The 113945-nt window shown below is 64.0% G+C and carries 93 protein-coding genes and 18 pseudogenes (2 of these 111 cut by a window edge); 59 read left to right on the top strand and 52 right to left on the bottom strand.

The window, feature by feature from the left end; translation table 11 throughout:
* The 12 genes and pseudogenes from ACZK2V_RS11005 to ACZK2V_RS10950 form a co-directional block, all read right to left on the bottom strand.
* A protein-coding gene (locus ACZK2V_RS11005; RefSeq protein WP_026070510.1) for a sigma-54-dependent transcriptional regulator crosses the window boundary here: on the bottom strand, positions 1 to 969 show its 5' portion. The gene continues 429 nt to the left of window position 1, outside the view; 969 of the gene's 1398 nt are visible here — the first part of the coding sequence; the start codon lies at positions 967 to 969; its stop codon lies off the left edge, out of view.
* Positions 970 to 1654: 685 nt separating this feature from the next.
* Positions 1655 to 2314, bottom strand: a pseudogene (locus tag ACZK2V_RS11000) (ATP-binding cassette domain-containing protein); the annotation flags it as partial.
* Positions 2304 to 2987, bottom strand: coding sequence for a molybdate ABC transporter permease subunit (gene modB / locus ACZK2V_RS10995; protein ID WP_005413347.1), 684 nt, complete (start codon positions 2985 to 2987; stop codon positions 2304 to 2306). The pseudogene ACZK2V_RS11000 and the gene modB, both read right to left, overlap by 11 nt.
* 3 nt (positions 2988 to 2990) lie before the next feature.
* On the bottom strand, positions 2991 to 3734 hold the full coding sequence (modA, locus tag ACZK2V_RS10990; RefSeq protein ID WP_026070511.1) for a molybdate ABC transporter substrate-binding protein: 744 nt from the start codon (positions 3732 to 3734) through the stop codon (positions 2991 to 2993).
* Positions 3735 to 3821: 87 nt separating this feature from the next.
* Positions 3822 to 4181: a hypothetical protein gene (locus tag ACZK2V_RS10985; protein WP_017354491.1), complete on the bottom strand. Its 360-nt coding sequence runs from the start codon at positions 4179 to 4181 to the stop codon at positions 3822 to 3824.
* Positions 4178 to 4744 carry a molybdenum cofactor guanylyltransferase gene (gene mobA, locus ACZK2V_RS10980; protein WP_026070512.1) on the bottom strand — a complete coding sequence of 189 codons (567 nt, stop codon included), beginning with the start codon at positions 4742 to 4744 and terminating at the stop codon, positions 4178 to 4180. The genes ACZK2V_RS10985 and mobA overlap by 4 nt, the downstream gene beginning before the upstream one ends.
* A complete protein-coding gene (locus ACZK2V_RS10975) occupies positions 4710 to 5228 on the bottom strand; it encodes a molybdenum cofactor biosynthesis protein MoaE (protein WP_017354493.1) in 519 nt (172 codons plus the stop codon). Before ACZK2V_RS10975 ends, mobA begins: the two co-directional genes overlap by 35 nt.
* A 3-nt stretch (positions 5229 to 5231) precedes the next feature.
* Positions 5232 to 5492 (bottom strand): MoaD/ThiS family protein, encoded by a 261-nt coding sequence (locus tag ACZK2V_RS10970; RefSeq protein ID WP_017354494.1) that lies wholly within the window; start codon positions 5490 to 5492, stop codon positions 5232 to 5234.
* Positions 5492 to 6745, bottom strand: coding sequence for a molybdopterin molybdotransferase MoeA (locus ACZK2V_RS10965; RefSeq protein WP_017354495.1), 1254 nt, complete (start codon positions 6743 to 6745; stop codon positions 5492 to 5494). The genes ACZK2V_RS10970 and ACZK2V_RS10965 overlap by 1 nt, the downstream gene beginning before the upstream one ends.
* Positions 6742 to 7740, bottom strand: a complete 999-nt coding sequence (gene moaCB / locus ACZK2V_RS10960; RefSeq protein ID WP_026070513.1) for a bifunctional molybdenum cofactor biosynthesis protein MoaC/MoaB — start codon at positions 7738 to 7740, stop codon at positions 6742 to 6744. Before moaCB ends, ACZK2V_RS10965 begins: the two co-directional genes overlap by 4 nt.
* A gap of 8 nt (positions 7741 to 7748) precedes the next feature.
* Entirely contained in the window at positions 7749 to 8789 is a 1041-nt protein-coding gene (moaA, locus tag ACZK2V_RS10955) for a GTP 3',8-cyclase MoaA (RefSeq protein WP_017354497.1), read from the bottom strand.
* A 31-nt stretch (positions 8790 to 8820) separates the two neighbouring features.
* Positions 8821 to 11094, bottom strand: coding sequence for an FdhF/YdeP family oxidoreductase (locus tag ACZK2V_RS10950; protein WP_026070515.1), 2274 nt, complete (start codon positions 11092 to 11094; stop codon positions 8821 to 8823).
* A 477-nt stretch (positions 11095 to 11571) separates the two neighbouring features.
* On the opposite strand from ACZK2V_RS10950, the gene fdhD reads away from it, so the two are divergent.
* The 3 genes from fdhD (at position 11572) to cydB (ending at position 14955) form a co-directional block, all read left to right on the top strand.
* Complete coding sequence (gene fdhD, locus ACZK2V_RS10945; RefSeq protein WP_026070516.1) at positions 11572 to 12432, top strand: formate dehydrogenase accessory sulfurtransferase FdhD; 861 nt, start codon at positions 11572 to 11574, stop codon at positions 12430 to 12432.
* Positions 12433 to 12541: 109 nt separating this feature from the next.
* The gene (locus ACZK2V_RS10940) at positions 12542 to 13930 is read left to right on the top strand and encodes a cytochrome ubiquinol oxidase subunit I (RefSeq protein WP_017354500.1); all 1389 of its coding nucleotides are present in this window, start codon (positions 12542 to 12544) and stop codon (positions 13928 to 13930) included.
* 11 nt (positions 13931 to 13941) lie between these two features.
* Positions 13942 to 14955, top strand: a complete 1014-nt coding sequence (cydB, locus tag ACZK2V_RS10935) for a cytochrome d ubiquinol oxidase subunit II (RefSeq protein ID WP_017354501.1) — start codon at positions 13942 to 13944, stop codon at positions 14953 to 14955.
* Between the two features lie 2286 nt (positions 14956 to 17241).
* On the opposite strand, the gene ACZK2V_RS10930 is transcribed toward cydB, so the two are convergent.
* From ACZK2V_RS10930 to ACZK2V_RS10920, 3 genes are all read right to left on the bottom strand, one after another.
* On the bottom strand, positions 17242 to 17691 hold the full coding sequence (locus tag ACZK2V_RS10930) for a phosphatase domain-containing protein (RefSeq protein WP_017354502.1): 450 nt from the start codon (positions 17689 to 17691) through the stop codon (positions 17242 to 17244).
* A 206-nt stretch (positions 17692 to 17897) separates the two neighbouring features.
* Positions 17898 to 18332 (bottom strand): NIF family HAD-type phosphatase, encoded by a 435-nt coding sequence (locus ACZK2V_RS10925; RefSeq protein WP_017354503.1) that lies wholly within the window; start codon positions 18330 to 18332, stop codon positions 17898 to 17900.
* A gap of 95 nt (positions 18333 to 18427) precedes the next feature.
* On the bottom strand, positions 18428 to 19228 hold the full coding sequence (locus tag ACZK2V_RS10920; protein WP_017354504.1) for a hypothetical protein: 801 nt from the start codon (positions 19226 to 19228) through the stop codon (positions 18428 to 18430).
* Between the two features lie 95 nt (positions 19229 to 19323).
* Between ACZK2V_RS10920 and ACZK2V_RS10915 the strand changes: the two genes are divergently transcribed.
* Positions 19324 to 19569: a helix-turn-helix domain-containing protein gene (locus ACZK2V_RS10915; protein ID WP_017354505.1), complete on the top strand. Its 246-nt coding sequence runs from the start codon at positions 19324 to 19326 to the stop codon at positions 19567 to 19569.
* A gap of 432 nt (positions 19570 to 20001) precedes the next feature.
* Here the strand turns inward: ACZK2V_RS10915 and ACZK2V_RS10910 are convergent, their stop codons facing one another.
* On the bottom strand, positions 20002 to 20979 hold the full coding sequence (locus ACZK2V_RS10910; protein WP_146027644.1) for a hypothetical protein: 978 nt from the start codon (positions 20977 to 20979) through the stop codon (positions 20002 to 20004).
* Between the two features lie 329 nt (positions 20980 to 21308).
* Here ACZK2V_RS10910 and ACZK2V_RS10905 point away from each other — a divergent pair, with 329 nt between their 5' ends.
* From ACZK2V_RS10905 to ACZK2V_RS10865, 9 genes and pseudogenes are all read left to right on the top strand, one after another.
* Positions 21309 to 21548 (top strand): hypothetical protein, encoded by a 240-nt coding sequence (locus ACZK2V_RS10905; RefSeq protein ID WP_049399270.1) that lies wholly within the window; start codon positions 21309 to 21311, stop codon positions 21546 to 21548.
* A gap of 531 nt (positions 21549 to 22079) precedes the next feature.
* The gene (locus ACZK2V_RS10900) at positions 22080 to 22823 is read left to right on the top strand and encodes a hypothetical protein (protein ID WP_017354507.1); all 744 of its coding nucleotides are present in this window, start codon (positions 22080 to 22082) and stop codon (positions 22821 to 22823) included.
* Complete coding sequence (locus tag ACZK2V_RS10895) at positions 22820 to 24670, top strand: hypothetical protein (RefSeq protein WP_049399271.1); 1851 nt, start codon at positions 22820 to 22822, stop codon at positions 24668 to 24670. Before ACZK2V_RS10900 ends, ACZK2V_RS10895 begins: the two co-directional genes overlap by 4 nt.
* Entirely contained in the window at positions 24670 to 25674 is a 1005-nt protein-coding gene (locus tag ACZK2V_RS10890) for an ATP-binding protein (RefSeq protein ID WP_332840906.1), read from the top strand. Before ACZK2V_RS10895 ends, ACZK2V_RS10890 begins: the two co-directional genes overlap by 1 nt.
* 1717 nt (positions 25675 to 27391) lie before the next feature.
* A pseudogene (locus ACZK2V_RS10885) lies at positions 27392 to 27600 on the top strand (integrase); the annotation flags it as partial.
* 215 nt (positions 27601 to 27815) lie between these two features.
* Entirely contained in the window at positions 27816 to 28781 is a 966-nt protein-coding gene (locus ACZK2V_RS10880; RefSeq protein ID WP_026070609.1) for a CBASS oligonucleotide cyclase, read from the top strand.
* 7 nt (positions 28782 to 28788) lie between these two features.
* Positions 28789 to 29304, top strand: coding sequence for an HORMA-1 domain-containing protein (locus tag ACZK2V_RS10875; protein ID WP_026070608.1), 516 nt, complete (start codon positions 28789 to 28791; stop codon positions 29302 to 29304).
* Positions 29304 to 30236 carry an AAA family ATPase gene (locus ACZK2V_RS10870; protein WP_017355006.1) on the top strand — a complete coding sequence of 311 codons (933 nt, stop codon included), beginning with the start codon at positions 29304 to 29306 and terminating at the stop codon, positions 30234 to 30236. Before ACZK2V_RS10875 ends, ACZK2V_RS10870 begins: the two co-directional genes overlap by 1 nt.
* A 135-nt stretch (positions 30237 to 30371) precedes the next feature.
* Positions 30372 to 31097 (top strand): DUF6602 domain-containing protein, encoded by a 726-nt coding sequence (locus ACZK2V_RS10865; RefSeq protein WP_026070607.1) that lies wholly within the window; start codon positions 30372 to 30374, stop codon positions 31095 to 31097.
* Between the two features lie 798 nt (positions 31098 to 31895).
* Here ACZK2V_RS10865 and ACZK2V_RS10860 read toward each other — a convergent pair.
* Positions 31896 to 32240, bottom strand: a pseudogene (locus tag ACZK2V_RS10860) (integrase core domain-containing protein); the annotation flags it as partial.
* 131 nt (positions 32241 to 32371) lie between these two features.
* Here ACZK2V_RS10860 and ACZK2V_RS10855 point away from each other — a divergent pair.
* Positions 32372 to 32548 (top strand): annotated as a pseudogene (locus tag ACZK2V_RS10855) (transposase); the annotation flags it as partial.
* Positions 32549 to 33041: 493 nt separating this feature from the next.
* On the opposite strand, the gene ACZK2V_RS10850 reads toward ACZK2V_RS10855, so the two are convergent.
* The 3 genes from ACZK2V_RS10850 to ACZK2V_RS10840 form a co-directional block, all read right to left on the bottom strand.
* Positions 33042 to 34460, bottom strand: a complete 1419-nt coding sequence (locus tag ACZK2V_RS10850; protein WP_486323270.1) for a DHA2 family efflux MFS transporter permease subunit — start codon at positions 34458 to 34460, stop codon at positions 33042 to 33044.
* Between the two features lie 278 nt (positions 34461 to 34738).
* Positions 34739 to 35593, bottom strand: a complete 855-nt coding sequence (locus tag ACZK2V_RS10845) for a hypothetical protein (protein ID WP_180844240.1) — start codon at positions 35591 to 35593, stop codon at positions 34739 to 34741.
* Between the two features lie 280 nt (positions 35594 to 35873).
* On the bottom strand, positions 35874 to 36335 hold the full coding sequence (locus ACZK2V_RS10840) for a DUF6265 family protein (protein ID WP_149908496.1): 462 nt from the start codon (positions 36333 to 36335) through the stop codon (positions 35874 to 35876).
* An 89-nt stretch (positions 36336 to 36424) separates the two neighbouring features.
* Here ACZK2V_RS10840 and ACZK2V_RS10835 point away from each other — a divergent pair, with 89 nt between their 5' ends.
* On the top strand, positions 36425 to 37273 hold the full coding sequence (locus ACZK2V_RS10835) for a helix-turn-helix domain-containing protein (protein ID WP_486323269.1): 849 nt from the start codon (positions 36425 to 36427) through the stop codon (positions 37271 to 37273).
* Between the two features lie 20 nt (positions 37274 to 37293).
* On the opposite strand, the gene ACZK2V_RS10830 is transcribed toward ACZK2V_RS10835, so the two are convergent.
* The gene (locus tag ACZK2V_RS10830) at positions 37294 to 37773 is read right to left on the bottom strand and encodes an N-acetyltransferase family protein (protein ID WP_486323268.1); all 480 of its coding nucleotides are present in this window, start codon (positions 37771 to 37773) and stop codon (positions 37294 to 37296) included.
* 133 nt (positions 37774 to 37906) lie between these two features.
* Between ACZK2V_RS10830 and ACZK2V_RS10825 the strand changes: the two genes are divergently transcribed.
* Together ACZK2V_RS10825 and ACZK2V_RS10820 are read left to right on the top strand one after the other, a co-directional pair.
* Complete coding sequence (locus tag ACZK2V_RS10825; protein WP_486323267.1) at positions 37907 to 40102, top strand: AsmA family protein; 2196 nt, start codon at positions 37907 to 37909, stop codon at positions 40100 to 40102.
* A gap of 71 nt (positions 40103 to 40173) precedes the next feature.
* Entirely contained in the window at positions 40174 to 40659 is a 486-nt protein-coding gene (locus ACZK2V_RS10820; RefSeq protein ID WP_486323266.1) for a TspO/MBR family protein, read from the top strand.
* A 16-nt stretch (positions 40660 to 40675) separates the two neighbouring features.
* Here ACZK2V_RS10820 and ACZK2V_RS10815 read toward each other — a convergent pair whose 3' ends face one another.
* A complete protein-coding gene (locus ACZK2V_RS10815) occupies positions 40676 to 40969 on the bottom strand; it encodes a hypothetical protein (RefSeq protein ID WP_486323265.1) in 294 nt (97 codons plus the stop codon).
* A gap of 252 nt (positions 40970 to 41221) precedes the next feature.
* Between ACZK2V_RS10815 and ACZK2V_RS10810 the strand changes: the two are divergent.
* The 3 genes and pseudogenes from ACZK2V_RS10810 to ACZK2V_RS10800 all read left to right on the top strand — a co-directional run bounded on the left by ACZK2V_RS10810 (position 41222) and on the right by ACZK2V_RS10800 (position 46308).
* A pseudogene (locus tag ACZK2V_RS10810) lies at positions 41222 to 43457 on the top strand (ATP-binding protein).
* Positions 43454 to 43921 carry a response regulator gene (locus tag ACZK2V_RS10805; RefSeq protein WP_049399316.1) on the top strand — a complete coding sequence of 156 codons (468 nt, stop codon included), beginning with the start codon at positions 43454 to 43456 and terminating at the stop codon, positions 43919 to 43921. The pseudogene ACZK2V_RS10810 and the gene ACZK2V_RS10805 overlap by 4 nt, the downstream one beginning before the upstream one ends.
* Positions 43914 to 46308 (top strand): annotated as a pseudogene (locus ACZK2V_RS10800) (response regulator). The gene ACZK2V_RS10805 and the pseudogene ACZK2V_RS10800 overlap by 8 nt, the downstream one beginning before the upstream one ends.
* Before the next feature lie 2 nt (positions 46309 to 46310).
* On the opposite strand, the gene ACZK2V_RS10795 reads toward ACZK2V_RS10800, so the two are convergent.
* Genes ACZK2V_RS10795 through ACZK2V_RS10785 form a run of 3 tightly spaced genes read right to left on the bottom strand, consistent with a single transcriptional unit; the run spans position 46311 to position 48311 of the window.
* Complete coding sequence (locus tag ACZK2V_RS10795; RefSeq protein WP_071227441.1) at positions 46311 to 47003, bottom strand: Rossmann-fold NAD(P)-binding domain-containing protein; 693 nt, start codon at positions 47001 to 47003, stop codon at positions 46311 to 46313.
* 13 nt (positions 47004 to 47016) lie between these two features.
* Positions 47017 to 47691 carry a ChrR family anti-sigma-E factor gene (locus ACZK2V_RS10790; RefSeq protein WP_459001176.1) on the bottom strand — a complete coding sequence of 225 codons (675 nt, stop codon included), beginning with the start codon at positions 47689 to 47691 and terminating at the stop codon, positions 47017 to 47019.
* Positions 47688 to 48311 (bottom strand): sigma-70 family RNA polymerase sigma factor, encoded by a 624-nt coding sequence (locus tag ACZK2V_RS10785; protein ID WP_277778750.1) that lies wholly within the window; start codon positions 48309 to 48311, stop codon positions 47688 to 47690. Before ACZK2V_RS10785 ends, ACZK2V_RS10790 begins: the two co-directional genes overlap by 4 nt.
* A 135-nt stretch (positions 48312 to 48446) precedes the next feature.
* Here ACZK2V_RS10785 and ACZK2V_RS10780 point away from each other — a divergent pair, with 135 nt between their 5' ends.
* The 12 genes and pseudogenes from ACZK2V_RS10780 to ACZK2V_RS10725 all read left to right on the top strand — a co-directional run bounded on the left by ACZK2V_RS10780 (position 48447) and on the right by ACZK2V_RS10725 (position 60253).
* On the top strand, positions 48447 to 49214 hold the full coding sequence (locus ACZK2V_RS10780) for a hypothetical protein (RefSeq protein ID WP_486323264.1): 768 nt from the start codon (positions 48447 to 48449) through the stop codon (positions 49212 to 49214).
* A gap of 82 nt (positions 49215 to 49296) precedes the next feature.
* Complete coding sequence (locus tag ACZK2V_RS10775) at positions 49297 to 50247, top strand: acyl-CoA desaturase (RefSeq protein WP_459001180.1); 951 nt, start codon at positions 49297 to 49299, stop codon at positions 50245 to 50247.
* A gap of 1 nt (position 50248) precedes the next feature.
* A pseudogene (locus tag ACZK2V_RS10770) lies at positions 50249 to 51520 on the top strand (NAD(P)/FAD-dependent oxidoreductase).
* Positions 51517 to 52284 carry a DUF1365 domain-containing protein gene (locus ACZK2V_RS10765; protein ID WP_486323263.1) on the top strand — a complete coding sequence of 256 codons (768 nt, stop codon included), beginning with the start codon at positions 51517 to 51519 and terminating at the stop codon, positions 52282 to 52284. Before ACZK2V_RS10770 ends, ACZK2V_RS10765 begins: the two are co-directional and overlap by 4 nt.
* A complete protein-coding gene (locus ACZK2V_RS10760; RefSeq protein WP_486323262.1) occupies positions 52281 to 53540 on the top strand; it encodes a class I SAM-dependent methyltransferase in 1260 nt (419 codons plus the stop codon). The genes ACZK2V_RS10765 and ACZK2V_RS10760 overlap by 4 nt, the downstream gene beginning before the upstream one ends.
* Position 53541: 1 nt before the next feature.
* Positions 53542 to 54085: pseudogene (locus ACZK2V_RS10755) on the top strand (DUF2878 domain-containing protein).
* Entirely contained in the window at positions 54082 to 54867 is a 786-nt protein-coding gene (locus ACZK2V_RS10750; RefSeq protein WP_486323261.1) for a DUF1295 domain-containing protein, read from the top strand. Before ACZK2V_RS10755 ends, ACZK2V_RS10750 begins: the two are co-directional and overlap by 4 nt.
* A pseudogene (locus ACZK2V_RS10745) lies at positions 54864 to 55936 on the top strand (SAM-dependent methyltransferase). The gene ACZK2V_RS10750 and the pseudogene ACZK2V_RS10745 overlap by 4 nt, the downstream one beginning before the upstream one ends.
* 8 nt (positions 55937 to 55944) lie before the next feature.
* Positions 55945 to 56478, top strand: coding sequence for a lipocalin family protein (locus ACZK2V_RS10740; protein WP_049421983.1), 534 nt, complete (start codon positions 55945 to 55947; stop codon positions 56476 to 56478).
* Positions 56479 to 56613: 135 nt separating this feature from the next.
* Positions 56614 to 57141, top strand: coding sequence for a GNAT family N-acetyltransferase (locus ACZK2V_RS10735; protein ID WP_032127338.1), 528 nt, complete (start codon positions 56614 to 56616; stop codon positions 57139 to 57141).
* Between the two features lie 44 nt (positions 57142 to 57185).
* Positions 57186 to 57932: a LuxR C-terminal-related transcriptional regulator gene (locus ACZK2V_RS10730; RefSeq protein ID WP_486323260.1), complete on the top strand. Its 747-nt coding sequence runs from the start codon at positions 57186 to 57188 to the stop codon at positions 57930 to 57932.
* The gene (locus ACZK2V_RS10725; RefSeq protein WP_486323259.1) at positions 57932 to 60253 is read left to right on the top strand and encodes an ATP-binding protein; all 2322 of its coding nucleotides are present in this window, start codon (positions 57932 to 57934) and stop codon (positions 60251 to 60253) included. The genes ACZK2V_RS10730 and ACZK2V_RS10725 overlap by 1 nt, the downstream gene beginning before the upstream one ends.
* On the opposite strand, the pseudogene ACZK2V_RS10720 reads toward ACZK2V_RS10725, so the two are convergent.
* The 9 genes and pseudogenes from ACZK2V_RS10720 to ACZK2V_RS10680 all read right to left on the bottom strand — a co-directional run bounded on the left by ACZK2V_RS10720 (position 60254) and on the right by ACZK2V_RS10680 (position 70323).
* Positions 60254 to 61007: pseudogene (locus ACZK2V_RS10720) on the bottom strand (SapC family protein).
* A gap of 110 nt (positions 61008 to 61117) precedes the next feature.
* Positions 61118 to 61388, bottom strand: a pseudogene (locus ACZK2V_RS10715) (hypothetical protein).
* Between the two features lie 253 nt (positions 61389 to 61641).
* Positions 61642 to 63678 carry an elongation factor G gene (fusA, locus tag ACZK2V_RS10710; protein WP_486323258.1) on the bottom strand — a complete coding sequence of 679 codons (2037 nt, stop codon included), beginning with the start codon at positions 63676 to 63678 and terminating at the stop codon, positions 61642 to 61644.
* A gap of 415 nt (positions 63679 to 64093) precedes the next feature.
* Positions 64094 to 64798 (bottom strand): hypothetical protein, encoded by a 705-nt coding sequence (locus tag ACZK2V_RS10705; protein WP_486323320.1) that lies wholly within the window; start codon positions 64796 to 64798, stop codon positions 64094 to 64096.
* A gap of 103 nt (positions 64799 to 64901) precedes the next feature.
* The gene (locus tag ACZK2V_RS10700; RefSeq protein ID WP_006366865.1) at positions 64902 to 65663 is read right to left on the bottom strand and encodes a heme ABC transporter ATP-binding protein; all 762 of its coding nucleotides are present in this window, start codon (positions 65661 to 65663) and stop codon (positions 64902 to 64904) included.
* A pseudogene (locus ACZK2V_RS10695) lies at positions 65660 to 66662 on the bottom strand (FecCD family ABC transporter permease). The gene ACZK2V_RS10700 and the pseudogene ACZK2V_RS10695 overlap by 4 nt, the downstream one beginning before the upstream one ends.
* A 35-nt stretch (positions 66663 to 66697) precedes the next feature.
* Entirely contained in the window at positions 66698 to 67744 is a 1047-nt protein-coding gene (locus ACZK2V_RS10690; protein WP_486323257.1) for a heme/hemin ABC transporter substrate-binding protein, read from the bottom strand.
* Positions 67745 to 67795: 51 nt separating this feature from the next.
* On the bottom strand, positions 67796 to 69172 hold the full coding sequence (locus tag ACZK2V_RS10685) for a YncE family protein (protein ID WP_107431867.1): 1377 nt from the start codon (positions 69170 to 69172) through the stop codon (positions 67796 to 67798).
* A gap of 122 nt (positions 69173 to 69294) precedes the next feature.
* A complete protein-coding gene (locus tag ACZK2V_RS10680; protein WP_486323256.1) occupies positions 69295 to 70323 on the bottom strand; it encodes an alpha/beta hydrolase in 1029 nt (342 codons plus the stop codon).
* 277 nt (positions 70324 to 70600) lie between these two features.
* Here ACZK2V_RS10680 and ACZK2V_RS10675 point away from each other — a divergent pair, with 277 nt between their 5' ends.
* A complete protein-coding gene (locus ACZK2V_RS10675; RefSeq protein WP_107431869.1) occupies positions 70601 to 70975 on the top strand; it encodes a hypothetical protein in 375 nt (124 codons plus the stop codon).
* A gap of 73 nt (positions 70976 to 71048) precedes the next feature.
* Here ACZK2V_RS10675 and ACZK2V_RS10670 read toward each other — a convergent pair whose 3' ends face one another.
* Both ACZK2V_RS10670 and ACZK2V_RS10665 read right to left on the bottom strand, forming a co-directional pair.
* Positions 71049 to 71438 (bottom strand): DUF805 domain-containing protein, encoded by a 390-nt coding sequence (locus tag ACZK2V_RS10670; protein WP_486323255.1) that lies wholly within the window; start codon positions 71436 to 71438, stop codon positions 71049 to 71051.
* A gap of 189 nt (positions 71439 to 71627) precedes the next feature.
* A pseudogene (locus ACZK2V_RS10665) lies at positions 71628 to 72924 on the bottom strand (replication-associated recombination protein A).
* A gap of 427 nt (positions 72925 to 73351) precedes the next feature.
* Here ACZK2V_RS10665 and ACZK2V_RS10660 point away from each other — a divergent pair.
* Positions 73352 to 74524, top strand: coding sequence for a hypothetical protein (locus tag ACZK2V_RS10660; RefSeq protein ID WP_486323254.1), 1173 nt, complete (start codon positions 73352 to 73354; stop codon positions 74522 to 74524).
* A 189-nt stretch (positions 74525 to 74713) separates the two neighbouring features.
* On the opposite strand, the gene lolA is transcribed toward ACZK2V_RS10660, so the two are convergent.
* From lolA to ACZK2V_RS10645, 3 genes and pseudogenes are all read right to left on the bottom strand, one after another.
* Positions 74714 to 75352 carry an outer membrane lipoprotein periplasmic chaperone LolA gene (gene lolA / locus ACZK2V_RS10655; RefSeq protein WP_486323253.1) on the bottom strand — a complete coding sequence of 213 codons (639 nt, stop codon included), beginning with the start codon at positions 75350 to 75352 and terminating at the stop codon, positions 74714 to 74716.
* Between the two features lie 111 nt (positions 75353 to 75463).
* Positions 75464 to 77404 (bottom strand): annotated as a pseudogene (locus ACZK2V_RS10650) (DUF3857 domain-containing protein).
* 39 nt (positions 77405 to 77443) lie between these two features.
* On the bottom strand, positions 77444 to 79804 hold the full coding sequence (locus ACZK2V_RS10645; RefSeq protein WP_005413288.1) for a DNA translocase FtsK: 2361 nt from the start codon (positions 79802 to 79804) through the stop codon (positions 77444 to 77446).
* 233 nt (positions 79805 to 80037) lie between these two features.
* On the opposite strand from ACZK2V_RS10645, the gene trxB reads away from it, so the two are divergent.
* Both trxB and ACZK2V_RS10635 read left to right on the top strand, forming a co-directional pair.
* On the top strand, positions 80038 to 81009 hold the full coding sequence (gene trxB / locus ACZK2V_RS10640) for a thioredoxin-disulfide reductase (protein WP_005409600.1): 972 nt from the start codon (positions 80038 to 80040) through the stop codon (positions 81007 to 81009).
* Positions 81010 to 81111: 102 nt separating this feature from the next.
* A complete protein-coding gene (locus tag ACZK2V_RS10635; protein WP_486323252.1) occupies positions 81112 to 82236 on the top strand; it encodes a GNAT family N-acetyltransferase in 1125 nt (374 codons plus the stop codon).
* Positions 82237 to 82257: 21 nt separating this feature from the next.
* On the opposite strand, the gene ACZK2V_RS10630 is transcribed toward ACZK2V_RS10635, so the two are convergent.
* The 3 genes from ACZK2V_RS10630 to ACZK2V_RS10620 all read right to left on the bottom strand — a co-directional run bounded on the left by ACZK2V_RS10630 (position 82258) and on the right by ACZK2V_RS10620 (position 85649).
* Positions 82258 to 83535, bottom strand: a complete 1278-nt coding sequence (locus ACZK2V_RS10630; RefSeq protein WP_486323251.1) for a hypothetical protein — start codon at positions 83533 to 83535, stop codon at positions 82258 to 82260.
* Positions 83536 to 83640: 105 nt separating this feature from the next.
* On the bottom strand, positions 83641 to 84909 hold the full coding sequence (locus tag ACZK2V_RS10625) for a hypothetical protein (protein ID WP_486323250.1): 1269 nt from the start codon (positions 84907 to 84909) through the stop codon (positions 83641 to 83643).
* Positions 84906 to 85649: a hypothetical protein gene (locus ACZK2V_RS10620; RefSeq protein WP_423166025.1), complete on the bottom strand. Its 744-nt coding sequence runs from the start codon at positions 85647 to 85649 to the stop codon at positions 84906 to 84908. The genes ACZK2V_RS10625 and ACZK2V_RS10620 overlap by 4 nt, the downstream gene beginning before the upstream one ends.
* 320 nt (positions 85650 to 85969) lie before the next feature.
* Between ACZK2V_RS10620 and aat the strand changes: the two genes are divergently transcribed.
* The 4 genes from aat to ACZK2V_RS10600 all read left to right on the top strand — a co-directional run bounded on the left by aat (position 85970) and on the right by ACZK2V_RS10600 (position 87965).
* Positions 85970 to 86710 carry a leucyl/phenylalanyl-tRNA--protein transferase gene (gene aat, locus ACZK2V_RS10615; RefSeq protein ID WP_149909314.1) on the top strand — a complete coding sequence of 247 codons (741 nt, stop codon included), beginning with the start codon at positions 85970 to 85972 and terminating at the stop codon, positions 86708 to 86710.
* A gap of 86 nt (positions 86711 to 86796) precedes the next feature.
* Positions 86797 to 87015: a translation initiation factor IF-1 gene (gene infA, locus ACZK2V_RS10610; protein WP_005409596.1), complete on the top strand. Its 219-nt coding sequence runs from the start codon at positions 86797 to 86799 to the stop codon at positions 87013 to 87015.
* 170 nt (positions 87016 to 87185) lie between these two features.
* Positions 87186 to 87458 carry a hypothetical protein gene (locus tag ACZK2V_RS10605; protein ID WP_019659642.1) on the top strand — a complete coding sequence of 91 codons (273 nt, stop codon included), beginning with the start codon at positions 87186 to 87188 and terminating at the stop codon, positions 87456 to 87458.
* A gap of 129 nt (positions 87459 to 87587) precedes the next feature.
* Positions 87588 to 87965 carry a hypothetical protein gene (locus ACZK2V_RS10600; protein ID WP_032127355.1) on the top strand — a complete coding sequence of 126 codons (378 nt, stop codon included), beginning with the start codon at positions 87588 to 87590 and terminating at the stop codon, positions 87963 to 87965.
* Here ACZK2V_RS10600 and ACZK2V_RS10595 read toward each other — a convergent pair.
* The 3 genes and pseudogenes from ACZK2V_RS10595 to clpA all read right to left on the bottom strand — a co-directional run bounded on the left by ACZK2V_RS10595 (position 87934) and on the right by clpA (position 91053).
* Positions 87934 to 88299, bottom strand: coding sequence for a HigA family addiction module antitoxin (locus ACZK2V_RS10595; protein ID WP_486323249.1), 366 nt, complete (start codon positions 88297 to 88299; stop codon positions 87934 to 87936). The two genes, ACZK2V_RS10600 and ACZK2V_RS10595, sit on opposite strands and share 32 nt — an antisense overlap.
* A gap of 8 nt (positions 88300 to 88307) precedes the next feature.
* Positions 88308 to 88586 (bottom strand): type II toxin-antitoxin system RelE/ParE family toxin, encoded by a 279-nt coding sequence (locus tag ACZK2V_RS10590; protein WP_149909313.1) that lies wholly within the window; start codon positions 88584 to 88586, stop codon positions 88308 to 88310.
* A 183-nt stretch (positions 88587 to 88769) separates the two neighbouring features.
* Positions 88770 to 91053 (bottom strand): annotated as a pseudogene (gene clpA / locus ACZK2V_RS10585) (ATP-dependent Clp protease ATP-binding subunit ClpA).
* 138 nt (positions 91054 to 91191) lie between these two features.
* On the opposite strand from clpA, the pseudogene ACZK2V_RS10580 reads away from it, so the two are divergent.
* A pseudogene (locus ACZK2V_RS10580) lies at positions 91192 to 92002 on the top strand (APH(6) family putative aminoglycoside O-phosphotransferase).
* A gap of 138 nt (positions 92003 to 92140) precedes the next feature.
* Here the strand turns inward: ACZK2V_RS10580 and clpS are convergent.
* Positions 92141 to 92467, bottom strand: a complete 327-nt coding sequence (clpS, locus tag ACZK2V_RS10575; protein ID WP_006444529.1) for an ATP-dependent Clp protease adapter ClpS — start codon at positions 92465 to 92467, stop codon at positions 92141 to 92143.
* A 112-nt stretch (positions 92468 to 92579) separates the two neighbouring features.
* Here clpS and ACZK2V_RS10570 point away from each other — a divergent pair, with 112 nt between their 5' ends.
* From ACZK2V_RS10570 to ACZK2V_RS10535, 8 genes are all read left to right on the top strand, one after another.
* Positions 92580 to 93053 (top strand): hypothetical protein, encoded by a 474-nt coding sequence (locus ACZK2V_RS10570; protein ID WP_032127360.1) that lies wholly within the window; start codon positions 92580 to 92582, stop codon positions 93051 to 93053.
* Position 93054: 1 nt separating this feature from the next.
* Positions 93055 to 93516 (top strand): NUDIX hydrolase, encoded by a 462-nt coding sequence (locus ACZK2V_RS10565; RefSeq protein ID WP_149909311.1) that lies wholly within the window; start codon positions 93055 to 93057, stop codon positions 93514 to 93516.
* Complete coding sequence (gene mnmA, locus ACZK2V_RS10560; protein ID WP_107431878.1) at positions 93513 to 94655, top strand: tRNA 2-thiouridine(34) synthase MnmA; 1143 nt, start codon at positions 93513 to 93515, stop codon at positions 94653 to 94655. Before ACZK2V_RS10565 ends, mnmA begins: the two co-directional genes overlap by 4 nt.
* Positions 94652 to 95266 carry a high frequency lysogenization protein HflD gene (hflD, locus tag ACZK2V_RS10555; RefSeq protein ID WP_149909310.1) on the top strand — a complete coding sequence of 205 codons (615 nt, stop codon included), beginning with the start codon at positions 94652 to 94654 and terminating at the stop codon, positions 95264 to 95266. Before mnmA ends, hflD begins: the two co-directional genes overlap by 4 nt.
* 164 nt (positions 95267 to 95430) lie before the next feature.
* Positions 95431 to 96621, top strand: a complete 1191-nt coding sequence (locus ACZK2V_RS10550) for a methyl-accepting chemotaxis protein (protein ID WP_010485867.1) — start codon at positions 95431 to 95433, stop codon at positions 96619 to 96621.
* A 98-nt stretch (positions 96622 to 96719) separates the two neighbouring features.
* Positions 96720 to 96935: a hypothetical protein gene (locus tag ACZK2V_RS10545; protein WP_486323248.1), complete on the top strand. Its 216-nt coding sequence runs from the start codon at positions 96720 to 96722 to the stop codon at positions 96933 to 96935.
* Between the two features lie 97 nt (positions 96936 to 97032).
* Positions 97033 to 97380 (top strand): hypothetical protein, encoded by a 348-nt coding sequence (locus ACZK2V_RS10540; protein WP_486323247.1) that lies wholly within the window; start codon positions 97033 to 97035, stop codon positions 97378 to 97380.
* Positions 97381 to 97499: 119 nt separating this feature from the next.
* The gene (locus ACZK2V_RS10535) at positions 97500 to 97964 is read left to right on the top strand and encodes a hypothetical protein (RefSeq protein WP_197615472.1); all 465 of its coding nucleotides are present in this window, start codon (positions 97500 to 97502) and stop codon (positions 97962 to 97964) included.
* Positions 97965 to 97983: 19 nt separating this feature from the next.
* On the opposite strand, the gene ACZK2V_RS10530 is transcribed toward ACZK2V_RS10535, so the two are convergent.
* The gene (locus ACZK2V_RS10530) at positions 97984 to 98337 is read right to left on the bottom strand and encodes a hypothetical protein (protein ID WP_486323246.1); all 354 of its coding nucleotides are present in this window, start codon (positions 98335 to 98337) and stop codon (positions 97984 to 97986) included.
* 46 nt (positions 98338 to 98383) lie between these two features.
* Here ACZK2V_RS10530 and ACZK2V_RS10525 point away from each other — a divergent pair, with 46 nt between their 5' ends.
* Entirely contained in the window at positions 98384 to 98629 is a 246-nt protein-coding gene (locus tag ACZK2V_RS10525) for a hypothetical protein (protein WP_486323245.1), read from the top strand.
* Positions 98630 to 98746: 117 nt separating this feature from the next.
* Here ACZK2V_RS10525 and ACZK2V_RS10520 read toward each other — a convergent pair whose 3' ends face one another.
* On the bottom strand, positions 98747 to 101506 hold the full coding sequence (locus ACZK2V_RS10520; RefSeq protein WP_486323244.1) for a bifunctional diguanylate cyclase/phosphodiesterase: 2760 nt from the start codon (positions 101504 to 101506) through the stop codon (positions 98747 to 98749).
* Between the two features lie 131 nt (positions 101507 to 101637).
* Between ACZK2V_RS10520 and ACZK2V_RS10515 the strand changes: the two genes are divergently transcribed.
* Both ACZK2V_RS10515 and ACZK2V_RS10510 read left to right on the top strand, forming a co-directional pair.
* Complete coding sequence (locus ACZK2V_RS10515; protein ID WP_149909307.1) at positions 101638 to 103740, top strand: sensor histidine kinase; 2103 nt, start codon at positions 101638 to 101640, stop codon at positions 103738 to 103740.
* A gap of 4 nt (positions 103741 to 103744) precedes the next feature.
* Positions 103745 to 105518: pseudogene (locus ACZK2V_RS10510) on the top strand (EAL domain-containing protein).
* A gap of 409 nt (positions 105519 to 105927) precedes the next feature.
* On the opposite strand, the gene ACZK2V_RS10505 reads toward ACZK2V_RS10510, so the two are convergent.
* The 4 genes from ACZK2V_RS10505 to flgA form a co-directional block, all read right to left on the bottom strand.
* Entirely contained in the window at positions 105928 to 107148 is a 1221-nt protein-coding gene (locus ACZK2V_RS10505; protein WP_019337422.1) for an ATP-binding protein, read from the bottom strand.
* Positions 107149 to 107239: 91 nt separating this feature from the next.
* A complete protein-coding gene (locus ACZK2V_RS10500; RefSeq protein ID WP_049399388.1) occupies positions 107240 to 107578 on the bottom strand; it encodes a flagella protein in 339 nt (112 codons plus the stop codon).
* The gene (flgM, locus tag ACZK2V_RS10495; RefSeq protein ID WP_049421929.1) at positions 107575 to 107880 is read right to left on the bottom strand and encodes a flagellar biosynthesis anti-sigma factor FlgM; all 306 of its coding nucleotides are present in this window, start codon (positions 107878 to 107880) and stop codon (positions 107575 to 107577) included. Before flgM ends, ACZK2V_RS10500 begins: the two co-directional genes overlap by 4 nt.
* A gap of 75 nt (positions 107881 to 107955) precedes the next feature.
* The gene (gene flgA / locus ACZK2V_RS10490; RefSeq protein ID WP_180845105.1) at positions 107956 to 108612 is read right to left on the bottom strand and encodes a flagellar basal body P-ring formation chaperone FlgA; all 657 of its coding nucleotides are present in this window, start codon (positions 108610 to 108612) and stop codon (positions 107956 to 107958) included.
* A 192-nt stretch (positions 108613 to 108804) separates the two neighbouring features.
* On the opposite strand from flgA, the gene ACZK2V_RS10485 reads away from it, so the two are divergent.
* The 7 genes and pseudogenes from ACZK2V_RS10485 to flgG form a co-directional block, all read left to right on the top strand.
* Positions 108805 to 109749 carry a chemotaxis protein gene (locus ACZK2V_RS10485; protein WP_032127374.1) on the top strand — a complete coding sequence of 315 codons (945 nt, stop codon included), beginning with the start codon at positions 108805 to 108807 and terminating at the stop codon, positions 109747 to 109749.
* A 137-nt stretch (positions 109750 to 109886) separates the two neighbouring features.
* Positions 109887 to 110280 (top strand): annotated as a pseudogene (flgB, locus tag ACZK2V_RS10480) (flagellar basal body rod protein FlgB).
* Between the two features lie 3 nt (positions 110281 to 110283).
* Entirely contained in the window at positions 110284 to 110691 is a 408-nt protein-coding gene (gene flgC / locus ACZK2V_RS10475) for a flagellar basal body rod protein FlgC (protein WP_010485892.1), read from the top strand.
* Between the two features lie 23 nt (positions 110692 to 110714).
* Complete coding sequence (locus ACZK2V_RS10470; RefSeq protein WP_071229188.1) at positions 110715 to 111398, top strand: flagellar hook assembly protein FlgD; 684 nt, start codon at positions 110715 to 110717, stop codon at positions 111396 to 111398.
* Between the two features lie 32 nt (positions 111399 to 111430).
* Complete coding sequence (flgE, locus tag ACZK2V_RS10465; protein WP_486323243.1) at positions 111431 to 112654, top strand: flagellar hook protein FlgE; 1224 nt, start codon at positions 111431 to 111433, stop codon at positions 112652 to 112654.
* A gap of 32 nt (positions 112655 to 112686) precedes the next feature.
* Positions 112687 to 113436 (top strand): flagellar basal body rod protein FlgF, encoded by a 750-nt coding sequence (locus tag ACZK2V_RS10460; protein WP_032127377.1) that lies wholly within the window; start codon positions 112687 to 112689, stop codon positions 113434 to 113436.
* A 102-nt stretch (positions 113437 to 113538) separates the two neighbouring features.
* Positions 113539 to 113945, top strand: partial view of a flagellar basal-body rod protein FlgG gene (gene flgG, locus ACZK2V_RS10455; protein ID WP_005409571.1) — the 5' portion only. It continues 379 nt past the right edge of the window; 407 of the gene's 786 nt are visible here — the first part of the coding sequence; the start codon lies at positions 113539 to 113541; its stop codon lies beyond the right edge, outside the window.

The following is a 113945-nucleotide window of genomic DNA, read 5'->3' as shown; positions in this document are numbered from 1 at the left end:
GAATGTTCCATTCTTCACTTCCGCAACCAAATTCTTGTTGGTTGAGAAGATGAATCTGACATCGATCGGAATCTCCCGATCTGCGCCAACTGGTCGTATCCGTCTATCTTCAAGCATCCTTAGCAGCTTTCCTTGGAGAGCCAAGGGAAGATCAGCGACTTCGTCAAACAGCAATGTTCCGCCTTCTGCATAGGCGACCAGTCCTTGGCGAGACGAGTTCGCTCCACTGAACGTTCCTTTGAGACTCCCGAACAGTTCAACGTCAATCAACTCGCTGGGAACAGCTGCACAATTTATTGGAATGAAAGGATGAGATGCCCGTGCGGACAACGCGTGCAGCGATCTTGCGGCAACCTCCTTTCCAGAGCCGGATTCTCCAGTGAACAGCACGCTACTGGGCAGTGGTGCGACCTTCGCGATCAGATCCTTGGTGGCCTGAATCGCACGCGAGCTACCTGTGAGCCTGTCTCGAAGCGCAGCTGGTGCACCGGAGCCATGTAGCTCGTGACGGAGAATGGCATTCTCCCGCCGTAGGCGACCGCGTTCCAGGCAGCGCGATATAGCGGCCAGCAACTGATTGGTTCTGAAAGGCTTGAGAAGAAAATCAGCCGCTCCCGCGCGGATAGCGCCGATAGCGGAATCCAAGTCTGCGTACGCAGTAATCAGAATGAAGTCGGCCAAGACCCCTCCCCTGCGCTGGTCCTCCAGCCACGCGATGCCACTCTTCCCTGGCAACACGTTGTCCACAATCACGATGTCAAAGTGGCGCTCCGTCAGATGCTGCTCCGCTTCAATGGTGTCAGCTGCAGCTTCCACAACTTTGCATCGCGGTCGCAAGGCACGAACCAAGAAGCTACGCATGCCAGGTTCGTCGTCAACGATCAGTATCGATGAGCGCGCAAGGTCCGGCCATGCAAGATCGCCGTTTGCGCGCTCTTCGGAAGATTGGTTGGCGCTCTTTGGCGTCATGTTTCCCTCAGTACAATTGAAGCGTGGCTAGTTCCGTCGATTCGTGTTCGAGTTCATTTCGATCTTTCGACCGCTAGATGACGGGTGACATATCGAACAAAACACCCCCTCTCACGACGTAGGACGTTGTGCACCAAAGGCCAGTCTGAGACGTTCAATGCTGTCGACCTCAGTCATATGCCAATCCGGAACTCTTGCCCTACGAGCCTAGTATCGACCTCTTGGTGGCCAAACGGACCGGGGGCTCCTCGCCATATTGCCCAGAGCGCCAATGGCCTCCGTGCCCCTCCAAGCCCCTCGGCGGTCGGTCGCCACGGGAGGCTGGAGAAGTCTCGCTCCCTTCGAGCGGATCATTACGCCAATTCGGCCATATGGGAAGCGCTGGGTGCGCGTTGTCCCCGCCTCGGCCGGAGCCACGCAGCGCGGCCAAGCGCGGGCGAGTCGATCCGCCTTGCAAGAAGGTCCAGGCCCTACCGCTCGCCTACCGGCATAGAGATGCCTATGCACCAGGGTCGTCTCCCATTTGCGCGGCTCGCGGGCAGATGTATCGTGGCTTTGGACTCTCTGAGTCTCCGACTGACTGATGGTTGCTCTTCCCCTCAAGACCCGGGCTTGTTGGGGAGCCGACTAAGGATGGTAGAAGGCGGGGCTGACGGGTCGGCCTCTGACGCGAGCCGGGAGGAGAGATCAGTCGCCCATTTTCGATGCAGGCGATCTGGCCCCCAAATATCTCAATGTCGTTGGGATCATGGCTGATCAGCAGCAGTGGAATACCGGCCCCGTCCAGCACGGCCTCCAGCTCCTGCCGCAAGTGCTGGCGAAGATCCTGGTCCAGCGCGGAGAACGGTTCATCCAGCAGCAGCGCCTGCGGCTGCGTCACCAAGGCGCGTGCCAAGGCGGTACGCTGGCGCTGGCCGCCGGACACCTGCGAGGGCAGCAGATCACCCACCGTATCGATGCGGAATGCGTGCAACCACTGCTCCACCGCATCGAAGCGCTGGCCGACCCGCGGATTCAACCAGCCCTTCTGCAGACCGAACGCCACGTTCTGGCGCACGCTCAGGTGTGGGAACAGCGCGTAATCCTGGAACACGTAGCCCAGCCGGCGGTGCTGCGGCGGCAGATCCACACCGGTGGCCGCATCGAACAGGGTCTGCCCCTGTAGGCGCACATGACCCTGGCCCGGCCTCAGCAGCCCGGCCACCGCCTTCAGGGTCAGGCTCTTGCCCGCGCCCGAGGGCCCGAACAGCACCACCTGCCGCTGCGTGCACTGCAGCGACACGTCCAATACGAAATCCTGGCCGGCCGCCTGCAGGCGACGCTGCACCTGCAGGTCAAGCCACATCACGCAGCTCCCGGCGACGTCCGCCCACCAGCCGCGCGGCCAGCAGCAGGATCACGATGCACACCACCGAGGTCAGGATCACCAGCGCATTGGCCTTGCCGTCCTGGCCGGCCTGCACCGCTTCGTAGATGGCGATCGACAGCGTCTGCGTGCGGCCGGGAATGCTGCCCGCCACCATCAGCGTCGCGCCGAACTCGCCCATCGCGCGTGCAAACGCCAGCAGCAGGCCGGCGAGGATGCCGCGCCACGCCAGCGGCAGCGTGATGCGGAAGAACACCGCTGCTTCGGACACACCGAGCGTGCGTGCGGCCTGCTCCAACTGTCCATCCACTTCCTCGAACGCCGCGCGTGCCGGCTTGAACACCAGCGGCAGCGAGGCCACCGCCGCAGCGATCACCGCCGCCTGCCAGGTGAACACCAGGTTGATGCCGAACCACGACTGCAGCCACGCGCCGATCGGGCCGTTGCGGCCGATCAGCACCAGCAGGTAATACCCCAGCACGGTCGGCGGCAGCACCATCGGCAGGGTCAGCAGCGAATCCAGCAGCTCACGGCCAGGAAATCGCCGACGTGCCAGCAGCGCGCCCAGTGCCACGCCCAGCACCAGATTGATCGCGGTGGCCCAGCCGGCCACCTTCAGCGACAACCACAGTGCGCTCCAGTCGAGATCCATGCCTCAGGGCTTGCCGAACCCATGCTTGGCCAGGATCGCCTGGCCCTGTGCCGAACGCACGAAGGTGGTGAAGCGCTTGGCTTCAACCGGTTGCGCACTGGCCTTGGTCACCGCCAACGGATAGGCAATGCGCCCCGCCACCGGCACCGCGAAGGCACGGCGCACCCGATCAGGCATCGCCTGCGCATCGGTGGCATAGACGAAGCCGGCATCCACTTCACCGCGCGCCACGTAGTCCAGCGACTGGCGAACGTTCTGCGTGGTGATGGTCTTGCCCTGCACCGACGGCCACAGGCCCGCCGCTTCCAGCGCGCCCTTGGCATAGCGGCCGACCGGCACGCTGTCCGGGTTGCCCAGTGCGATGCGCTGCACACCGGCACCGGCCAGGTCCTTCAAGGTACGCGGCGCAGCCTTGGCCTGCGGCGGCACCACCACCCACAGCGCGTTCACCGCGAACACCTCGCGGGTGCCGGCCGCCAGCAGGTCCTGCTGCTGGGCCTGGTCCATCGTGGTTTCATCGGCCGACGCGAACACATCCACCGGCGCGCCGCGGCTGATCTGCTGCAGCAGCACGCCGGACGCGGCGAAGTTGAAATCGACCTTGGTTCCCGGGTGTGCCTTCTCATAGGCGGTGCCCAGTTCGCGGAAGCTCTCGGTCAAGCTCGATGCCGCCGACACCGTCAGGTCGGCCGCCAAGGCCGGCACCGTGGCCAGCAGTCCCAGCAACAACAGTCCAACTCGTTTCATCATTGGTTTCCCCGTTTGGTTGGGTTTAGATCGGTTTCACCGCCTATCCTTGGCATCGCAGGCGCTACATAGCTGGCCCGCCCAGAGCTAGGTAGAGGGTGCACGACGGTGCGGACCTCGTTGGCGCAGGCTGTCTCGTACATCCACATCGAATTGAAGCTGCAGCGAGATGTCATCATCCAGCGCAATGCCAAAACCCAGACCATCACGACAGGGCAAACGTAATGCCAAGGACTGAACCGCTTCGCGAGGAAGCATCAACCGGCAGTACTCGCTCCCCTCCAGAAGCACCGCCTGTTGCCCTGCATGCAGTGATAGCACCATGCCCCAGCCGCGATCGCCGCCGAACCGCGTCAGGTTCTCCACCGATTCGCCGGCCAGCAACTGCGCTAGCTCCTCTTCATCAACGCGCAGACGAACTGCCTGCCGCTGTAGCTGGACTTTCATGATGCAATGAACTCGAGCTCGGTTGAGGTGTTGCAGTTGAGTAGCTGGTCGTATTCGCTATCCGCCAGTGGCAGCTCGATTGCGCCCAAGCGTTCTCGCAGGGCGTGTAGCGAGCGGTGCGCCGCCGGATTCTCGATCAATTCCCGCAACACATGCCGGCAATGGTCATCAATCTGCAACCGCATCGGCAGGGGTTCTTCCGCAAACAGCACACAGGCAGCCGAAGGCGCATCACGTAACCGTTGTAGTAACGCCGGGGTCACATTGGGCGTATCCACCGGAAGCACCAGAGCGGCAGCGTCCGGCATGCACATGGCCACACTGTAGAGCCCGCCCAACGGGCCGCAGCGTGCCACGCGATCAGGAATGCCACCGAAGGCCGGGTAGTTGCCACTCACCCATACCCTTTCCGCACCTGCCTGTCGCAGCAGGCCACGCATGTGCTCTAGCAGGGTTCGCCCGTGCCACGGTAGCAGCGCCTTGTCACGGCCCATCCGGCTGGAAAGACCACCGGCCAGCACGATGCCGTCAGTGGGAATGTTCGTGATCGTGTGCACATTCATGGGCATTGTCATGAGCTTGCGTGGGTTCGTTATCCGCATGGCAGAGACTGCAGCCTTCGGTCCACTCGCTGTCGCCGTCCTCGTAATGCTCCTGCTTCCAGATCGGGCACTGGTGCTTGACCACCTCGATCAACTGCCGGCAGGCCCGGAATGCCTCGTCTCGATGCGGGCTGCCGGCGGCCACCACCACCGCCACATCGCCAATGCCCAACCGGCCCTTGGCGTGGGCCACATACAGCTTCAGCTTCGGACCGAACGTCGCCTCGACCTCTGCCGCCAGGCGCTTGAACTCGTTCAGCACCAAAGGTTCGAACAGGTCGTACGTGATCCCGGTCACCGGCCGGCCGATGTTGACGTCGCGCACCTTGCCGATGAACACGTCGATGCCGCCGAAGCCCGGATCAGATACCGCCGCGATGCCTTCGGCCGGATCGATCGCCGCCTGCGCGCGGTCCACCACCGTCGCGATGATCTTCTCGCTCATCGCTCAGCCCCCGCTCACTGGTGGCAGGATCGCCACGCGGCCATCGTCGGGCAGCGCCTCGTGGTCGCGCAGCACGCGTTGCTGGTCGGCAAACGCCGAGTAGTCCAGCAGGCCCGCGCGGAAACCCGGCCAACGCACCGGCAGCAGCTCGCGCAGCGCCTGGCGCAGATCGGCCACGGTGCCACCGGCCACATCGACGGCGATTTCGCGGCTGGCATCCAGATCGGAAAACGCACCGAACAACTGCAGATTCACCTGTTTCATCATGACTCCTGGCTCACCAGCTGCACCGGTTCGTGGTGACCCCAGCCCTGCACGCGCACGAAGGTGCCAGCGCTGGCCAGGTCTCCCTCGGCCTCCAGCACCACCCAGGCGTTGGCCTGCAGCATGGACATCAAACGGAACGACTCCTGCCCGGACAGTACGCGCGCACTCAGGCGCCCCTGCCCGTCCATTTCCACCCGCGCCCGCGCGTGGAAGCGCAGACCGGGCGGCTTGCGCACGTCGGCCTGCAGCGGCAGCCGCAACACCGGTTCCGGTGCAAGCCCCAGCAGGCGGCGCAGTACCGGCTCGACGAAGAAGCGCTGGCCCACGGCAGCCGAAACCGGGTTGCCGGGCAGGCCGAAGTACAGCGCGCCATTGGGCAACACCGCGAACAACAACGGCTTGCCGGGGCGGATCGCCACCTTATGGAAGACGATGCGCGCACCACGGCCACGCAGCGCATCGGGAACGAAGTCGTAGCGGCCGGCCGACACCGCGCCGGTACTGATCAGCAGCTGCGCGCCAGCGGCCAGCGCTTCATCCAGCACCGCATTGAACGCGGCCACGTCGTCGCCCACCGTGCCCTGCCAGACCACCTCGGCACCGGCCGCCTGCAGGCGGCCCACCAGGTAGGGGCGATTGCTGTCACGGATCTGGCCCGATTCCAGCGCCTGCGCCGCCTCGGTCACCAGTTCCTTGCCGGTGGCGATCACCGCCGCCCTCGGCCGCGCCACCACCGCCACCTCACCCACGCCCAGGGCGTGCAGCAGGGTGCGGGCATTGATATCCAGCACCTGGCCGGCGCACAGCACGCGCTCACCCTCGCGCACGTCCTGGCCGCGCAGGCGCACGTTCTGGCCCGGCTTCACCGTCGCGGTCAGCGCGATGCGGGTCGGGCGGCCGTCCTCGCTGGCGAGGATCTCCACGTTCTCGACCGGCACCACCGTATCCAGGCCAACCGGCATGCGCGCTCCGGTCATGATTTCCCAGGCACCCTCGCCGCCTTCGGCGCCGGCATCGCCGGCTGCCTGCCAGCCCTGCACCGCGAATTCGGTACCGGCCTCGAACGTCGCGCCGTTGGCGCGCAGCGCAAAGCCGTCCATCGCCGAATTGTCGAACGGCGGCAACGACTGCCCGCTGTGGATGTCACTGGCCAGGGTACGGCCGCCGGCTTCATGCAGCGGCACGCGCTCGGCCGGCAGCGGCGTGGCCGCGTCCAGCAGGTGCTGCAAGGCTTCGCAATAGGGAATCATGAGTGGCCATCCCCCTCGACCATCGCCAGGGCGTGGCCCAGTACCGGCGCCAGGATATCCAGGCACTGCGCCGCCGCCTTCGGGCTGCCGGGCAGCGCGAACACCAGCATGTTGCCCAGCTGCACCACCTCGGCGCGGCTCAGCCAGGCCATCGGCGTGTGCTGTGCACTCAGCGCGCGCACCATCTGCGCCAGGCCATGTACCGGCCGCGCGTTCAGGGAACGGAGCGCCTCCGGGGTCAGGTCACGCGGGCCCAGTCCGGTACCACCGGTACACAGGCACAGGCGCACGCCCTCGGCGGCCAAGGCCTGCAGGCGACCCGCCAATGGCTCGATGCCATCGGGCAACACCTCAGCGGCCACCACCTCGCCGCCCAGCTTTTTCAGGCCGGTCACCAGGGTCGGGCCAGAGATATCCTCATAGGTGCCGTCGCTGGCGCGATCGCTCAGCGTGATCACCGCGCAGGCCGCGCCCTCCAGGCCCTTCGGCGCACGCGGCTTGAAACGCGTGCGCTCGGCATCGTCCATGCCGTCGGGGTGCAGCCAGACACCGCGCTTGCCGCCTTCCTTGAACAGCAGGCGGATACCTTCGATGCGCAGGGCCGGTTCCACCGGCTTGCTCAGGTCGTACAGGGTAAGCAGCGCCGCGTTGACGCCGGCCAGTGCCTCCATCTCCACGCCGGTGCGCGCCTCGCTGGCGCACTCGCACCACACGCGGATCGCCTGCCGTTCCGGTACCGGCGCGCAGAACACCTGCACCAGTTCCAGCGGCAGCGGGTGGCACAGTGGCATCAGCATCGAGGCCATCTTGGCGCCCTGCAGGCCGGCAATCTCGGCCATCACCAGCGCATCGCCCTTGGGCAGGCGGCGCTCGACGATCAGCGGATAGGCCACTGGACCGGCATGCAGCTCGCCCACCGCCACCGCACGTCGGCGGGTGATGCGCTTGTCGCGGACATCGGCCATATGGAAGGCCGCATTCAATTCCCCACTCATCGTGTTGCTCATCCTCCGATGGAGGCCAGGTGCGGGGTCAGCCCGGTCTGGCCCTGGTGCAGTCCATGCCCGGCCGCTTTCAGGCCAAGCTGCGTGGTAATGCGTGCCAGCAGCGCGTCATGGTCATCGTCGCTCTGCAGCAGCGGGCGCAGCGGCACGCCGAACTCGCCGAACAGGCACAGCCGCAGGTCACCCTTGGCGGTCACCCGCAGGCGGTTGCAGCCCTTGCAGAAGTCACGCGAATACGGGGCGATGATGCCCACCGTGCCGCGATGGTCCGGGTGGCTGTACTCACGCGCCGGGCCGGCATCGGCGGCGCGCGGCCGTTCGTGCCAGCCAGCCGCCAGCAGCTGCTCGATCACCACGTCGGCGCGCAGGTGGTGGCGCTGGAAATAGGCTTCGTTGTCGCCGGTGCGCATCAGTTCGATGAAGCGCACGCTGAAGGGGCGGTCACGCAGGTAGTCCATCCACTGCGGCAGCTCGTCGTCGTTCAGGCCACGCAGCAGCACCGCATTGAGCTTGATCGCCGGCAGGCCCAGCGCCTGCGCCAGGGCCAGGCCCTGTTCGATCTCCGGCAGGCGGTCATGCCCGGTGATGGTCTTGAAACGTTCGCGCTGCAGGCTGTCCATGCTCACGTTCAGCGCGGTCAGGCCGGCGCGGTGCCAGCCCGGCAGGCGCCGCGGTAGCAACGTGCCATTGGTGGTGATGGCCACCTTGCGGATGCCCGGCACCGCCGCCACGGTGGCGATGATCTCATCCAGGTCCTTGCGCAGGCTGGGCTCGCCGCCGGTCAGGCGGATCTTGCTCATGCCCAGCGCGGCAAACGCACGCACCAGGCGCGCGATTTCTTCCACCTGCAGGAAGCGCGGGCGGCCATCGGCCTGGTAGCCGTCGGGCAGGCAGTAGCTGCAACGGAAGTTGCAGGCTTCGGTCAACGAAAGGCGCAGGTACGGAAAGCTGCGTCCGAAACCGTCGGTGAGTTGGCGGGGATGATCTGCCAGTGCGCCCTCACCTACCGGCTCTGGCGCCCGAATGAGCTCGGCTGACATTCTTAGTCCTCCCTACGACATGCCGGCGCAATCACTGTGAAATGACCACCCTGACCGGGATCGACTTCGCCGCGGGGGTACCACTGATGCGATCGAAGTAATCCAGAGGTAGCAGTGGATTGAGTTCAGGGTAGTAGCCCGCAATCGCGCCACGCGGCATCGGATAGTCAAGCACAGTCAACCCATCGACCCGCCGGCAGACGCCATCACTGGAGATCGTCTCGAGGCTCACCTGTTCCTCCTTCCCAATCCCTCGTGCTACTCGATCTTCCAGGTTCATGAAGAGGATCATTCGATCGTTATACACACCGCGATAGCGATCGTTGTAGCTGTAGATTGTCGTGTTGTACTGGTCATGGGAGCGAACCGTGGCCAGCCGAAGCATAGTGGGATCCTCGACCAGGTCGTTCACTTCAAGACCCGGCAACACCAGAATATTGGCCTTCCCGTTAGGTGTCGGCCACTCACGGCGGCGCGGCGGAATGTCCAAGTGGAAGCCACGCGGCGCCTGGATCCGTTCATTGAAGTCTGCGTAGATGCTGGGATAGACCGCCGCGATCAGCTCACGAACATGGTTGTAATCGTGCATGCAAGCTGCCCAGTCGACCTTGCTGTCCGGCAGTGTTGCCATTGCCATGCGGCACACGATCTCAACTTCCGGAAGAACATGTTCACTCACAGGCTCCAGTACTCCACGGGATGCGGTGACATTCGACATGGCATCCTCAATGGTGACAAACTGCTCACCCAGCGGGGTATGGATCCACTCCGAGCGCGCCACCACCGGTAGGATCAGCGCCTCCTTGCCATGCACTAGGTGGCCACGGTTGAGTTTGGTGGCGATGCCAACCGTAAGCTCAAGACCACGCATTGCCCTGTAGGCAATTTCGGTATCAGGAACAGCATGGATGAAGTTCCCGCCCATGCCGATGAAGACCTTGGCGGTTCCAGCCAGCATCGCCTCAATAGACTCAACCACATGGTGCCCATGTTCGCGCGGCGGTTCGAACCCGAACACGTCGCGAACTTGGTCCAGGTAGCGTTGCGTCGGCTTCTCATCAATGCCGACGGTACGGTCGCCTTGCACGTTGGAATGGCCGCGAATAGGAGCAATGCCCGCCCCGGGCTTTCCGAAGTTGCCGCGCAGCATCAGCAGATTGGCAACCTGCTGCAAAAGGCGAGATCCTTGCTGGTGCTGGGTCAGGCCCATGCCATAGCAGATAATGGTCGCACGGGAACGGATGTAGATCTCTGCACAACGCAGAATCTGCTCCTTCTTGATCCCGGACACTTGGACGATCTGGCTCCACTCCAGGGACATCACTTCTTCACGCAATGCCTCCAGCCCGACGGTGTGCTCGGTCAGGAATTCGTGATCGAGAACAGACTCGCCGGCCGCTTCCCGCTCGAACATAGCCTTCATGATGCCCTTGATCAGGGCCAGGTCACCGCCGATGCGAATGTGTACAAATTCACTGGAAATCTCGGTGGAGCCAAACGTGGCCATCTGCACGACGTCCTGGGGCTCGGCAAAGCGAATCAGCGCACGTTCCGGCATAGGATTGACCGCGACAATTGGAGCATTACGCTTCCGCGCCTCCACCAAGTTGGACATCATTCGTGGTGAGTTGGTGCCTGTGTTCTGGCCGATGACGAAGATGGCCTCAGCATGCTCAAAGTCATCGAGCACGATAGTGCCCTTGCCGACACCAATTGCCGGCGGCAACCCCCGGCTGGTCGGCTCGTGGCACATGTTCGAGCAGTCCGGGAAGTTGTTGGTTCCGAACTCGCGCACGAAGATCGAGTACAGGAACGCGGCTTCGTTCGGCGTCCTCCCCGAGGTGTAGAACTCAGCCTCATGCGGGCTGGACAGGGCCTGCAGGTGTCGCCCGATCAGCGCGAAGGCCTCATCCCAGCTACAAGGAACGTAATGGTCGGATACCGGGTCATATCGCATCGGCTCGGTCAATCGACCCTGCATCTCCAGCCAATAGTCGGACTGCGCCATCAGCTCCTGGACAGTGTGCTCCGCGAAGAACTCACGCGTGGCGCGATGCTTGGTTGCCTCCCATGCCAAGGCCTTCGCACCGTTTTCGCAGAACTCCAGCTTCTTGGTGTGATCTGCATCCGGGAAAGCGCAACTGGGGCACTTGAATCCCCCAGGCTGATTCATCGACAAAAGCGCTTTAGATCCCTTGGCAATGACGCTCTGCTGCATCAGAACCTTGGCGGTTGCACCGGCGGCACCCCAACCACCGGCAGGATGGTCGTAGGCTTTGTAACGGGGGATCTTCTGCTCTGACATGACAGGCACTCGCAGCATGCAATTGGGAGTGGGAAAAGTTAAGCACGCGACGGCCTCCCCTTCCACGGACAGTATGTCCACCCTGCCCAGACAAGACGTCCGGCGTACACGCCGGGGATCGAATCGAGGCACTGGTGTCCGATACGAGTGCCTCAACGGACCCGAAGCGCTCATCCTGGCCCTCACCACGAACAGGTCTTCACGCCACCCGCCATCGATTGTAACTATCTAATTTATCGGGCGTTTTCTAGCTACAGGCACATGTAGCGGACAGGCGGGCCACAGCCCCTCGAACAGAATGTCGGATCAACTCAGCCAAACTGTCCATCTGCGAACATTTGTAAATTTTGACCGCAGCGGGGTGTACGCCTTGGGATACTCTCCGCACTGTCAAACCACTAAGAAGTCCCCGACCCGAGGGACCCTGCACGCCCAGATCATCGTTACCGGCTTCCCTCCCCGCCAGGCCTCATCTCCATGCAAGCGCCCAGCCCAGTACCTGCCAACGAGCCCTGCGGCATCGCATATCGAAGAACCCTTCGGTGGCGTGGTGGCGAGCGCGGCTCAATCATGGACAGCGTTGCCGAAGAAGTGCCTGTCGCGATGCTCTACAACGACAGTCCTTTCTCGGTGATGATGGCCAGCCCAACGGATCTGGAAGACTTTGCGCTGGGCTTTTCCATGACGGAGGGAACAATTTCTGATCCCTCCCAACTTCTCCGGATTGAAGTGAGGCCATCGCTGGAAGGCATTGAGCTGGCGATGGAAGTCACAGATAGTGCGCCCATCGTGTCAATGCCCAACGACGCCACCCGCAACCTACCCGGGCGTAGCGGTTGCGGGCTATGTGGAGCTAGTCGACTGGAGCAAGTGCTCAGAATGCCTTTGCCAATCGACCGACCCACCACCTACTCCGCCTTGGCGCTACGCGTAGCACTGTCCTCGCTAAAAGGGCTACAGCCAATGAACGAGGCTGCCGGCTCAACCCACGCAGCAGCATGGGTTCTCCCGGACGGAGCTATCGAAGTGGTACGCGAAGACGTGGGCAGGCACAACGCACTAGATAAGCTCATTGGTGCAATGAGGCGCTCATCGACTTCAACCAACGAAGGTCTCGTGCTTCTATCTAGCCGTGCTAGCTACGAAATGGTGAGTAAGGCCGCCTATGCAGGCATGGCGATCGTTGCAGCGGTATCGGCACCCACAGCCTTAGCCATAGATCTCGCAAAGGCCGCAGGGATCTGTCTTGTCGGTTTCGCGCGCTCGGATGGCTTCAACATCTATTCACACCCCCAGCGCCTACTCGATTTGGAAGCTGCACACCTAGCAGCCGTATGACGCCAGATGACGCCTGCCGTGCAATGAGCAAGGATCTCCGCCGATGAAATTGCTAGGCACCATCGGAACTTGAGCCGCTAGCCACCACCCACCCCCTATTGGGATCGTTATGGACGCCCTCCTCCTTTCCCGAATTCAGTTCGGCTTTCTCATCAGCTTCCATGTGCTCTTCCCTGCCTTCACCATTGGCTTGGCCAGTTGGCTTGGTTTCGTGGAATGGCGCTGGCTTCGAACCCGCAACCCGGTGTGGCGGGATCTGTTCTTCTTCTGGCAGAAGATCTTTGCCGTGTCCTTCGGCATGGGCGTGGTAAGCGGTATCGTCATGGCGTTCCAGTTCGGCACAAACTGGCCTCGTTTGAGCCAGATCGCCGGAACCGTAATCGGCCCCCTACTGACTTACGAGGTCCTGACAGCCTTCTTCCTGGAGGCAAGTTTCCTCGGAGTGATGATGTTCGGCTGGGGGCGAGTATCACCACGCCTGCACTTCTTTTCCACATGCATGGTCGCACTTGGAACGCTCTTTTCAACGTTCTGGATTCTTGCCTCCAACAGCTGGTTGCATACGCCTGCGGGCTACGAAATGATCAACGGAGTGGTCCATCCGGTTGACTGGTTCGAGGTTGTGTTCAATCCATCGTTCCCCTATCGACTGGCCCATATGGCAATAGGGTCATTCATAACAACCTGCTTCGTGGTGGGTGGTGTTGGCGCCTGGTACCTGCGGCGTAAGGAGCACGTCGAAGCCGGCCGCAAGATGCTTGGGGCGGCTGTGATATTTGCGGCCATTACCGTTCCTGTTCAGATTTTCGTGGGTGACATGCATGGTCTGAACACCCTCAAGCACCAGCCGATGAAGATCGCAGCGGTAGAGGCTCACTGGCATCAGGGCCAAGAAGGTGAAGGAGTTCCGCTGGTCGTCTTCGCTGTACCAAATGAGAAGGAAGAGCGGAACGATCTTGAGATCGCGATTCCGCGTGTTGGCAGCCTCATCCTGACTCACTCCATGGATGGAACCTTCGCACCGCTGACATCCGTACCGGCGAGCGAACGACCTCCGGTCACGCCTGTGTTCTTCGCATTCCGGATCATGGTTGGGATAGGCACCCTCATGCTACTGCTCGCCTGGCTTTCTGCTTTCACCCTGGCCCGCCGTAAGCTGTTCGATTCCGGGGCCCTGCTGCGCGCTTGGAACTGGATGCTTCCAAGTGGGTTCGTTGCTTTGGTGGCCGGCTGGTTTGTCACCGAGATGGGGCGCCAGCCTTGGATTGTCTATGGCGTTTTGCGAACGGCTGATGCCGTGGGACCGCAAACGGCCTGGATGACAGCGATCTCACTCGCGGTCTATGTCGCTGGATATGCGTTCGTATTTGGTTGGGGCATCTGGTATCTGGTCAAGATCCTCCGACATGGCCCACATGCCCAAGACGGAAGTCCGTCGCTAGAGGGTGGTGATCGCACACCTGCACGGCCTATCTCGGCCGCTGATCAATCTCTCTGAGGAACGCTGACATGGACTCGATGACCTGGTTGCCCATCGCCTGGTTCGCCGTCATCAGCTTCGGCGTCCTGATGTACGTCGTCCTCGACGGCTTCGTACTCGGTATTGGCATTCTCGCGCCCTTTGCCGAGGATGAAGAGCAGCTCGATGTGATGATGAACACCGCTGCCCCAATATGGGATGGCAACGAAACCTGGCTGGTGCTCGGCGGAGCCGGATTGCTAGCAGCGTTTCCAACAGCCTATGCAGCGCTTCTTTCGGCCCTGTACCTTCCAGTACTTCTGCTGCTTGTATCATTGGTTTTCCGGGGGGTCGCCTTTGAGTTCAGGTTCAAAGCCCATCGCTCCAAGAGGCTTTGGAGCGTGGCTTTCGGCCTTGGCTCGCTTCTGGCCGCGTTCTCTCAAGGAGTGATTCTTGGCACGGTGGTGCAAGGCGTGCCAATGACTGGTGACACCTACGCTGGCGGGCCATTCCTATGGTTCAGCCCCTTTGCCATGCTTACCGGAGCAGCCTTGGTTGCCGGCTACGCCTTGCTTGGAGGCACCTGGCTAATCTTGAAGACCGAGGGGCGAACCCACGCACTTGCCAGGCGCCTGACCCGCCCCCTGGTGGTCGCCGTGATCGTGGCCATGGGGCTCGTGAGCAGCTGGCTGCCGTTCCTTGATCTGCGACTAATGACTCGCTGGTTCAGTGACGGGAATTTCTGGTGGCTGTCCCCCGTCCCCCTTCTTACGCTCGCCGTGGCAGTGGCGCTGTGGCGCGCGGAGAAACGCCCCACTCATGATCTTGCCCCTTTCCTACTGAGCCTGTCGTTGTTTGTCCTGGGTTACCTAGGCCTCGTACTCGGCATGTGGCCGTACCTGCTCCCCCCGGCATTGACGATCTGGGATGCAGCAGCGCCAGTGTCGTCGCTTGGCTTCAGCCTGGTCGGCTTGGCGGTCATGCTTCCTGTCATCCTGGGCTACACCGCCTGGTCATACCGCGTTTTCCGCGGCAAGGTGAGTGCGAGCACGAGCTATCATTGAGCGTGATATGCCGCCCATTCGCCTGAAGTGGAGAATGGGCTCAACTAAAGCCCGGAAAGGGCGAGTGGGTTCGGTGGCGGCCGACTCATGAACTGAATGTCACTGGACTATCTTCAGCTAAGCCGAAGGTCAAATGCCACCGCCTCTGGCCCTCGACTTGACTCAATCAGTTAGCCAATACGCCCGGCCTCCCAGAATCGTGTATCGCCCTAAGACACACAGGATGTGATGAGTGGGGCCTTCAGCCGACCCTGAATCGTATGCCTTCGGATCGAACTGACTTGAAGGAAAGTCGATGATTCACGGTGAGGTGGTAGAAGAACGCCTCACACCAACGAAGTCGCCTAGAAAGAAGGACTACATCATGTATGGGGCCGCTACGAGATAGCCACCTGACAAGAGTGAGTGGGTCCCTTCCCGACAGCATGGGGCTAAGTAGCTCAACAGTAGAGCCTCTGGCCAACGTGCAAACCCACGGCCGTACGGATCTTAACCATAGGTGGAAGCCCTCCCGCTCAAGCCTACGCCTTTCAGCAAGCTCCGCTCTGAGCTGACGCCGGCGAACTTGGCGGGCTATCTCCAAGTGTGGCGAGTACTCCCCCTTGCCATGATAGGCAACCTTCAGGACGTAGCCCCGGGCCCTGGTAGGAATCGGTGAGTACGAAGCTCGAACACGCGCAAAGAAGTACCCCGCGAAAACGGCAGTTGCGACGAGAACAACATGAAGTTCGCTCGGGGCGATACGGTATCCACTCGCGGTGAAGAACTGGACGCAAACAAGTCCATCACAACCCGTAGGAATCAACGTTCGATACAACGTCGTCCCGGGAACATACAAGAGAAAAATGAAGCCATAGGCGCACCATTTCCAGCAATGAACTCGCTGATCCAGCACCGGCTCCCAACTGAGCTCTCTTTTGGGGCGGCGCAGAACGTAAGCGCCAATGAAGAGCAGCGAAGGAACGCCCAATAGCAGCAGCAGGTCGATGATCTTCTGAATTGAGTACATGGCAGGGTACTTAGAACGTCGCTCCGGAGCTCCTGGGCAAACGGGATGCCATCGACTGGATTCGTGGCCGGGACGACCCGCCAGGAGTCTGGACAGGGCTGTATCGGCCGCGCGACATGGAACTTGAACCACTGATTCGTCCATGCTCAATGGCCTACTCGCGCTCCTCGGCATAGCACGGCTCCCCAAAGAACCTAGAACACCGCTGGAGGAAGCGACGGGACTTTCACTCACAACTCCAGCGCAGCCACGGACAGCAGTGTGGCGATATCTGAAGATCAGATAGACGCGGACTCGCCTCGCTGCTATGCTGGTGAGCTAGGCGAGCGATCTGAGAGACAAGTGGCCTATGTTGTCACCCAACCGACCCTCATTTCGCATTGGCCAGAGTTGGACGATTTCGTTCGTTCAATCGGCCCGTTCTTAGCCTGCGCCTGGTGCGCACTGGAGCGCTCAAGGACCGTAAGCGGGCCTGTTGCCGCCGAGGGCTTGGCCTCAGCCGCACTCGATACGCTTGCCTCACTTCGCGTACTGCAGCGCATTCCCATCGCAGCCCCCAATTCCGGGGCGAGGTCCTTGTATGAGCCTCTGGCATGGACCTATCAGGCCGCTTGGTCACGTCAGGACGTGAGTCTGGAGGCCAGGTTGACCAGTACGCTTACCCGATGGGCTGCCGAATGCCCGTCCACTGCCAAACGGACCTTGGGAACCTCGCTCGCAGAGAGCGAAGCCCGTGCATACCTGGCCAACCTGCTACGCAAGTATCGGCTATCTCCCACGCTGGGCAATGGCCTGAGATCGACCCAGCTCCCGGAGTGGAATGCACTGAGCTTGGGACGCAAGAGGTATGTACTGTGGGCCGGCATGCGCAACGTTGCGTCGGAGTTCCTGAAAGCTGATCTGGACGAGGAGGCCGCCCGTCGGGTACTTGATCGAGAGATCAGCAGGAGATGCACTTGGCTCGTTAGCCGAGTTCAATCGGGAGCACTTGGCCCGACTGACTTTTGCTTCGTGCCAGGCCATGGCTGGCGTCAGCCGTTGATCTTGGACGTGGCAATGGAGACGTTTATCCCTCTGGGCAGACAGTACTGGCTGCAGCCAAGTAGCGACTGGAGGCTTTAGCGGATACTCTCCGCGCCGCGTCCACTAGTGGGCGCGCGACCCAGCGAATCCGGTGTCAGCGGTCGACTAGATCGCGTAGGTATCGGTGGCGCCAATAGCCAGGGCTGGCCTTGAACGACTGATGAGCTCGCCACGCGTTTGATCTGGAAGGGCAACTACGAGCGCAGTCCCTGTGCCCATTGCTGCAGGAAATCCTCCTGGACAGCGGTCTCGATGGCACCCGGCCTGACACGTCGCACCGAGCCAATGGCAGCCTGCGCTGTTCGCTCAGCCCCTGACTGCAGTAGAAGCATCGCTGCGACAGTGCCGGCTCGCCCCAGCCCACCCTTGCAGTGGACCACAATGCGCAGGCCCGAATGCAAACTCCGAACGAGCATTGACCCCAGTACTGGCCATCGTTCGAGCAACCTCTGGTCAGGTGCTGCGCCATCCGTGATTGGAAGGCCATGCCATGAGATGCCCTGCCCTTCAACCACTTGAGGCAAGCACTCGATCCGCAACTCACTGAACTCCCACGGCTCGAGTAGCGTGATCAGGTGGCTGGCTCCCCAACACTGAATCACAGAGACATCCACATCGATGTCTCTCGCCCATGCCCCCGTCATCGCAACTTCTTGGTACTTACCTGGCGCGAAGGTCACACCAATTGCCCCTCCCCTTTCGCCAACCGGGAGTTCCGCGATAGCTAAAGGGTGGGTCAAACTTGTTCGAATCATGTCGGATCTCCTGAACGACAGCCCATTCCTATGCAGCAACCGGCGCTGCTGGCTGGAAGAGCTGCACCCGCCAACCCACTCACTAAGCACACCAACTACAACGGAACAACCAATCGTTCCTTCAGCATCTCAAGGGCCACTTCCAGGCCGGCGTCATCCGCGTCATATGGAGCGCCGAACAAAGAGACCTCAATCCAATAGCGCTCCTGCCCCGGATGGATGTAGTCCGCGTGATCGTCCAGCAACAGCGCTGCACCCAGGATCGGAGACACATACCGGAGGTCCTTCGTTGCCCCTCCCCAGAATGTATATGGCAACTCAGCGAACCAGCCTGGCGCGCTCCCTTCCTCGACCAGCAGCCGCGAAATCCTGCGGAAAGCTGCCTCAGGGACCGTGGTGTAGATGACCAGATGCTCGAAGAGTTCATGAGCGACCTCAAGGAACTGATAAAGCCCTGGGCGTGGAATCTGGCTGACAGCATTTGAGATCAGCGTCCCCTCGAGATCGAGAGCAAGGATGGTCGGTCGCATTGAGCGCTAGGATCCTCATCAGCAGTTGGACACTTGGATCTGGAGCGTTCCGCGCTGCGCTTGGTCATCGGACGCAGTTGCGGAACGCCAATGAGTCAGATATCTGAGAACTTCTCGGCTTGCTTAAGCTGATTCTCCAGAGACTGGATCTTTTCCCTATAGTTGGCAGCTATGTAGGGCTTGTCATTGAAGTCCAAAGCCGTCTGAGGAATTAGTTCGAGCTCGACTCGCGTTGAAGACGCTTGTCGAATTGCCAGTGTCGACCACGCATCATCACCTTTTACGAAGCCAACATTGAAGCGCGCCGTGACGCCGCGGCTCGGCTTGAGGCCATCAATCGATCGGAAGTCGCTGTGCACCCGCGACTTTGCCGTGGGCTGAGCTTCGCCATTGATGTAGAGCGTCGCCGCCCAGCTGGCCTGGCTGAGCGCCAAAGTTGAGCTATTCGCAATTCGCGCCTCAATGACCGGCTTCGGGCCAAAGAAGCTGTCCTCGATCCGTAACGTTGCGCCACTCGCACGCACTCTTTCTAGTTCGGTGATCGTCGGCCGCTGCGCGTTGGCCTGCTCCTGCAGAGCAAGAATTTCTTTTGGATGGGCATCCCTAATCTGCTTGATGTGCCCCCTAACCACCTGTCTTATAGATGCATTCGGGTAGGCCTTGTTCAGCTCAGCCAGATCAAGGCCGGCAACGGCCCAGTTGAAGGCATCCCGCTCATGGGCACTCAGCTCGGCGTCAATTGCGTCAATCGACGCTCTGTATTGCTCCTGCGTGCCGTCAGTGACCAACTTCCTGTCTACTGGACCGCTGCAGGCGGCAACTAGGACCGTCAGAGCAAGCAGCAAGCCCTGCCTGCCCCAGCCAGCTGCGTCGCGTCGACGTTGTTCTTTGATCATGCCCTTCCCCTGTCAATGAGAAGCACAGGATATCTGGTTTTTAGATATCGGAGAACTGGATATAGCTTCTGAAGCCGCTCAACCAGGGTGCGGCCGTGGCCAAGACAATCCATCGCAAGGAATACGCCGCCCTGATTGAGACCGTCAGAGACGCGCGCTTGGCTGCTGGCCTTACCCAAGTACAAGTGTCCAGCAAGCTGGGGCGCAGCCAGTCGTTCATTAGCGATGTTGAGACAGGGAAGCGCAGGGTTGACGTCGTGGAGCTTAGGGACATAGCGCGCCTGACAGGCCTATCCCTGGGCAAGCTCATTGCCGACTTTGAGAAGCGACTCAAAGACTGACTTTACTGAGCTAAGGCTCAGTCTTCTTCAGATGCGTACCACTAGGCTCACGCCTAGTGCCCACCCCACTATCCCGCTCAACGAGCATGCGACCACTTTGAGCAAATGGCTTCTTGCCAGTTCTGGCTACACAGGACTGGCTGGTCAAGTGGTGGCCTCCAGCGCACCATCCGAGCTAGAAGGGAAAGCATTCATAAGCCCTGTCGGCGCGCTTGACTGACGATTCCTTCGCAATAAGAGGTTCAGCGCTTCAAGGAAATCCCTTTGGGGCGACCTCTTCGTACTGACCATAGCTTAAAAGGCTCGGCATGCATTGCAGAACCAGCATGCGCATCTCCCCGCAAGAACAGTGACCTCCACCGCGCGGCTAGCGTTGATACCTCTCCCTTGTTGACGCCACTTCAAGGTAACGAAAGATCCTGGAGGCGCATCTCACGGCTCATCAACCATGGGATGCGGATGCTCAACGTCAACCAGCATGTCGACAGAACGCATGAACTTCAGAAGCACTGCGCCCAGAGGCTTGATGCGGGTGTAAGGCGAGCTTCCGATGCTAGAAGTGGGCAGGACTTCCGCCACGCATGCCGCTACCGGACTGATTGGCGCAAACTGCTTGAGAGTTGCAACCTCGCCGTGACAAACATCCTCCGGCACGTCCAGCAGCCCAAGAAACAGGTCGTCAATTGCATCTTGAGTCGGCAAAGATCCGCCGAGCTCAGTCCCAGCCAGCTGCGCGAATGCTCCTTGCCTTGTCAGATCATTCACGAAAGCAAGATAGTGCGAGTGAAACCGGGCGAAGAATGTATCCACCCCACCTGTGCGAGGAGTCACCGGAAGCATGCACGGATAGTCATCTGCGAAGAATACCCCCTTCGCCGAATTGCTACTAAACGCGCTGGAATCCGTATTGCCAAGTGGAAACCCAACATCCTTTGGCAACAGCGATCCCCTACGAAGCCTGACCACCCGCTGCTCCATCAACAGCTGGATTGCCGTGCATGCGTCGGGGCGCAATCCCCAAACAGCACAAAAACGAATAATTGCCCAGCGTAGTGCATCCCGGACATCTACTGCAGTCTCGAGCCTACCGCTGTCTATAGCTAACAGATAGTTACACGCACACAGGCCTATCGCGTCCAAGGAGCCACCTTCGGCCACGTTGAACATGGACTCCAAGGCATCTACCCGACTTGGCGCATAGCTGCTGAGGCCAGGGAGATTGTGATGAGAAGCCACCAGGCGTTCGGTGATGGACGGCATCAGTAGCCCAAGACGCTCCATTAGTGATCGACGTACGCCCCGCAATTGCTCCGCAGTGGGAGCCTCTGTGCTGCAGATCATCCAGATCGGATGCTCGAAGGCCTCCTTTGCAGCCGCGAACGCTGGATCCCCATGCACCGAGTCAATCAAGTATCCACCAGGACCGCGTAGCTTCCCTGGATGATGCCCCTTGCTGAAGAACCGGTAGAAGGATCGGGGACGACCGTTGGCCGCTTGCGCGTGTATATCGAGCCCAACTCTAGGCAAGAGCAACTGATCAAGATCATCCCAGGTCAGTCGATCGCCATGCAGCCTTCGCACAACGCAGGCCCACACGCTATTGCGGACGACCAGCGCCACGTCTGTTGGAATCTTGCCACGAGGCATACTTATGGATCTTCTGAAGCGGGACTAAAGAATCCCCTAGAACTGGCTGCAATTGTGCATGATGGGGTCCAACGGTAGCTAGGAGTTGCGTCATGCCTATCCAGAATCCAGAAGCAGCAGTCTCCACCGAACTCAGTCGCGAGCTGCTAGAGCGGCATGGGGAGCTCATGGGCGGCAGCGACCTCCAGCGGAACCTTGGCTTTCCAAACGGCCGCACCTTCGGCCGAGCCGTCCAGCGTGAACTTTTGCCGGTTCGCACCTTTCCGCTGCCAGGTCGGCGGGGGTTGTTCGCCAAAACGCGAGATGTCGCTGAGTGGCTGAACTCGCTGTAATTCCTGAGCACGCGAGCTGAGGCCGAAGCCAAAAGGCCCGCACCACTTCTGATCTGCTGAAACTCACCTAGGCGCACAGTGCGCCCCTGAACGGCTTGACGCCAAAACTCCAGCTTCAAAGGAGGCATTTAGCCCCCCAGTTCATCAAATCTCCGACCCCGGAAATGAAATCGCCCCCGCAGCAACGGGGGCGATAGCCTCGCCCGGAGCGAGAGGGGGTGAAGCTCTACGATAACGTATGTAGGCTCCCGCAATTCCGACTTCGTGTCAAGCGGCAAAGCTGCTTGAGCGGGCATCTGCGCGCTCCGACTGCCATCGTATGGCAATCGGCACGGCACCCCATGCCCGAAATCCCCAATGACCCTGCTGGCCATTGCCGCCAGTACCGAGCCTCATTCTCCGAGGCCAACCGGGAAGTCGATCGATGAAGATCCAACACTCAGCTGACCATGCATTGAGTCATCCCTCAATCGCGATTGCGCAGCGCCACTCCTCGACCATGCGAACTGCAGTCATCCACAAGGAGGCAGCATGAGCAACCACGCGACCAATCCCGTGAGCCCGTTCCAAGGCGTAGCGTCTGCACGCGCCTCCGACCCGCTCCACAATGGGAAGGATCGACCGCTGGCCCCCCGTGAACTAACCGCTGGCCAGATCAAGAGGGGGGACATCTTCACCTTCTTTAGCCCGAAAGAGAACCGGACGGTTACCGTACACGGCCCCCTGCAACTCGCGCTTCGACTGCAATTGGAGTTTGATCCATCAGTGGCGGCCGTGACCGAGAGGCCTCGGTCCATCCCGGTAGGACTTGACAGCATGGAACTCCATTTCTGGTTTCAGAGGCGCGGAGGCCAGGAGATCTATGCAAACGTCATTCCGAATTCGCAGACAGTACCCGGCGTGGATGGCAAGCGTCGTCCTCGCGAGCTGGACCGGCTTCGTTCAGCAGCCAAGGATGCAGGCATCTCTTTGTGGCTAATCACGGAGGACGAACTCAAGGCGCCCGGCGGCAGGAATGAGCTCTGCTACCAACTGCTCGGGTTCTGCCAGTCAGCCAAGGATCTGGGGAGCAGCCTGGCGTTGCGACAGGAAATCGCCGCGACCATCGAGCGAAGCGGCAGCATCAGTGCAGATGAACTCATCCATGAGCTCAGGCACCACCCTCGAACTCACATTCAGGGGGTCGTGGCTGAGTTGCTTCACGTCGGATTTCTGGCGACCGATGCATTTCCTCGAATGACGGGGCGATCAAGGATCTGGAGGGCCGACCCATGAGTTCCAAGTTCAATGCCGTCGACCTCGAGTCGATCCGGGCAACTCCAAGGCCAAATGGGATCGTACTTCCAGCTGATCAACAGTCGGAATTTCAAGCCCGCCTGTCAGCACTCACCAGCGTCCTTGATGGGGCAACCTTGGTCGACGCAGCCCTTCGATGGGGCGTGCCGCGAAATACCCTCTCTCGAATGATCCGGACCGCACTGCTCTTCGACGAGAGCGGTCATCGAGTCGGATACCGAGCCTGCATTCCCTATGCGCGATTCAGCGTGTCAGATCGCAACAACTCGGTCGTCCCCGATAGTTCACATCCGTTCGCCATAGATGCTGTCCTGCAAGCGATCCCCGAACTCGGCGATGCAGTCGCAAGATTCAAGGGCGCCTTGCCAACACAGTCCAAAAGGAGCCCCGCGTTCGACAGGCTGCATTCCCAGTTCGTGAAGGTGCTGACTGGGAAGGGCTTTCAGGCCATGTATCCGCTCAACATCCGTGACAAGGGAAGACGAGCACTGACCTCCCTCATAAAGCGCATCCGAGGCACAAAGAGCGAAAATGAGATGCTCTTGGCTGCGGATGAGCCTACTTCCACCCGAATCGAGAACCTACTCAGCATTCGGCCATTTGATCGAGTTGAGTACGACGAGCATTCCGTCGACATCGACGCATGGCTGGCCATGCCGATGGCGGACGGCTCATTCCGGCTAGAGAAGATTAGTCGGATCTGGCTACTGGCAGTTGTTGATGTCGGGAGTGGCGCCATCCTTGGTTGGGAAATGGTGCTTGGCCGGAAGTACGAGCAACACGATGTAGTCAGCCTGTTCGCGAAGATCATGAGCCCCTGGCAACCAAGGGATCTGAGCACGTCGAACTTGAGCTACTCGACTAGTGCATGGATGCCGTCGATCTACCTAGTGGATGAGGTAGTGATGAGAAGCGCAATGATCGCAATGGACAACGACTCATCCCATCACGCCAAGATGACAGTCCGAAATCTCATTGATCATCACAAGGGAATCCTGCACTTTGGACGATCCGGGATGGGCGAAGGTCGCCCCTACATCGAGGCTCTATTCAAGAAGATTGAGAATGGCCTGCTGCGCCACATCGCCGGCGGCTTTGCTCCCGCAACGCAAGTGAATGAGCGTCAAGTCACTACAAAGCTTGACGGGAAAGACCACCCCATTCTCCTGGAGGTCTTGAAAGACCTCATTGACACCTATGTTACCTCGCACAATGTGACGAGCCGGTCCACTCGCGAACCCAGGTCGCCCAAGCGAATCATTGATGAGCATCTGGCATCTGGGGAGTGGGTGTGGCATGCACCTGGCACCGAAGATGACGTGAGAAACATGACCGTTAGGCGGATGAAGGTGACCATCAGAGGCTCCAGAAGGAGTGGTGTACCTCCCCTCGTCTATCTCGACCACGCTAGGTACAGGTCACCAACACTGTCTGGACAGTGGCACCTGATTGGGCAGTCATTTGACGCAACCTACGAAGACTGGCGAGACATTCGCAAGCTGACCCTCTGGAGAGGCGGTAAGCGTGTACTCACACTTCACGCTCTCGCCCCATATGCGAGCGTGGCCCACACGCTGTCGATCAGGAAGCGCGCGGCACGCTGGGCGAAGAGCGACGCGTCACGGGAGCCCGGTAACTACTGTTTAGCCGACAACATTGAGGCCTATCACGCAGCCGTCCGATCGGCGGCCGCTGGCGTCAGGGACAGCGCCTCGCTCATGGCAGCTGGCGATGTGCCCAAGCCACCTTCCACGACCAACAGTCAGGGGCAAGGCTCTCCACTGATGGGAATCCGCAGGGCCACGTTCAACACGAGGCTCCGCTGATGAAGGCCCCGGCGAGCCTTGAGAACCACCCAATGCACGCGCGACATCGCCCCAATATCCAGACTCTCCCCTTACTGCGAATGGCATCTGGATTCGCCACGTGCCTGGAGTATGGGCGGCCGAGCCTGAGGATCATTGGCGATGGCCGGTGTGGGAAGTCAACTGCCACGCGAATACTTGAAACCACCACTTCTTGGCGACCATTTCCTATTGGATTCCTCCGGATGGTCGTCGGAAAACCGACTACCCCTAGCGAAGGCAACTTCTTCCGCGAGGTCATCCTTGGACTGGGCATGAGGGCAACAACCGTAGCCAGCCCACAGGATCTCCTCCTCAGGATCATCCGGGCAATTGAGCAGGAAGCCGCTAGAGCATCGGCCGACGTGGTCGTGATTGCGATCGATACGGCTGAGCAGCTCACGCTCAAGGACTACGCCCACCTTGCAAAGCTTCAGAACCACTTCCTCGGATCATCAGTGCAACCGTTCTTTCTCTTCATCCACCAGAGCAACAGCGTGATTGGAGGCGCAGACGATCTTAGTCAGCTGGCGCCGCCACATCTGTATGGCCGATTCTTTGTCGACAGCCATCCTTTTACCGGGCTTCTCTGGGACATCCCGACGGAGGACGCTGACGTGCAGGACGCATGTGATGTCGCCTTGGCATTTCGCCAGCTTGACCAAGTTATGAGGTGGCCGGACGAGGGAGGAAAGACCTACACCGAAGCATTCGCACCCTATGCTTACAGCGTTGGCTGGCGCCTTGAGAAGGAGACCGAAGCGATACGCGAACGAATTGAGAACCTTGCCAATCAAGGCAACTATCCCGTTCCCAAGGATTGGCTCATGGCCTCCTTCAACCAGTTTGTCTACCACCTACTCACGAAGATCGCTGCTGGGCGCAACGATTTCGAAGGGCTTACTACCCAGCACATTGATGAAGCTCTCCTGCGCAGCGCATACGCCGGCTTCGAAAGCTCAAGAAATAGGGCCGTAGGCAAATGAGGAGCGGCGCTCAGCTGGTCGGCGGCAACCTCCGACTTGTTCCATACCAATCGGCTTTTGGCTGCGTCGCGAGGCTATCGCGACTGAACCAGGCCAGGCGGGTCACGGAGTACTCACAACTCCTCGGAATCAAGCCAAACAGAAACATCAACCTGCTCTTGAGCCTGACGACCTCGCAAGTACAACAAGAGGCACTCTCTACAACCCTTGGGATCGAGACTCCGCCCGAGTGGGACTTGGCGGCGTGGTATCCGTTCATGACGGACGACCCGAGACTGCCCTCCCATCTCAGGTTGAGGTACTGCCTTCCTTGCATCAGACTCGGGTATCACACCACACTGCATCAGCTGCCCTGGATTTCCACGTGTCCCTGGCATGGCGTTCGCCTGCGCCAGAGTTGCCCACGATGCAATGGATTTCCGGTGACAGTCGCTGGCACGCCCACGAAGTTGCTCACCTGTGCGTGCGGCTTTGACCTTATGAATGAGTCGGCTTCCGCCTTGCAGAGACACCCCCACCCCAATGCCACGGCGTATCTACAGGCCTACCTCAACTGGTGTGCGGAGCAAAGGCGTACAAGTCGGCTGATCGTAACTCCAGGGGTACACGTTGATCCCAGCAGGATTTCCAGCCTTGTGGACCTTCCTCCTGGCCTGGCGCTACGCCAGGCCAGGAGGGTCTGCAACGCTAAAAGGTACAGGCTCACGACACACCCAGATCAACAATCACCACCAGCAGGCGCAGATACAGCACTACGTGCAAACCATACGGGCTCTGAGGACGACTCAGGCCCAATCCTCCGTTACATTGACCAGAATGCAGCCAGAGGTTCCCGACGAGGTCGATCAGATCAGGCCTTTAGCCCTCAAGGCGAGCGAGTCGCCGGAGCTCGGGATCAACCGGCTCCGGATGGATGGAGCAGCTACGCCGCGACCAGGCCAGGCGGGCGCTATCGAGTGATTCACCCCAACTATTTGAACTTCGTAGATGAGCTCCTGGGCAAATTCAGCCATTCCAGCCCGCAGCGGGTGAGCAACTCGGGATTGGGACTACGAGTGAGACTAGCGGTGCTCGCCCAGGGCTACGCGGACGGCATCCTCCTCTCGGAGCATGAGGGCAACTTGAGCGCGCTTCCGGAGCGTTATAGATCGCCCAGTCCCATTGCGCTTTTGGATACGAGCCATCCACACGAATTGCGCGTGGCGTTCGGATAACGCAACCCTAAGCAAAGGCATCGATCGCCCCACCCTAAACTTCTGACGCACAACTCAGCTGCCGAGATAGAGAAGCCGCCTGTTTGCACCTGGAAATGGGCGGCACCCATTTATTCGTAGCATTTGCCAACAACAGCAATCGAATCCACGCCAGGGCCAGGCGCCTTCAATCCGTGATGCTGATGCACCAGTCAATGCCAGATGGCGCCATCGGGCAGAGACTCTGGCTGGTCTACCATCAGTAGATAGTCAGGAGCAAGATGACGCTGAGGGTTCGGCGCCGCGCGATAGGCCTGAATGACGTACTGGACCAGCGGGACTTCCACCCCAAACCGAAGACCTTAGGTGCCCCGCATGTACTCCTCGCGCACCATCTGCCGTTGTGCGCCAGTCAGTTGCGGATACTGCCCACCGCTAGGATCACCGATGACGCGCTGTCCTGCCGCGTGCGGGCACCCGGGTTGACTTGGCGATAGGCGCCCCACACCACCGCCGTGGTCATCCAGCACCGCGCCGCACTCGCCGGCCTGGAGGGGACTTCGGCGGACACAACCTGCGCTCGGGCTTCATCACCGAAGGGGCGCACCAAGGCTTGGCGCTGCCCGCCCTGATGGCGAATACCGATCACCGCTCGGTGGCCAGCGCGGCTGGCTACTTCCAGCAGGGCGGCGCCCAGCACAACCCGGCCGCACGGCTGCTCGACGCGGATTGAGCCCGTCCCAGGCGCGCCGCGTCCCGGCACCCACCCACGCCCTTGAAACTGTGAAAGCCATCCCAATGTTGATCGGGAGCTATCAGCTTTCCGGCCCGTGATCGGGGAAGAGTCGCAGTTCCTGCGACAACGAGCCGGCAAGTTGGCAGCGGGGAAGTCGCAGTACCACCTCACCTATCCGCCGGTCGGCACGCGCCCGGCTTGGAGATCGATGCATGGGAACGCAGCACGTAGGCCATAGGGAGCTTGTCAATTTTGCCGACGATCGGGTCAATCTGCCACGCGATAAAGCCAATGAGCTACGCGCGCAGGCGCGTGGACTGAGAGAGCGTCTGGAGACCTACCTAGGGCAGCACCCGGATTTCACCCTTCGAAAGATGATCCTTTCGGGAAGTCTGGCAAAAGGCACCGCATTGCGGTCGCTCAACGACATTGACGTGGCCTGTTACATCAGTGGGGCAGACGCCCCCAAGGACATTGGGAGGCTGCTGGAGTACTTGGCAGAGCGGCTTCGAAAGGCTTATCCAAATTTCAAGCCCGAACAAGTCAAGCCCCAGACTTACTCCGTAACAGTCTCGTTCCAAGGTTCTGGGCTGGATGTGGACGTGGTGCCGATCCTCTATGACGGCGATCCTGACTGGTATGGCAACCTAGTCAGTCAGGATGATGGCTCGTTCTTGAGAACCAGCATTCCCCGGCACCTAGAGTTTGCCAAGCGGCGTAAACAATTGCAGCCTTCGGATTTTGTGCAGGTGGTGCGCTTGGTCAAGTTCTGGGCAAGGCGCATGAAGACGGAAGTTCCCGGCTTTCGTTTCAAGTCCTTCATGATCGAGATGATCCTGGCAAAGCTGTGCGATGAGGGGCGTGATTTCTCCAACTACCCCGAAGCGCTCCAGCACTTCTTCACCTACGTGGCGCAGAGCGGCCTTCGCGAACAAATCGCATTCCAGGATTACTACCCTACCGCCATTATCGCCGCCTTCTCCGAGCCTATGCAGATCATTGATCCGGTGAACGAGAAGAACAACGTGGCCAAATTGTACGGTCACGCGCAGGTCGATGCCATTGTCGAGGCGGCATTGGATGCCGGCGACGCGATTGATGCGGCACTGGCTGCACCGACCAAGCAGGAGACCGTGCGCTACTGGCAAAAGGTCTTCGGCTCTTCCTTCCAAGCGTGAGGGCCCTATGACTGGCAGCTACACACAATCAAGCACCAGCACCTTTACGATCACTCATGCCCGCCACATGGCAGCGAAATTGGCCGCCGACCTCAAGCGTATGCAGCGCTTCTATGGGGCGCCCAGCGATGACAGAATCGCCGCTTATGAGACCGAAGTGGTTGAATTGTTGAAGGCCGGCTATCTGGACACAGTCACCTACGGTTTCAAGCGGGGTGATAACTGGATCGAGCCCACACTGCGCTACACCGCAAAAGATCTTGCAGGCATGTCCGGAATCGATGACGATCCCGGCAAGCTCCGCCCAGGCGCAGATGTATCCGGGGCGAGCTTCTACAACTACCTGACGTATTCCTCTGCCTGGTTCACGCTGTCGGCTCCTCAGCGGGAGTCATTTGAAAAGTCGCTTCCATTTCAGCGTACCGGGGCAGCCGAGCCTGGTATCAGCGGAAGCCTGGTGTCTGACCGCAGCTACTCTGCGGGTGGCAAGGCACTCGACCGCCTCAGTGTCAGGAGCTACTAATGCACTCAAAGCCAACCCTTGACGAGTTGTTTGATCAACGTCGCATCTATCCGGACATCGACGCCCGCACCCGATTGGATCGGCTGATTGGCGTGGACGATCAGAAGGCTCGCTTGTCGAAGATTCTCGGCCTGCTAGTCCACCCAGCTGGCCTGGAATTGTGGGCCAAGCGCCATCACCCAGGTGCCGCAACGCTGCTTGATTCCGTACTGCGCCGACCTCCTTTGGTCATTCTTTCCGGTGACGTCGGCTCTGGCAAAACCGAATTGGCAGAGACTATCGGTGATGCCGTGGCGCGACAGGAGAAGATTGATATCACCTTGTTCCCGCTCAGCCTGGCCACCCGAGGCAAGGGACAGGTTGGCGAGATGACCCAGCTACTCACCACAGCGTTCGACTACGCGCTGGCAGAAGCGACCAAATTGCAAGGTCGCGGAAAAAGCACCGGAGGGGTCATCTTGCTGGTGGATGAGGCCGATGCGCTGACCCAGTCTCGGGAATCGGCGCAGATGCACCATGAGGATCGAGCAGGGGTCAATGCCTTCATCAGGGGTATCGATCGTCTGGCGCAGACGAAGGTGCCCGCCGCCGTGATCATGTGCACCAATCGCCTCAACGCGCTGGATCCGGCCGTACGCCGTCGCGCCGCTGACATTTTGACCTTCAACCGTCCTGATTCAGCTCAGCGACGCTACGTCCTGGAACACCAGTTGCGACCGCTGGGTCTATCCTCCGTGCAGATCGAAGGGCTGGTAGAGGCCACTGGAGCGAAGGATGGACAAGAGGTCGGCTTCACCTACTCTGACATCACACAGCGGTTGATCCCCTCGATCGTACTAGATGCTTATCCAGACCGATCGATTGAGAGCAAACGCGCGCTTGAGATTGCTCGCCCAATGCAGCCAACGCCGGCGTTTCAGGATCATGGCTGAGATGCCTTCCCAGCACGCGCCGGGGCGCCGCTGACACTGTTTCGTGTGGCACAGCTGGCTGCCCCACCCCAGTCGCTGCTATTTCACATTGTTGACCAGGCAAGCGCCTGCTGCTGAGTGTATGGAGGTCCCAAGATGTCCCAATGGTCACTTTCACAGCTGCTTTCTTCATTGCATGAGGATGTTCAGCTGCGCCTTGCCACTGTCCGGAAGACGTTCAATCACCCAGGGTCCAAGGGGGATGCCAGTGAGAACGTGTGGATCAGCTTGCTGGATACCTACCTACCAAAGCGCTATCAAGCTGCGAAGGCACACGTGGTGGATAGTCAAGGAAATTTCAGCCAGCAGATTGATGTGGTGATTTTCGATCGGCAGTATTCACCGTTTATTTTCACCTACGAGGGTGAAATCATTGTTCCTGCCGAGAGCGTCTATGCGGTGTTCGAAGCCAAGCAGACAGCGAATGCAGAGCTGGTGGCGTACGCCCAGCAGAAGGTGGCAAGCGTTCGACAGTTGCAGCGCACTAGCCTGCCAATCCCGCACGCGGGTGGGGTCTATCCGCCAAAGGCCTTGATGCCAATTCTTGGCGGGCTGCTGACCTTTGAAAGTGACTGGAGTCCAGCGCTTGGGCCCTCCCTGGAAAGGGCACTGACCGCCAATCCCGGCGACGGGCGCTTGGACCTTGGCTGCGTTGCTGCGCATGGTCACTTCTTCTTTGACCATTCCAAGGATCGCTATCTCTTTGTGAATGAGAACAAGCCCGCGACGGCGTTCCTCTTCAAACTCATCGCCCAACTTCAGTTCAGTGGGACCGTACCGATGATTGATGTTGAGGCTTACGGCCAGTGGCTGACGAAGTGATGGCTTGGTCATGGCAGCTGTTGGGCGCGACATGAGGCATGCCTGCCCGGGTACTCCGCGCTGTTTAGCGAGGAAGCTTGCCTGAGGGAGACGCCTCTAGGCTTCACGCGCTTCGTGCCCAGCTCGAGGTGCACCGAGTGAGGTCGCTGCCTTCCGGCCCGGAGCACGGATGTTTCAACTTGGGGCGTCGCGCGATTAGCTTGTGCACAATCAGCGTCAGCGGGCCAGCGCGAGGCTGGCTGAATCTCTAGCGATGCCGCGACTATCCCTTCCTCCGAGTCCGAGTCCGAGCCCCACCTCGACCACGTGGCGGGGCCGACCTAAAGGAAGAGGTTCGCAACCTCCAATGGCCACCTCGACTGCTGCGAGAGCGGCTCGGCCACAATCATCGATAGCCTGCCGGACAAGAGCATTCCAGTCCCCACAGCATTGATTACGCTCGTTTGAACTACGCCGCCGGGCACAGCCGCTCCATTGGCTTTGCCTCAAATTAGAAGCCGTGCATTGGCGCCGCACCAAATTCATGCACTAGCGTTGTGCAATGTCCAACTACACAGCATTGGCGCGCGCGAGATTGTGGTGCAACACCGCATCGATCCATTGATTAATCAATGAGATACAGAATCATAGTTTTGCGCGTGCAACAGGCTCCGACGTTGGCATGGAGCCCGATCAATGCGTGCCCTGAAACGACCGCCCCTTAGGTCGGCTTTTCGTTCAAGTGCGGTCGACTGGTCACCCCCCAAAGGGATGCGAGCTGCTGCTGGAAGATTTCGCGTCGGCCATCGTGGCGGAGACTTTAGGCCGTTCTTCGTTGTAGTCACGCCGCAATCTTTCGATACTGGTCCTGGCATGGAGCAACGTCGGGAACCAATGCTCGTTCAGACAATCAACACGCAGCCGCCCGTTGGAGGACTCAACGTAAACGCATTGGTTCGGCTTGCCGGGCTCGATCAGGCGCTGGGCAATTTCCTTCTCGTGAGCCCACGCCACCCTCGCCACGTCGATGGCCGCCGCCTCGTGGGGGGCGCCGTTCTCGAACACCTGCTCGGCCAGCAACTTCTTCAGGCGTGTGTTCTCGGCCTCCAAGTCCTTGAGCCGCTTGGCGTCGGGCACGCTCATGCCACCGAACTTGCTGCGCCACGCGCTACTCAATCTCGGACGGGGAGCGCAGCTCGGCGGGGAGCAGCCCTCCCCTACCCTCAATATATCGGGTTCTACCCCGTTTTCACGGACACTTACAAGAAGGCCGATTCAGGCCATGAGGAGTGTTCATGTCAAAGCGTAGGAAGTTCGGTGCCGAGTTCAAGCGCGGTGCGGTTGAGCAGGCGAACCAGCCCGGCATCAGCTGCGCCCAGGTGGCCCGGGAGCTGGGAATTCGCGACAACCTGCTAACCCGCTGGAAGCGCGAGGCGCAGAATCCAGAAGCGGCCGCTTTCGGCGGCGCTGGTCAGAAGGCGCCGCTCACACTCAGTGACATCTGGTCGATCAGGGCGCGCCTACAGCTTGCAGGAGGTGCTCGTGACCTAGCGCTGTTCAACCTGGCGATCGACACAAAGCTGAGAGGTTGCGATCTGATCAGCCTACGACTGCGAGACGTATCGCATGGTGCGGTCATTGCTAATGAGGGCTATCGTATTGCAGCGTAAGACCGGCATGCCAGTTCAGTTCGAGTTGACCGTCTCAACAAGAGCCGCCCTCGCTGAATGGGTCCATCAGGCTCGACTGGAGTCGGCATCCTATTTGTTCCCAGGATAGGGTGATAGTCACCTGTCTACCCGGCAGTACGCGCATTGCAGCGTCATGGGCTTCAGCCATTGGACTCGACCGCCACAGCTACGCCCCCTCCTGCTTGGATCCATTGGATCCACGCTTGATTGAAGCCCTCCCGATTTCATCATGGTTGAGTCAGCGGACGCACCGCATCCGCTGACCTCAGCCCATCTAGCCCACTGGCACATCCCTCTTCGAACCGTTGGATCCAACGAGCACCACTGCAGCCAGAGCGGCCAGGCCGGCAGCAATTGCCGCACCCAAGAACGCAGCCTGGAAACCCGTCAGCGTACCTTCCGCACTTTGGCCTGCAACAGAGCTGGAGCCCCATGTAGAAAGCGCAACCATAGTAGCGAGACCTATGGCAGAGCCAATCTGGTAGGTTGTATTGATCAGGCCCGAAGCCAGGCCGGTTTCCTCGGGTTTGGCGCCAGCCATGCCTGCCATTGTCGTCGGAATATACGCCAAGGCCATCCCGAACGCGGCGAGGAGAGAAGCAGGAAGAACGTGCGTCACGAATGAACCATCCGGCGGCAGATTCGCAAACATCAGGAGCGCTCCACCCATAAGCACCAATCCGATCACAAGGTTTGCTTTCACGCCAAACCGCCCAATAAGCCTACCGGAAAGGCCAACCATCACGATCATGATCGTGCCGGTCATCGGCAGAAGTGCCAAGCCACTGGCTAGCGCAGAGAGACCAAGGATCTGCTGGAGGTAGAGGTTCAGGAAGAACCATAGTGGAATCCAAGCGGCGCCAAGAAGCGCCATTACAAGGTTGCCCGCCGCCAGGTTTCGTGCTTTGAAGATGCTCATGGGAAGAAGCGGCTCGCGCCTCACGAACTGCGCGACCAAGAAGACGGCGAACAGAACGAGTGATACACCCAGCATTGCCAGAACCTGCGGAGAATAGAATCCAGCCGTTTCAATGGTAACGATGGCAAAGACAAGACTGACAAGCGCAATCGTCACACTGATCGCCCCAAACCAATCAACTGCGCCGGCGTTGCGCGGAGACTTGCGGAGCACAGCCGGTATCAAGGCGAGCACCAACAGGCCGAGCGGTACATTGATCAGGAAGGTCCAGGGCCAAGTCAGCCATTCGGTGATGACGCCACCTAGAAACACACCCGCAGATCCGCCGGCAGCAGCAGCGGCACCCCAGAAGCCGAATGCCTTACCAAGTTCGGCACCATTGTTTCCAAAAAGACGCATGAGGATCATCAATGCGGACGGCGCGATGAGTGAAGCGCCAACGCCCTGCAAGGCGCGGCCGGCAAGCAGCATCTCCTGACTTTGTGCCAGCCCCGCTACCAGGGATGCGGCGGTAAGTATGAAGAAGCCGCTCGCAAATATCCTCCGCGCACCGAAGAGGTCACCCAGTCGCCCGCCCAGGAGCAGCAGACCGCCAAATGCGATGACATAGGCATTGAAGATCCAGCTAAGCCCACTGGCGCTGAAGCCCAGTTCAGCCTGCATTGCGGGTAGGGCCACGCCGATGATGGATGTATCAAGAATAACGATAAATTGGGCAGTACAAAGAAGAGCTAGAGCGGCCCATCTTTTCGGGTCAGGTATGTTCTTCTGCATTGAGACTTCCAAGTATCAAGTGCTCGCCAATTGCGATTGATGGTGAGTGTCAGACTTACAACGTTGACAGAGTCAACAGTGAGAATCATGCGCGCAGGTATGCGCATCAATGTTGATGCACACCCCCTGCCGACAGGTCAGGGCAAGCGTTCGCTTGGGTGACTGGCCAACTGGGCCCGTAGCTTCCAGCAACGTGCATCTAGGCAATCCGGCCACGCTCAAACCTGCCGCGACAGAGGGCCTGTCAAAGCCTTGCTTCAGCAAGACCCCGGCTCGTCTCAGGAACTCTCAGCAACATTGACGACCAACGGAACCGTTCGGATCTCACCGCTACCCATGAACTGGATCCAAAGCGCATATTGGCCCGGTCTAGGAGGATTCGCGTGGAGCATCATCTGTGCTGGGATAGGGCCAGCTTGAACATGCCCTGCTCTGTGGGAACCGTGCGCGCCCTCGGGTGTATTGATCGACATTGCATGGGCGTGGACGTAAGCAAGGTCATGAATTCCGACGAACACCGCGTGAGCCGGGACGCCAAGGTACAGGCCCAGGTCCTGGGCAGGTTCTCCGTCCTTGAGAACCGTTAGTTTCAGCATGCTCTCCTTGCCCGCCTGCAACCCCTTCTGATCCAGTTGCACTGTATAGGGGCCGTCGGCTCCTTCACTGGATGACAGGGGAGGCTCGGTTCCAGACGCGCCGGTTGCTGCATCCACTGAAACGTCGAAGCGAACCACCTGCTGTCCAAGCCCAGCAGGAACCGCGTCAGCAAAAACATGGTAAAGGCCCGGCTTCGGGAAGTTCATCGCCACCCGGAAGCGACCATCCGGCTCCGGTTTGCCCGGATGCTCGTGCAGGAAGCTGGAGAAGTTGCTGTCGGTTGCCAGAACATGCAGATCCTGCGTCAACTCCTCTTCGAACTTCGTTATGCGCTTGCCCGTGGTCTTTTCGGAGAATGTGATAAGTAACTCACGGGAAAGAGGGCCCGTTTTTTCAATGGAAATTTCGGCAGTCACCTTCTCGGTTGATCCCGGAAGTGCGAAGTGCCCTCTCAGCGCTCTCTCGGACGCCGCGGATGGCAGCGCGGTCGTACCGATGGCGGCCATGCCGAATGCAAGAAGATTTTTGATGAACATGGGGATCTTTCTCCATAGAAAATTGACCAGCTGCGTGCCAACGACTGACCGTGGCATCCGGCCTCGGCCGGCCTCGCCAGATCAGATGTGTGAACGTTGATTGCCTGGCTAATTGGCACATCAACTACTTTCAGCGCTGACAGCGTGGCAATGTCAATACGATCCATGGAGGCCTTTCTTTTCCATCTGCTTGGATTCATGTTCGGAGAATGCGGGTCTCAGGCGACGTCCAGTTCCCGCCTCCCCTGCTACCGCGGCAGTAGGAGTATTCGTCGCGACGTCATGAGTTGCAGAGTCGATAGTCAAACGGAATACGCAGGATCTTCCCATCATCTCCCGGTCCCGAAATGCTCGCTTGCAATGACGTTCCATCACGCCGGTACTCAATGCGCTTCGGGAAGTCATTCTGCAGATTCTCGAACACCACCCAGTTCGCGCCGTGCTCGGCAATGACGAACGTGGTTGCCGCCACGCCATTTGGCTGCACATGCAGGCCAGCCGCTTTGCCTGCAGGCACCAGACGCATGTACTCGAATGACTCCATATCGCCGCGGCTCAACGTGCGCGACATACCAAGCAAGGCGCCGCCTGCCTCTGGCAGCCACACCTCATCAAGCCTGCGCTCCTCGGTACCACCGCACCAATGCCCGGCCAACCAGTCGAACCTGGCCGGAGCAGCGGTGACTGCACTGCTTCCCAACGCCAGCCCTGCGCCCAGCACCACCAACGTCGACTTCAACATACCCTGACCTCCTGGATCGGTTGGACGCAGGCTAGCGCCCCAGCCCCGGGGACGCTTGTAAAAATGCGCAGGATGACGTCCGATGCGGCATGGACTACCGCGAGCACCCTGCCCCCGACGACCTGCGCCGTCATGTCCAGTGCCTCTGGTGGCTGCGGGACGAAGCCCCAGGCCATGAGGTGCAGGTCATCTATCCCGATGGCCGGTGCGAGTTGCTGGCGGAACTTGGCGTGCCGCTGCATCTGCACGGGGCAGATGGCCGGATCCGTTCCGATCTGCCGTTCTGTTTCGCCGCACAGCAATGCGGCCCGATCCGCCTGCGGGCCGTCGGCCCGGTGTTCTGCATCGGCGTGCGGCTGCAGCCGGCCGCAAGCGCCTTGATCGCCGGTGCCCGCCTGCCCGGCCTTCGCGACCAGGCACCGGACCTGTACACGCTGGATGCATCCTTTGCTGAGACCTTCAGTGCGGCCGCACGCGCCAGCGCGGCAAGCAGTACGCCCGAGCCGTTATGGCAGGTGCTGCAGGAATGTTGTGCCAGTTTCACCCTGGACGAGCGCATCGAACAGGCCGTTGCGGAGCTGGATGCAGCGGAAGGCACTCTGCGCATCGCCGAACTGGCACGGCGGCTTGGCATGTCCCTGCGTGGCTTGCAGTCGCGTTTTCTGGCGGCCGTGGGCATGACCCCGAAAGAATATGCCCGGGTTTGCAGGCTTCAGGCTCTGTTGCACACGCTGGATGGAGAAGCCACCAGCATCGCCTCCGCTGCGGCGCGCCACGGTTACAGCGACCAGGCCCATGCCACGCATGATCTGGTGCGCTGGACCGGCGTCACGCCCGGCCGACTGGCCAACGCGCTGCGAGACGATCGCGGTAGCGACAATGCGCTGCGGCTGGCCGCCGCCTTCGTGCGCGGAACCAGCGACGGCCCCTTACTGTAAGCCCCCTACCCCATGTCGCCCTATAGAAACCGGTGCATAACATACACATCAACCAACCCCAGCGTCCGATGCCGGAACGCCGCCGGTAGCGTCCCGACCACGGCGAAGCCCAGCTTCCGGTACAGCTCGACCGCAGGCGCATTGGTACTGACCACGTAGTTGAACTGCATGGCCAGGAAGCCCTCCGACCTGGCCTGAACCAGGCTATGCTGCACCAGCGCCCGCCCGACGCCACGCCCTTGCGCCAGCGGATCGACCACGTAGGTGGCACTGGCCACGTGCGCGCCTAGGTCCGGGTAGTTGGCGCCCATCTTGTACATTCCGGCCACGCGCCCTTCCAGCACGGCCACAAAGGCCGCCTGCACTCCGAACCAATGGTCCCGAAAGGTGCCGGCCTCGAAGGTGCCGGCGAACGGAAGCGCATCTTCCGTCGCAATGGCGGCCTGAAGGATCACCCACATGGCGTCGAAGTCACCGTCGGTGGCAGCTCGGATTTCCATGCGATTCCTCGCGGATCGGCGTAGCGGGCAAGGCGGACACTAGCAGAATCCAGCAAGTGCCCCGCACCCGCTTCACGCGCCACCGCCATCGGTTCGGCAATAGTTGAGTGAATTCCGGTCCTTAGAGCAGTACATGCCCCCTACTTCCGCGCGCATCCCACACCGGCTCCGCCGATGGCGCGTCGCTGGCTACATCCTGCTGGGCATGTACGTTCTCTACCTGCTGGCCGGCAACATCTTCCTCAACACCCCGCTGTTCGACCAGGTCACCAACCGCAAGCCGCACAAGTTCGTGATGACGACCGGCCCAGCCATCACGCTGCTGCCTGGCCACGTCATTGCCTGGAACGTGCATATGCGCGGCCACGTCAACCATACCGTCTACGTACTGCATGCCGAGCGTGCCAGCGCCCGCCTGGCGGTCCTGCCCCTGTTTAGCCGCGAAGTGCGGGTTCCCCGATTGCAGGCCACAGGCGTGTCGGCCGAGATCAGTCGCGTCGAGGACGCCATTCCGTCACCGCCGCGTAGCGACCAGGGCTGGACCCTGCGTTTCGACGCCATCCACAGCGACAGCATTCGCAGTGCCCGGCTCGGCAAGCTGCTGATCATCGGCAGGGGCCGCGGCACGGTCGGGTTCCTCAAGCAGCTGCGCGGCGGCCCGTCCGAACTGTTCGATTCCGAGGTCTCGTTCAGCAAGGCAGACACCAGCTATGACGGCGTGCAGCTGCTGGGCGACATGGATCTGACCGCGCGCTTCAGCTATCCGCGGCACTATCGCGACCAGGCGCCCGGCCTGGCCAAGTTGAAACTGCTGCATGCGCAGCTTGAGGTGGATGCGCGCAGCCAGGGCCTGCGCATGGATACGGATGCCACATCGCCGAAGCTCTCCAGCGCGCCGGTGGCCGGACGCCTGCAGCTAGCGCTCCACCTGATCGACGGCCAGCTGCAACCCGGTGACCACGCGCTCTGGCAGGTGCCGCTCTTCCTCGGCGATGGCGCGCCCAATCGCGGCGTGCTGGCCCTGCAGCTCAATGTAGCCAACGACCTGCGCCTGCAGGCACGCCTGCCGCCACGCCCGGATTCGGCCGCTGGCATCGATGCCGACCTGCTCATCACCGGGCGCGAGATTCCGTTCCAGCACCCTGCCCAGCTGCTGGAACGCAGCTCCGGTACAGTGCGTGGCGAATGGGCCTTCACCTCGCTCAACTGGATCCCTGCCCTGTTCGTGCGCAAGCCGTGGCTGCAGCTCGACGGCGGCGGCACCCTGAAGGCCGATCTGCGCCTGCGCAATGGCGAACTGATCGAAGGCAGCACCGTGGACATTCCCTCCGCCGCGGCGGTGGCCGAAGTGGCCGGCGTGCGTCTGGCCGGCACCGCCAGCGCGCATGGCGAGCTGAAGGCCGGCACCCCCAACCAGGCACAGCTGGCGATCCGGCTGCCCCGCTTCACCGCGCGCCCCAGCGATGCGAAGGATGTGCGGCTGTTCGACGGTCGCGACCTGGCCGTGGACCTCACCGGCGATGGCCGCCTGCAGGAACTGCGCAAGGGCGTTCGCGCACGGTTGCGTTTCAGCGAGGCGACCATCCCTGACCTGGCCGCCTACAACCGCTACCTTGGCTCTCAACAGGTGCGCCTGCTGCGTGGCACCGGCAGCCTCAGCGGCGACGCCACGCTCGACACCGATGGCCGCGTCGGCCACGGCACCGCGCGCCTGCAGGGGCGCAACGCCAGTGCGAAGGTTGCAGGCCTGGACATGGGCGGCGATGTCGACGTGAACGCGACGCTTCGCCGTGGGGACTTCAACCAGCGCCACTTCGATCTGTCCGGCACCACCGTGGAGCTGCGCAATGTGCAGGTGGCGGGCACCGATTCCAGCAGCGCGTGGAAAGGCCGTGCTGTGTTCAAGCGGGGCCGCATCGACGCGCAGTCCCCGTTCCAGGTGGACGCTACCACCGATCTGACCCTGAGCGATGCACGCCCCCTGCTGGCCGTGTTCGCCAAGCGCACCGACTACCCGCGCTGGACGCTGTCGCTGCTCGACTCCGGCCAGGTCGATGCACAGGCCACGTTGCGCTGGCGCCCGGGTCATCTGCTGATCGACGGCCTGCGGGCCGAGAATGATCGCCTGGCGGTACGTGCGCGGCTGGATCTTCTGGAGCAGCGCAAGCGTGGCGATCTCTACCTGCGCTGGGGACTGCTGGGCGCGGGCATCGAGCTTGATGGCGAACAGCGCCAGTGGCATCTGGCCAAGGCGCGGGAATGGTTCGACCAGCGCCCTTCGCTGTTGCCAGCTGGCGGAAGTGGAAGCGCTGCGGGTTCTTCAGATTGATCGCCCCGGGATGCATCCATTGGCCGCTTCCGTTCGTATGAGCGGGTAAACGCAGGATGGAGCAGCACGGAATGAAGCGGCGTTCACAGGTTATGGGTCTTCTGGGATGGGGCGTGGTCACTTTTGCGGCGGCGGCAGTCGGCGCGTGGGCATCGGCCTCCGCCGCCAGCTTCTACGCCACCCTCGCCCTGCCTGCCTGGGCACCGCCTGCCAGCGTGTTTGGCCCGGTGTGGAGCCTGCTCTACGCCATGATGGCCATTGCTGCGTGGCTGGTCTGGCGCGAACGCGGCTGGCGCAACGCGCAACCGGCCCTGGTGCTCTATCTGGTGCAGCTGGCCGTCAATGCCCTCTGGAGCTGGCTGTTCTTCGGCTGGAAGCTGGGCGCGCTGGCCTTCGTCGACATCCTGATACTTATCGCGCTGGTGTGCGCAACGATCGTTGCATTCGCCCGCCTCCATCGCGGTGCGGCGGCGATGCTGCTGCCTTACCTGGCCTGGATATCGTTCGCCTCGGCGCTGAACTTCGCGGTGTGGCGCGCCAATCCCGGGGTGCTGTGACCCCGTATCAGTGCTCTCAGGCCTGTGCGACGCGCTGCGGCTGCCATGCACGCAGCAACGCCGGCTTGAACGCCTGTTGGCCACAACCTGTGGGGCATCGCACCACGCGCGCGGCGGTGTGGCTGACCAGCCCTTGCCCTTCCTCCGCCTTGAACACCGTTTCGCAGCACAGACAGCGCGCAACCAGCGAGTACAGGTGGAGCAGGCGCCCACTGGCCGGATCCTGCAGGGCATCCACATCCAGCAGCTCAAACTGGCAGCTGTCGGCAAGCATGCGGTATGGCATTGAAGGCAAGGTCTGCAGGTTCACGGGGCGCGGTCACTCAGGAATGTGCGTTCACCTTAGGCAAGTCGGTGTCGAGTGCGCGTGCAGCGCACCTGTACCTTTCGCGAAACATGCAAGTGCTGTTGGAATGTCCAGATGAAGAATTCAGGTTTGAATGAAACGTTCTTCACACGCACGTACCGGTATGCGAATGCACGATTTTGCGTCACCATCCGTGCATGCCGGATGCAACGCTGGGCCATTCCAGCCATCCACGAATCATGAGTCCCGCCTTTGATGCCTTCTGCCGAGTCCACGCACGACACTGCCTTGTCCAGTTGCGCGCGCGAACCGATCCACACCCCCGGCGCGATCCAGCCCTACGGCGTGCTTCTGGTCGTTGAACCGCAGTCCCTGCGGGTGCGCGAGCGCGCCGTCAGTCATCCCGGCCTGCTGCAGCAGTTCGGCGAACCGTTGATGCAGCATGTCAGCGAGGTACTGGGCGGCGTGCTGGCGCCCTTCCAGGCGCTGTTCCAGCAGGCCACGGTGGGCAGCAGCGCGCATGTCGGCGCCGTGCACCTGGATGGCCACGGCCGCCATCAATTGTTGGTGCATCGCTCCGCCACCGATCTGCTGATCGAGCTGGAGGCGCCGGTTCCCGGCCAGCCTGGTTCGCTGGAAGAATTGTATCCGTCGATCCGCGAACTGATGACCGGCATCGAATCGGCTACCACCGTGGAAGATCTGTGCCAGCTGGCGGCCGCGCACATGCGCCGGCTGACCGGCTTCGATCGCACCCTGGTCTACCAGTTCGATCCCGGCTGGAACGGCATCGTGGTCGCCGAAGATGGCAACGGCCTGTTGCCGTCCTACCTGGACCTGCGCTTCCCCGAGTCGGACATTCCTGCGCAGGCCCGCGAGCTGTACCGCCGCAATCGGGTGCGCCTGATCGCGGACAACAGCTATACCCCTACCCCGCTGATGCGGGCCGAGGACCATCGCGACGCGCCGGCTACCGACCTGAGCCTGGCCGTGCTGCGCAGCGTTTCGCCCGTGCACCTGCAATACATGCGCAACATGGGCACCGGCGCATCGATGTCGGTGTCGCTGGTGCACGAGGGCCAACTGTGGGGCCTGGTGTCCTGCCACACGGTGCAGCCACGCCGCCTGCCCTACCACGTGCGCACTGCCTGCGAGTTCATGGGCCAGATCCTGTCACTGCAGATCGCCCTGAAGGAGCGTGCACGCGCCATCGAAGAGCGCGTGGCGCGCCGCTCGGTGCTGGTCAAGCTGCTGGCACGCATGGCCGGCGACGAGGATTTCATGGCTGCGCTGCGCCACGATGAAGCCAGCCTGCTGTCGCTGACCGGCGCTGCCGGTGCGGCCATCGTGCACAGGGGCGACTGCATGCGCGTGGGTGAGTGCCCACCCGCCAGCGACGTGCTGGCCCTGGCTGATTGGCTGGCTACCCAGCAGACCGGGCAGGAAACGTACTGCAGTGACCATCTGGCAGCCAACTGGGCGCCCGGCGCGCGCCTGTCCGACGTGGCCAGCGGCGTACTGGCGGTATCCATTTCGCAGCTGCACGACAGCTATCTGATGTGGTTCCGCCCGGAAGTGGTGCGCACCGTGCGTTGGGGTGGCGACCCACGCAAAGCGGCGGCGCCCGGCGTGGCACTGTCCCCGCGCAGTTCATTCGAAGCCTGGAAAGAGACCGTACAGCAACGCAGCCTGCCGTGGACCGACGCCGACTGCGATGCCGCACACGAAATGCGCACCGCCATCGTCGATATCGTGCTGCGCAAGGCCGAGGAAATGGCCGAGCTCAACGAGCAGCTGATCCGCAGCAACAAGGAACTCGAAGCGTTTTCCTATTCGGTCAGCCACGACCTGCGCGCCGTTCCGCCACATCGTCGGTTACTCGGAGCTGCTGGGCAGCTCGGCCGGCGAACGCCTCAACGATACCGAGCGCCGCTTCCTGGATACGATCGTGGAGTCGGCCAAATCCGCTGGGACACTGGTGGACGATCTGCTGAGCTTCTCGCAGATGGGCCGTTCCACGCTCGGCCGGGTACGGCTGGATATGGCGGCACTGGCCGAAGATGTGCACCGGAGCCTGGCTTTGGACTACGCCGGACGCGATGTGCAATGGACGCTGGCGCCGCTGCCGGAGGTGGAGGCCGATCCCACGATGTTGCGTCTGGTCTGGCAGAACCTGCTGGCCAACGCGATCAAGTTCACCCGCGAGCGCGAGCAGGCCGTTATCGAGGTCGGTCACGAGCGCAACGTCGACGAAGACCACTTTTTCGTGCGTGACAACGGCTGCGGCTTCGACATGCGCTACGTGGACAAGCTGTTCGGTGTGTTCCAGCGCCTGCATCACGTCGAAGAATTCGAAGGCACCGGCATCGGCCTGGCCAATGTACGCCGCATCATCGGCCGCCATGGCGGCCGTACCTGGGCCGAGGGCGAGCCCGGCAAGGGCGCCACGATTCATTTCACCCTACCCCGTTCCACAGGAGATCTCCCATGAGGGACCTGCGGCCGATCCTCCTGGTGGAGGACAGCCCCAAGGATGCCGAGCTGACGCTGGCCGCGTTGTCGCGCTGCCAGTTGCTGAACGATGTCATCCATGTACGCGATGGTGCCGAGGCGCTGGATTACCTGCGCTGCGAAGGCAAGTTCGCCGGCGCCATGCACGGCGGCCCGGTGGTGGTGCTGCTGGACCTGAAGCTGCCCAAGGTGAACGGCCTGGAAGTGTTGGAACAGGTGCGTGGTGACCCACAGCTGAGCAGCACCCCGGTGGTGATGCTGACCTCGTCGCGCGAAGAACAGGATCTCGTGCGCAGTTACGAACTGGGCGTGAACGCATTCGTGGTCAAGCCAGTGGACTTCAAGGAGTTCTTCGACGCTATCCAGGGGCTGGGCATGTTCTGGGGCATCACCAACCAACCCCCGCCGTATCGGCCCAACGGCTCGGGGCAGCACAATGCGTGATGGATCGCGCCGCAGCGAGCGCCTGCGCATCCTCATGCTGGAGGACAGCGCGCTTGATGCGGAGCTGATCAGCGCACAGCTGCAGCGTGCCGGCCTCGATTTCGAGGCCGAGCGCCTGTGGACCCGCAATGCCTTCATCGAGGCAATTGAGAATCGCGCCTTCGATGTGATCCTGGCCGATCATGTGCTGCCCGGATTCGACGGCGACGCTGCACTGGCGCTGGCGCGCGAGCGGATTCCGCAAACGCCCTTCATCTTCGTCTCCGGCACGCTTACCGAGGAGTTGGCCGTGCAGGCCCTGACCCGCGGCGCGCGCGACTACGTGGTCAAGCAGCGCCTGCAGCGCCTGCCGGATGCGATCCGTCGTGCGCGGCAGGAGGCCCATGAACGCACCCAGCTTGTGCAGGCGCAGGCCGCACTGAATGACAGCCAGGCGCAGTTGCAGCAGGTAACCGATGCCGTCCCTGCGCTGATCGCCCAGCTCGACACGGCGCATCGCTACCGCTTCGCGAACAAGGCGTTCCTGGACTGGCACGGCGTCAGCCTGGCCGAACTGCTGGGTCGCGCGGCACGGGATGTCAGCGGCATTTCCGCCTTCGAGCACGCCCTGCCCAGCCTGGAGCGGGTACTGCAGGGCGAGCGCACCAGCTTCCAGGTCGAACTGGTCCACCGCAGCGGCGAATCACGATTCGTGCAGATGGACTGCGTACCGGAACATGCGGCCGATGGCAGCGTGGTCGGCTACATCTGCATGGGCAGCGATGTTTCACTGTTGAAGCAGGCCGAACTGGCGCTGCGCGAGGACAACCAGGTTCTCGAGCGACAGGTGCAGGCACGCACCGCCGAGTTGCGGGCCAGCAAGCGGCGCCTGCAGGCGATCTTCGAATCCAGCTTCCAGCATCAGGTGCTGCTGGATCTGTCCGGACGCGTGGTTGATGCCAATGACGCGTCACTGGCCGCGGTGCTTGCGGACAAGAAGGACACTGTTGGCGCGCTTCGGCGAATCGCTCTGGTTTGCCACAACCGATGGCATCAGTGCGCTGATCGAACAGGCCGTCGCTGCAGCCGTACAGGGCCGCAGTTCGCTGCATGCACTGGAACTGGAACTCCCGACCGGGCGGCGCAGCTTCGACTTCTCGTTCCGCCCGCTGCTGGATACCGAAGGCGTGGTCACCGCCGTGGTCTCCGAGGCGGTGGAAACCACCGCGCGGCTGCAGGCAGAACACGCGCTGCGCCAGTCACAGAAGATCGAGGCGGTCGGCCAGCTCACCGGCGGCATCGCCCATGATTTCAACAACATCCTGACGGTCATCTCCGGCAACGTCGAGCACGCCATGCTGCTCAACGAACGCGCCGGAGAACCCGGGGCAATGGTCAGCCGTGCACTGGACAATGCACTGAAAGGCGTCGGCCGTGCCGCCAGCCTGACCCAGCGCCTGCTGGCATTTGCCCGTCGCCAGCCGCTGCACAGCCAGGCCGCCAACCTCAACGAACGCCTGCTGGACATGCACGACATGCTGCAGCGTGCACTGGGTGAGCTGGTGCAGCTGGAGATCCGCAATGCCGAGGACATCTGGTGCGTGGAGATCGACATCAGCCAGCTGGAGGCCTCCGTACTGAACCTGGCGGTCAATGCCCGCGATGCGATGCCGCATGGCGGCCGGCTGGTGATCGAAGTCGACAACAGCCATCTCGACCACGACTACGCCGCCCTGTTTCCCGATGCAGCGCCTGGCGAGTACGTGATGCTGCGGGTTCGCGACAATGGCCACGGCATGGACGCGGCGACCCTGGCGCGCGTGTTCGAGCCGTTCTTCACCACCAAGCAGGTTGGCCGCGGCACCGGGCTTGGCCTGTCCATGGTGCATGGCTTCGTCAAGCAGTCCGGTGGCCACGTGCTGATCGACTCGGTGGAAGGCGGCGGCACCAGCATCACCATGATGTTCCCGCGCTCTCCGCTGGCCCTGCCCTGCGAAGCACGCACCCCACAGACCGGCCTGGCGGGTTACTCACCGCGCGAGGAAACCATTCTGGTCGCCGAGGACAATGACGATGTCCGCGCCCACACGGTGGATGCGCTGCGGCTGCTCGGTTACCGCGTGCTGGAAGCCCACGACGGCCCCTCCGCGCTGCGGCTGCTGGAGCGCCCCGACACCAAGGTGGATCTGTTGTTCTCGGACGTGGTGATGCCCGGCATGTCGGGGTGGGAACTGGTGCACGAAGTCCGTGAACGCTGGCCGGAAGTCGCCGTCCTGTTCACGTCGGGCTATCCACGTGACCACGACCAGGTGGGCAGCCAGGGACGCGCGGTTTCATTGCTGCCAAAGCCGTTTACCCGCAGTGATCTTGCAGCGGCGGTACGCACCGCGCTGGGGGCGACGCACTGAGGTCAGGACGCCGGATCACGCATGCCAGCGGCGATCCGGTTGATGTCTGCGCACTCCACCGTGGCCGGCGGATGCTCCCTGCCGGCCAACGCAATCATCGCCTGGCCCAGGGCCAGATTGCTGGTCATCAACGAAGGCGCAATCGCACCGGCCAGCTTCATCAACGGCGCGCCGCCCCAGTACAACGGCTTCAACAGGGCATGACGGGTGCCGGTTCCCGCGACCGGCCTGACGCCACCCGGGCGCAGCATCACCGAGCGCATCGGCAGGGCCTGCAAAGCAACTTCGGTCTCGCCCTTGACCCTCAGCGGCATCAGCCGGCTCTGAGGGTCCGCACCCGCACCGGATACATACAGAAAGCATCCCTCGGGATTCGCGGCCACCCAGGCACGGGCTACCGCCAGTGTGGTGTCCACGGTAACGCGTCGGTACTCGGCCTCGGCGGTGCCGACCGGTGGCGCTCCGGCGCAGTAGAGGCATGCATCGAACCCGGCAAGCTCCTCCACCCGCTCCTGGATACGCAGAAAGTCCGGGACAATCAGTTCGCTGCCGGTGCCGCTCAGACTGCCTGGGTGACGAACCAGCGCGGTCAGGCGGGAGACCTGCGGTGAGCGCTGGCAGGCCAGCACCACACCCTGCCCGACCAGGCCTGCGGCACCGGTCAACAGAATCCGTAGTGCACCTGTCCCGACCATCATCGCACCCGCCTCACAGTTTCACGAAACGCTGGATCTTCCGCGCCAGCCAACCGCTGAACACCAACGGCGCATCCAACGCAGACACGCAGATGCACGGCACACCCGGCGCGGTCACCGGCTGGTGCTCCACCTCCTCGTCCAGATCCGCCACGTCACCCGGCGCGAACAGCCCCAGCGCGTCGTTGTAGGAACCGCGCAGGATCTGAGTCAGCTCGCTGCGGCCATGGCTGTGCATGGGCAGGCACTTGCCGGGGGCGATCTTCAGCATGATCAGCGAGGGCATCTGCTCGGCCCGGATGCAGTGCACCCCCGGCGCCATCCAACGCCAGCGCAGGTCACCCAGCGAGGTGCCAAAGTAGGGATGCAATGATACCGGCAGATGATCGGGATCGGCCTCGGGCCGCTCCTTCGGCATAGGACGCAGGGATTCCGCCATGGCCATCGGCGTTTCCGTGGCCAGCTGCATCAGCATGGCCTCGCGCAACTGTTCGCGCCGCGTGTCGGTTGCAGGCGGCTGGGTCTGCTCCAGCAGTACCGAACCGATCGCCTCAGCATCGCGCAGGCGCTGACGGCAATGCGGGCACTGCTCCAGATGGGCACCGGCCACGATGCTCAACGGCGACGACAGCGCACCCGCGGCATAGCTCATCAGCGTGGATTCGTGCAGGTGGTGGTGCGGATTCACAGCACACCTCCCACTTTCGCCTGCAGTTGCAGGAAGGCACGGCGCAAATGCGATTTGACCGTCCCCAGCGGCATGCCCAGCGCTTCGGCGATCTCGCTGTGGCTCTTGGCCTCGAAATAGGACATCCGCACCAGCCGCGCCTGCACCGCAGGCAGCTCGTTGATGCGCTGGCGCAGACGCGCCTGGTCGGCGAACTGCTCGGCGCTGCTGCGCTCGATCACATCCAGCGTCGCCGCGTCCTCCACCGCCGCCTGCACCTGCATCCAGCTGCGCTCACGGCGCACTCGATCGATATGCAGGTTGCGGGCGATGCGATACAACCACGTACTCAGCGCCCCCTGTGCCGGATCGAAATCGGCGGCCCGCAGCCATAGGCGCAACAGGCATTCCTGCGCCAGCTCTTCGGCTACGGCATCGGGTGCGCCCAGGCCGCGCAGGTACACGCACAGCCGCGGCATGAAGTAGTCGTAGATCCGCATGAAACACTCGCGGTCGCGCAGCCGCGCCACGCCGTCCATGTCACCGGCCCAGTTCGTCGGCTCGCTGCTCGGCTGCTGGGAACTGGACACGGTGCGTGCGCTATCGAAGTTGAGGAGTGTGCTGGCGGCGTCAGGGTACATCTGCGTTCGCGGCGGGCGGGTGAAGGTCTGTCCTCTGTACGTGCAGGGGCAGCCATTGGATGCAGTCGGCACTGCGCATCCAACCGGGCGCCCCCACCGTATGACCTGAGAGACCTACCCTTCCGGATGAACACCATGCGCACTGCCTGGCTGCTGCTGTGCCTGCCCCATGCCGCGCTGGCGGCACCCTGGCTGCGAAGTGAGGGTGTGGCCACCTCCGCGCAGGGCGACATCCTCTACCGTGAAGTGCACTGGCGGCGCGAGGCAACGGAGGGTGCCGAACGCTGGGTGCTGTACCAGTGCCCGGATGGCCAGCCCTTCGCCCGCAAGCATCTGCCCGCCAGCGCCCGCCCGCAGGCACGGGGCTATTCGCTGCAGGACCGCCGCAGCGGCCAGACCGCCGAAGTCGACGCCACTGGCGACTCGGTGTCGATTGCCTGGAAGGAAGATGCCGCCAGCCAGCCGCATCAGCGCCGGCTTGAACTGCCGCCGGACGCGGTGATCGATGCAGGGTTCGACGCGGCGGTGCGCCTGCACTGGCCGGCGCTGCTGCGCGGCGAACGCATCAGCCTGCCCTTCCTGGTGCCGGGGCGGCAGCGCTACTTCCCGGTGCAGGTGCGGCGCATCGGTCCGGTACGTTGGCAGGGTATTGATGCCCAGTCGATCGACGTCAGTCTGGACACCTGGTTCGGCAGCATCGCCCCGCGTCTGTCACTGGTCTATGCCAGCACCGACCGCCGCCTGCTGGAATTCCGCGGTACCAGCAACCTGCGCGATGCACGCGGCACTTATCCGCAGGTGACGGTGCGCTTCAGCTCGCCTGCTGCCGAGCAGACTGCCGCGGAATGGCAGCAGGCCTGGACGCATCCTCTGGTCGACCGCTGCGCCGTGACGCCCAGGTGAAGTCGAGATTCTTCGCGTGGCAGCGCATCCATTGCACGCGCTGCTGCGTACAGGTAGACACGACACCCGCCGAGATCCCCCAATGGCCTCTGTAGCGCCCCTCCCCCGTCGACGCTCGCGCCTGCTGCGTACGCTGCAGCGCTGGATCGACACCGGCAACGTCGCAGAGACCACCGACGAACAGCCCGGCCGCATCGACTGGTTGCGCGCCGTGCCATTCGCACTGATGCACCTGGCCTGCATCGCTGTGCTCTGGGTCGGAATCTCATGGACAGCGGTGATCGTCGCCGCAGTGCTCTATGCGGTGCGCATGTTCGCCATCACGGCGTTCTATCACCGCTATTTCTCGCACCGGACCTTCCAGGCATCGCGAACGGTGCAGTTCGTGTTCGCTGTCATCGGCGCCTCCAGCGTGCAGCGTGGGCCGCTTTGGTGGGCCGCCCATCATCGCCATCACCATCGGCATGCCGACCAGCCGCTGGATCCGCACTCGCCACGCGAGGGCGGCTTCTGGCGCAGCCACATGGGTTGGTTCCTGACCCGCGAGGCGTTCGCCACCGATCTGTCACGGGTACCGGACCTGGCGCGCTTCCCCGAACTGCGCTGGCTGGACCGTTTCGATACGGCCGTACCGGTACTGCTGGCCGCAGCGCTGTATGCATTGGGCGCCGGGTTGGAGCGCTGGGCACCGGGCCTGCACACCTCCGGCCCACAGCTGCTGGTGTGGGGCTTCTTCATCTCCACCATCGTGCTGTTCCATGCCACGGTCACCATCAATTCGCTGGCGCATCGATTCGGCCGCCGCCGCTTCGATACACGCGATGACAGCCGCAACAACCTGTGGCTGGCGCTGCTCACCTTCGGCGAAGGCTGGCACAACAACCACCACTTCTTCCCTGGCACTGTCCGCCAGGGCTTCCGCTGGTGGGAAGTGGATTTGACCTGGTACGGACTGCGCGCGATGGCGGCGCTGGGCCTGGTCAAAGGTCTCAAGCCCATCCCCGAGTGGGTCCTGGCCAAGGCGAGGTATTGACATGCGCATCGCCGTCATCGGCTCGGGTATCGCGGGGCTGGCCAGTGCCTGGTGGCTCGATGGCCAGCACGACGTCACACTGTTCGAGGCCAACGACTACCTCGGTGGCCATACCCACACGCACGACGTGCAGGTGGATGGCACACGCATGGCGGTGGATACCGGGTTCATCGTGTTCAATCCCCAGCACTATCCGCTGCTGACCGCGCTCTTCGACGAGCTGGGTGTGGCTTCGCAGCCGACCACGATGAGTTTCTCGATGCACAGCGAGCGCAGCGGCGTGGAGTACAACGCCACCTCGCTGGATGGCCTGTTCTGCCAGCGCCGCAACCTGGTGTCACCTCGATTCTGGGGCATGCTGGCCGACCTGCGCCGGTTCTATCGGGATGCGCCGTTGCTGCTGGCCGAGGAAGACGGCCCCACGCTCGGCGAGTACCTGCGCAGCCAGCGCTATGGCGAGGCCTTCATCGACGAGCACCTGCTGCCGATGGCCTCGGCACTGTGGTCCTCACCGACCGCCACCGTGCAGGACTTCCCGGCGCGCTATCTGGCCCAGTTCATGGCCAACCACCAGATGCTGCAGATGAGCGGGCGCGCCGTGGCGGGTGGTGAGCGGCGGATCGGCACGCTATGTCGATGCCCTGCGCGCCCGCTGGCGGGTGCATGAGCGGCTGGAGTGCCCGGTGCAGTCGGTCGAGCGCATGCGCTGGGGCGCGCGTGCACAGCGCGGCCGGCGTGGAAGGCTTCGATGAGGTCATCCTGGCCTGCCACAGCGACCAGGCCCTGGCGCTGCTGCGCGACGCCGACCCCATCGAGCGCGACGTGCTCGGCGCCATCCGCTATCAAACCAATGAAGCGGTGCTGCACACCGATGCGTCATTGCTGCCGCGCAACCGCAAGGCGTGGGCGGCATGGAACGCGCACGTGCCAGAGGATCGCGCCGCGCCCTGCACGGTCAGCTACTGCATGAACCTGCTGCAGGGCCTGCCCGGCGATACGCCCCTGGTGGTTACCCTCAACCGCAGCGAGGCAATCGATCCGGCCAAAGTACTGCGTACGCTGCGCTACGCCCACCCGGTGCACGACCATGCCGCAGTGCGCGCAACAGCGCTGGGCGGAACTGCAGGGCCGTCGCCATACGTGGTTCGCAGGCGCCTATTGGGGCTGGGGCTTCCATGAGGATGGCATCCGCAGCGCCCGCCGCGTGGTCGATGCCCTGCAGGCCTGCGCTCCACATCGGCTGGCATCCGCCTCGGATGAGGTGGCGGCATGAGTGCCAGCGCGCTCTACATCGGGCAGGTGATGCATCGCCGGCATCATCCGCACCCGCATGCCTTCCGTTACCCCATCGCCCAGCTGCTGCTCGATCTGGACGAACTCGATACGGTGTTCGCCGGGCGATGGTTGTGGTCAGTCAATCGCCGCAACCTGGCCGAGTTCCGCCGCAGCGACTACTTCGGCGATCCCGCACGGCCCCTGGCCGATGCCATCCGCGATCACGCCGCCCACACTCTTGGCTACCGGCCGACCGGCCCGGTGCGCCTGCTCACCCATCTTCGCTTTGCCGGGCACGTGTTCAACCCGGTCAGTTTCTACTACTGCTACCAGGCCGACGGCAGCACGCTGGACTGCATTGTCGCCGAGATCACCAACACGCCCTGGAAGGAACGGCACGCCTATGTGCTGCCGGTCGCTACCGCCACGCACGAAGGCAGCTCACTGCGTTGGCAGTTCGACAAGTGCTTCCATGTCTCGCCGTTCATGCCGATGGACTGCGGCTACGACTGGCGATTCAACCGCCCCGACCAGGACCTGCGCGTGCACATGCAGGTCTGGCGGGACGGCGTGCGCCAGTTTGATGCCACCCAGGCCATGCAGCGGCGTGCCTTGGATGGCCGCGGGCTGGCCCGGGTCCTGGCCTGCTATCCCCTGATGACCACCCAGGTGGTGGCCGCCATTCACTGGCACGCACTGCGGCTGTGGTTGAAACGCAACCCGGTGCACGACCACCCCACTCTTTCCGAGAAACCGCGATGAACTCGATGACTCCCTGGGTTGCCCTGCCGCGCCCCGGCGCCTTGGACGCGTTCCTGCGCCGCCGCCTGCTGGCCCAGCTGGCCCCGATGCGCGACGGTCGGCTGTGCGTGCGCGATGCACTCGGCGAAGTCTGGCTGGGCGATGCCCGTGGTGAACTGCATGTCACCGTCACCATCGATGACCCGGCGTTCTATCGCAAGGTTGCTGCGCAAGGCAGTGTGGGCGCAGGTGAAAGCTACATCCAGGGCGAGTGGCACTGCGATGATCTGGTGGCACTGATCCGGCTGCTGGTGCGCAATCGCGATCTGCTCGACGGCATGGAGCGTGGCCCGGCCCGCTTGGGTGGGGGGATGCTGCGGGTCTGGAACCGCCTGCGCCGCAACAGCCGTGAAGGCAGCCGCCGCAATATCGCCGCGCACTATGACCTGGGCAACGACTTCTTTGCCCTGTTTCTGTCGCCTGACCTGATGTACTCGTCGGCGATGTTCGACAACGAATCCGAGTCATTGGAATCCGCCTCGCGGCGCAAGCTGGACCGCATCTGCCAGCAGCTGCAGCTCAAGCCAGGCGACCGCGTGGTGGAGATCGGCACCGGCTGGGGCGGTTTCGCGGTACACGCCGCCCAGCACTATGGCTGCCATGTGACCACCACCACCATCTCCGCGGAACAGCATGCGCTGGCCGCCCAGCGCGTAGAGGCGGCGGGCCTGCAGGATCAGGTCACGCTGCTGATGCAGGACTACCGCGACCTGCAGGGCCAGTTCGACAAGCTGGTCTCGATCGAGATGATCGAAGCGATCGGCGCCGAGTACCTGGACACCTACATGGCTACGCTGCAACGCCTGCTCAAGCCGGATGGCGTTGCCCTGCTGCAGGCCATCACCATCGAGGACCATCGCTACGAACAGGCCCGGCGCAGCGTCGACTACATCAAGCGCTATGTATTCCCGGGCAGCTTCATCCCATCGATCAACGCGATCATGGCCGCCAAGACCCGATCCAGCGACCTGCAGCTGATCGCCCAGCAGGACTTCGGCCACTCCTACGCACTGACCCTGCGCGCCTGGCGCCAGCGCTTCCTGGCCCAGCTGCCTGCGGTGCAGGCGCAGGGCTTTGATGCGCGCTTCTGCCGGTTGTGGGAGTTCTATCTGGCCTATTGCGAGGGCGGCTTCCTGGAACGTTCGATCGGCGTCTCGCATCTGCTGCTGGCCCGTGCGGACCACCGGCCCGTCCTCGCTGCGGGCGACAGCCGCTGACATGCGGCGGTTCTGGGCCAATCTGCTTGGCAACCAGCTGGTCTGGCTGTGTGCCGTGGCCGGCGCAGGGCGAGGCTGGCAGTGGCCGGCGCTGCTGGCCGCAACGATCTATATCGGCAGCCAGCTGCTGACTTCACCGCACCCTCGACTGGACCTTCGGCTGATGCTGCTGGCGCTGGCCTGCGCGTGGCTGGTCGACGCCAGTGCCGCCGCCAGCGGCGCCGTGCGCTACGCTGCTGCCCCGCTGGGCTGGACTCCACCCCTTTGGATCATGGCGTTGTGGGCCGCGTTTGCGATGACGCTGACCACGTCGATGCGCTTCCTGCTGCGCCATCCTGCCCTGCCAGCCCTGTTCGGCCTGTTGCTGGCCCCGCTGGCGTATCTCTCCGCAGCGCGGTTTCGAGGCGGTCCGTTTCACTGCGCCGCTGTGGCAGGGCCTGCTGGTGCTGGGTGTGGGCTGGAGCATCGCGCTTTCGCTGCTGTGCATGGCCGCTCGTCGCGGCTCCCGCACCCTCCCGCCGCCATTGGCAGGAGCACCGTCATGATCAATCTGTTGTGGGTCCTGCTGTATGCCGTACTTGTGATGAGCTGGGGTTGGGCCTGGCAGCGCCGCCACCGCAACATCGGCGTGGTCGATGTGCTCTGGGCCAAGGGCGTGGGCGCATCAGCCCTGTTGCTGGCATGGCTCGGCGATGGTGCGGCGGCGCCACGGATGGCGCTCGGCGTGCTCGGTGGCCTGTGGGGCAGTCGACTCGCCTTGCACCTGTGGCACCGGGTCGGCCACGAACAGGAAGACGGCCGCTACCGTTATCTGCGCGAGCACTGGCAAGGGCATCAGGGCAGGATCTTCGGCTTCTTCATGGCCCAGGCGCTGCTGGTCGTGCTGTTCGCCCTGCCCTTCGTCGCGGTGGCTGACAATCCGCAGACAAGCACGACGTTGTGGATCGTGGCCGCCGCACTCGTCTGGCTGCTGAGCGTCGGCGGCGAGAGCCTGGCCGACCATCAACTGGCCCGGTTCCGCGCGAATCCAGCGAACAAGGGCCGCACCTGCCGCGAGGGGCTCTGGCGTTACTCCCGCCACCCCAATTACTTCTTCGAGTGGCTGCACTGGTTCAGCTATGTCCTGCTCGCGGTCGGCTCGCCACTGTGGTGGCTGGCCTGGGCCGGCCCGCTGCTGATGTACGTGTTCCTGCGCTATCTCAGCGGCATTCCCTTCACTGAAAAGCAAGCGCTGCGCAGCCGAGGCGCCGACTACCGCGCCTACCAGCGCACTACATCGATGTTCTTTCCCTGGTTCTCCCGTTCTTCCAAGGAGCATTCCGCATGAGCGCGATCCCTTCACTGAATCCGGCCGAAGATGCGGAAACCGGGCTGATCGCCTGGGCCGAACGTGGGCTGGTGCCCGATGCGGCGCTGCGTGCGGGCATCCGCCGCTTGTCGCGCGACGCCTGCATGAGGAAAGCGAAGGCGGCATCGAAGGCCAATCGGCACGCTTCAGCCAGCGCATCACCGAGCTGGCCGACAGCCCACTCGCGCTGCATACCGAAGCGGCCAACCGCCAGCACTACGAAGTTCCCGCGGCATTCTTCCAGGCCTGCCTGGGCAAGCGGCTGAAGTACAGCAGCTGCTACTACGCCACCGGGCGCGAAACGCTGGACCAGGCCGAGGACGCCATGTTGGAACTGTACGGCCAGCGCGCCGGACTGGCCGATGGCCAGCAGATACTTGAGCTGGGCTGCGGCTGGGGCTCATTGACCCTGTGGATGGCAGAACGTTACCCGCAGGCGCATATCACCGCCGTCTCCAACTCGCACAGCCAGCGCCAGTACATCATGGCGCAGTGCGAGGCGCGCGGCCTGGGCAACGTCGAGGTGATGACCCGCGACGTCAACCAGCTTGACCTGCCGACGGCCCGGTTCGACCGCTGCGTCTCGGTGGAGATGTTCGAGCACGTACGCAACTACCAGCGCCTGCTGGCAGGCATCGCACGGTGGCTGAAACCGGACGGTGCACTGTTCGTGCACATCTTCGCCCATCGCACACTGATGTATCCGTTCGAGACAGACGGCGGCGACAACTGGATGGGTCGCCACTTCTTTACCGGCGGACTGATGCCGGCGGCCGACACGCTGCTGCATTTCCAGCGCGACTTGCGCCTGGAGCAACGCTGGCTGCTGGACGGCACCCATTACCAGCGCACGGCCGACCACTGGCTGGCCAACCAGGATGCAGCCCGCGAGCAGGTGATGCCGGTGTTGATCGCCACCTATGGCCAGGTTGCAGCGAAGGTCTGGTGGCAGCGCTGGCGGATGTTCTGGATGGCATGCGCCGAGCTGTTCGGCTACGACGACGGCCAGCAGTGGCTGGTGGCCCACTATCTGTTCCGACCCCGCTGAGGTGCCCGATGCGCATGTTTCCGCTGCTTCCCCTGATCGCGGTCGGCCTGTTCGGTTCCGGCTGCAGTTCCAGCGACACCCGCCCGTTGCCGCGTCCACCGTCGGTGGATGTGCCGCGCTTCATGGGCGACTGGTACGTGATCGCGCATATCCCGTCGCGCCCTGAGCGCGAAGCCTTCGACGCCGTGGAGAGCTATGCCCTGCGCCCCGATGGACGCATCCAGACCACCTTCACGTACCGCAAAGGCAGCTTCGAAGCGCCACAGAAGTCCATGCACCCCATCGGCCGTGTCGAGAAGGAAGGCAACGGCGCGGTCTGGGGCATGCAGTTCATCTGGCCGATCCAGGCTGAGTACGTGATCGCCTGGCTCGATGAAAGCTACCGCCAGACCATCGTGGCACGAAGCAAGCGCGATTACGTCTGGTACATGGCCCGCACCCCGCAGGTGTCGGACAGTGACTACCAGCAGGCGGTCGAGCGGATTGCGGCCATGGGTTACGACACCCGCAAGCTGAGGCGGGTGCCGCAATCGGTGCGATGACGCGGCACCTTCTGCCCGGGTCGATCGTCCTGGAGCATCAGTCGATCATCAATCATTGCAACGTGGTGCACTCGCGACGCGCCCTGCAGATACGATGCTGGGCAGGCCAGCAAGGCCGGAACGGATACACGATCGATGAACAGCCCCGCGGACGATGCCATCACAACCTCCTGGAATGGATTCGAAGTCCGGCAGATCCTTCCGTGCGACCTCGACCTCATCTGCGCTCACCGAGAAGCGATGTTCCGTGAAAGCGGCCGGAGCGAAGAGATCCTTCAGCAGATGGCGGCCCCGTTCCGTACCTGGCTCGAACCGCGCCTGGTGTCAGGCGACTACTTCGGCCATGTCCTTTCCGACAATGGACAACCCATCGCAGGCATTGGCCTGATGCTGATCGACTGGCCGCCCCACCCCGCCCATCCAGAGCAGGACACGCGCGGCTACGTACTCAATGTCTACGTGGAGCCCGGCTATCGGCGTCGCGGCATCGCCCGCCAACTGATGAAACTGGCCGACCATGCATTCGCCGGACGAGCGGTGGCCTACGCGGTGCTGCACGCTACCACCCAAGGGAAACCACTGTATGCGGATCTCGGATGGGCTGCGACCAGCGAAATGGCCCGCGACCTGCGCAGCGCGAGCGAAGTACCCCGAAGCGCTTGATTGGGCACTGACGATCCACCTCATCAATCGGCGGCATTGAATTGATGGGCTTTACGCATCGATTCTTAGGAATAATCGCAAAATTCCAACAAGTTCGATGCTCGACGCGACAGCGGCGCCAGAATGATCGCCACGCCCTGCGGGCGCCGATCACCTCCCTGCGCATGAATGGATATCCTGCACCGCGCCGACTGCGGCTGGCACTCCTCGACGATCACGAAATCGTCCGCCGCGGCACCGCCCTGCACCTGTCCCACGACGTCCGCTTCAGCATTGTCGCCAGCCACACCCGCAGCGATGAGCTCATCGGCAGCCTGCGCCAGTTGGCAGTGGATGTCGCCATCATCGATCTCACCCTGGCGCCTGGCGACCGCAGCAGTGATGAGCTGGTTCCGCTGCTGCGCGAGTGCTTCCCACATATTCCCCTGCTCGCCTTCGCCACGCTGACGCCATCCACCCGCATCGACCACCTGCTGGCGACCGGCATCTCCGGCGTAGTCAGCAAGTCCGAGCCCTTGGAGATGCTGTCTGATGCCATCGTGCGCATCTCGCAGGGGCTGTGCCGCCTCCCTGCCGATTGCCTGTTCCCGGCGTGCCGCGAGGAACTCAGCCGCAATGAACGCGAAGTGCTGGACATGCTCCTGGCCGGCCTGACTGTCTCGGAGATCGCGCTGCGCCGCCACCGCAGCGTCAAGACGGTCAGTACCCAAAAGGTCGCGGCCCTGCGCAAGCTCGGGTTGCGCAATGACGTGGAGATCTATGCACTGCGGCAGCAGCTGGAGCTCCAGTGATGGGGCGCGTTCGCCTCCGTCTGCGCACGTCGTGCACGTTGTTGCTCGCCCTGATCCTGCTGCCGGCTGCATCGGCCGAGGATGCACAGTTGCGGAGATGGTCCGCCGGCCGCGAAGTGCGGGTTGCCACCGCGCCATCATTGCGACCGCTCCCCCCAACGCTGGCGGATTCAAGCGCACTGCCCACCCTCGCCCATGGCTATGCCAGGCTTGTGGCTCGGCATTCCGGCCTGCGCTTCCGCGATCTCAACTACCCCAGCACGAGCGCAGCGGTCGCTGCCGTCTGCCGGGACGAGGCCGACCTGGTGCTGGTCATGGGCAGCCCCTCGCATCACCCGCTTCCCTGTCCCGACCTGAGGGCCTCCGGCGCTTTCCATGGCGGCAAGACGGTATTGGCTGTGCGTAAAGGCGAGCACCCGCCCCGTGACATTACCGGCGTGAGGGCGCAGCTGCTGGCCGTGGTTGACGGCGGCCCCTATGCCGACTGGCTGACGATCCACCACCCCCGGATCCACCTCCTGCATCTCCCCGACCGCCATGCGGCCCTGGCCGCTGTTGAAAGCGGCAACGCGGATGCTGCGATCGGCCTGGAAGCAACGCTGCACTCGATGATCCGGCAGCACTTCACGGGAAACCTGCAATTGCACCCGTTCGACAGCGGATTCTCCACCGATCTGCACCTGCTTGTCCGCCGGGAGGACCAGCAGCTGCTGGCGCGCATCGATCAGGCGCTGCGCGCCATCACCCTCGAAGAGCACGCAGGCCTGCTGGAGTTGTGGGCGCAGCAGATGCTGCCCACATCCATCGAGAGCGCACTGGATCGGGTGCGTTCCCCGCTCCTGCTCTGGCTGCTGTGTCTGGCCGCGGCACTCATCGGCCTGCCCGTGCTCTGGCAGGCGTTACGCTGGCGAATCGGCCGCGCGGAACAACGCCTCGGGCGCGCGGCGGGAATGATCAGCCATGAAGTGCGCAATTCCGCGCAGACAGTACTGGCTTCGATCGACCTGCTGAGCCAGTCACACCTGCCCAAGGGGCAGCGTGAACTGCTCGCGGCTGCCCTTGCCGCCGGCCACTCGCTGCGCAGGCTGCTCGATCGCTCGCTGGCGTTCTCGCGCCTTGCCAGCGGCAGCTTCAGGCCGCATCCCACGCCCTGCGACGTCGGCCAACTCTGTGCCCGTGCACTGGAAGCAATCCGGCCGGAGGCACTGCGGAGAGGGCTGTCACTCCAGTTGGATCGCGCGCCCGATCCAGCGCCAGTGGTTGTGCTCGATGCTGATGGACTGCGTCAGATTGTCGACAACCTGCTGGGCAATGCATTGAAATTCACCGATGTCGGCGGTATCGAGGTGCGCCTGCAACTACAACCCGCCCTGTCTCCCCGGGAGCTGTTGCTGGATGTGATCGACAGCGGCATCGGCATCGCACCCGCTCAACTGGCGCTTCTGTTCCGACCATTCCAGCAGAACGAGGATGGCCAGAGACGTGGCGGCAGCGGACTGGGCCTGACGATTGCGCACGAACTGGCCGTTGCCATGGGCGGCAACCTGACCGCACACAGCGTGCATGGGCGCGGCAGCCGTTTCACCCTGCGATTGCCGGTCCGCGCCGTTCACGGCGATCAGCCGCCCATCGAGCCGCTGCAGCAGACGCCACTGACCGGCATCGACCTGCTCCTTGTCGAAGATCATGCACTCAGCCGGCATGTCGTCGCAGAGCAACTGCGTCGGCTGGGCGCCGACGTACGCGCGGTTGCCGATGCCGACGCCGCATTGGCCGAGCATGCGCTACGACCGCGCGGCACGGTAGTACTGGATATCGGGCTTCGCGGCTCGGATGGCTATGCACTGGCGCAGCAGCTGCGCGCGCAGGCACAGGCACCTCTGCGAGTGATTGCCCTGTCCGCCCGCATGGGGCGCCGGCACGCGGCACGCTGCCGAAGGGCCGGCTTCGACGCCATCCTGGTCAAGCCGCTGCAGGTTGCGAGCCTGCTGCAGGCGCTGGACCTGCCGCCCTCGGCGCACGGCACCGCGCCCGATGACACCCCTGGCGCCGAGCCGGATTACGCTGCGGACATTGCCCATGAGCTGGCCAGGATTGAACAGGCCGTGCAGGACGCCGATACCTCGACACTGCGCCATCATGCACATCGGCTGCAGGGAACGCTGCAGATGTGCCGGGCAACGGATCAGGCCGGCACAGCGGCCGACCTGTGGGAACTGGGGCATGAGGCCGCGCCTGACTGGGTCGAGGCGCGGCGACTGCTGCGGGGATTGCAGCAGTGGCACGGCTCCCGCAAGGCGGAAGCCGCACCATCGGCCTGATCAGGCCGCCAGGCGCTCGACCTGGCGACGGGTCAGGTCATTGAAGCGACCCAGCGACATCAGGTGCTGGTGGATCAGCGCCAGCCAGCCGCTGCGGTGCCACTCGACCACGGTCGCTTCCGGCAGCGCTACGAACTTCTCGACGTCCACCACCAGGAAGCCGTTGAGATTGAACTCGCGGCCATCCGGAGTGCGGACGGTGGCGTTGCGCTCGACCAGCAGGCCGTTGTCGATCAGGGCCTTGGAGAAGGCCTGGGTCTGTTCGTGCTCGCGGGTGTACTGGCCGCAGAACTCCAACGCCTGCTGCACCATGTCGGTGGCCTTGCCATCGACGAACAGCGGCTGGCCTTCGTCACCACCCTTGACCACGCGCGCTCTCTTCGTCGATGCCCAGCAGGAAGTCGTTGTCTGCACCGGTGTCGATGAAGATGAAGGGGTGGCGACGCAGGTAGGCCGGGATATAGGCCTCGTCTTCCCACAGGCCGTCCTTGATGAACAGGTTCTGGTCGGACACGCCCACGGCTGCCATCGGCACGGCGGTCGGGCCGGCGAACAGGATCGGGAAGTGGTGCAGGGCCAGCGAGAACTCGCCCAGCACCAGCGGAATGGCGTTGTTGCCGGCGGCAAACTCGAGCCTGCCCGGCAGGATGCGCAGATCGGCATGCACATCGGCCTGCAGCGGCACCGGACGGGTGTAGAACAGGGGGGCGCTGCTCGGCGCCGCTTCGGTGGTGGTGTCGCTGGTGGTCGTCATCTTGGGAACCGTTCGATCATGCGCGCCTGCCATCCCGGGCGCGCCAGCGGGAACAACCTGAATCCCGCATTATCAACAAGCTCGATGACAACGGCCACCCCACCGACGGCCTATTTCAACTGCAGGGGGTAGCGCTGCCAGAGGACGTGGACCAGGAACCCGGCCAGCTCGGTGTCGCGCGCTCACCGCAGCGCGGATCTTGTCCAGCAGCACCATGTCCGAGCAGGAGCGCACATCGGCGTGGTTGGCCTGCCCGGCCCGGCGCGCGCGGTAGCGCGCTGCGCGCTGCGCGTCACTCATTGCGTACCCGAACTTGGGCGGACGACCGCGCTTTCGCGGCAGGGTCAGCTCCAGGGTTCCGGGGTCTTTGTCATCACGCATGAGAGGGGTGCGGGCGGCGGCGAGCAACGGGGGGTGCGCAATTTATCGTGAGGCATCACTTTAATCCAGCTTTTTCTGCAGTTTTGTTGCGATGCAGTGCATTATCCCGGTGTCGATGCGAATTCATCCACGCATGGCGTGGATCTACTGCAGGGCCTGCAACCCGATCACCCGGTAGATCCACGCCATGCGTGGATGGGCATTCCCGACGACAAAAAAGGGGAGCCCGCTCACGGGCTCCCCTCGCCTTTGCTTACGCAGCGCGTACCGGCTCGTAACCATGCAGGTGCGCCTCACTGCTGGCCCGCCCCTGGCTGAGAGACCGCAGCGACGTGGTGTAACCCACCAGCTGCGCCAGTGGCGCAAAGCCGCTGACCTCGGCGCGACCGTCCTGGTCCTCGATGCGGGCAATGCGACCATGGCGACGGTTGAGATCGCCCACCACATCACCCACCGACGCCGACGGCGAATGCACCGTCACCGCCATCACCGGCTCCAGCAGTTGCGTGCCACCTTCGGCCAGTGCCGCCTTGACCGCTTCGGCACCGGCACGGTGGAACGCCATCTCCGACGAGTCCTTGGCATGGGTCTGGCCATCGACAAGACTGACCTCGATACCGACCACCGGATGGCCCTGCGGACCTTCCGACAGCGCGGCACGCACGCCCTTCTCCACCGCCGCGATGAAGCTACGCGGCACCACGCCACCGACGATGCGGTCGTTGAACACGACCTGGTCGTCCTCGCGCGGCGACACATCCAGCACCACGTGCGCGAACTGGCCCTGGCCACCGGTCTGCTTGACCAGCCGCCCCACCACGCCGGTCATCGCTCGCAGCGGTGTCTCCTGGTAGGCCACGCGCGGCGAACCTACGCCCACCTCGACCTTCCACTCGCTGCGCAGGCGCTCGACCATCACCTCCAGGTGCAGCTCGCCCATGCCCCAGACCAGGGTCTCCGCCGTGTCGCGATCGGTTTCGACGCGGAACGAGGGATCTTCCTGGGCCAGGCTGGCCAGGCCCTGCGCCATCCGGATCAGGTCGGCCGCACGCGCCGGCTCCAGCCGCCAGGCCAGCACCGGCGCCTGTGCCTGGATGTTCTCCAGGCGTAGCGGCTGCGCACGGCCGCTCAGCGTTTCACCGCTGACCGCATCCTTCCAGCCCAGCACCGCCACGATATCGCCGGCCACGGCCTGTTCGATGTCGTGGGTCTGGTCGGCCTGCACCCGCACCAGGCGACTGACACGTCGACCCTGCGGATGCTGCGAACTGGCCACGGCATCACCGACCTTCAAGGTGCCCGAGTACAGCCGCACGAAGCTCAATGCGCCGTGCTGCTGGTGAGTGATCTTGAACAGCAGGCCCGCCAGCGGACCGTCTGGATCCGGCGACAGCACCACCTCGCCGCTCTCGCTTTCAGCGGTGACTGCAGGCCGATCCAGCGGCGACGGCAGGTAATCGACCACCGCATCCAGCAGCGTCTCGATGCCCTTGTCCTTGAAGGCCGCACCGGCCAGTACCGGCACGCCCGCACCGGCCAGCGTCGCCCGTCGGATCGCCGCGCGCAGCTGTTCGGCATCGATCGCGCGACCTTCCAGCCAGGCATCGGCCAGAAGTTCGTCGTGGTCGGCCACGGCCTCGACCAGTGCGTCGCGCTGCGGCTGCCACACGGTGCGCGCGGCGGCGTCCCACGGGGTCACCGTGGTTACGGCACCATCCTGCCAGTGCAGCACACGCTCATCGACCAGGTCGACCCAGCCGTTGAAGTCGCTTTCGCTGCCCAGTGGCACACCGAGCGCCCACGGCCGCGCCTGCAGCTTGTCCTGCAGCTGCTCCAGCACGCGCTCGAACGATGCGCCGACGCGATCCATCTTGTTGACGAACGCGATCAGCGGCACGCGATGGCGACGCGCCTGGCGCCACACCGTCTCTGACTGCGGCTGCACGCCATCCACCGCCGAGAACACGGCCACGGCGCCGTCGAGCACGCGCAGCGAACGCTCGACTTCAATGGCGAAGTCGATGTGGCCGGGAGTGTCGATCAGGGTCAGCCGATGCGGCGGCAGGTCGCGCGGCGCCCACTGCGCCTGTACGGCGGCGGCGCCGATGGTGATGCCACGTTCGCGCTCGATCGCCGAGAAATCGGTGGTCGCATTGCCGTCGTGCACTTCGCCGACGCGATGGATTTCGCCGCTTTTCCATAGCAGGCGTTCGGTCAGCGTGGTCTTGCCGGCGTCGATGTGGGCAATGATGCCGAGGTTGCGACGGCGGGAAAGGACTTGGGTGTTCATGAGAAAGGTTCCTGCAAAGCCAACTTCGGGGGCCGCGCACCCCGGTTGGCGACAGGGTGCGCGGCTAGCGTTCGGTCTCGGCGATCTGGTGCATGGCACGTTCTCCTTGCGGTACACCGGGTTACGGGGAATGGAACTGCGGAAACAAAAAGAGCGCCCCGGAGGGCGCTCTGTCGAAGGTCCAGCGATGGCCGTCTCAACGGCTTCGTGGGGCTCCAGGCAGACACGCCCGTTCCGCGCTTGCGCGGGTCAGGGTGAAAAACGTCAGGAGCGGCATCCGGTTCATGGGGCGCATTCTAGGCCTGCCAATCTGGCGCGCAAGTGAATATTGCGCACATAAATGGAACGATGAAGCCGACAGCGATCGGGGTCCGGCCCCTTGGCCACGGGCAAAGGGCTCTGACCCCAGCTGACCTCACTTGCACTTGTGCAGCTTGCGCGCCTCACCCACCGTCGCAGCCTGGTCGTCCCCCATCGAGATCCAGCCCTTCAACGACATCGCCGGATCCACATGTGGCAGCCGCGGCCCCTCATGGACAACCACCTCGGTCCAGCTGCCCACCGGCGCCAACTCGGACAGACGCGCCGCCTGATCGTCTTCAGTGCTGAACATATCGTCCGGGCGCGCCGGGGGCGTCGTGTTCACGATCTCGGTCTTGCGGGAATGCACGCGCACCGCGCCATCCGGCATGCGCTGGGTGGTCACATCGAAGCGCTCCACCCCATAGGCCCATGGACTCTCCCCCGCGCTGCGGGTCTCGCTGCCATCAGCCGCCACCTCCAGGGATTCGCCCGATGCGGCACCAACGGCAGCGATTGCTCCAAGACTGGACATCATGGCCTGGTAAGCAAACATCTGACGCTGCTCTGCGGTCAACATCATTGGCTTGCCCTCGGGAAACCTCAGATACACCGCACCCTCGCACAACGTCAGCACCTGCTGACCGTCCCAGCTGAAATGCATTTCGTCACTGGCGTAGTACCTGGTGCTCATCGACGACACCGCAGCGCCCTCGCCGGAGGAATGGCGGCTCTCGATCAGCGAAGCCTGCTCGGTCGCATCCATCAGGGAAATGGAGGTTGCCGGTGCAGCACTCACCACGCCGGCAACCGCAGTCATTGCAGCAAAGAGTGCGCCGCGCGGGAAGAAACAGATCAACACATCAGTCCATTGAAGAAAACGAACTGCAAATGATACGTGGCCGCGCAGAACGACTGGACGCTCAGGTCACAACCACCAGCGGCACCCCACGCCTTGGATGCTCCAACACCACCACGTCCTGCTGGTAGACCCGCTGCAGGTTGTCTTCGGTGAGCACTTGCAACGGCGTGCCATCGGCCGCCACCCTGCCCTGCTCCAGCAGCACGATGCGGTCGGCATAGCCGGCAGCCAGATTGAGGTCGTGCAGCACCACGATCACGCACGCACCGGCCTCGGCACAGGCGCGCACACTGCGCAGCGTGCGTTCCTGGTGGCGCAGATCCAGCGCTGCAGTCGGCTCATCCAGCAGCAGCAGCGGCGTGTCCTGCGCCAGCACGCGCGCGAACGTGGTCCGGGCCGATTCACCGCCCGAGAGCTGCTGCACCTCGCGCAGGCGCAGCGCCTGCAGTTCAGCGGCATCGATTGCCGCTTCCACCTGGGCGTCGTCCACGGCTGGATCCGGCGGATGCGGCAGCCGCCCCATCGCCACCACTTCTTCCACGCTGAAGGCGAAGCGCACGCCGTGCTCCTGTGGCATCACCGCACGCTCGCGCGCCAGTGGCCCGGCCTTGTAACCGGCCAACGGCTTGCCGAGCAGACTTACTTCGCCTGCGTCGGCACGCAGGTCACCGGCAGCCACCGCCAACAGCGTGGATTTGCCCGCGCCATTCGGGCCCACCAGCGCGGTCACCGTCCCCGGCTCAAATGCGAGCGAGATGCCATGCAGGATCTCGCGCTGCTGGCGGCGCACCACGACCTCGTGCAGCTTCAACAGCACGCTCATGGTGCGGCCTTGCGGCGCTGCTGCAGCACCAGCCAGAGGAAGAACGGTGCGCCCAGCGCGGCCGAGAACAAGCCCAGCGGAATCTCCGCGGGTGGATCAAGCGTGCGTGCGGCGGTGTCGGCCACCACGATCAGCAGCGCACCGAGCAGGCCGGACAACGGCAGCAGCCAGCGATGCCCGGGGCCGACCAGCAGGCGCGCCACGTGCGGCACCACCAGGCCAACGAAGCTGATCGAGCCGGCAAAGGCCACCGCCGCGCCCACCAGCAGCGCACTGAACGCCACCAGACGACGCCGCGTGCGGGTCACATCCAGCCCGAGGTGCTGTGCCTGGCGTTCGCCCAGCGCCAGCATGTCCAGCGGCGTAGCCAGTCGCTGCAGCGCGAACACACCAATGGCGAACAGCGGCACCACCGCCACCACGTCGGCCCAGTTGGCGCGCCAGCGAGCCCATCTGCCAGAACACCAGCGACTGCAGTTCGCTTTCACTGGCGATGTAGGTCAGGAAGCCGATCAACGCCGAGCAGAATGCAGCCATCGCGATACCGACCAGCAGCAGCGTGGCGTTACCCGTCCCCTTGCCCGGCCGTGCCAATGCGTAGGTCAGGCCGATGGCCAGTGCGCCGCCAGCGAACGCTGCCACCGGCACCAGCCAGCCGGCCGCACCGGCCGCGCCGAGCACGATGGCGGCAACTGCGCCCAGTGCCGCGCCCTGGCTGACGCCGACGATGCCGGGGTCGGCCAGCGGATTGCCGAACAGGCCCTGCAGACTGGCGCCGGCCATCGCCAGCGACGCACCGACCATCGCGCCCAGCAGGGCACGCGGAATGCGCAGCTGCCAGACCACGGCCAGGTCACGACTGCTGACCGCCTGCGGATCAAGCAGGCCCAGCTTCACTGCCAGCGCCTGCATCACCTCCAGCGGCGGCAACCGCAACGGACCCACGGCGAACGACGCCAGCACTGCCCCCAGCAGTGCCAGCAACGCCACCAGCAACATCGTCCGTCCGCGACGGCGGCGCCGATCCGCCGGACTCATGCCTTCGGCAACGCCGCCAGGGCCTTGGCCAGCGCCAGCGCGCCAGCACCGGAGCCCACGCTGGTGTACTTCAGCTGCACATCCGGCATCACCCAGACCCGATTGGCCTGCCCGGCCGGGGTCTGCTTCAGCGTCGGGTACGCCTTCCACAGGCCTTCAGCACCGCCGAACAGCTGCAGGTCATGCTCGGTCACCAGGATCACCTCCGGCGCCGCCGCGACCACGCCCTCATTGCTCAGCTGCGAGTAGTTCTTCACTCCCGCTTCGGTACCGATGTTGATGCCGCCCGCCAGGGCGATCAGCTGCGCCGACGCACTGTCGGCACCGGCAACGGTCGGTGAGCCACCGGCGCCGGTGGCCGAGACGTGGATCACTCGTGGCGCATGGCCCAACCCCTTGCCAATCGCTGCAGCCTCGTCGAGCTGACGCTGCACCTGCGTGGCAAGTGCCTGCCCTGCTTCGGCCAGCCCTAGTGCGGCGGCGACCTTGCGCACCTTGTCCGGCGCAGGCTGCAGGTCATCGATGACCACCGCCGGTTCACCCACCTCACGCAGCTTCTTCGCCAGTTCGGTGTGGCGGCGCAGGCTGTTGCCGAGGAACAGCGAGCCCTGCAGGCTCAGCACGCCCTCCACGCCCGTGGTGCGGTTGAACAGGAACTGGTGCGGGGCAGCCAGGCCGGCCTGCGTGGTGGTGTTGGTCGGCGCGGCAAATACCTGCTTGCCCAGACCCAGCGCCTCGATCACCGCGATCACGTCGTCACCACCGGCAATGACGCGGCTGGTATCGGCCACCTCGATGTCGGCGCCGTCATCGGAATGCACCTTGGCCGGCAGCACGGCCTTCTGATCGCGCACGGCCGGCATGTCGGTGCCGGCCACGCGCTGCCAGCCAGCCGGCAACGCGGCTTCGCCAGCCGCGGTCGCGGCGGCAGGCTCAGCCAGCTTGCCAGTGTCCGAGGGCGTCGATGAAGCGCCACAGGCAGCCAGTGCCAGCGAGACAGCCAATGGAAGCGCACACAGGCGCAGACGGGACGCGATGTTCATGCTCGTTCTCCTTGCTGGCGGGGCGACGCGCACGCCGCCCCGCCGTGTGACTTACTGCTTCGGGGTGATGCGGGTGATGCGGTCACCCTTCGGGTCTTCGGCGCCACGCGACTTGTTCACCGCGAACACGTTGCCCTTGCCGTCGGCGCGGACATGGTTCGGCAGCGTGCCGCCATCGAGGTTGGCGACCACCTTGCCGTCACCATTCACCACGGTGACCGTGCCAGCGCCACGGTTGCTGACATAGGCCAGGCCGGAGGCATCATCGAATGCGACGTTCAGCGCACCGGCGCCGACCGGCACGTCATGCAGCACCTTGCCGGCCGCCACGTCGACGATCAGCAGGTTGTCGGTGCCCTGCGAGGCTACGTAAAGGCGGTTGCGTGCCGCGTCGAAGGCCACGCCCGAGGCACTGATCGAGTTGCCCAGGTCGATGACCTTCTCGACCTTGCCGCTGGCCACATCGATCACCGCCGCTTCCGGCGTGCCGATGCTGACGGTGAACAGCTTGCCGGCCTTCTCGTCCAGCACCAGGCTCATCGGGGTGAACTTGCCGTCATCCACGCCGGATTCCAGCGTCACTGCCGGCAGCTCCTTGAAGGTCTTGGCATCGAACACCGACAGGTGGTCTTCACCCGTGGCCGAGGCGAACACCTTGCCGTGGGTGCCATCGACCACCACGTCGCGCGCGTGCGGCACGGTGTCGACCGGGAACTGGTGGACCAGCGACAGGTCCTTCTGGCGGTAGACCGCGATCGAGTTCTGGCGGGTATTGGTCACCCAGACGTTGCCATTGGTGTCATCCACGCCCACACCGTAGACCGCATAGACCGCGCCATTGGTACCGCCCGGCACCTGCGCCGGGGTGATCGCCTTGGTCACCTTCAGCGACTTCGGGTCTAGCTTCAGCAGCTGCGACTGGGTCACCGGCGGACGGCCCACGGCCGAGGTCACGAACACCGCGTTGCTGGCGGCGCTGTAGGCGGACTGGTACAGGCCCGGCACCAGCTTGTTGGACTGGGTGGCGAACTGCGCCTGGCCGGACAGCGGCAACTGCGGCGAGACGCGCAGCTTCAGCACGGTGGCTGCAGCCGGCTGGCTGGCGCGCACCACCACCGGGTGGGTACCCGGCACGGCGTCGGCCGGAATGCTCAGCTGGGTCTTGAAGTTGCCATCGGCATCGACCACCAGCGGCTGCGTGTTGAGCACGCTGTCGCCACGCAGCAGGCTGACTTTCTGGCCCGGCACGAAACCGCGACCGACCACGTCGGCAGTGCTGCCGGGAACCACGTTCTCACCGCGCGAGACGACCTCGCCCTTGAAGGTGGCGTTGGCCGGCTGATCGAACACCGGCTGTGCGGTGGCGGTCACGGCCAGCAACAGGCCAGCGGCGAGAGAGGTGAGACGGAAAGACGGACGGAACGACATGGAAGGCTCCTTGCACACGTAGGCCGCGCCACGTGACGCGGGATTCATCGGTTGCCTGGGCCGCTGCACGCCGGCAGCCTCGCCTGGGTAGTGGGGTCGCACGGCATGGCGCGCGAAGGCATTCATTCGGCGGCGCTGTCCCCGCCATTGGGCGCGCCGTCACCGGCGCTGCGGTCGGTCACGCCGTACAGTTCATGTAACGCGGCATGGAACGACGCAGGCAGCATCGGGCCGTGGCCGAGGCCGGGGAACTCGCGGTACTGCACGTGCATGCCCGGCACCTTGGCCAACCGCTCGGACAGCTGCATCGCCGCATCCGGGGTGGCGCCACCGATGCGGCGCAGGTGCGCGACCACGCGCGGATTGTTCATGTCGCGCTTGCCGCGATCACCGACACGCTCGGCACCGCCCAGCATCAGCCAGAGCTTTGCCGGCTGGCCATGCACGTTCTGCACGAACTGCTGTTCCGGATCACCCAGCGCCGCGCCCTGGCTCCACCACAGCGACGGGCTGGCCGCCAGATAGGACTGGAAGGCGGCGGGACGCGTGTACAGCGCGTTGAGCACGAACAACCCGCCCAGCGAGTGACCCCACAGCGCTTGTTGCTCCGTATCGATGCGTGCGCGACGCTCGACCTCCGGCTTGATGCGGCGTTCGATCACGTCGAGGAAAGCGGCGGCACCACCGCCGACGGCCTGGGTTGTGCCGCTCTCGTCGTCGGCACGGTCGATCCACGCGGTGTAGTCGCGGGTGCGCGCCTTCGAATCGATGCGCAGGTCGTTGTCGTAGCCGATCAGCACCAGTACCGGTGGCGCCTTGCGTGCCGCCAGCTCGGCCAGCAACGGCTGATCCAGCACCATCGCCACCGCATTGCCATCCAGCGCGTACAACACCGGCAGCGGCACCTTGCCGGCCTTGGCCGGGATCGCCACATTCACCCGCCAGCGGCGTTGCTGGTCAGGGCTGTCCACCACGAACTGCTCGAAGCGATAACTGACCGCCGGCTCGTCGAGCACGGTGTGGCCGATCTTCTGCAGCGGATTGCGCTGCTGGGCATGGGCGTACGGGGTGGCCAGGAGCAGACCCATCATCAAGGCGACCAGGCCGCGGGTCAGTGGACCACGGCGCGAAAGCGGGACGAAATGCTTCATCAGCGGCGGCAGAAGCGGCTCACGGCCGCCGGTTCACAAGGGACCGCAGTCTACCTTAAACGCGAATGATTATCACATCGATCGAACGTCACGCTGTGTATCACGCGCGCATGCCGGGTTGCGCAAGGGGCGGCAATTCCCCTATTTTGCCGGCCATCGGGGCATTGGATCGCCCCGCTTCCAGCGCAGCCGTGGATGGCGGGCACTTGCCGCCATCCGGGTCGCGTTCATCTGCACACAACCGCCATGGGATTGGATCCCATGATTGTGAGAACCCTTGAAGCACACCGCACTGATCGCCCTGTCCCTCGGCCTGCTCGCCCCGCTGGCCGCCCACGCCGCGCAGGATCTGCCGTCGCTCTACCAGGCCTTTGAAGAGGCCGGCAATTCGACGCTGAGCATGGACCAACTCAACCAGACGGTGACGTTCACCGCCGTGGCACTGGGCGTTTCCAGCAACCTGGCGGGCGAGCCGCTGATCGAAGCGGGCGATGACCAGGGCAATGTCCTGGCTCGGCTGACCAGCGATGATGAGCAGCAGGCCGCCAAACTGGGCGCACTGGAAGAAGGCGCCGTCTTCACCGCAAGCTGCACGCTGCAGTTCAGCTCCGGCACGGACTACCTGTCCTTCGGCGATTGCACCCTGAAATAACGACGAAGCCGGCGAAACGCCGGCTTCTTCTCTTTGCCTCTATAGAGTCGAGCCATGCTCGACTCATGCAAGATCACGGCCCCGAAGGCACCGGACCGTAAACATTCTCCTGCGGCGTGCCCGGCAGCAGCGAGAAGATCATGATCACGATCCCACCGCCCGGCACCAGCGCCAGCAGGAACAGCCAGCCCGACTGATTGCAGTCATGCAGGCGGCGCACGGTCACGGCAATCAGCGGCACGATCGTGGCCAGCCACATCACGCCCAGCAGCACCACCATGCCGATCAGGATGCCGGCCAGTGCATCGGGACTGTTGCGCAGGAGGATCGCCAGCACACCGGCCAGCAGCATCACCGCGGTTGCGACCAGGAACAGGAACAGCTGGTACATCCAGTACTCGCGCCGGTTGGCGCGGCCCTCGAACTGGGCGTAGCGCTTCAACGACAGAATCATTTCCTGCACGGCATCGATCCTTGAAAGAGAAGCCGCGCAGTGTGTCAAATGCACGCGCGCTGGACAATGTTGCGACGAACCACGCCCGGCAGCAATTGCCCCCTGTAGAGTCGAGCCATGCTCGACTGCTGTTCCAGAAGGCACCCGCAGTCCGTCAAAGAGCGAAGTCGAGCATGGCTCGACGCTACATTAGCCGGCTCAGCGGCCCTTCACGGCCCGCGCCGCCTCGCGCTCGGCGCGCAGCCGATCCAGCTTTTCCTTCAGCTTGATTTCCAGGCCGCGCGGCACCGGGTTGTAGTACACGCGCTCGCCCATCGCATCCGGGAAACCGGTCTGGTCCAGTGCGATACCGCCTTCGGCATCATGGTCATACTGGTACTCGGCACCGTAGCCCAACTCCTTCATCAGCTTGGTCGGCGCATTACGCAGGTGCAGAGGTACTTCTTCGGTACCGCTCTCGCGCACATCGGCCTTGGCCTGGTTGAAGGCCGCATAGCCTGCATTCGACTTGGCGGTGCTGGCCAGGTACAGCACCAGCTGAGCAAAGGCGAGCTCGCCTTCCGGGCTGCCCAGCCGCTCGTAGATGTCCCAGGCCTCCAGTGCCATGCTCTGCGCGCGGATCGGCCAGGCCGATGTCTTCGATGGCCATGCGGGTCAGTCGGCGCGCCAGGTAGGACGGATCGCAGCCGCCATCGAGCATGCGGGTCAGCCAGTACAGCGCGGCATCCGGGTTGGAACTGCGTACCGACTTGTGCAACGCCGAGATCTGGTCGTAGAACTGCTCGCCGCCCTTGTCGAAGCGACGGGTGCGATCGGCCAGCACCTGGGTCAGGGTCTGCGGGGTGATGCGACCACCCTCCCCGCCCGCCAGCTCGGCAGCGATCTCCAGCAGGGTCAGCGCACGACGCACATCACCATCGGCGGCGGTGGCGATTTCCAGCAGCAGCTCGGGGGCGACCTCGATGCCCTCCTCGCCCAGGCCGCGTTCGCGATCACCCAGCGCACGTTCCAGCGCCTCGACGATATCCGTGGGCGAAACGCCCTCCAGCACATGCACGCGGCAACGCGACAGCAGTGCGGAGTTTAATTCGAACGACGGATTCTCGGTCGTGGCACCGACGAACAGGATGGTGCCGCGCTCGATATGCGGCAGGAACGCATCCTGCTGCGCCTTGTTGAAGCGGTGTACCTCATCCACGAACAGCACGGTGCGGCGGCCTTCGGCGAAGCGTTGCGCGGCCTCGGCCAGCACCTGGCGCACCTCCGGCAGGCCGGACAGCACGGCAGAGATGGCGCGGAATTCCGCATCGGCGTACTCGGCCAGCAGCAGCGCCAGCGTGGTCTTGCCGCAGCCCGGCGGCCCCCACAGGATCATCGAATGCACGCGACCGGATTCGACCGCGCGGCGCAGCGCACTGTCCGGCGCCAGCAGGCGCTTCTGCCCGACCATTTCGTCCAGGGTGCGGGGGCGCATGCGCTCGGCCAGCGGGCGCATGTGTTCCCGATCGACGCTCAGCAGATCGGGTCCGGGGAATGAAGTGGAGCGATGTCTTGGCACCCGGTCATTGTACCGCGCCGCCCAACGGTAGCGCCGGGCCGTGCCCGGCGGGCGGGACGCGATGTCTGGTAGTGCCGGCCGTGGCCGGCAGATCAACAGCGTGTCAACCAAGGTTGACACCCACCAAGGCGGTGCCGGTTGAAACCCACCAGAGCAGAAAGCGTCGGGCCATGCCGGCGATCAGGCCGCACGGGTGGTAGTGCCGGCCGCTGGCCGGCAGCCCCTCAATGTGTCGGAAATGAGCCGAATCCGCCGCAGCCAATCCACCGGTAAGCCACTGATTAACATAGAGCGCTCTTTCCCGGGGTCCGTGCGTCCTCATCAGTAACCGAGAATTTGGAGCTCAACCCTTCAGGACCCAAGCGTGCGAGATCCCGAATCCAATGTCCTTGAGTTCATTGCTGGCTGCGCGGTCGATGCGGACATCTACTATCTGGCTGCCGCCCTAGGCCCTGGGCATGAATACTACGACCCGGATCCCGGCCCACCCACCCGCATGTTCGTCTTTGGCCGCACCCCCAAAGAGGAGTGGTTCTACCATGACCTGCAGGACTTCCAGGTCATGTCCACAGAGTTTGTCCCAGAGGAAGAAGGCGGTCGCCGCCGTCGTGTGCTTGCCCTGGATTTCTATGGGCAGCTGGAAGATTACTCCCGTGCTGGGGCAACGATCGAGTACGTCCCAGCTGAAGGCGCCGACTTTCCCGGAGGTCTTACCCGTTTGCGACTGCTGGGCGACGTCCTTTTCTGCGCGGGCACAAGAGGACAGATCCATCATCGGGGCGACGGCGGATGGCGGCAGCTTCCAACCCAATTCGCGACTGCCTTCTGCGAGGAGGACGAAGACGAGTCGGATCTGGATGACTTCGTCAGTTGGCTCGAAGATTTCGGCCACCTGCTCGAACTGGGCGATGCTCCCGCACTTCCTCGAGATCCGATGGAACGCGACGCAGAGCTTCGCCGGAGATTCGCCGATTGGCGAGCCCACATTACCCATGTCCGGGAGGATGAAGGATTCAACCAGCTACTCGCTGAGTTCCGCGTGGGCAGCGTGAACGACCTCTGCGGAACGGGCTTTGCTGACCTCTACGCAATCGGCTCCCAAGGCCTGATTGCGCACTGGGATGGCTCGAGCTGGACCGTGCCCGAACAAGTCACTACTGCGGAGCTGCTTCATGCTTGCAGGACCGACCAGGGCCGCCTCGTCCTTGTAGGAATGCACGGCACCATCGTTACGGGCGACATCTCCACTGGATTCGAGTGCCTCCAACACGAGGTCGGCGAAGGCATCAACTTCAACTCTGCATGCCAGTACAAGCAACAGGTTTACATCGGCTCGGAGAATGGCGGCCTCTACGTCTACGGTCTAGAAACCGGCGTAGTTGAACCGTTGCTGGAAGGCATCCCCGAAGAACTGAGAGATGCAACGATTGTTGATATCAGTTCCGTCGCTAGCGTGCTTTGGGTGCTGACGCCCTGGGACCTGATTCGATTTGATGGCACCGCGTGGCAGGTGATCGTTCATCCGGACAACGGATGAGCTGGCCGAACGCGTGCCAACCAAGGTTGGCACCCACCAAGGTGGTGCCGGTTGACATCCACCCGAGCAGGTAGGGCCAGGCCATGCCCGGCGGATCAGGCCGCACGGCTGGTAGTGCCGGCCGCTGGCCGGCAGAACAAAAGCGTGTCAACCAAGGTTGACACCCACCAAAGCGCCTCCGCCCAGAGATCAGTTACCGATGACGTCGGTGCCCTTCGGCGGGGTGAAGCTGAAGGTGCCGGCAGCAAAGCCCGGGTTGCGCTTCCAGCCACTGAAGCTGATCACGGTGCGCTGGCCGACGGCGTCGGTGATTTCCATCTTGGCCAGGCCCTGGGCATTGAAGCCCAGCGCGGCGTACTGGAAGCTGGCTTCGGTCTCGCGCTTCGGCGACAGCGACAGCCACTGCAGGCCGTCGCGCTGCGCGGCCTCTTCGCTGACGTCGTACTGCTGTTCCAGCAGCGCCGGGTTGATCAGCGCGGTGAGCGGGCTGTTCTGCTCTTCCTTGCCCTGCTCGCGCACGGTGGCCTGCTCCAGGTCCGGCTCGTACATCCAGACCTTCCTGCCGTCGGCCACGATCAGCTGCTCGTGCGGACGCACGTATTCCCAGCGGAACAGGCGCGGCGCCGACAGGGCCACGCGGCCGCTGGTCGATTCCTTCACCTTGCCGCCGCTATCGAACACCTGCTGGCTGAACTGGCCATCCAGGCCCTTCAGGCCACTGGTGAAGGTCTTCAGGTCATCGCGGGCGCCAGCCCAGGCGCTGCCGGCGGCGGCGCAGGCCACGGCCAGGGTGGTGGTGGCAAGGAAACGGCGGAAGCGGAAGTTCATGCGGGAATCCTGTGGGCGCGGGCGCCAGCAAAGGTGGTTGCCAGTGTGCCCGGGGAAAGATGAATGGGCGATCAGGGCGACATTATGCCGCCCTGAACGTCCATCGGCGATTCAGCCACCGGATCCCGGCAGCTTGCCGTACAGCACCTGGCCGCGGAAGCCACGCCGCACTTCGCGATACAGCGCGCGGAACGCCGGATAGTCCTGCGGCTGGCACAACGCCTCTGGCCCACGCACTGCATTCTGCTGCAAGCGGTGGTGCACGATCACCTCCTGCCCCTCGCGACTCCAGTCCACCCGGTACTCGCCGGCTGCATTGGCGAAACGCTGGCTGGCCGGGATGGCGATGATCGGCGCATTGGCCGGGAACTGCAGGCGATAGGTTTCCTCGCGCAGGCTGGCATTGCAGTAGAACGGCGTTTCGTTGGCCGGCGCCGAGGCAGTGGCGTACAGCCCACGCACCGACTCGCCACCCGGCGGGTCCGGCACGGCCATGCCGCCGGCCACGCTGAAGTCGGCGTAGTCCTCGGCCTGGAACGCCATGCGGTAGCCGAACGGCCGGGTCAGGTCGACCGGCACGCCCTGGATCTGCAGCTGCCCTCGCCCATCGAAACCGGAGGCGGCCATGATCTGCTCTTCAGCGCGCACGGTTCTGCGCGTTGAGCTGGGAGAACTGGGCACGCATGCCGATCTCGGCGTTCTCGCCCAGCTTCGGAATGGTCTCACCACGCAGGTTGCCGTTGGCGTCGAAGGTGAAACGCACTTCCATCGAGGTGGCGTTACGCTCCGGGGTGTTGGCCGGGGTGCGCGCCAGCGTGGCGTCACGGGTACGCATCACCGGTGCACCCAGGTCACCCTCTGGCAGCTGACCGAAGGCGCCCACGCGGTGGTCGAATCCAGGTACAGATCAAACTCGGGAATGTAGGTGATGGCGTGGTTGAAGCGGCCCAGCACCGGGATCTTCGGCAGCGTCGGGCCACCGCCGGCACCGATCAGCACCGGCGAGCTGGCGATGCCCTTGGCCGCCAGCAGCGCCTCAAGGATCGTCACATGGTCCTTGCAGTCACCGTAGTGGTTGTCGAGGATGCTCTGCGCACTATTGGGCTCCAGGCCACCATTGCCCAGGTACACCGCCACGTAGCGGATGTTCTGCGCCACCCAGCGGTACAACGCATCGGCCTGCTCGCGACGGTCGCTGATGCCAGCGGTGATCTCATCGGCCAGCGCCTGCAGTTCCGGCGTGACCTGCGCGGCCGGGCCGGCCTTGAGCTGGTAGGCGTGACCCATCTGCGACCAGTCACGATAGGTGCTGGCCATGATGTTCGGGCCGAACTCCCAGCCCGCCGCCGACCAGTTCTGCGCCGGCATGGCTTCGCGACGCTGGTAGCGCCAGCGCCACTGTGCCTGTCCGTTCTTCACCGTCGGGCGATCACTACCCTGCACGCCGCGGCTGTCGACGAACATCGGCAGGTTGGCCGGCGCACTCAGGGTGACCTCGGCGTCCTCGTACTCGGTGAAGACATTGAAGGTTTCCCACAGGCCGAAGTAGCCGGGGAAGTACGGCGTGGCCTGGGTGCGGCGCACCTGGTAGAACAGGCGCGTGCCCGGGGCCAGGTTCGGGAACACGATCACCCGCACCTTGCGGTCGGCATACATCGCCGCCGAGGCGCTGGAATAGCTTTCCTGGGTGTAGATGCGGTCGGCCGGCACGTCGCGGCGCTGGCCGTCGGCGGTGATAGTGTAGGCGCCGAGTACTTCCAGCGTCTCCATCTTCTCGCTGTAGCTCAGCCGCACCTGGCTGAACTGCTCGACCGAGGCCTTGGTCTTGAGCAGGACTTCGTAGGTTTCGGTCTGCACATTGCCCGCATCCGGCCGCACCTGGTAGTCGGCGCGGTAACGGACAATGCTGAAATTATTGCTGGCTTCGGTATCGCCGCTGGTGGAAGGCGGCGCCGTGGCGGGCGCGGAGGTGGCGGTGTCTGCCAGTGCCGGGCCGGCAGCCAGGAAGGCTGCCAGCGCCAGTGCCAGCGCGCTTGGTACGGGGTGAAGCATGCGTCGGTTCCTTGGACGTCGTGGGGGATACGTCGGGTCTTACTTCGGCGGCGGCGGTGCCAGCACCGTGCGGTCGCCGTTGTGCTCGGGCGGGCTGACCACGCCGGCCGCTTCCATGGCCTCGATCAGTCGCGCTGCACGGTTGTAGCCGATCTTCAGCCGGCGCTGCACGCCGGAAATCGATGCACGGCGGGTCTCGGTGACCACCCGCAGCGCTTCGTCATACAACGGGTCGGACTCGTCGCCGGACGAACTGTTCTCGGGCAGGCCGGTGGCGCCGACGACCACGCCGTCGCCCATCGTCTGCACTTCGTCCAGCACGCCGTCGACATAGTCGGCAGGTCCCATCGCCTTGAGGTGCTCGACCACGCGATGCACTTCATCGTCGGACACGAACGCACCATGCACGCGCTCGGGCAGCGCGGTGCCCGGCGGCAGGTACAGCATGTCGCCGTGGCCCAGCAGTGTTTCCGCGCCGGACTGGTCGAGGATGGTGCGCGAGTCGATCTTGGAGCTGACCTGGAAGGCGATACGGGTCGGGATGTTGGCCTTGATCAGGCCGGTGATCACGTCCACCGACGGGCGCTGCGTGGCCAGGATCAGGTGGATGCCGGCCGCACGCGCCTTCTGCGCCAGGCGCGCGATCAGCTCTTCCACCTTCTTGCCGACGATCATCATCATGTCGGCGAATTCGTCGATGAAGATGACGATGAACGGCAGCGTTTCCAGCGGACGCGGTGCCTCGCCCAGTTCCGGGTTCGGCTTGAACAGCGGATCCATCAGCGGCTGTCCTGCGTCCTGGGCTTCCTTCACCTTCTTGTTGAAGCCAGCCAGGTTGCGCACGCCCACTGCGCTCATCAGCTTGTAGCGGCGCTCCATCTCGGCCACGCACCAGCGCAGGCCGTTGGCGGCCTCCTTCATGTCGGTGACCACAGGTGCCAGCAGGTGCGGGATGCCCTGGTAGACGCTCAGTTCGAGCATCTTCGGGTCGATCATCAGCATCCGCAGGTCTTTCGGCGAGGCCTTGAACAACAGGCTCAGCACCATCGCGTTGACCGCCACCGACTTGCCCGAACCGGTGGTACCGGCCACCAGCAGATGCGGCATGCGTGCCAGGTCGGCCACGGTCGGGCGACCGGCGATGTCCTTGCCCAGCGCCAGGGTCAGCACACTGGCCGACTTGTCATATTCCTTCGAGCGCAGCAGCTCGGACAGGAAGATCATCTCGCGGGTGACGTTGGGGATTTCCAGGCCGATCACCGACTTGCCCGGAATGACGTCGACCACGCGCACCGACTTCACCGACAAGCCGCGCGCGATGTCCTTGTCCAGCGAACTGATCTGGCTGACCTTGATACCCGGTGCCGGCTCGATCTCGAAGCGGGTGATGACCGGGCCGGGATTGGCGCCGACCACCTGCGCATCGATGCGGAAGTCCTTCAGCTTGAACTCGATCTGCCGCGACAGGGTCTCCAGCGTCTCTTCGTCGTAGCCCTTCGGCTGCGGCTTGGGATCATCCAGCAGCGCCAGCGGCGGCAGGTCCGAGCCATCACCGTTGACGCCGCGGAACATCGGAATCTGGGTATCGCGCTTGGCCCGATCGCTCTTCTCGATCACCGGCTCCGGACGCGGCTCGATCTTCACCGGCTCGCGCTTGGCGCGCACCTCGGCGTCGGCCTTGCGCACTTCCTGGCGCTCCTCGCGCATCACCCGGGTCTGCTTCCACTCGGTGACTTCTTCCTTCTTGCGTTCCAGCAACGGCGCCAGCGACATCACGCCGCGGCCGATCTTCTCCATCACCGTGAACCAGGACAGCCCGGTCGCGAGCGTGATCGAGGCCAGCAGCAGCACCAGCACGAACAGGTTGGCGCCCAGCGCGCCGAAGCCCACCGTGAGCGAATTGCCCACCAGCTTGCCGAGGATGCCGCCGGCGCTGGAGACGTCGCCACTGAACAGGCGCACGTGCAGGAAGCCGGTGCCGGCGATAAGAAAACCGACCAGGCCGACCAGGCGCAGCGCAGGATCCAGGTCGTTCTCGCCCTTGCTCTCGCGCTTGAGGCCGAACATGGCGATCCACGCCAGCGCGCCGAGCACCACCGGCAGCAGGAAGGCGATGTAGCCGAACAGCTGCAGCAGAACGTCGGCGATCCAGGCCCCGGCGCGGCCACCCAGGTTGTGCACCGGCGCGACCACGCTGCCGGTATGCGACCAGCCCGGATCAGTCGCTGAATAGGTGAAAAGACTGGCCGCCAGGTACAGCAGGGCCGGCGCGATGGCGATCAGGCCCAGATCGCGCCAGAGACGCTGGCGGCGTGGATTGTCGGTCGTCGCCGCCGCGGCCGTGCGACGTGACGCCTTGCTGTCGTCGGACTTGGAGCGTTCGGGGACCTGCTTCGCCACCTTAGACCATACCTTTGGAATGCGCTGTTAGTGATTGATAATAAATGAGACGGCGTCAGTTTTCAGTTATGCGACGTCCGGCAGGCCAATCCGGGGGCCGAAACCACTGCTGGATGACGGCGTTCCGTTCATCGGCTTGAATCGCCCTGCCCCAGCCGCCACTCTATGACCAGCCAAGGATGCTGCGCAAACATCGCCAGCGCCTTGTCCCATCTACCTTTTCGCGAGTTTACATGAGCACCAGCCTGCCCTCCCGCCACCAGCGCCTCGTCATCCTCGGTTCCGGCCCGGCCGGTTGGACCGCCGCCGTCTACGCCGCCCGCGCCAACCTGAAGCCGGTCGTCATCACCGGCCTGCAGCAGGGCGGCCAGCTGATGACCACCACCGAGGTGGACAACTGGCCGGGTGACGCCCACGGCCTGATGGGCCCGGACCTGATGGCGCGCATGCAGGCCCATGCCGAGCGCTTCGAGACCGAGGTCATTTTCGACCACATCCACACCGCCGACCTGTCGCAGCGTCCGTTCAAGCTGATCGGCGACAGCCACGAGTACACCTGCGATGCGCTGATCATCGCCACCGGCGCCACCGCCAAGTACCTGGGCATCCCGACCGAAGACGAGTTCAAGGGCCGCGGTGTGTCCGCCTGCGCCACCTGTGACGGCTTCTTCTACCGCGACCAGGACGTGGTCGTGGTCGGTGGCGGCAACACCGCCGTGGAAGAGGCCCTGTACCTGTCCAACATCGCCCGCAAGGTCTACCTGGTCCACCGCCGCGACACACTGAAGGCGGAAAAGATCATGCAGGACAAGCTGTTCAAGAAGGTGGCCGAAGGCAAGATCGAGACCGTCTGGCACCACCAGGTGGAAGAAGTGCTGGGCAATGATGCCGGCGTGACCGGCGTGCGCGTGAAGTCCACGCTGGACGGCAGCACCCGCGACATCGACGCCCACGGCTTCTTCGTGGCCATCGGCCACCACCCGAACACCACCCTGTTCGACGGCCAGCTGGCAATGAACAACGGCTACCTGGAAATCCGCTCGGGCCTGGGCGGCAATGCCACCCAGACCTCGGTGGAAGGCGTGTTCGCCGCCGGCGACGTGGCCGACCAGCACTACCGCCAGGCGATCACCTCGGCCGGTTTCGGCTGCATGGCCGCACTGGACGCCGAGCGCTACCTGGACGCGCAGGGCAAGGCCAGCTGAGAGGCTGACCCGCTTCTGTAGGGTTGAGCCACGCCCGACTCCGGATAGAAGGCCGACGCCAGTGCGTCGGCCTTTCTGTTTCATCTGCCCTATCCTTCCCCCATGCCCTCCCCCCGCTTCCTCGACTCCCTGCAGTCCATCCCCGCCACCGACTGGGATGCCCTGCACGACGGGCAGAACCCCTTCGTCAGCCACGCCTTCCTTTCAGGCCTTGAACAGCACGGCTGCCTGCGCGAGGACTGGGGCTGGCAGCCCCGGCACTTCACGCTGTGGGAGGGCAACACGCTGGTCGGCGCCATTCCGGGTTACCTGAAGACCAACTCACACGGCGAATTCGTGTTCGACCATGCCTGGGCCAACGCGTATGCCCGTCATGGCCGCGACTACTATCCGAAGTGGCTGGGCGCGGTGCCGTACTCGCCGGTCACCGGCCCGCGCCTACTGGCCCGTCACGATCTGGAGCGCGCCGCGTTGCTGTCGGCGTTGCGCGACGCGTTGCCGCCACTGGGGGTGTCGTCGGCCCACATCAACTTCCATACCGCCGGCGACGAGGCGCTGTTCGGCGATGACTGGCTGCTGCGCGAGGATGTGCAGTTCCAGTGGCAGAACCCGGGCGACTGGTCCACGTTCGAACAGTTCGTCGGCGCAATGGACCACAAGCACCGCAAGAACATCCGCCAGGAACGGGCCAAGGTCACCCGCCAGGGCATCACCTTCCGCGTGGTGCACGGCGACGAGGCCAGTCGCGCCGACCTGCAGGCGATGTACCGCTTTTACCTGCAGACGTTCCTCGAGTACGGCAATGCCCCGGCGCTGACCGAGACCTTCCTGCGTCATCTGGCCATTTCTTTGGGTCAGGGGCTGGTGCTGTTCCTGGCCGAACAGGACGGCGAGCCGATTGCCGGCGCGCTGTGCCTTCGGGGTGGCGACACGCTGTACGGCCGTTACTGGGGCGGCGCCACCCTGCCCGGCCTGCACTTCGAGGCCTGCTACTACCAAGGCATCGAGTATTGCCTGCGCGAAGGGCTGACCCGCTTCGAGCCGGGCGCACAGGGCGAGCACAAGCTGGCACGCGGTTTCCTGCCGACGCTGGTGCACAGCCGGCACTGGGTGGCCGATCCGGACTTCGCGGAAGCGCTGCAGGACTGGTGCCGGCAGGAGCGACGCAATGTGCGGCGTTACCAGCAGGAGCTGCAGCGGCATGGGCCGTTCCGCGCAGGGCCGTAGTGCCGAGCTGGCTCGACTGGTTCAGCTGTACTGGCTGTAGTGGCCGCTGATCCTGCACTGGTCGCACCAGAATGTGTAGAGCATGCCTCCATTCATCCACTGCATCAGGGAGCCATCGTCCAATGGGATGTGGGAATCAAGCTGCATGACAAAGAACATCGTGCGGCAACAATCGGGACAGGACAGATAGAGGCCGCTCTGGGTCCAGGATGGCAGTCCACCCACTCGGCTGTAATTCTGCCAGCCACCCACATAATTCGGCGGTTGCCAGAACCGCCCCGGAAGCTCGACCAGATCGACCTCCGCCTCGATCAGGTTGGTCGGCGTTTCAGGACATGCCCGCGGATCGAATACCTGCGATTCATGGGCGCTGGGAAGGCCTTGTGTATCGTGGCGGAAATACACGGGATCTCCGTGGCACCAACCAGACTCTCCATTGTCGGGGCAGTCCAGACATATGCCGAGCGTCACCTTCGAGAGGGTGCAGGGGCCGATCAACGCCAGCTCCAGTTCCAGCAAGCGCTGCAACTGGGAGTCGCATATTCCACATCGCCCTTCCAGGCGACCGCCCATATGCCCCGTTGCCTGCGCATTCCCATCCTTCCAGGTGGGATGTAGGCGCTGGAGGCGGCGCTCGACCCTTGTGGATTCTGCCAGCTGCAAGCGCTGGTGCTGTGCACTGAAACGCAGGTGGAAACCACGCCATCCATGCAGCGCGCGTCCCGAGCCCAGCTCAAGACCAGACAATCCCTCCCTTCCAATTGCCGCCCACGGCTCATCCCGTGAACCGGACAGGTCACGCGCGGCCTCCTGGAACTCCACAACCCCACTCATCTCAAGCGGTAATCCGGGCAAGCCAGCAGCAGACGACGATGCCCTTCTTGCGTTCTGAATCCATCTCCGGCCGACCTCAATCGGCAGCTCCCACCAGAACGGGCCTTCTATTGGCTCGTGGGCCGACAGGTGAAGGACGGCATCCCAGTCATCATGAAGCAATCCGGGGACACGATAGGCCGCCTGCGCCGCAATCCCGGCCACCAGCCAGTGGCGGCTACCGTTCTTGAACTCACTCCAGGCAAACCGGCACACCTCTGCGGCACTGTCATCCGGCAGCAACTCAGCCGCAGCCCTTAGCATCCCGCTCCTCTCCACACGAGCCTTCATCGCCAGGATGAGCAGTGTCGAGATGGCGGCAGGATCACGCTCATAGAGATCCAGCATCGCAACCAAGGCTCCATCTGAGCCTTCCGGCATTCGGGCCATTTCAAGCAGCTCTCGCATGGCGACGACACAGGTCATGGCGGTCAGCTCAGGGCATGTAAACCTAGAGGGTGACTGGCAATGCATCCCACGGGAATGCAACAAATCTCAAAAAATAAGGAAGCGTTCCGGCAGCCGGGGCCGTCAGGTGCACTGCCAGAAGTGCCCGCTCACCCGGCACTTTGCACACCAGAACGTATAGAGCATGCCGCCGCTGCCCCACAGCAGCGTGCCCTCACCCGTGGTCGGCAGTGTCGAATCCAGCTGCATCACGAACGGCATCTCTTCGCCGCAATCGATGCACGCCGGGTACCAGGCACTCTGCACCCAGCTCGGCGCGCCGCCCACGCGCGACAGGTTCTGCCGATGATTGGACTGGCCCCAGTCCTGTTGTTGCCAGCGCGCACTGTCCATGGCGACCAGACCCACCTCGGCCTGCATCAGGTCGCCACTGTCGGTGGGTGTGTTCGGTACCTCACGGTGCTGGCTGGGGTGGCAGCTGGGCAGGCCGGCCGCATCATGGCGATAGAAACGCACGGGCGGGTCTTCCCAGCCGCAGCAGTCCAGGCACAGCCCCAGCGTGATCTCGCCCGACGCGCCCGGCTGCAGCGCGGCGGCATCGGTCTGCAGCAGGCGCTGCAGCGGCGCATGGCAGCTGCTACACAGCGCTTCCAGCGGCCCTCCCATCTGCCCAGCATGGTGTACCTGCCCACCATTCCAGGTCGGGTGCAGGCGCCAGGTGCGCTTGCGCCAGCTCGGTTCGTCCGCCTGCTGCGCGCGGTGTTGCTCTCGGCCGAAGCGGATGTGCAGCGACCGCTTCCCATGGAGGCGGCGCGGCAGCGACCCATCGGCCACGCCGGCCCAATGCGCCCAGACCTCAGCATCCAGCGCGCCCCAGTCAGCGAGGTAGCCGCGGGCAACGGCGTAGGTCTCGGGCTGGGCGGCGAGCAGCAGCGCCTTGGCCCGCGCCATTTCGCGATCGTCATCGGCTTCGGCCAGGATCCGCGCCCACTGCGCGGAAATGGCAGAGGGCAGGCCCTGCCATACCTGCGAAGCCAGCTGCAGCTCGTCTTCAGTGGCCAGCACCAGCAAGGCCTCCCAGTCGTCCTGCAGCACCTGCGGCGCCTGATTGCTGGTGAATTCGATCACGCTGGCCAGCAGCTCGCCGCGCTCGCCATCACGATAGCGACGCCAGGCCTCGCTGCAGACCGGCACGACGGCCTCATCCGGCAACAGATCCAGCGCCGTATCGAGGAAGGTAGAGCTGGGCGAGCGGCGAACCAGCGCCTGCAGCAGCAACGCGCCAAGCTGGGGGCGGTCTTCGCTGGCCAGGGTCAACAGCATGGCCAGGCTGTCATTGCGCGTGTGCGCCGTATCGTGCGCATCAAGGATGGCGGTGATCGGATCGCTCATACGGGTTGATGATAGACCCACTTTAAGGGAACTCGACCCAGCACAACAGCCAAGACCACCAATCCGATGATGAACACGACGGTTCGCCAATCCTTTAGTGGTAACACGCCAAGCTCGGAGGTAAACAGAACACTGCCCCCAAGTCCGCAGAAGAAGGCCATTGGAATTGTCGCCCATCTCCTAAGTACGAGTCTGCGCCGACCATTACTCCATTGACCGAATCCCACTAGCAGCAGGGAGGCATACATGCACATGAGGGCTGACGCAACCACAAGCCTGAACGACTTTCCCACAACGGTGTCGTCGCTAAGCGAGCTAACTACTCGGACGTCGCTGATCCCCGCAATTCTCGCCTGCGCAGTCACACTTGGTTCCGCGCCGCTCGTGAGAAATCCAATCTGAAAGCTATCCCCCGGATTGAGGAGCAATGGCTTTACAACGAGCTGTCGCTCTTGCCTTTCAAGCTCTGGCTTCAGTGCCGCAGGCTGGGATGTAAGGACCTGCGCCTGCGCAATTGCCACATTGCCCATCGCAAGAGTTAAAGGCCTTTCAACATCCGCAGCAGCGATAGAACGATTTCCTGCGTTCGTCACCTGTACCACCACATAGTATGGCTTGACGACTCGCCTACCACCGATTGCGAACTCCATCTCACCGTCCACTCCGGTTGGCAGTGAAGGGTTCAGGTTCGCCTTGGACAGAATCCTAACCTCGATCTCCCTTGAATCGGAATCTGCCATCCAAAGAACCAATGGAACAAGGATGCCTAGCATCGCTAGCGCCAACCCGGCAATAGAAGTCCACTTTCCTGACATTACTCCCCCTGTAAATCTCAGACTGATATTTTCAGACATTGGGCTCGCACAAGTCAGCACCCCCTTCCGACGCTAGTGCACCTAGATGCCTGACGCTCACCTCTCCGCATTTTGGGGCAAAGTGAGTTCTGAGTGGGAGCCGCCTGCCAGATGCTCCCCCCAAACTAGTTCACTTCACCTCCGGGAGGCTGCGCCGTTAATAGGCGTGAGACTTATCCCTTCCATCGTCTAGATACAATGGCCCCATGACCCGCCAGCTGCCCTGGCGCCTGGCCGATGCGCCGGACGCCCCCTTCCCTCCGGCCGAGACCGCACTGCGCCAGCCCGATGGCCTGCTGGCGGTGGGCGGCGACCTGCATCCGGTGCGTCTGCTCAATGCCTACGCCGGCGGTATCTTTCCGTGGTTCAGCGAGGGCGAGCCAATCCTGTGGTGGTCGCCGGACCCGCGCATGGTGTTCCGCACCGACGGCGTGCACCTGTCCAGCCGCTTCCGCCGCCAGCTGCGCAGCAGCACGTGGGAGGTCACCGCCGACACCGCCTTCAGTCGTGTGATGCGCGCCTGCGCCGCGGCACCTCGGCCCGGCCAGGACGGTACGTGGATCAGCCCGGCGATGGTCGAGGCTTACAGCCAACTGCACGACCTTGGCTTCGCCCATTCCTTCGAAGTCTGGGATCGGCAGACCCTGGTCGGCGGCATCTACGGCGTCGCGATCGGCGCCATGTTCTTCGGCGAGAGCATGTTCAGTGGCGCCAGTGGCGGCTCCAAGATCGCCCTGGCCGCATTGGCAGCCACCCTGTGTGGCTGGGGCTGGGAACTGATCGATGCCCAGGTGGAGAATCCGCACCTGCTGCGGATGGGCGCCGAGCACCTGCCGCGCGCGGACTTTCTGGAGCACGTCCGCCAGGCCGTACACCGTGACGGCCGTGCAGGCCCCTGGACCCAGGCGGTAGGACGCTTGCCAGCACAGCGTTTGGCCGGGGGTTAACACAAACTTTGCAAGCCGGGCCCATCACGCGTAAAATACCGCGCCTTAGGCCCAGCGTGGCCGTTTTCTGAACCGCACAGGACTACATGTCGAAAGACGATTCCATCGAGTTCGAGGGTACCGTCAGCGAGACGCTGCCGAACACCACTTTCCGCGTTCGTCTGGAAAATGGGCACGAAATCATCGCCCACATCTCCGGCCGCATGCGCAAGAACTACATCCGCATCCTCACCGGTGACCGGGTCAAGGTTGAAATGACCCCGTACGACCTGACCAAGGGTCGTATCACCTACCGCATGAAGTAATCGGTCGGCGCATTGCGCCACTCCGACAGGGCCGGCCTCGCTGCTGGCCCTTTGTCGTGCGCGGAAGAAAGCGACCGGCACCGGGACCGCTCGATTTTCGTCCCTGTCCGAAATACCGCATCGCGCCGCGACTCTAGACTCAACGCGTTCTTCAAGAAGGCGTTGCGCGCATGACCTACCTGATCGTCCTGGACCCCCAGTCCGTCACCAGCCGCTGCTACGCCAGCAAGGGCCCGGACGGCACCTGGTTCGGCCAGCCCTGCCTGGTCTGCACCAGCATGGACGCCTCGCACCCGCTGTACCTGGCCGTGCAGCGCGAGGTTCCGCATATGGGCAGCACCCTCAAACAGCGCCTGCACATTCCGCACGAGGCGGTTGCCTTTGTCATCGAAGACGGCGGCGACCAGGGGCGCCAGCAGGGATTCCGTTCGATCGCGGCCTGAGGCGCCAAAGGTCATCGTGACCGATCTCACCGTGGCGTCGGTCAGCCCTGCTTGCGGCAGATTCGCATTTGCAGCGGCGGCGGCATCTTGGGATCCGATCCAGTCCGGATCGCTGCCCCCTGCCCCGCCATGAACCTGTCTTCCCTGCTCATCCCCCTGGCTTTGTCTGCCGTCACCCTGCTGGCGTCGTCCGCCCATGCCGCCGACACCGCGCCGGCACAGTGCGTATCACTGACCGGCGAACAGCAGATCGTTCGCGCCGGCGCCGACAAGAACATCCTGCTTCGCTCCGGCGAAGACCACTATGTTGTGCATTTCCGCAACAGCTGCCCTTCTGCCGTACTGGCCACCCGCCTCGGCTTCAAGACCGACGGCAAAGAAGCTGACGAGCTGTGCAGCGAGGGCCGAAGCGCACTGGACACAGGTCGCGGCAGCTGCGAGGTTGCACGCATCGAGCCGATCGATGCCGAGCGATTCAAGCGTGAGGCGCGCCGCCGCAGCCGCTGACCCCAGACAGGACAAGGGCGGCCGAAGCCGCCCTTGTCGCAATATACGTCAACGCGTCGCGGCAACCAACGACAACACTCTCGGTTGCGCGCTGCCGTGCCAACCAGAGATCGTAGCTGGATTGCAGCCCCATCCAGAAAACCGCAGTACTCACCCCCGCCATCTCAAGGCGGATGGCCAGGTCAGGACTGATGCCCGCCTTGCCGTTCAGAACCCGCGAAAGGGCTACCCGCGACATTGCCAGGCGCTCGGCCGCTTCGGTCACAGACAGATCCATTGGATCAAAGACCATTGCCTTGATCGCCTGCCCGGGATGCGGATGGTGATGAATCATGCGCGGCCTCAGTGATAGTCCAGGTAATCCAGCAGCTCCACGTCGCTGCCAGCGAAACGGAAGGTAATCCGCCAGTTTCCATCGACCCATACAGACCAATGCCCTTTCAGGCCGCCCCGGAGCTTATGCAGACGCAATCCAGGCATGGCCAGATCCTCAGGACCCGAAGCAACATCCAGGATCGACAGGATCAACAACACCTTGCTGGCGTGACTGTGGCGGATTCCACTGCTACTGCCGGAACGGTAGAGCCGCTCGAGGCCCCTGTGGCGAAAACCGATGATCATCACTGTATCCTGTATCGTTTCGCGATACAAACAGGGCAACACTCTATCGCGACCAGAAGACAGCATTGGCACCTCCGTTCCGTTCAAGCAAGGCCGCGGACGACAGTCCCACTGGAAACAACAAGGGCGGCCGAAGCCGCCCTTGTCATTTCCAGGCTTTCACGCCAAGCCTATGGCATCAGCTCACTCCACCGTGACCGGCAGCAGCCGCTCCGGCTCGGCCTGGGTCTCGACCACCAGCTCGTCGTCGCGAACATCGATGCTGACCTTGCCACCGTTGACCAGCTTGCCGAACAGCAGCTCGTCGGCCAGCGGACGCTTGATCCTGTCCTGGATCACGCGGGCCATCGGGCGGGCACCCATCAGCGGGTCGAAACCATGGTGGGCCAGCCAGTCGCGCGGTCGGGGTGGCCGACAGGCTGACGTGCTTGTCCTGCAGCAGCATCTCCAGCTCGATCAGGAACTTGTCGACCACGCGCAGGATGTGCTCGAAGCCCAGCGCCTGGAACTGCACCACCGCGTCGAGGCGGTTGCGGAATTCCGGGGTGAAGCTGCGGCGGATGGTCTCCATCGCGTCGGTGGCATGGTCCTGCTTGGTGAAGCCGATCGAACGCCGCGAGGCCTGCGCCGCACCGGCATTGGTGGTCATCACCAGCACGACGTTCTTGAAGTTGGCCTCGCGACCGTTGGTATCGGTCAGCACACCGCGGTCCATCACCTGCAACAGGATGTTGAAGATGTCCGGGTGCGCCTTCTCGATCTCATCCAGCAGCAGCACGCAGTGCGGCGTCTTGACGATCTTCTCGGTCAACAGGCCACCCTGGTCGAAGCCGACGTAGCCCGGAGGCGCACCGATCAGGCGGCTGATCGAATGCGGCTCCATGTACTCGGACATGTCGAAGCGGACCAGCTCGATGCCCAGCTGCAGCGCCAGCTGCTTGGTCACCTCGGTCTTGCCGACACCCGTGGGACCGGCGAACAGGAAGTTGCCGATCGGCTTTTCCGGGTTGCCCAGGCCGGAGCGTGCCAGCTTGATCGCCGAGGACAGCGTCTCGATGGCCGGGTCCTGGCCGAAGATCACCATCTTCAGGTTGCGCTCCAGGTGCTGCAGCACATCCTTGTCGGTGGCGCTGACCTGCTTGGTCGGGATACGCGCCATCTTGGCGACGATCGCCTCCACTTCCTCGACGTCAATCAGTTCCTTGCGCTGGCCTTCCGGCAGCAGGCGCTGGCGGGCGCCCGCCTCGTCGATCACGTCGATGGCCTTGTCCGGCAGCAGGCGGTCGCCGATGTGCTTCACCGACAGGTCCACCGCAGCCTGCAGCGCCTCGTCGGAATAGGTCACACCGTGGTGCAGCTCGTACTTGGACTTCAGGCCCTGCAGGATCTCGTAGGTCTCGCCGACGGTCGGCTCGACGATGTCGATCTTCTGGAAGCGGCGGGCCAGCGCCCGATCCTTCTCGAAGATGCCACGGTACTCCTGGAAGGTGGTCGAGCCGATGCAGCGCAGCTCACCGGACGCCAGGGCCGGCTTGATCAGGTTGGACGCATCCATCGTGCCGCCCGACGCCGAACCGGCACCGATGATGGTGTGGATCTCGTCGATGAACAGCACCGCATTGGGCACCTTCTTCAGCGCGGTCAGCACGCTCTTCAGGCGCTTCTCGAAGTCGCCGCGGTACTTGGTGCCGGCCACCAGCGCGCCCAGGTCGAGCGAATAGATCACCGCATCGGCCAGAACGTCGGGCACCGAGCCCTCGACGATGCGGCGGGCCAGGCCCTCGGCAATCGCGGTCTTGCCCACGCCCGCCTCACCCACGTACAGCGGGTTGTTCTTGCGGCGGCGGCACAGGACCTGGATGGTGCGCTCGATCTCGTCGGCACGGCCGACCAGCGGGTCGATGCGACCGGCCCGGGCCTGTTCGTTGAGGTTGCTGGCGAACTCGGTCAGGGCATCACCCTTCGGCTCACCTTCCCCGCCCTCCATTCGGCTCTCGCCCTCGGAGGAAGAGGACGGCGGCTCGCCCTCCTCGCCCAGCTTGGCGATGCCGTGGGACAGGTAATTGACCACATCCAGCCGGGTGACATCCTGCTGGTTGAGGTAGTAGACGGCGTGCGAGTCCTTCTCGCCGAAGATGGCGACCAGCACATTGGCGCCGGTGACCTCCTTCTTGCCCGAGGACTGCACGTGGTAAACGGCCCGCTGCAGCACGCGCTGGAAGCCCAGGGTCGGCTGGGTATCGCGGCCGTCATCTTCGGCCAGGCGGGACACGGAGGCCTCGATGGCCTGCTCCAGCTCCTGGCGCAGGCGTTCGGCGTCGGCGCCACAGGCCTTCAGTACGGCCTGGGCGGACGGGTTGTCGAGCAGTGCCAACAGCAGGTGTTCGACCGTCATGAACTCATGCCGGGCCTCACGGGCGCGCTTGTAGCACTGGCCGATGGTGTGTTCGAGGTCTTTGCTGAACATGGATTACTCCGGCGGCAGATGGGGACAATATGCGGCCTGACTACGCGATTTCCATCACCCTAGCGGATTGCTGCGTTCAGATGGCGTTATCAGTGCGAATCGATTGATCTTCATTCACTCCAGGACAGCCCACCCAGCATGAGCGAACCCTACCTGAGTCGCTGGCGATTGCGGCGTGATGGCGCAGCCATCGAAACGCCCCATGCCCAGCTCTGGCCGGTGCTGACCGCCGCCGGCGAGCCGGCCATGCTGAAGATCAGCAGCGAAACCGAAGAGCAGAACAGCCATCGCCTGCTGCGTTGGTGGGACGGTGACGGCGCCGCCCGCCTGCTGGCCCACGAGGGGCCGGCGATCCTGATCGAACGTGCCGGCGGCGACTCACTGCGGCAACGTTCGATCAAGGGCGACGATGACACCTGCACCACGGTCCTGTGCCAGGTCCTGCAACGGCTGCACCGGCCACGGAGCGCACCGCCAGCGGAACTGGTCTGCCTGCAAACATGGTTCGCCGACCTGCTGCAGCCAAGGGCCGCGCTGCCGCCACTGCTGGAACAGTGCAGATCGCTGGCGGAGGGGCTGCTGCAGCAGGAACAGGAGATCCGGCCGCTGCACGGCGACCTGCACCACGACAACGTGCTGGATTTCGGCGCGCGGCTGGTTGGCGATCGACCCGAAGCGGCTGCTGGGCGACCGCGCGTTCGATTACACGACGATGTTCAGCAATCCGGACCTGTGCGGCCCCGGCATCCATGTGGCCACCCGACCCGAGCGGTTTGCCACCCGGCTGGAACAGGTCGGCGCGCTGGCGGGCCTGGAACGCACGCGCCTGCTGCGCTGGATCGCAGCCAGCACAGGGCTGTCAGCGGTGTGGTTCCGGGATGATGGCGACCCCGCCGAAGTCGACGAGGCGGTGGCGCGGATGGCGCTGGAGGCGTTGGCGGAGGGCTGATCCCGCGCTCTGGTAGATGCCCCCCTTGGTGGGCACGCCCCATCCACTATCGATACAGGCCCCTGCCTTGGTAGGTGCCCACCTTGGTGGGCACACCGGGTCCGGAGTCGATGTGCCCGGACGAAAACCGGCAGCCGGTCAGGCCTTTTCCATCGTGCACAGCAGCGGGTGCTGGTTCATCCGCGAGTACTCGTTGACCTGGGCGACCTTGGTCTCGGCCACTTCGCGGGTGAACACCCCGCACACGCCGCGGCCACGGGTATGGACGTGCAGCATCACCTGCGTGGCCTTGTCCAGGTCCATGCTGAAGAACTGCTGCAGCACGTCCACCACGAAATCCATCGGGGTGTAGTCGTCGTTGAGCAGCATCACCTGGTAGAACGGCGGCGGCGCCACTTCCGGGCGCGCGGGCTCCACGGCAACGCCGTGCTCGTGATGGGAATCGGGGGAAGACTCATGGGGCATCTGACCATTATAGAGGCACGGGCCAGCCTGCGTCGGCCTGCCGCAGATTGGACGGCACGCACGCCCACCGTCACAATTGCACCCTCTCTCAACACTGTTTCACAGGATCTTCATGAAAAGGACCCTTCTTCCCGCCCTGCTGATCGCCCTGGCCGCCGCCGGCTCCGCCGCCGCCGAGACCCAGGCCGACAAGGCCGTGGCCCGCCACCTGGACAAGCTGGGCTATACCTACGAGGTCGACGAGGACGGCGACTACCGCATGGTGTTCGACGTCGAGGGTGATCGCACCCAGATGGTCTACGTGCGCTCGTCGGTGGAAGATTTCGGCACCCACAACATCCGCGAGATCTGGTCGCCGGCCTACAACGCCAAGACCAAGCAGTTCCCGGTGGCCGTAGCCAACCGCCTGCTGGAAGATTCGCAGGACGCCAAGATGGGCGGCTGGGTGAAGCAGGACACCACCGCCATGTTCGTGGTCAAGATCGACGCCGATGCCACGGCCGACCAGCTCAGCGACGCCATCGATGCGGCCATCCGCACCGCCGACGCCATGGAGCTGGAACTGACCAAGAAGGACGAGTTCTGAGTTGAACACCACGCCGGACCCGCGCTGGGCACCGCACGCCACTGTCGCCACCGTGGTGGTCGACGGTGGCCGCGTGCTGCTGGTCGAGGAGACCATCGACGGCCGCCAGGTGCTGAACCAGCCGGCCGGCCACCTCGAGCCGGGCGAAAGCCTGGCCGAGGCAGCCCTGCGCGAGACCCGCGAGGAAACCGGCTGGACGGTGCAGCTGACCCACTTCATCGGCTGCTACCAGTGGACGGCCGCCGACGGCACCACCTTCCTGCGCTTCTGCTATGCGGCGCATCCGGTCTCGCACGACCCGGCGCAGCCGCTGGACACCGGCATCGATCGCGCGCTGTGGCTGACCCCGGCCGAGCTGCAGGCCGCCACGGAGCGCCTGCGCAGCCCGCTGATCTGGCAGGTGGTGGCTGATTTCCTGGGTGGCCAGCGCCATCCGCTTTCGCTGGTCCGGGAGGTCGCATGAGCACTCCGCGCGTGATGGTGGGCGTCTCCGGTGGCGTCGACTCCTCGGTCGCCGCCTGGCGGCTGGTGCAGCAGGGCGAGGCCGTAGCCGGTCTGTTCATGCAGAACTGGGCCGACGACGGCAGCGGCGACTGCCGCGCCGAGGACGACCGCCGCGATGCAGTGGCCGTCTGCGGCCTGCTCGGTATCCCGTTCCACTTCCGTGATTTCTCCAGCGAGTACTGGCAGGGTGTGTTCGAGCACTTCCTGGCCGAGTACGCGGCCGGCCGCACCCCGAACCCGGACGTGCTGTGCAACCGCGAAGTGAAGTTCAAGCACTTCCTGGATGCCGCCCGCGAGCTGGGCGCCGAACGCATTGCCACCGGCCACTACGCGCGCGTGGCCCAGCGCGGCCACCAGTGGCTGCTGCTGCGTGGTGCCGACCGCTCCAAGGACCAGAGCTACTTCCTGCACCAGCTGGGCCAGGCGCAGCTGGCGGCCACCCTGTTCCCGATCGGCGACCTGGAAAAGACCGACCTGCGCCGGATCGCGCGTGACGTCAGCCTGCCGACCCACGCCAAGAAGGACTCCACCGGCATCTGCTTCATCGGCGAGCGTGACTTCCGCGAGTTCCTCGGCCGCTACCTGCCGGCCAAGCCCGGCCAGATCCTCGACCCGGCCGACGGCAGCGTCATCGCCGAACATCCGGGCGTGTTCTATTTCACCCTGGGCCAGCGCGAGGGCCTGAACATCGGCGGCGTGCGCGGCCGCCCGGCCGCACCGTGGTACGTGGTCGGCAAGGATGTGGCCAGCAACGTGCTGTATGTGGACCAGGACCGCGACAGCAAGTGGATGCTGTCCGACCGGCTGCGCTCGGAAACCGCGCACTGGATCGCCGGCGCGCCGCCGGCGCGGCGCTTCGAGTGCACCGCCCAGACCCGCTACCGCCAGCCCGACGAGCCGTGTACGGTCGAGGTGCTGGACGATGGCAGCGTGCTGGTCACCTTCGCGCGCCCGCAGCGCGCCGTTACCCCAGGTCAATCACTGGTGCTGTATGACGGTGATGTGTGCCTGGGTGGCGCGGTGATCGCCGCCACCGATGCGCCGCTGGAGCAGCGCCTGCGCACCACCCCTTCCCCTTTTGAGGTAATTGCTGCATGAGTTTCACTGTCGACGACCGCGTCCTGGCCCTGGCCGGCATTGCCCAGGCCCTGCAGCAGGTACGCCGCATCGCCGATACCGGCCATTCCGACGCCGCCGCCGTGCGCACCGCCGTGGACAGCGTGTTCCGCGTCGATGCGTCTTCGCCGCAGGAGGTGTTCGGTGACCGCCATGCATTGAAGGCTGGGCTGCGCCTGCTGCACAACTACTTCCGCAGCCAGGGCCAGGACCCGATCCTGCCCAAGCTGGCCCTGTCGGTGCTGCAGCTGGAGCGCCGCTTCGTGCAGGACGGCGCCACCGTGAACAAGGTCGCCTCGGGCATCGAACTCGCCCAGCGCCAGGCCGTCGAGCTGGGCGACAGTGGGCACCCGGACGTGCTGGCCAACCTGGGTGGCCTGTACGCCGACACCATCAGCCACCTGAAGCCGCGGGTGATGGTGCAGGGCAACCCGCATTACCTGGGCCAGGCCGGTGTGGTTGCGGAGATCCGCGCCCTGCTGCTGGCCGCGGTGCGTTCGGCGGTGCTGTGGCGGCAGCTGGGCGGCAGCTACTGGGACTTCCTGTTCAGCCGCAAGGCGATGATCGAGGCCGTGGACCGCCAGCTGGCCTGAGCCCCATGGGGTCGGATCCTTTTCCGGCAAGGAAAGGGCTCTGACCCCGAAGCCGCCGAGGCGTCGGAAAACCGGCGCATTCAGAATGCACTTCGAGGCATTTCGACGTTAAAGAGAAAGGGGGTACGGCCGATACATCCTCCGTGCACCTCCCGAGAACGTCCATGTACTCACGCATTTTCATCCGTCTGGCCGCCCCCCTGGCTCTGACCCTGCTGCTCCCCTTCGCCATCGGTTTCGAATGGCCGGCCGCCCTGCGCTGGGCGATCCTGACCACGATGACGCTGAGCTGGCTCGGCTTTGCGTGGTGGACCACCCGCGCCCAGGCGCACCGTTCCCCGGAACACGCCCGTGTCCTGCGTGAGCAGGACCAGCTGCTGACCGAACTGCGCAACTTCGTCGGCAACGAGATCGACGGCTCGCGCGGCGAAGTGGAACGCGCCCGTGACCTGATCCGCCAGGCGGTGTCCAGCCTGGGCGGCAGCTTCGACGCCATGAACCGCAAGTCGCGCCAGCAGAGCCAGGCCCTGTCGCGCATCGTCGATCGTGCCGGTGATGAAGGCAATGCCGGCCTCGACGTTGCCCGTTTCGCCCAGCACGCCAGCCACCGCATGGAACAGCTGGTAGAAGCACTGGAGCAGGTGAGCGGCCAGAGCAGCACCACCGTGCAGCACATCGACCAGATGGCGCAGCACCTGGATGGCATCTTCGCGCTGCTGGAAGACGTCAAGTCGATCGCCGACCAGACCAATCTGCTGGCGCTGAACGCCGCCATCGAAGCCGCGCGTGCCGGTGAAGCCGGTCGTGGCTTCGCGGTGGTCGCCGACGAAGTGCGCAACCTGTCCGAGCGCTCGACCACCTTCAACGAGCAGATCCGCAAGCTGGCGCACAGCTCCAAGGACGCCATCGCCAAGGTACGCGAGACGGTCTCGCACATGGCCTCGCGTGACATGGACCGCTCCCGCGAAGCGCGCCAGGAGGCGGCGGCGATGCTCGACAACGTCGCGCAGATCAATGCGTCGCTGGGCGACGGCATGCGCGAAGTCTCCGAGTGCGCCCGTTCGATCGATGGCAGCGTGGCCGAGGCCGTGCGCGCCCTGCAGTTCGAAGACATCGCCACTCAGGCGCTGGGCGGCGTGCACACCCACCTGGACCGCCTGACCGCGATCAACCGCGAGGCGGTGGCCCTGCAGGAACTGCTGCACCGCAATGGCGGGGTGTTCGACGAAGAGATCGCCACCGCCCTGCAGCGCACCGGCAGCCGCCTGCGCGAACTGCGCAGCGAATGGGAACGCCCGCCGCACAAGCCGGTTGCCCAGCAGAGCATGGGCGCTGGTACCGTCGAGCTGTTCTGATCCTGATGTCCGCTGCCGCCTCCGGCAGCCCGCAAGGCCCCGGTTCGTCCGGGGCCTTTGCCTGTGACCCGCCGTTGGATGCATCCTGTACACGCACCATGCCCCTGATCCGCGCCCTGCCCTCCCTCACCGACACCGAGCGCCCGCGCAACGCGAGCGTGCGTGAGCAGCTGCAACAGCTGGAAGAGGTGGCACGTGAGGAGATCCGCGAGCTGCAACAGCTGGCCGATGCGCGACCTGGCCCGTCTCGCGCGGATGAGGCGCTGCTGGGACTGGCGTGGGACCTGGGGCTGGACGGGGAAGCCTTGAGGTAGATCCACGCCATGCGTGGATGGTCTTCACCACCACCCGCTCCAAACCCATGGCATGATCCGCCCATGCCACCTACGGCTGGACACGGAGTGTCGTCGCATGAGCACCACGTTCATGACCTGGCTGGGATTTGCTGTGATGGTGCTCATCGCGGTCACCTTCACCTGGCGCCCCGCCTACGCCACTTTGCGGCCACCCCGGCATAGACCTGTCGCATTCCTGTTCGGCAGCCTGCTCTTCATGCTGATGACCTTTCTATTTGCCTGGGCGCCGGCAACTGCCATCAACACCGGGCATGTTCATCTGAGCCATCACCGCTCCGGCACCATTGATGCATGGCGGGACATCGAGCCGATGACCTTCTGGCTGATCATCGTCGCGGAGTACGTGTTCGGGCTGTTGATCGCCAGCTATTCCATTGCAGGCATCGCATTGATGAAACGGTAGATCCACGCCATGCGTGGATGCATGCGTTCGCCCTTCCACCCTCCATCCATTCGGACTTGTTGCATGGCCTGGATAACAGGCCCGGGGCACACTCGCCGCTCTCCCTCCCTGGCAGCCGCATGACATTCAATCCGGAAGAAGCGCGAGAAACCTTCGAACAGTTTCTGATCATCATGGACGATCAGATTGAATGGCTGATCGAACAAGCACAGCTCCGCGGCGTCGACCTTGACGGCAGCCTGGAGAGCCTTGATCGCCTGGAGACGCTGTACACGACGATGGCTGCAACGTTGTCGGAGGACGAACAGGATGGCCTGAGGATTGTGTTTGCACGATATCTGGGCGATGTAGTGTGGGAGCATCACGGCGGCAAATGGACCCTGCCACTGGATGATCCAAAAGACATCAATTTCAACATGCCGGTTATCGTGGGGCACTCGTCCTGCCCGTGGCTGGAATTCAATCCCATCCATACGATGCATTGCTATGCCCTACGCCCAAAGGCTGGAATGCTCCGAAGCATCGTCGCGCACAGTGTTGATCCACAGATTCTGGATCTCAGCGATCTGGTGGAAGACGATTGAATCCAGGAGACTGCTCGATTCACTGGACCGCCCCGCGAGGACGGTAGCTGGTTCCGGGCAACATCCACGAATGGCGTGGATCTACTGGGGTGGCGAAATCGCTATGGCATGATGCGCAGGTCCCGTTCATGGAAGACCGATGGCCATCGCCCTGATCGCCGTGCTGTTGATCGAAGTCCTGCTGCTTGTGCTGTGGGCGCCGTTCTTCTTCCGCACCGGCATCGTACTGTTCAATCAGCGCATCGCCGCTACGCCGGGAGAGCTGGCGCAGCTTTCGCTGGGCGGGTTGGAGCATGATCTGCCGGCCGATACCTGGCTTCGCCTGGTATTCCGCGCTGCCGGACGGCAGCGTTGCCTTTCGCGAGAGCTTCACGCCGAGCTTTGGCGGTCGCTACTTTCCGCTGATGCGCGGGCGGGTGATGATCGACGCACGACGCAGGGAGGTGCGGGTGGTGGGGCGGTGCAGCTGGTTCGCGCTGGGCCTGACACTGATGCTGGTGCCGATCATCCTGGTCCGCCCGGCTGCGTCGCCGATGCTGGTGGCCCTGCTGCTGTTCTACATGGGCTATTTCATCCAGCGCCGACGCTATGCACACGTGGTGGAAGCAGTGCGCGCACGGCTTCGCTCCGAATTTCCGCAGCGGACGGTTGCCGCATCGCAGTAGATCCACGCCATGCGTGGATGATCGCGAGCACCGGCATCCGTGTCGACCAAGGTCGACACCTACCAGAGCGGTGCGTCGGCGTGCGGCGATCCCGACGGGCATGGCCCGGCGCCACCCTCAGCGTGCCAGCACGACCTCGCTGGCAGCGTCGGTGCGCCCGGGCGCCGGGTGCTGCTGGCGCAGCCACTGCGCCAGGTCGCGCGGGCTGAGCGGGCGCGAATACAGGTAGCCCTGGATCTCGTCGCAGCCCTGGCGGCGCAGCATGTCTTCTTCCTGGTGTGTTTCCACGCCTTCGGCAACTACCTTCATGCCCAGCGCGTGGCCCAGGTGCACGATGGCCTGGGTTACTTCGGCCGTGCCCGAATCATGCAGCATGCCCTGCACGAAACTGCGGTCGATCTTCAGGCGGCCCACCGGGAATCGGTTGAGGTAATTGAGGTTGGAGAAGCCGGTACCAAAGTCATCCACCGCCAGTGGCACACCATGCCGTTCCAGCACGTCGAAGCAGTGGCGCAGGATGTCGGTGTCACGGATCAGCGCCGACTCGGTCAGCTCCAGTTCCAGCCTCTGCGGCGGCCAGCCATGGGCATGGCAGATCTCGATCACGCGTTCGGCGAAGCCACGATCACGCAGCTGCACCGCCGACACATTGACCGCGATGCGGTCGAAACACAGGCCGGCCCGGTCCCAGGCGATGGCCTGGCGGCAGGCTTCGTTCAGCACCCAGTCGCCGATGCGCACGATCTCGCCGCACTTCTCTGCAATCGGAATGAACTCGGCCGGGCTGCAGTAGCCGATACCTGGGCGATGCCAGCGCAACAAGGCTTCGATCGCTGGCGGCTCGCCCTGGTGCGCGTGCAGCAGCGGCTGGTAGGCCAGGCTGAACTCTTCGCGTTCGATCGCGCCGTGCAGGGCATGCTCCAACTCGAGCTTGCGCTGGATGCGGGCCAATGCGTCCTGGCTGTAGTACTGGTAGGTGTTGCGCCCCGCTTCCTTGGCCGCGTACATCGCGGCGTCGGCGGCACGCAGCAGTGAATCGAAATCGGTCTGCGCATCGCCCAGCATCGCGATGCCGACGCTGGCACCGACCTTCAACGTGGTCTCGCCACGGCGCAATGGCTCGGCCAGCGAAGCGATCAGCTTCCGCGCCACGTGGCCGGCGTCTTCCGGCTCGGCCAGGTCGCGCAGCACGACGATGAACTCGTCGCCACTGAAGCGGCCGAACAGGTCGTTGTTGCGAAGGTTCTGGTGCAGGCGGGTGGCGGCAGCCTTCAGCAGCGCATCACCGGTGGCATGACCGAAGCTGTCGTTGATGGTCTTGAAGCCGTCCAGATCAATGAACAGCATCGCCAGCGAGGTGCCGCGGTCGCGCGCTTCCTCGATGGCTTCGGCGGTCTGTTCGCCGAGCAGCACACGATTGGGCAGACCGGTGAGCAGATCGTAGTGCGCCAGCAGCTCGATGCGCTCGTTGGCCTCGCGCTCGCGGGTGATGTCACGGAACAGGACCACGAACCGAGGCGGCAGGCCGTCACGGCGATCCAGCTCGATCAGTACCTGCACCCACACGCGCAGGCCGGACTGGCGGTAGAAGCACAGGTCCAGCTGTTCGGGCAGCCCGCCGCCGGCAATCCGGACCAACGCGGCGTCGAAGGCATTGCGCGAATCCTCGGTGTACAGCGCCAGCGCCTGGTCGAGGGTGATCGGCTCCTTGCGTAGGCCGTGGATGCGGTAGCACTCCTCGGTCCACTGCATATGCCGGGTCTGCACTTCGATCTCGCAACCGCCGATGCGGCCCAGTGCGGAGACACGGTTCAGCAGCTCGGTGCGCCAGCGGATCAGTGCGTCGGTCTGGTGCTGTTCGGTAATGTTCTGCACCTGGCCGAGCAGGCGCTTGGGCTGGCCATCGGTGTCCAGCAGCGGCTGCATCCACAGCCGCAGATGCTGCGACGGTTCGTTGCCCCGGGTCAGTTCCAGTTCGATGTTGGCGGCCCGGCCATCGCGCCACAAGCGTCGCCATGCTGCGCGTAGCGCACCACGCGAGCGCGGATGCAGCTGCTTCAGCCAGCGCCGCTGGCCGGGTACGGCCCCCTGCTCCAACGCCAGCAGCGAACGCAGCTCCGGCGACCACCAGAAATGACCGCTGTTGGGGTCGAACGACCAGCTGCCCATGCTGGCGATGCGCTGGGCCTCGCTCAGGTGCAGCTGCTGTTCCTGAAGCAGCCCTTCCAGCTGCTTCTGTTGTTCGATATCGATATGCGTGCCGACCATGCGCAGCGGCTGGCCATCGGCGGTGCGCGCGACCACGCGCCCGCGGTCCAGTACCCAACGCCACTGGCCGTCGCCCTGACGGAAACGGAACTGTGCGCTGTACTGTTCGCTCAAGCCACGCAGATGCTCATCCAGTGCAGCCCGCACCTGTGCGATGTCCTCGCTGTGCACGCGGGCCAGAATCTCGGTAGCGGTTTCATCGCCCAGTGCCGGGGTGCGCACCACACGGTCGCTGGGAATGTCCCAGTCCCAGAGGCTGTGCCCGGCGCTGTCCAGCGCCAGCTCCCAGCGCCCACCGCCGCCGAGCGGCACCGGCTCTGGAATGCTCAGCGTGAAGGCCAGCAGGTTGCCGGCGCCATCATGCACGGCGCGCAGGTGGCCGTCGTAGTGACCGTGCGGGCCACCCGGCAGCGTGCAGGCCACGATGCCGCCATCGGCGGCCATCAGGCGCAGATCTTCCAGCATCGGCGCATACGCAGCCACGGTCGCCGGCAGGCCATGCTCGCGCGCAGCCGGATTGGCCGCCAGCGGGCGGCCCGTGCGGTCGACGATGACCAGCGCCGACGCAAGCGGGTGCTGCAGCAGGCTGGCGATGATCCCTTGGTCCACGCGATCTTGCTCCGGATGACACGCCCGTCAGCGGGGCACGCAGTGGTTAACGGCGCCTGCGGCGGATAATTGAGTGGTCTGGGCGCACCTGCGCGGTAAGATGGCCGGCGCCCCTTTCTTCCGCCCTGTCCATGCCCGCAGAACCGACCGGCAACGCCCCAGTTCCCGACCCGCGGATGGCGCAGGCGCTGAGCCGCGACCGGCGCCGGGTGGTGCTGAGCTACCTGGCGATGGCGCTGGCCTGGATGATCTCCACCGACAGTGCAGTGCAGGCACTGGTGCCCGACCCGCAGCAGGCGGCCTTGTGGCAGGGCCTGAAGGGCTCGTTCTTCGCCCTTGCCAGCGCGGGCCTGCTGTATCTGCTGCTGCGCCCGCTGGCCGAGCATGTGCTGCACACCCATGCACGCCAGCAGGCCTCCGAGCTGCGCCTGCGGCAGATGTTCGAAGGCAACCCCGGCCCGATCCTGGTCTACGACCTGGACACACTGGCGATCCTCGATGCCAATCCGGCGGCCTGTACGGCCTTCGGCTGGGACCGTGACGAACTGCTGGAGCAGACCATCGATTCGCTGTGGCCGCCAGGCCAGGACCAGGCACTGCAGACCAAGCTGGAGGCGATCCGCGAGGCACCGGAGGAACTGTGCATACTGCGTACCCAGCTACAGCTGCGCGACGGCTCCCTGCGTCAGATGGAACTTCGCTCCAACGCCATCAGCTATGACGGCCACAACGCCCGCCTGCTGATTGCCATCGACCGCACCGCTGAAAACCTGGCCCAGCTGCGCCGTGACCAGGCGCTGGCGCGGGTCGAAGAAGCCCACGAGCTGGCACGCATCGGCGCCTGGGAGCTGGACCCCTCCACGGGACTTGGCCGCTATTCGAACCAGGTCTATCGCCTGCTCGGTCGCCGCCCGCCCGAGGCGCGGCGCTGGCATCGCTTCGACGAACTGCTGGTGCCGGCCGACCCGGCCACCGCCACCCAGACCGAACAGCTGCTGGCCGAGCTCTGCTCCGGCGATCCCGTGCAGGTGGACGTGCTGTTGCCGTTGCTGTCGATGGATGGGCGCGCCTTGATGGTGCATCTGCGTGCGGCCAGCGGCATCGACGAGGCCGGCCGCAACCGCGTGCTGGGCACCCTGCAGGACGTGACGGAGCGCGAGCAGTCGCGACGCCTGCTGCGCGAGCGCGAGGAACAGTTCCGCGAGCTGGTACGGGTACTGCCCGACGGCGTGGTCATCCTCTCCGACGAACACGTGCTGTACGCCAACGCCTGGGCCGCCAGCCTGTTCGGCTATGGCAGCCACACCCTGCTGGGCGAGCCCCTGTCAGCACTGGTGGACAGCGCCGATCTGGCCCGCGTGCGCAGCCAATTGCGTGCAGGCCAGCCACACCTGGGGCCCGGTCACAGCAGCGTGGTGGCGATGCAGCGCGCGGATGGCCGCAGCTTCCATGCCGGCCTGGCGGTGGGCGAAGTGCGTTATGGCGGACGCGACTGCAAGCTGCTGATCGTGCGCGACCTGAGCGATTCCGAGCGCACCCGCAGTGCACTGGAAACCAGCAACCGTGAACTGCAGGCGATGGCCGGCCGCCTGTTCTCGCTGCAGGAGGATGAGCGCCGCGCGATCTCGCGCGACCTGCACGACGATATCGGCCAGGCGATCACAGCGATCAAATTGTCTGCGTATGCCGCTCAGGACGAGGACGATCCACAGCGCCGCGCCGAGGATCTGGCGCAGATCGTCAGCCTGGCCGATACCACGGTGGCCAAGCTGCGCGACATCTCTACCCTGCTGCGCCCGCCACAGTTGGACGCGCTGGGCCTGGAAGCAGCCCTGAGCTGGCAGGCACGGGTGCTGTTCCGTTCGTCGCCAGTGGAACTGCTGGCCGAGATCGAGCGGCTGCCGCATCGTCCCGACAACAGCATCGAACAGGCCTGCTTCCGCATCGCCCAGGAAAGCCTGACCAACGTACTGCGCCACGCCCGCGCCAGCCAGGTACAGCTGCAGCTGCGCGATGTCGGCCAGCGCGGCCTGCACCTGCAGATCCGCGACGACGGCGAGGGTTTCGACCCCGATGGTCCGCGCGGGCTGGGCCTGATCGTGATGCGTGAGCGTGCGCAGAGCGTCGGTGGCCATGTGCGGATCGAATCCGCGCATGGTGAAGGCACCCTGATCGACGTTCACCTCCCCTACCAGGCGGCCAGCATGGCCGCCGTTGAGTCACCGGACTACTGAGCCTATGTGGAATCCCAACCAGCCCCCGGTCAGCATCGATGATGCGCCTGACCGCCTTGGCGCCGGCAACCCCGAGCTGCAGGCGATGGTCGCCGAGGCGGCCTCGGGCGGCACCGCACTGATGTTGATGCACGTGGACATCGACCACTTCGCCTCGGTCAACGAAAACATGAGCGCCGAGGTGGGTGACCAGGCCCTGGTGCTGGTGGCGCAGCGGTTGCAGTCCTACCTGCGTGGTCGCGGCAAGCTGTGGCGCCACGGCAGCGATGAGTTCCTGATCGCAGTGCCACGCACCGCCGACGTGCCATTGCCGGAGGACTTCGCAGAGGAGATCCGCCAGCAGATGGAACTTCCACTGTCGGTGTTGCCGTACACCTTGTTCATGACCGGCAAGCTGGGTGTCAGCCTGTGCCCGGACCATGCCAGCAGCACCTCGCGCCTGCTTGATCACGCCGAGGATGCGCTGTACCAGGCGGCCCGCGAAGGCGGCAACGCGGTGCGCATCCACGCCGTGGATACGCCACCGAGCGCGGCACAGCGAAAGCATCATCGCCCGCCAGATCGTGGACGCCATTCCCAACGGCGAACTGAAACTGCGTTACCAGCCACTGGTCAGCGCCCGCGATGGCCACGTGGTCGGCATGGAAGCGCTGCTGCGCTGGCAGTCACCGACGCTTGGCATGCTGGTGCCGGAGCGCTTCATGCGCACCGCCGAGCGGCTGGGCATCATCGTGCAGATCGGCACCTGGGTGCTGGAAGGCGCACTGAAGCAGGCCCGCCTGTGGCGTGACCAGGGCTTCGACGACTTCACCATTGCGGTGAATGTCTCCACGCTGCAGCTGCTGCGGCCCAACTTCTTCGCTGAAGTCATGGGCCTGATCCAGGCCGCGGGCGTGCCGGCACAGATGCTGACGCTGGAGATCAACGAAAGCGCGCTGACCAACAACGTCAACTTCGTGCACGAGACGCTGGCCAATCTGCGCAACGAAGGCATCAGCCTGAGCCTGGACAATTTCGGCACCGGCGATTCCAGCCTGAGTGCACTGGTCCGCTACCCGGTGGACAAGCTCAAGATCGACCGCAGCTTCATCAAGAGCGCGCCGGCCGGCAACCGTGAGGCGGCCATCGCCCGCGCGATCATCGCCATGGGCCATCAGCTGGGCATGACCGTGATCGCCAACGGTGTGGAATCGCAGGCCCAGCTGGGCTTCCTGCGCCGCAACGACTGCGATGTGTTCCAGGGCTACCTGTTCGGCGAACCGATGTCGGCCGATGCCGCCGGCATGACCCTGCGCCGCCGCTACCTGCGTCCGGAAGCCTTTGCCGAGACCCGTCCCGACCGCACGCTGCTATTGCTGGACGACGAAGAGAACGTACTGCGCTCGCTGGTGCGCCTGTTCCGTCGCGACGGCTACCGCATCCTGGCCGCCGGCAACGTGCGCGATGCATTCGACCTGCTGGCAATCAATGACGTGCAGGTGATCCTGTCCGACCAGCGCATGAGCGACATGAGCGGCACCGAGTTCCTGGGCCGGGTGAAGATGCTGTACCCGGACACGATCCGCCTGGTGCTGTCCGGTTACACCGATCTGAACACCGTGACCGACGCGATCAACCGCGGTGCGATCTATCGCTTCCTGACCAAGCCGTGGAACGACGACGAGCTGCGCAAGCACATCCACCAGGCGTTCCGCACCTATGAGGAACAGCGCCGCAGCAACGCCGGTCCGGCGCCGGTGGAAAGCGGAGATGGCGGTGAGGATCGCCCATTGCGGTAACGATCCCCTCTGGTAGAGCCGGCCGCTGGCCGGCTGCTCTGGATGTCGGGTTCAATGAGGTTGCCGGCCAGCGACCGGCACTACCCGAAGCGCGAACCCGGTCGGGGACAAGCCCTAGTAGAGCCGGCCGCTGGCCGGCTGCTCTCGATGCCCAGTTCAATGAGGTTGCCGGCCAGCGGCCGGCACTACCCGAAGCGCGAACCCGGTCGGGGACAAGCCCTGGTAGAGCCGGCCGCTGGCCGGCTGCTCTGGACGTCGGGTTCAATGAGGTTGCCGGCCAGCGGCCGGCACTACTCGAAGCGCGAATCCAGGTCTGGGACAAGCCCTGGTAGAGCCGGCCGCTGGCCGGCTGCTCTCGATGCCGGGTTCAATGAGGTTGCCGGCCAGCGGCCGGCACTACCCTGAGCAGTCAGCGCGGCTGCTTCACCGGCAGCACCACGCGGAAACGCGAACCCACGCCTGGGGTGCTGTCCAGGTCGATGCGGCCGTGGTGCTTGTTGATGATGCTGTAGGAGATCGACAGGCCCAGGCCGGTACCGCTGCCCACCGGCTTGGTGGTGAAGAACGGATCGAAGATGCGCTGGCGCAGTTCCGGCGAGATGCCGCCGCCGGTGTCTTCAAACTCGACCCACACATGATCGCCATCAACGCCGGTGCGCACCGTAATCGTGCCGCGCTCGGCGATGGCATGGCCGGCGTTGAGCAGCAGGTTCATGTAGACCTGGTTCAATTCCGACGGCAGGCACTCCACCAACGGCAACTGGCCGAACTCCCGCACCAGGGTGACCTTGTACTTCAGCTCGTTCCAGATGATGTTGATGGTCGATTCCAGGCCCGCGTGCAGGTCGACCAGCTTCCACGACTCGTCGCGGCCGGAATACGAGAAGTCCTTCAGATCACGCACGATGCGCGTCACCCGCTCGATGCCTTCGCGTGACTCGGCCATCAGCTGCGGCAGGTCGCGGCTGATGAAATCGATGTCCAGGCGGTCACGGATATCGTCGATCTCCGGGATCAGCGCCTTCGGGTCCGGCGCCCGCAATGCGCGTTCGTAGGCTTCGATCACGGTGAACAGGCTGCGCAGGTACTCCTGCAGGCTGCCCAGGTTGGAGTGCACGTAGCCGATCGGGTTGTTGATCTCGTGCGCGACGCCTGCGGCGAGCTGGCCGATCGAGGCCATTTTCTCCGACTGCAGCAGTTTTTCCTGGGTACCGTTGAGGCGCAGGTAGGCCTGCCGCAGCTCTGCATGACGCTGCTGCAATTCGCGTTCGTAGTCTTCCTGGCCTTCGATATGGCGGAACAACGCCAGGAAGTGCCCCTGGCCGACCGGGCCGTGGTGATACAGATGGGCGATGACCACGCCCTCGCCCAGCGGCAGGCTGCCGTTCCAGTGACCATGCTGGCGCGCCTGCTCCAATGCATCAGGCGGCAGCAGTTCACGCAGGCGCTGCGGCGGCGGCAGGCCGCCGCCCTCACCGCTGGCCAGCAGGTTCTGCGCGGCCGGGTTGGCCAGGGCCACCTGCCCGTCTTCGGTGAACAGCAGCAGCCCTTCGCGCAGGCGCTCAAGCAGCGCCTGCAGCACCGGCTGCGGCGGAAGGGGGGCGGTAACCAGGGCGTTGGCAGCGGACACGGCGACTCGGGGCATTCGAACAGGCGCCCAATATACGCGGTCGTGCGGCGGGCTTCAGCCCGCGGGGGTGGGATGTGCGACCGCCGTCGCGTCAGGCGATGGCGAGTGGGCGCCGCGCAGTGACCGTATGCGACTGGCCCTTGGCATCATAGGAGGAGGAGGCCTCGGTACGCCCGAGCTGGCGCAGCGCCCAATCGACCTCGCGGCGCCGGCGCGACAGCAGCACGCCATTGGCTCGGTTGCGTTCGGCCAGTTCCTGGAGGTGATCCCCCTCACCAAGCGGCGGCGTGCCTTCCAGTGCACGCAGCGCCTCCAGCTTGGCACCGGTCGCCCGGATCAGCGCGTGTACGTCATGATCGACCAGCGCCTGACGTTCAACGTCAAGCGCCTGGGCCAGCCGCTGCAGTTGTTCGCTCATCGGCGCGGTCATCCGTGCAGCTGCTGATCCAGCTCAAGCATGCGCGATGCGATCGCGTCCGGATTGATCTTGTAGGTGCCGTTCTGCAGCGACTCGCGCACTGCGGCCACACGCTGGGCGTCGATTGCCGGGGCGGTGGTCAGCTCACGCTCGATGGCCTGCAGATTGGTGGCCTCGCCGGTCAGGCGCAGGCTGTCGGCCGCTTCGACCGGGCGCGTCGCCGCATCGGTGCTGACGCCGGGCTTGTTGGCCGGGGTCGTCACGCTGCGCAGTGCCTGGGGGACCTGCAGGTTGCCGTCGATTTTCTGGCTCATGGGGTGTCCTGGAGTTGCCGTTCACAAGGGATAACGGCCGCAGGGCCGTGATCTTTAGGGATATTTTGCGGTAAATCAACGCGCCACGATTACGTCACCGGCGGCATCGACCGTGCCCTGCACGATCCGCCGCGAGGACAGGTTCTCCACCGAGACCCGTTCGTTTTCACCGGCATCGCCCATCGCACGGCCTGCAATACGGACCTCGACCGAGCCACGACGCGAAACCAGGGCCACATTGTCTCCTCGCTTGATGAGACGCTGCACCACCAGATCGTTGTTCGACAGCAGGGCTCCGGCCTGCAACGGACGGCGGGCGATGCGGCCGATCGCTGCATTTGGATCGGCCAGCACCGCACCGGCAATCCGGGCGGCATCACGCTGGGCAGTGGTGATATCGGCGGCGGTGAGGGTTTCTCCAGTACCGATTCCGCGGTTGAGCACCAGCACGGTCTGGTTGCGCCGCACCTTTACTGGTACGAACAGGCGCCAGCCGCCGGCATCGGCGCAGCTGACTTCAACCGTGGTGTTGGCGGTGGGCTGCACCTGCAGCGCGCCACCACACCTGGGCAAGCGCAGCGCATCGGCCACCTGGGCCTCGCCCTCGCTGCCTGCCGGCAGCGTCGACAACGCGGCGGTGCGGATACTGGCCACCGGCTGCCAGTCGGCGGCATCCGCCCACGGCGAGGCCAGGGCAAGCGCGATGGCGAAGAGCGATGTGACCCGGCGCATGGCGCCTCCTGTCGAAGGGATCTGGCCCAGGTGCGTGCAAGGGGTGTGCCAGAGCGGCTTGTGTAGAGTCGAGCTTGCTCGACTACTTTCATGACCAGTCGAGCAAGCTCGACTCTACAGAGGCAGGGTCGAGCATGGCTCGACTCTACAAAAGCGCTCAAGTTCGGCGCCCACCCCGCCGATACAGCAGCCATGTCCCATGACCTGCTCAACCGGATCGACCAGCGGACCCGACTGGCCGGCCACAATCGCCTGGCGCTGCTGCTGTTCCGCCTCGGCGGACGTCAGCTTTTTGGCGTCAATGTCTTCAAGGTGCAGGAAGTCCTGCGCCGCCCGGAGCTGTTCCAGGTGCCCGGACTGCCCAGCCAGTTCGCCGGCGTGGCCGACGTCCGTGGCCGCTCGGTGCCGGTGCTGGACCTGGGCCTGGCCATCGGCCACCCCGAGCGTGAGCCCGATGCGGACACCTCGCCCGGCTACCTGGTCGTGACCGAGTTCAACCGCTCGATCCAGGGCTTCCTGGTCAGCGGCGTGGAGCGCATCGTCAACATCGCGGTGGAAGACATCCACCCGCCACCGGAACTGGGCGCCGAATCGAGCTATCTGACGGCGGTGACGCGCTTCCAGGGCGAGTTGATCCAGGTGATCGACGTTGAAAGCGTGCTGGCCGATATCGCCCAGGTACGCGGTGAAGCAGTACTCGACCCGGCGATGGCAATGCCCGCCGACGGCCCGCAGCTGCAGGTGCTGGTGGTGGACGACTCTCGTGTAGCCCGCCAACAGATCCGCAGCGTGCTGGACCAGCTTGGGGTGGGCGCCACCCTGCTTTCCGACGGCAAGCAGGCGCTGGACCACCTGCTGCAGATCCAGGCCTCGGGCGAGAACCCCGCCGAGCGCTACGCCATGGTCATCTCGGACATCGAAATGCCGGCCATGGACGGCTATACGCTGACGACGGAAATCCGGCGCCATCCGGGCCTGGCCGGCCTTTACGTCCTGCTGCATACCTCGCTGTCGGGCGTATTCAACAATGCGATGGTCGAGCGCGTCGGCGCCAACGCCTTCGTCGCCAAGTACTCGCCGCACGAACTGGCCGACTTCGTGCTGGACCGCCTGCGCAAGGTCGCGATGGCGGCCTGAGGCCTCTGATCCGGTAGTGCCGGCCGCTGGCCGGCAACCACAGACAATCCGGGAAGCCGGCCAGCGACCGGCACTACCCTCTCGAATTTGGCACACCCCTTGCAGCTTCCCGGGCAACGTTCCTGTGGGAGTGCACCGTGCGCAACCTGATTACCGACTACCTGGGCGTCCACGCCCAGGCCATGCCGTTGCGCGAACAGCGGATGAAGCTGATCGCCAGCAACCTCGGCAATGCCGACACTCCCGGCTACAAGGCCCAGGATCTGGACTTCGATGCCGCCCTGCGCCACGCCCAGGGGCAGGATGCCAATGGCCTGATGGCCACCACCCACGAGCAGCACTACGAGATCAGTAGTGGCCTGAACCCGTTCCAGATCGCGCGAAGGCGTGCAACCCAGCCTGGACGGCAACACCGTCGATCCCGATGCCGAGCGTGCCGCCTATGGCCGCGCCGCACTCGAATACCGCGCCTCGCTCAGCTTCGTCGAGAGCAAGGTGCGTTCCATGCTGACTGCGATCACGGGGCAATAAGCCATGAGCAACCTGCCGATCTTCGATATCGCCGGCTCCGCGCTGCAGGCGCAGTCGGTGCGCATGAGCACCATCGCCTCCAACCTCTCCAACGCCGACACCGTCGCCGGTTCCGCCGATGCCGTGTACAAGCCGCTGGAACCGATCTTCCAGGCAGTGACCAGCAAGAACGATCCGAACATCACGTCGGTGAAGGTCAAGGAGATCACCCAGAGCGAAGCCGCGCCGATCAAGCGCTATGAACCGGGCCACCCGCTGGCCGACGGCGATGGCTACATCTACCAGCCCGATGTCGATCCGGTGGCGCAGATGGTCAACCTGATCTCGACTTCGCGCAATTACCAGGCTGGCGTGGAGATGCTGACCACCGCCAAGGAACTGGCCCTGGCCACCTTGACCATGGGCCGCTGAGGCCCGCAGCACCGGATACCACCATGACCACCGCCGTCAACAACCAGACCAACCAGGACGTCTACGCCGCGCTCGGCCTGAACGCCCCGAACAGCAACGCCACCAAGAAGAAGAACACGCTGGACCAGGCCGATTTCCTGCGCCTGATGACCGAGCAGCTGCAGCACCAGGATCCGCTGAAGCCGATGGACAACACGCAGATGGTTGCGCAGATGGCGCAGATGTCCACCGTGCAGGGCATCACCGATCTGAACAAGACGGTGAAGGGTTTCCAGGAATCGATGGCCAGCGACCAGGTGCTGCGCGGTGCCGCTCTGGTTGGCCACCAGGTACTGGTGCCGTCGGAAAAGCTGGTACTGGAAAAGGAAGGCAGCGTCGAAGGCACGGTGGCTGCGCCCTCGGCCGGCATCGTGACCGTCGACATCACCGATGCCAACGGCACCAAGATCACCTCGCTGAGCGTAGAAGCCAAGGCCGCTGGCGAAACCGCGTTTCAGTGGGACGGCAAGGACGCCAACGGCAAGCGCATGGAACCGGGCAAGTACTCCATCGTCGCCAACCACGTCGACACCGCCGGCAAGAGCACCAAGCTGTCCACCTTCGTGCAGGCCCCGGTGGAGAGCGTGACCGTCGGCTCAGACGGCCTGTACCTGAATCTCAAGGGCCTGGGCACGGCCCCGATCGACTACGTGCTCCGCGTCAGCTGAGCCGCACATTCCGCATCTACCAGGAGCATCCCATGGGCTTCAACGTCTCCCTGTCCGGCATCAATGCCGCCAATACCGACCTGAGCGTCACCGCCAACAACGTCGCCAACGTCAATACCGCCGGCTTCAAGCAATCACGCGCCGAGTTCGCTGACTTGTTCGCCTCCACCAGCTATGGCCTGTCGAAGAACCAGACCGGCTCGGGCGTGCGTGTTTCCAACGTGGCCCAACAGTTCATCCAGGGCCACAACGAGCAGACCGGCCGCAGCCTGGACATGGCGATCTCCGGTGAGGGCCTCTTCACCATGAACATGAACGGCTCGCGCGTGTACTCGCGTGCCGGCAACTTCCAGACTGATTCCGCCGGCTATGTGATCAATCCCCAGGGCGCACGCCTGCAGGTGTTCGCGCCGAATGCCGATGGCACCAACTTCGATGCCGGCCGCCTGGTCGACCTGCAGCTGTTGACCACCGACAGCCCGCCGAAGCAGACCAGCGAAGTGAAGGTCGGTTTCACCCTGCCGGCCAACGCCAAACAGCCGACGGTCAATACCTTCGATCCGACCGACTCGAACAGCTACAACCACTCCAGCGGCGGCATCACCGTGTACGACTCGCTGGGCGTCAGCCATATCCAGGTCTCGTACTTCGTGAAGGGCGCAAATCCAAACGAGTGGACCGTTCACAACTATGTGGACGGCCAACCGGCCGGTACCCCGACCGCGGTCGCCTTCGACAACAGCGGCAAGCTGACCAATCCGGCCAACGGCAAGGTCAGCCTCGGCACCTTCACCCCGACCACCGGCGCGGGCCAGCTGAACATGACGCTGGATATCAGCGGCTCGACCCAGTACGGCGAGAAGTTCGCGCTGCGCAACACCCAGCAGGACGGCTATGCCGCCGGCAAGCTCAACGAGATCACCGTGTCGGAAACCGGCGTGGTCTACGCCCGATATTCCAATGGCGACGACAAGCCGCTGGGCCAGGTCGCACTGACCACGTTCAACAACACGCAGGGTCTGGAGCAGAAGGGCAACAACCTGTGGGTGGAGACCTTCGAATCGGGCACGCCGCGCACCGGCATGCCGGACACCTCCAACCTTGGCAAGATCCAGGCCGGTTCGCTGGAAGCGTCCACCGTCGACCTCACCGAGCAGCTGGTCAACATGATCACCGCGCAGCGCAACTTCCAGGCTAACGCGCAGATGATCACGACCCAGGACCAGATCACCCAGACCGTCATCAACATCCGTTGATGACGCGCTGACCCTGTCACGGAACTCCCCGCATGGATAAAGCCCTTTACGTGGCGATGACCGGTGCCCGCGCCTCCCTGCAGGCGCAGGGTACGCTCAGCCACAACCTCGCCAACTCCGACACCCCCGGCTTCAAGGAAGCGCTGGCCAACACCGAAGCCTTCCCGATCCGTGGCCCGGGCTTTGCTTCGCGGGTGGATGCGCTGCATGTCGACGCCGGATTCAACCGCACGCCGGGCTCGCAGCACATCACCGGCAAACCGCTGGACCTGTCCCTGCAGACCGGCACCTGGCTGGCCGTGCAGTCCAGTGACGGAAGCGAGGCGTACACGCGCGGCGCGGCGTTGTCGGTGACGCCGAACGGCCAGCTGGTGACCTCCAGCGGCCGCCCGGTACTGGATGACAACAACAACCCGATCGCCATTCCGCCCTACCAGGCGATGGAGATCGGTGCCGACGGCACGCTCTCGATCATTCCGCAGGGCGAAGGCCCGCAGACCATGGCGCAGATCGGTCGCATCAAAGTGGTGCAGGCACCGGATGAACGCCTGGAGCGTGGCCTGGACGGCCTGTTCCGCAACACCGACCCGCTGCAGCCGTTCGCACCGGCACAGGGCACGGCCGTGCACAGCGGCCAGCTGGAAGGCAGCAACGTGGATGCGGCTGGCGCGCTGGTGCAGATGATCCAGCTGCAGCGCCAGTACGAAATGCAGGTGCAGGTGATCAAGCACGGCGACGAAAACGCGCGCAGCGCCAACAGCATGCTGCGCCTGGGCAGCTGACGGAATTCCGGCGCCGGTTGATGCCGGCGCTGGCACACCGCTTGCACACCCGATACCAAGGGCCGCACCACGCGGCCGGCTTCAGCAGACAGGACATCGAAGATGAACCAGGCATTGTGGATCGCGAAAACCGGACTGGATGCGCAGCAGATGCGCATGTCGGTGGTTTCCAACAACCTCGCCAACACCAACACCACCGGCTTCAAGCAGGACCGTGCCAGTTTTGAAGACCTGCTGTACCAGCAGGTACGGCAGCCCGGCGGCTCCTCGTCGGCGCAGACGCAGCTGCCCACCGGCCTGCAGCTGGGTACCGGCGTGCGCGTGGTCGCCACCGCCAAGAACTTCGAACAGGGTGGCCAGCAGCAGACTGGCCGCGCCCTGGACGTGATGGTCAATGGCCGCGGCTTCTTCGAAGTTCAGATGCCTGATGGCAGCTCGGCCTACACCCGTGATGGCTCGTTCAAGATCAACCAGGACAGCGAGCTGGTCACCAACAGCGGCTACCCGGT

The organism is Stenotrophomonas sp. 93052_Sma, from assembly GCF_056481145.1.
The sequence above is the reverse complement of the archived record's forward strand: the minus strand, read 5'-3'. Positions and strand labels throughout refer to the sequence as shown.

What these genes read in the sequence shown, in the direction of transcription:
- lolA (WP_486323253.1), bottom strand. Translation starts at nt 75,352, where the DNA reads ATGAACTTCCGCTTCCGCCGTTTCCTTGCCACCACCACCCTGGCCGTG.
- ACZK2V_RS10515 (WP_149909307.1), top strand. Translation starts at nt 101,638, where the DNA reads ATGCCCGCAGAACCGACCGGCAACGCCCCAGTTCCCGACCCGCGGATG.
- ACZK2V_RS10890 (WP_332840906.1), top strand. Translation starts at nt 24,670, where the DNA reads ATGAAGGCCCCGGCGAGCCTTGAGAACCACCCAATGCACGCGCGACAT.
- ACZK2V_RS10970 (WP_017354494.1), bottom strand. Translation starts at nt 5,492, where the DNA reads ATGAAACAGGTGAATCTGCAGTTGTTCGGTGCGTTTTCCGATCTGGAT.
- ACZK2V_RS10920 (WP_017354504.1), bottom strand. Translation starts at nt 19,228, where the DNA reads ATGATCAAAGAACAACGTCGACGCGACGCAGCTGGCTGGGGCAGGCAG.
- ACZK2V_RS10870 (WP_017355006.1), top strand. Translation starts at nt 29,304, where the DNA reads ATGCACTCAAAGCCAACCCTTGACGAGTTGTTTGATCAACGTCGCATC.
- ACZK2V_RS10485 (WP_032127374.1), top strand. Translation starts at nt 108,805, where the DNA reads ATGTCCCATGACCTGCTCAACCGGATCGACCAGCGGACCCGACTGGCC.
- ACZK2V_RS10635 (WP_486323252.1), top strand. Translation starts at nt 81,112, where the DNA reads ATGCCCTCCCCCCGCTTCCTCGACTCCCTGCAGTCCATCCCCGCCACC.
- ACZK2V_RS10750 (WP_486323261.1), top strand. Translation starts at nt 54,082, where the DNA reads ATGATCAATCTGTTGTGGGTCCTGCTGTATGCCGTACTTGTGATGAGC.
- modB (WP_005413347.1), bottom strand. Translation starts at nt 2,987, where the DNA reads ATGGATCTCGACTGGAGCGCACTGTGGTTGTCGCTGAAGGTGGCCGGC.
- flgE (WP_486323243.1), top strand. Translation starts at nt 111,431, where the DNA reads ATGGGCTTCAACGTCTCCCTGTCCGGCATCAATGCCGCCAATACCGAC.
- flgA (WP_180845105.1), bottom strand. Translation starts at nt 108,612, where the DNA reads ATGCGCCGGGTCACATCGCTCTTCGCCATCGCGCTTGCCCTGGCCTCG.
- ACZK2V_RS10825 (WP_486323267.1), top strand. Translation starts at nt 37,907, where the DNA reads ATGCCCCCTACTTCCGCGCGCATCCCACACCGGCTCCGCCGATGGCGC.
- ACZK2V_RS10795 (WP_071227441.1), bottom strand. Translation starts at nt 47,003, where the DNA reads ATGGTCGGGACAGGTGCACTACGGATTCTGTTGACCGGTGCCGCAGGC.
- ACZK2V_RS10600 (WP_032127355.1), top strand. Translation starts at nt 87,588, where the DNA reads ATGAACCTGTCTTCCCTGCTCATCCCCCTGGCTTTGTCTGCCGTCACC.
- ACZK2V_RS10500 (WP_049399388.1), bottom strand. Translation starts at nt 107,578, where the DNA reads ATGACCGCGCCGATGAGCGAACAACTGCAGCGGCTGGCCCAGGCGCTT.
- ACZK2V_RS10985 (WP_017354491.1), bottom strand. Translation starts at nt 4,181, where the DNA reads ATGAAAGTCCAGCTACAGCGGCAGGCAGTTCGTCTGCGCGTTGATGAA.
- ACZK2V_RS10740 (WP_049421983.1), top strand. Translation starts at nt 55,945, where the DNA reads ATGCGCATGTTTCCGCTGCTTCCCCTGATCGCGGTCGGCCTGTTCGGT.
- ACZK2V_RS10570 (WP_032127360.1), top strand. Translation starts at nt 92,580, where the DNA reads ATGAAAAGGACCCTTCTTCCCGCCCTGCTGATCGCCCTGGCCGCCGCC.
- ACZK2V_RS10470 (WP_071229188.1), top strand. Translation starts at nt 110,715, where the DNA reads ATGACCACCGCCGTCAACAACCAGACCAACCAGGACGTCTACGCCGCG.
- ACZK2V_RS10550 (WP_010485867.1), top strand. Translation starts at nt 95,431, where the DNA reads ATGTACTCACGCATTTTCATCCGTCTGGCCGCCCCCCTGGCTCTGACC.
- ACZK2V_RS10700 (WP_006366865.1), bottom strand. Translation starts at nt 65,663, where the DNA reads ATGAGCGTGCTGTTGAAGCTGCACGAGGTCGTGGTGCGCCGCCAGCAG.
- ACZK2V_RS10975 (WP_017354493.1), bottom strand. Translation starts at nt 5,228, where the DNA reads ATGAGCGAGAAGATCATCGCGACGGTGGTGGACCGCGCGCAGGCGGCG.
- clpS (WP_006444529.1), bottom strand. Translation starts at nt 92,467, where the DNA reads ATGCCCCATGAGTCTTCCCCCGATTCCCATCACGAGCACGGCGTTGCC.
- ACZK2V_RS10875 (WP_026070608.1), top strand. Translation starts at nt 28,789, where the DNA reads ATGACTGGCAGCTACACACAATCAAGCACCAGCACCTTTACGATCACT.
- ACZK2V_RS10950 (WP_026070515.1), bottom strand. Translation starts at nt 11,094, where the DNA reads ATGTCAGAGCAGAAGATCCCCCGTTACAAAGCCTACGACCATCCTGCC.
- ACZK2V_RS10625 (WP_486323250.1), bottom strand. Translation starts at nt 84,909, where the DNA reads ATGAGCGATCCGATCACCGCCATCCTTGATGCGCACGATACGGCGCAC.
- ACZK2V_RS10730 (WP_486323260.1), top strand. Translation starts at nt 57,186, where the DNA reads ATGGGCTTTACGCATCGATTCTTAGGAATAATCGCAAAATTCCAACAA.
- ACZK2V_RS10780 (WP_486323264.1), top strand. Translation starts at nt 48,447, where the DNA reads ATGCGCACTGCCTGGCTGCTGCTGTGCCTGCCCCATGCCGCGCTGGCG.
- ACZK2V_RS10525 (WP_486323245.1), top strand. Translation starts at nt 98,384, where the DNA reads ATGATCGACGCACGACGCAGGGAGGTGCGGGTGGTGGGGCGGTGCAGC.
- ACZK2V_RS10620 (WP_423166025.1), bottom strand. Translation starts at nt 85,649, where the DNA reads ATGGCAGATTCCGATTCAAGGGAGATCGAGGTTAGGATTCTGTCCAAG.
- ACZK2V_RS10690 (WP_486323257.1), bottom strand. Translation starts at nt 67,744, where the DNA reads ATGAACATCGCGTCCCGTCTGCGCCTGTGTGCGCTTCCATTGGCTGTC.
- ACZK2V_RS10845 (WP_180844240.1), bottom strand. Translation starts at nt 35,593, where the DNA reads ATGTTCATCAAAAATCTTCTTGCATTCGGCATGGCCGCCATCGGTACG.
- ACZK2V_RS10630 (WP_486323251.1), bottom strand. Translation starts at nt 83,535, where the DNA reads ATGACCTGTGTCGTCGCCATGCGAGAGCTGCTTGAAATGGCCCGAATG.
- ACZK2V_RS10835 (WP_486323269.1), top strand. Translation starts at nt 36,425, where the DNA reads ATGGACTACCGCGAGCACCCTGCCCCCGACGACCTGCGCCGTCATGTC.
- moaA (WP_017354497.1), bottom strand. Translation starts at nt 8,789, where the DNA reads ATGTCAGCCGAGCTCATTCGGGCGCCAGAGCCGGTAGGTGAGGGCGCA.
- ACZK2V_RS10460 (WP_032127377.1), top strand. Translation starts at nt 112,687, where the DNA reads ATGGATAAAGCCCTTTACGTGGCGATGACCGGTGCCCGCGCCTCCCTG.
- ACZK2V_RS10840 (WP_149908496.1), bottom strand. Translation starts at nt 36,335, where the DNA reads ATGTTGAAGTCGACGTTGGTGGTGCTGGGCGCAGGGCTGGCGTTGGGA.
- ACZK2V_RS10535 (WP_197615472.1), top strand. Translation starts at nt 97,500, where the DNA reads ATGACATTCAATCCGGAAGAAGCGCGAGAAACCTTCGAACAGTTTCTG.
- moaCB (WP_026070513.1), bottom strand. Translation starts at nt 7,740, where the DNA reads ATGAGTGGGGAATTGAATGCGGCCTTCCATATGGCCGATGTCCGCGAC.
- ACZK2V_RS10865 (WP_026070607.1), top strand. Translation starts at nt 30,372, where the DNA reads ATGTCCCAATGGTCACTTTCACAGCTGCTTTCTTCATTGCATGAGGAT.
- fdhD (WP_026070516.1), top strand. Translation starts at nt 11,572, where the DNA reads ATGCAAGCGCCCAGCCCAGTACCTGCCAACGAGCCCTGCGGCATCGCA.
- ACZK2V_RS10820 (WP_486323266.1), top strand. Translation starts at nt 40,174, where the DNA reads ATGAAGCGGCGTTCACAGGTTATGGGTCTTCTGGGATGGGGCGTGGTC.
- cydB (WP_017354501.1), top strand. Translation starts at nt 13,942, where the DNA reads ATGGACTCGATGACCTGGTTGCCCATCGCCTGGTTCGCCGTCATCAGC.
- ACZK2V_RS10595 (WP_486323249.1), bottom strand. Translation starts at nt 88,299, where the DNA reads ATGATTCATCACCATCCGCATCCCGGGCAGGCGATCAAGGCAATGGTC.
- ACZK2V_RS10765 (WP_486323263.1), top strand. Translation starts at nt 51,517, where the DNA reads ATGAGTGCCAGCGCGCTCTACATCGGGCAGGTGATGCATCGCCGGCAT.
- hflD (WP_149909310.1), top strand. Translation starts at nt 94,652, where the DNA reads ATGAGTTTCACTGTCGACGACCGCGTCCTGGCCCTGGCCGGCATTGCC.
- ACZK2V_RS10590 (WP_149909313.1), bottom strand. Translation starts at nt 88,586, where the DNA reads ATGATCATCGGTTTTCGCCACAGGGGCCTCGAGCGGCTCTACCGTTCC.
- flgC (WP_010485892.1), top strand. Translation starts at nt 110,284, where the DNA reads ATGAGCAACCTGCCGATCTTCGATATCGCCGGCTCCGCGCTGCAGGCG.
- ACZK2V_RS10680 (WP_486323256.1), bottom strand. Translation starts at nt 70,323, where the DNA reads ATGAAGCATTTCGTCCCGCTTTCGCGCCGTGGTCCACTGACCCGCGGC.
- ACZK2V_RS10925 (WP_017354503.1), bottom strand. Translation starts at nt 18,332, where the DNA reads ATGCGACCGACCATCCTTGCTCTCGATCTCGAGGGGACGCTGATCTCA.
- ACZK2V_RS10830 (WP_486323268.1), bottom strand. Translation starts at nt 37,773, where the DNA reads ATGGAAATCCGAGCTGCCACCGACGGTGACTTCGACGCCATGTGGGTG.
- trxB (WP_005409600.1), top strand. Translation starts at nt 80,038, where the DNA reads ATGAGCACCAGCCTGCCCTCCCGCCACCAGCGCCTCGTCATCCTCGGT.
- flgM (WP_049421929.1), bottom strand. Translation starts at nt 107,880, where the DNA reads ATGAGCCAGAAAATCGACGGCAACCTGCAGGTCCCCCAGGCACTGCGC.
- ACZK2V_RS10705 (WP_486323320.1), bottom strand. Translation starts at nt 64,798, where the DNA reads ATGACTGCGGTTGCCGGCGTGGTGAGTGCTGCACCGGCAACCTCCATT.
- ACZK2V_RS10880 (WP_026070609.1), top strand. Translation starts at nt 27,816, where the DNA reads ATGGGAACGCAGCACGTAGGCCATAGGGAGCTTGTCAATTTTGCCGAC.
- ACZK2V_RS10965 (WP_017354495.1), bottom strand. Translation starts at nt 6,745, where the DNA reads ATGATTCCCTATTGCGAAGCCTTGCAGCACCTGCTGGACGCGGCCACG.
- ACZK2V_RS10775 (WP_459001180.1), top strand. Translation starts at nt 49,297, where the DNA reads ATGGCCTCTGTAGCGCCCCTCCCCCGTCGACGCTCGCGCCTGCTGCGT.
- ACZK2V_RS10805 (WP_049399316.1), top strand. Translation starts at nt 43,454, where the DNA reads ATGAGGGACCTGCGGCCGATCCTCCTGGTGGAGGACAGCCCCAAGGAT.
- mobA (WP_026070512.1), bottom strand. Translation starts at nt 4,744, where the DNA reads ATGAATGTGCACACGATCACGAACATTCCCACTGACGGCATCGTGCTG.
- ACZK2V_RS10545 (WP_486323248.1), top strand. Translation starts at nt 96,720, where the DNA reads ATGCCCCTGATCCGCGCCCTGCCCTCCCTCACCGACACCGAGCGCCCG.
- modA (WP_026070511.1), bottom strand. Translation starts at nt 3,734, where the DNA reads ATGAAACGAGTTGGACTGTTGTTGCTGGGACTGCTGGCCACGGTGCCG.
- ACZK2V_RS10735 (WP_032127338.1), top strand. Translation starts at nt 56,614, where the DNA reads ATGAACAGCCCCGCGGACGATGCCATCACAACCTCCTGGAATGGATTC.
- ACZK2V_RS10905 (WP_049399270.1), top strand. Translation starts at nt 21,309, where the DNA reads ATGCCTATCCAGAATCCAGAAGCAGCAGTCTCCACCGAACTCAGTCGC.
- ACZK2V_RS10540 (WP_486323247.1), top strand. Translation starts at nt 97,033, where the DNA reads ATGAGCACCACGTTCATGACCTGGCTGGGATTTGCTGTGATGGTGCTC.
- ACZK2V_RS10685 (WP_107431867.1), bottom strand. Translation starts at nt 69,172, where the DNA reads ATGTCGTTCCGTCCGTCTTTCCGTCTCACCTCTCTCGCCGCTGGCCTG.
- fusA (WP_486323258.1), bottom strand. Translation starts at nt 63,678, where the DNA reads ATGAACACCCAAGTCCTTTCCCGCCGTCGCAACCTCGGCATCATTGCC.
- mnmA (WP_107431878.1), top strand. Translation starts at nt 93,513, where the DNA reads ATGAGCACTCCGCGCGTGATGGTGGGCGTCTCCGGTGGCGTCGACTCC.
- ACZK2V_RS10785 (WP_277778750.1), bottom strand. Translation starts at nt 48,311, where the DNA reads ATGTACCCTGACGCCGCCAGCACACTCCTCAACTTCGATAGCGCACGC.
- aat (WP_149909314.1), top strand. Translation starts at nt 85,970, where the DNA reads ATGACCCGCCAGCTGCCCTGGCGCCTGGCCGATGCGCCGGACGCCCCC.
- ACZK2V_RS10900 (WP_017354507.1), top strand. Translation starts at nt 22,080, where the DNA reads ATGAGCAACCACGCGACCAATCCCGTGAGCCCGTTCCAAGGCGTAGCG.
- ACZK2V_RS10725 (WP_486323259.1), top strand. Translation starts at nt 57,932, where the DNA reads ATGGGGCGCGTTCGCCTCCGTCTGCGCACGTCGTGCACGTTGTTGCTC.
- ACZK2V_RS10760 (WP_486323262.1), top strand. Translation starts at nt 52,281, where the DNA reads ATGAACTCGATGACTCCCTGGGTTGCCCTGCCGCGCCCCGGCGCCTTG.
- ACZK2V_RS10895 (WP_049399271.1), top strand. Translation starts at nt 22,820, where the DNA reads ATGAGTTCCAAGTTCAATGCCGTCGACCTCGAGTCGATCCGGGCAACT.
- ACZK2V_RS10940 (WP_017354500.1), top strand. Translation starts at nt 12,542, where the DNA reads ATGGACGCCCTCCTCCTTTCCCGAATTCAGTTCGGCTTTCTCATCAGC.
- ACZK2V_RS10930 (WP_017354502.1), bottom strand. Translation starts at nt 17,691, where the DNA reads ATGACGGGGGCATGGGCGAGAGACATCGATGTGGATGTCTCTGTGATT.
- ACZK2V_RS10850 (WP_486323270.1), bottom strand. Translation starts at nt 34,460, where the DNA reads ATGCAGAAGAACATACCTGACCCGAAAAGATGGGCCGCTCTAGCTCTT.
- infA (WP_005409596.1), top strand. Translation starts at nt 86,797, where the DNA reads ATGTCGAAAGACGATTCCATCGAGTTCGAGGGTACCGTCAGCGAGACG.
- ACZK2V_RS10605 (WP_019659642.1), top strand. Translation starts at nt 87,186, where the DNA reads ATGACCTACCTGATCGTCCTGGACCCCCAGTCCGTCACCAGCCGCTGC.